The sequence below is a fragment of the Vibrio sp. OPT41 genome (assembly GCF_015163595.1).
GTDB lineage: Bacteria > Pseudomonadota > Gammaproteobacteria > Enterobacterales > Vibrionaceae > Vibrio > Vibrio alginolyticus.
Genome location: NZ_JADDYH010000067.1, coordinates 1 through 93544 on the forward strand (window position 1 = coordinate 1; position 93544 = coordinate 93544).

Genomic DNA, 93544 nt, shown 5'->3' on the forward strand with positions numbered 1-93544 from the left:
CACCTGATTTCCATGCCGAACTCAGAAGTGAAACGAAATAGCGCCGATGGTAGTGTGGGGCTTCCCCATGTGAGAGTAGGACATCGCCAGGCTTTAAACATCGCTTTCAAGTTCTCTTTAATTGAGATAACTGAAGGCAAAACTAAAAATTAGCATCAATAGTATAAGACTAAGTTTTAGTGACAATTTGTGGAGAGATGGCTGAGTGGTTGAAAGCACCGGTCTTGAAAACCGGCATACGTTAATAGCGTATCTAGGGTTCAAATCCCTATCTCTCCGCCACTTTTAAAAAAACCGCTGTTCTTACAGCGGTTTTTTTGTATCTGCTGTTTTTTAACCGCTGTTATCGAAACTTCTAATTGGTTTTTCTCTAGCTCTTTCTTCAAGTTTTTGCGTACCTACTTTGGGTTTAGTTTACGCAGTAATACCTTCAATCGAAGACATTTCCATACGCCATTTGGGCTTCAAATAGAGCTTTTTTAAATCTCAACGTGGGATGCTTAAACGCATTTTGATAGAGTTCCAGTCTAAATACTGCGGATGCACTTGGAGAAAAAATGAAGCTACTTTACTGGTTAGATGAATGGCAAGCTCTTACTCAGCAAGAACAAGAGATGGCTTTACCTATCTCTGGCTACGGTTTACTTGATGATGTGTTTGTGAAGTATGAAATCGTCGATCTTAACAAGCCATTGTTGTTCACATTTTCTCCTTCCGGTACTGATGTACAGGTACAAGACTTAACTCCGGATTTTTCTCCTTGGGGCTACGAGCTCGGAATACAACAAAAAGTAAACATTATTGCCTTTCAACATTTAGGACAAAGTAATTGGTTCCGTAGTCGGAATTTGATTTTCTTTCTGGAGCAGCTATCTGAGTTGCTTCATCCCTTCAAATGTCGTTTGGGTTATGGGCAAAGTCGAGGTGGCTTTGCAATTGGCGCGTTCGCTAACTTGCTGAAACTAGAAAATCTTTTGTTGTTTTATCCTGTTAGCACAAAAAATAAAGCGTTAGTGCCTTGGGATGATCGGCCGAGTACTGAGCTTGCTCAGCAGTTTGCTTGGGAAAGCGGCTATCATGATAGAGATTTGGGCAATGCCAAAGGTTATATTATTTATGACCCATCCAATCGCATTGATCGTCTTCATGCTGAACGTTATCCCGAGCTTACCCATTTAAAAGTCGTCGGTATGGGACACGGCACTCAATTCGCACAATTAGATAAATTAGAATTTTTTAATCTGGTGGCGCAGGAGTTTGTTCGCCATCAAACCTTAGATATTGACCAATTTAATAAGCAAATTCACGCTTTGTTTTAAAAGAGGACTGATATCAGAGTCCCCTGTAACCAGGGGGAGATGATCACACACTAAAAACTAGATTTTTAACACAATTGCTAGGCGCAATTTAGATGGAGGATTAATGAAGTTACTGTACTGGTTGGATGAATGGCTGGTTCTTTCTCGTGAAGAACAGCAAACCAGGCTACCGATGTCCGGGGAGGACTTACTTGATGATGTATTTGTTAAGTATGAGTTTGTCGACCGCAATAAACCGTTGTTGTTCACCTTTTCCCCTGCTGGTACGAATCTACAAGTACAGGACTTACACTCAGACTTTGCGCCTTGGGGTTATCGCTTAGCCCAGAAACAAAAAGTAAATATTATTTCATTTCAGCATCTTGGGAAAAGTAACTGGTTTCGCAGCCGTAATTTGATTTTCTTTCTAGAGCAACTGTCAACTTTACTTGAGCCTTTTGAATGTCGTTTAGGTTATGGGCTTAGCCGCGGTGGTTTTGCTATTGGTGCCTTTTCTAATCTATTAAAGTTGGATCAAGTATTGATGTTTCACCCGGTCAGCACAAAAAACAAAGTGCTGGTGCCATGGGATGATAGGTCAAGTACTGAACTTGCCCAACAATTTGATTGGGAAGGAAAGTATCACGACCTCGACCTTGGCGATGCAAAAGGCTATATCATTTATGATCCAACTAATGAAATCGACCGCCTTCACGCCAAACGTTACCCAGAGCTCACTCACTTAAGAGTCTTCGGGATGGGACATGGTACCCACGCGACGTATTTGAATAAATTCGGTTTTTATAAGCAAGTGGCCGTAGACTTTATACGTTATCAGAAGATAGATATAGCGCAGTTTCGTCATCAGACCAAAACGCTGCGCTTAAAAGAAGATTACTATCAGTGCCTTAACAAGGCGAATGCGAGCTCACAGCATCGTTTAAACTTACTGAGTACCGCTCATAATGTACTAATTGAAGAAAAGAAAGAACATGTGAAGGAGCATCAAGCACAAATCGATATTCAGCCACTTGTTGATATTGCACTTAAGCATGAGTATGACAACCCGCAAGATGCAGTACAACTTTTGGAAGTCGCTCAGCAGTTGGTTCCGAATGATCCCGTTGTGGAGCACAAGTTGCAGCAACTGTCGTAACGTTGAGATATAATGCGGACGATATTGGTCGAAATAGGTCAGTGGCTTTTGTCGCTGGCCTTTTTAATAGCTTATGGATTGATATTTCGATGAAATCTAATGAAGCAGTACAAAATAAAAAGCCCAAGCAAATGCTTGGGCTCCATAAATGTTAATGCGAGTTTTAAAACTCTTTTGGCGCAAAGCCTGTCATCACATCAAGGCGAAGTTCTTTACCAACTTTTGTTAATGGATGAACGATTACTAAGCCGCGTACGCGTTTTTTCAGTTTGCCGATGTCCGCTTGTTCTGCTTTGGTGATTTCACGAGAGAAAGGCATATCAAGTAAGCTTTTACGTTCTTTGTTCAGCTCATAGTTTTGCTTGTGCTTTAACTGGTTAAGCTTTTTGGTAAGCTGTTCTACTTCATCCGTGAACTTTGTAATCATTTCGTGATCACCACGAGAACGTGCCGCATCAAGTTTACGTTGGCATGTATCTAAACGGTTGTGCAGCTTTTGAATATCAGTTTTTATGCTCATGGTAATTTGGCTCAAATTTTAAATAGTCGAGGAGTATAGCATAGCTGAGATCACACGCTCTACTATACTTCTCGATTGTCTGGCTTTAGTTAATCAGTTCATTGCCCGATACGTTACCAGAGAAAAAGGCTTCGACGTTATCAAGCGTCACAGAGGCAATGTTATTAAGTGCTTCGTGAGTCAAGAATGCTTGGTGGCCAGTAAACAGCACGTTATGACAAGCCGATAAACGGCGGAAAACATCATCGACAATGACATCGTTAGATTTATCTTGGAAGAATAAGTCTTTTTCATTGTCATACACGTCTAGGCCAAGCGCACCAATCTTACCTTGTTTCAACGCTTCTATCGCCGCTAGTGAATCTAGCAACTCGCCTCGACTGGTGTTAATGATCATTACACCATCTTTCATTTGCGCGAAGGCTTTTTCGTTCAATAAGTGATAGTTTTCTTCACTCATTGGACAATGGAGAGAGATAATATCCGCATTAGCGTAGATTTCTTCAAGCGAACAGTAACGGGCTCCCATTTCTAGCGCTAATGGGTTTTCGTAGGGGTCGTAGCAAAGCAGTTCCATGCCAAGCCCTTTGAAGATACGCATCGTCGCGATACCAATCTTACCCGTACCAATAACACCAACGGTTTTTCCGAAAAAGTTAAAGCCAACAAGACCCTCTAGCGAGAAGTTGGCGTCACGTGTGCGTTGGTAGGCCTTGTGAAGGCGGCGGTTTAGGCACATCATTAAACCAACCGTGTGCTCTGCCACTGCTTCTGGTGAGTAAGCAGGAACTCGAACCACTTGTAAGCCTAGTTCTTTGGCTGCTTGTTGATCAACTTTATCATATCCCGCGCAGCGCATAGCAATAAGCTTGGTCCCGCCCAGAGAAAGCTGTTTAAGGACAGGAGCTGAAAGATCATCATTAACAAACGCACATACGACATCACTGCCGTGCGCCATCTTGGCTGTTTTTTCGGTTAGTCGGAAGTCGTGATAGTGAAATTCAAAATCGCGGTTATTTTTAATTTTATTAAAAGAGGCTTCGTCGTAGGATTTTGCACTAAAAAAAGCAATGTTAATCATGGTTCCCTCTCAAAAAGTGCGGACTTTATAAATAAATATGCTTATAAAGTAATGCAACTTAGCCGCAATGAATAGAGAAATCTTCTCTTTGACTTTTGTTGTATCAAATAACGATAAGAAGTACGCCTTTCAGCGAGTCTATCTTATGGTTCCGCATTAGATACTGTTTGCTTTACGAGCATTAACTGACTAGCATTATCGCTCTTTTCTTGTTCACTTTATTAGCTTAGGCGTTACGACAATGTCAGTAAAATGGTGCTCTATGTTCTTGTGTTGTGTGTTTGCTTCTGGCACTCACGCAGCTGTTGACCTCGTTAAAGTCGACAAGTCTAAGCGTCGAATGTATTTGATGGAACAAGGAGCAGTGCTAAAAGAATACCGAATTGCTTTAGGAGCGAACCCTCAAGGACATAAACAAGAAGAGGGAGACAATCGCACACCAGAGGGCGAATACACTCTAGATTATGTTATAGAGGACTCTGCTTTTTATCGTTCTGTGCATATCAGTTACCCTGATGCGATTGATACGTTGGAAGCGAAGCGCCGAGGTGTGTCCCCTGGAGGGAACATCAAAATTCATGGCTTAAAAAACGGTGAGAGTCAGTTGCCGATTTACATCCAAAGTTTTGATTGGACTAATGGGTGTATTGCGATTACCAACGAGGAGATGGACGAATTTATCCAGCTTGTCGAGATGGGGACACCAATTCAGATTGAGTGGTAACAAAAGGTCCCCTTTAATGTTCTGGCTCTTATAGGCTATGGCATAAAGCGCTGTGGATGATCACTAAAAATACCGTCTAACTGAGGCAGGTATTTCAGTTTATTTGGATTGTTCACCGTATAGCACATCACTTTGTAACCGGCTTGTTGGAGTTTGTTTATCTGGCGAGTACGAACCCAGTTAATATTTAGGTTGCAGCTATAGGCACTAACTTCTTCCAAAAGGCGTTTATCTTTTCTCGTAAAGAATTCACTTAACACACCCAATCGGTAGCCACTGCAGTATTTGTGCATCGCTCTAATGACGTCATGACTAAAGCTCGATAGGAGTACATTCTCTTGCGGCATTGGACTTTTTGTTAACGCATTGGCGAGAGTCTGCGCCACTTCTTCCGCTGGATGGTTGTCTACTTTAACTTCGATATTCAAGTTAAGCTTATTCTCAGTAGCTAAAGTGAGCAGTTCATCTAGTGTCACGATCTTCTCGCCTGAAAAGTCTGTGCTAAACCAACTACCGAAATCTAATGCTTTTAAGTCTTCCAGGGTGAGCTCATCAACACGCCCTTGTCCATTGCTGCATCGATTGACGGTATGATCATGGCAAACCACTAAAACATTATCTTTGGTAGGCTGTATATCCACTTCCACCCACTTCAACCCCAGGTCAATGGCTGCCTGAATGCTTATTTTTGTATTCTCAGGGTATGAACCTGCCACGCCACGGTGACCAATTAATAACGTTTCCATTCGCTTTATCTTTTGCTTTGCGGTTGCCTGATTGTACTCGTTTTTTCTATGAAGATATATCTAGGTGCATATTGTTAGGAACCTTTAGTACAAGTGAACATTAAACTCTAATAGTACGTTGCTGCTTCTTGGACTGAGTCCTGTGGACTTAAAGCCTTAGAGTGTGTAGTTGTTTAATTGGTAAATGAGTAATAAAATGCGAACCATTTTTATTTGAATGGTGAGTGGTAATGTCACGAGTTTTGATAGTCGATGATGACGTTCCTTTGTGTGAGCTGTTAGAAGCGGTTTTGCAAGAGGAGGGCTACATCGTATCTTCTGTGCATTGCGGTGAAAGTGCGCTGCAATATATGGAAAAAACGCCTGTAGATCTTGTATTGCTTGATGTCATGTTACCAAACCTTAACGGCATGCAAGTTGCTCGTAGGATCTGTCAGCGCTTCGCGACACCTATTCTAATGCTTACCGCTCTCAACGATGAAAACTCGATGCTTGATGGTTACCAAGCGGGGGCCGATCAGTATATCGGAAAGCCCTTTAATGTCGCTGAGCTTCTAATGCGCATCAAAGCGATTCTTCGTCGTGTTGGCTTGGAACGTCAACGTCAGACGATGTGTAGTACCGTTCAAACGATCAGCGACCAGCTTAATAGCTTACCCCTCACAAGTACGGAAGCTGAACTATTGAGCTACTTGGTAAAAAACCAAGGAGTCGTGATTTCAAAAGCAGAGCTTCAAACTGAAGTGTTAAAGAAAGAGCTGAGTCCTTTTGATCGCAACCTTGATATGCACATCAGTAACATACGTCGCAAGTTAGTTGAAGCGGGGCTTTCCAAGCAACATATCAAAACCTTCCGTGGCAAAGGTTACAGTTATTTAGAGGCTGTAAACCGTTAATGAAGCTCCGATGTCCACCTTTTATTGCAAAACGTAAAGATAGCTTAGCGTTCAAGTTATTTAGTTGCATGACCGCAATTGTCATTAGTATTTTGGTCGTGCAATCCTTAGCGGAACAAGCTCTGGTGAAAGCCATGTTGAAAGTGCCCGATAGTGTGCGAGAAGAAATGCTAGACCTTGCACATCAAGCCAATGTATTGATTGAGCACGGAGACATGGACGAACTTGCTGACTGGGCAAATGCGCAAAACTTTTATTTATTTGTGTTGAATGAACATCAGCAACCAGTTACGCACCGTCTGATGCATCCGCACTTCGAGTTCAAACTTCAATTTAAGAGAAGCATTGATGATCAACTTGAGGGGAAAGTGAATCGCCCCATCATCAATATTCCTTTAGTTCATGGCAATACTTTAGTGATTCAATTGCCACATCGACTGCACCCTGCAAATGACTTCATTCTGTATTTCTCTATTCTCAAAGTCGTGATTGCAGTGGTTATTTTGGCGCTCTTTTCGCTGCTAATGGCACGTAACTTACAGCAACCATTGGATCGATTGAGAGAAGCAAGCAAAAAGCTATCTAATGGCGATTTTAATGTCAGTGTCGTGAAAGAGCTGAAGTCGAGCACGCGTGAGTTTAACGAGTTAGCGCAAGATTTCGATCACATGACGCAACAGATTCATTCTCTCGCTGAAAAGCAGCGACTGCTTATAAGAGATGTCTCTCACGAATTGAGAACGCCGTTAGCGAGGCAGAACTTGGTTCTGCATCTTTTGCGAAAGCGTGTTGGAGAAAGTGAGCAAAGCCTAGTGGCAAGGCTAGAAGATGAAGCAAAAGAGCTAAACCATTTGATCAGCGATATATTGGAGTTCAGTCGCTTGGAAAATGCGCGCTTCGACAAAGCCACGAAACGCTGTGATTTAGAAGTTTTGCTCTCCCCGCAAGTAGAACGTTGCAAAATAGATTTGAAGTCAGAACAGACGTTGTCTTTCCGCTCAGAAGCTGTATGTGCTAAAGCCATTTGTGAAGAAACGCTGGTCATTCGTTGTTTGAACAATCTTATTGGTAATGCCATTAAATATTCAGGACCAGCATCTCAGATAGAAGTTTCTCTGGAAAATTATGTCAAAGAAGGGCAGCAGTTCACCACCATGTCAGTATCTGATGATGGGCCTGGTATTCCAGAGAACAAGCTGGTCGATATTTTTGATCCGTTTACACGCTTAGATGCTTCTAGAGATAAAAAGCTTGGTGGCTACGGTTTAGGTCTTGCGATTGTCAAAGAATCCATGCGTATTATGGGTGGAGCAGTCACGGCGAAAAACCGTGAGCAAGGCGGTTTGAGGGTTACTTTAGTGTTCAAGCAATAAGTATGATTAAGTCGTAATTTTTGTGATTAATGTCACATTATCATGGCGCATCATCAGAGAGTACTTTACAAAAGTTTGCAAATGCAAAGAATGTAAATTTAATGCAAATGGTAATACTTATCACTTATATTCACCCGCGAAATAATTAAGAGGGAATCGCATTCAACAAGTATGTGACCCGAAAAATAATAATCGGAGTGAAAGGATATGTTTACTAAGAGCCATTTGGCGTTAGTGATCGGTGCAGTGTTAGCAACACCTGCAGTGGCGGAAGTTCAAACAGACGAACATGTAGTTGTAGAAGGTCGAGAGTTCGGCTACAAGGCAGATACAAACAGTACAGCAATGCGCATGGAAATGACGCAGCTGGAAACGCCGGGACAAGTAGCGGTTATCGATGAAACGGTAATTGATGAGCAGCGTGCAAGTACACTTGGTGAAGTGCTACGTAACGATGCAAGTGTTAGCGCGGGTGGTACAAGCCGTAACCGCGAACGTTTCTCTCTACGTGGTTTTGAACTTAGCAGTTCAGACGGTTTTCTTCGTGATGGTCGTCAACACTGGTCACACTACCGTCAGCCAATTGAGCTTTTAGAGCGTGTTGAAGTGCTTAAAGGTCCATCAGGTCTGCTATACGGTAAATCTGAGCCGGGTGGTTTGGTAAACATGGTTTCGAAAAAACCAACAACTCAAACACAAGCAAGTTTGAGTCAAGATCTAGGTTCGAATGATCACTCACGCACTGTGCTTGATGTGAGTGGCGCGCTAAATGATGCAGAGACACTGCGAGCGCGCGCAATTTTTGCCAAAGAAAGCTACGGCTCTTGGCGCAGGTACGGTGATGGCACTGAGCCTAAAACAGATCGTACGGTAGCTGGCCTAGTGGTTGAGTACGATATCACAGACAACTTTATGGTATCGGCTCATTACGATCGCACGAAAGACGACGGTAGCGTGGACTCTGGCGCATACATTGTTGATGGCAAAGCGGTTCGCGGTGATAAGTACATTTGGGATGCGCAGTGGTCTGAAATTGATAACGAAGTAGAAAACTACGGTGTCGATATTAATGCGCAAGTCACGGATAACGTGAACGTAAAAGCAGGTTACAACCGCCAAGACTTTAAGCGTTTTGATGTAGAGTCTTACCCTAAGTTTGATCAGTATGAAGAGTTAAATACGATTAAGCATCGAGGCAACGATCGCTCCGATAATTGGGTATTTGATACTGCATATATAGATGTGACGACGGACTTTACTTTGTTCGGTACGGAAAACACGTTGTTAGTGGGCGCTAACTACTTAGATTACAGTTATGATCGCTTTATGGCATTTCATAATGAGGCGAGTATTGCGCCAGGAGAAACGGTGCCTAAGCCTAGCTATAGTAGTTCGAGGAAATCACCAACAGCTGAGTACGATACTTGGGGTATCTACGCGCAAAATATGATGACGATTAATGATTACTGGCAAGTGCTTGCAGGTGTTCGTTATGACGAAAAGCGTGATGATGAACTGACCGAAAACCAAGTTTCTCCAAAGTTAGGTGTGATATTCCACCCATCGACGAATGGCTCGGTTTACGTTCAGTATTCTGAAAGCTTCATGCCTCAAGGTGAAGTCAGCAACGGTAGTCGTACCTACATCAATGAAGGTGAGAAACTCGACGCTGAGCGTGGTATCTCTTATGAAATCGGTACGAAGTGGGAACTGTTTGATCAGCGTTTATTTGTATCTGGTGCTGTGTTTGATATCACGTTAGAGAACATCTCGCTGGATGTTGAAAGCGGCAAAGACGCGGGCGGCAATCTCCTACACAAGAAAACGCAAGGTGGTGAGCAAGTTCACAAAGGCGCTGAGTTAATGGCTCAAGGTTTTGTGACCCCAGAGTTGTCGCTAACCGCTTCTGCAATGTATTTGGATGCAGAGCTTAAGAAGGCAGAAAGATATGAAGGTAACCGCCCTGTAGACGTGCCAGAGTTCTCGGCAAGTCTATGGTCTAGCTACAAGGTTCAAGACAACACTAACTTAAACCTTGGTTTGATTTATGAAGGTGATCGCTACGGTGATGCAAAGAACACCTTCAAGAAAGATGGCTACGCTCGCGTTGATATGGGCGTGTCATACAAACATAAGTACGATGAGAACTTGGATATTATTGCTCGATTCAATGTCGAAAACTTATTCGATACTGACTACTTCGCAGGTGGTGGTAGCACGAATGGCGAGCAAAAAGGTGCGAGTGGGGTTGTGGTTGGAGAAAGCCGCAACTACATGGCAACAATCCAGTTCAAGTACTGATAACAATTTGATTATTAAAGGGGAAGGGTAGTCTTCCCCTTTGGTCGTTTTTGGAACACAGAAATATAACTCGTATGAATCTAATGAAATCAAGTATCGCTCTGTTGATATCATCGGTTTTGATTCCCGCTCACGCGGCGAACTTAAACGATGCACAAGCTGTGCAGAGTAAAACAAACCAGTCGTCGGCGGTAAGCCAAAAACGTATTGATGCAAGCGCAGAAAAATCACTTACTCTAGAAGCTGAAATTGAGCAGCTGCAAGAGGAAGTCGGTAACTTGAAGATTTATCGCGATCATCTTGCAAGCCTTGTTGAAAGTCAAAATCAAGAAGTTGATAGCTTGAACGAGCAAATTGAGCAGATTGCTCAAACTCGTCAAGGTGTCGTGCCTTTGATGTATCACATGCTTGAGGGCTTAAAAGTGCTCGTCGCTAACGACAAGCCTATACGCAAAGCGCAACGTGAGGAGCGAATTGCAAAGCTGGATTCCATGATGACGCGTGCAGACGTTGCGGATGCAGAGAAGTTTCGTCGTATTTTAGAAGCGTACCAAATTGAAATGGATTACGGCACCAAGCTTGGCGTTTACCAAGGCAAGATTAACCTGGGTGACAATGAAGTTGTGGAGGCGGACATTCTCTATTTAGGCCGTTTGTCTTTGGTAGCGCGTAGCTTATCTGGTGACACATTTTGGAGCTGGTCGCAGCAACAACACGCATGGCAACAAGTGGGTTCTGAGCAAAAATCAGAGCTAGACAAAGCGTTCGCTATGGCGAATAAACAGATCGCGCCGAGCATGTTAACTCTGCCAGTGTCGTTAACCGCTGCGGAGGGCAAATAAATGATGAAAAAATGGTTATCGGTTGCATTAATCTCGACAGCCGCATTAATGCCTCATACAACTTTTGCTAGTGATGCGTTGTTACAAAAGGCGCAGCAAGAAAATCGTCAACAGCAATCGCACAATGTCGCGCGTGAATCAGGTTTTAAGCAAACAGAGCAAGAGCTACAGACTATAAAGAATAAATTGGTGGCAGAGCGGGCTGCTCTTCAAGCAGAAGCGGACTCATTAAGTGTTACCTTCGGTGAAAATGAAGCAGAACTGGCACAGCTAGAAGAAAAGTTGCGTCTAGAAACCGGGAGCCTAGGTGAGTTATTTGGCGTCGTTCGCCAGAACGCAAAAGAGCTAGAGTCTGAGCTAAAAAGCTCAGTAACCGGTGTTGATGCAAACTCATATCAGAAAGATATCGATGCTATTGTTGCGGCTAAATCACTGCCAACGTTGACCCAACTTCAGGCGATGTGGCGCAGCATGGAAGAACAAATCAAAGCAAGCGGTGAAATGGCAAACGTCTCTTTCACACTGCTAAATGGCGAAGGTCGTGAACAAACGGTTAATGGTGTTCGTCTTGGTTCTATGGCGCTGCTGGATAAGACTGGCTACGTTAAGTGGAATGGTCAACGCGGAGACGCGGTAAACTATCTTCGTCAGCCTGAGAACGGTCCAACAGCGAATACTATTTCCTCTGGTGACATTGATGCACTTGTCATTGATCCGTCACGTGGCATTCTTCTTGAACAGCTTGCAAACTCACCGACTTTGGCTGATCGCCTAAATGCGGGTGGCGTTGTCGGTAAAATCATCCTTGGTTTATTGGCTATCGGCCTATTGATTGCGCTCGTACGTGGTGCATCACTGATGATTTCGCGCCAGAAAATCATGAAGCAACTGAAAACCCCAGCGCAGCCAGGAGACAACCCTTTGGGTCGCGTGCTAGCGGTATACCAGAAAGACAAGCATCGCAGCGTAGAAGCGTTAGAACTACGTCTTTTGGAAGCTGTTGTTGATGAGCAAACCCACCTAGAAAAAGGGTTGTCGATGCTTAAGCTTCTTGCAGCTCTAGCTCCTATGCTTGGCCTACTAGGCACGGTAACGGGTATGATCGAAACCTTCCAGGTCATCACTCAATTTGGTAATGGTGATCCGAAAGTAATGGCGGGTGGTATTTCAATGGCACTTGTGACTACCGTACTTGGCCTTGTTTCAGCCATGCCTTTGCTATTAGCGCACAACGTATTGAGCTCTCAAGCAGAAAATATTCGCAGTATCTTAGAAAAGCAAGGCATCGGTTTAGTTGCAGAACAAGCTGAGCGTGATATGCCGAGTAACAAAAGCCATTCTAACACCTTAGCGGAGAACGCAGCGTAATGGAGCAGATCCTACTCAGCACATTGGGTTTGATCAGTGAGGATTGGGCCACAACCTTGATGAGCTTTATGCAGCAAGGTGGTCAAATCCTATGGTGGCTGGCCGCCGTCGTGGCGGTGTGCTGGCTGTTGGTTATGGAGCGAGTTATTTATCTCACAACGGTTTTCCCTGGGGTAAAAAAACAGCTTTGTGAGCAGTGGCAAGCAAGATCAGAGCACCACTCTTGGTACGCGCATCAAATCCGTGAAGGATGGATTGCAAAAGCGCAAATCGAACTGCGCCAAAACCTATCGACTATTAAGCTACTTGTGGCGGTTTGCCCAATGCTAGGGTTGTTAGGGACGGTGACAGGCATGATTACGGTGTTTGACGTAATGGCATCGCAAGGCAGCAGCAATCCGAAATTGATGGCTTCTGGTATCTCACTTGCTACGCTGCCAACCATGGCAGGTATGGTAGCAGCGCTTGCGGGCATGTTTATTCATGCTCGTCTTAGCAAAGTGTGTGAACGAAAAGCTATCCAGTTAGAACAATCTTTAAGGAGTCAAAAGTGAGACTCGGACGCAGACCTAACCAACAAGATGAAGCTCAAGTCGATTTAACCTCGATGCTTGATATCGTCTTCATCATGTTGATCTTCTTCATTGTGACCAGTTCGTTTGTACGTGAATCCGGTGTAGAAGTGAATCGCCCTCAGGCTTCTAATGTAGTAAGCCAAAAAGATGCGGGCATTTTTATCGCAGTAACGGCAGCGAATGATGTGTACATCGACAAACGAGTGGTTGATATTGAGCGTGTTGAGGCCTCTATTGAGCACCTGTTACTTGATCAGCCTGATGCCTCGTTAGTTATCCAAGCTGACGAGCATGCTTACAATGGCACTGTCGTGAAAGTGATGGACGCTGCAAAGGCGGCGGGTGTGAAGAACATTGCGTTGGCGGCGGAGAAACCTTAATGGGCAGGCTGTTACTTGCACTACCAGCATCACTGTTAATTTCTGTGAGCTTGTTTAGCTTTATGGCGTGGATGGTTGATAAAGGCAACCAGCGTGCACCAGAAGCTTCAGAAGCCGTTCGTTTTGATATGGTGATGGTAGAGAATGAAGCAGACGTGCAGCGTCGTCAACGTTCAGTGCCGGAGCAACCAGAACCACCTCAAGCGCCGGAGCCAATGGATCTGTCTCAAGCTGACACTCAAATGGAACCAATGAGTCAGATGACGCCAGTCAGTGCTTTAGGTTTAAACACAGCCCTTGAAGGCATCGCGATTAGCGCCCCAAACTTGAAGGGAACAATGGGCAACCAGCAAGCACTGCCGTTGTATCGTGTTGATCCTCGCTATCCAAGTAAGGCGCTGAAACGTAGAGTGGAAGGTTATGTCATTATGCGTTTCACGATCGATGCAACTGGACGACCAAAAGATATTGAAGTGATCGAGGCTGAGCCCGAGCGCATGTTTGAAAGGGAAGCAATCCGTGCGCTTAAAAAATGGAAGTATCAGCCAAAAGTTGAGGATGGTGTGTCAATTGAGCAGTTCGGACAAACCGCTAAAGTGGAGTTCAAGTTAGCCAAATGATGAAAAAATTCTTAATCGGTACGGTATTAAGCCTGAGTGCACTCTCAACCATTGCCAGTGAGTTAAGCCAATACACCGCAGCGAGAGTTCAACGAGCACATAATTTGGCTCAAGAAGAGAAACTGAAAGAAGCGATTTCATCTCTTGAAGCTATGGAGCTTTCTCGTGGATATGATCAAGCTTATGTCGCTCGAATGTTGGGTATTTTTTACTGGCAGAATGAGCAAACTCAAGCGGCGATTAAGCAACTTGAGTTGGCAGTCAATAGTGGTTTGCTACAAGATGAGCAAGCATGGCAAACCCGAAAAATGTTGGCTGATATACTGCTGAACGAGCAACGTTTTTCTAAGGCGTTACCTCATTACTATGCCTTGAGCCAAAACATTCCTAAAGGTCAAAAAGCGCATGAGCTATGGCTGCGTATTTCCCAATCTCATTATCAACTGAGTCAGTGGCAAAAAGTGCTTTCAGCAATGGCTCGTTATGAGAAATTTGGTCAGCCAGACAAGCTTGGCGCATTGTCGATAAAGCTTTCTGCTGAGCTAGAACTGAAAAAGTGGAAGCCGGCAATCTCGACCATCAAACGCTTAATCGTGATTGAACCTGAACGAATTGAATGGTGGCGTCAGCTTGTTGCTCTATACCTACGGGTTGATGACAACAAACGTGCCCTAGACTCTTTGGCGTTGGCAAAACTGAAAGGGTTACAACTTAGCCAAGATGACTTAAAGCTGCTGGCACAATTGTACGCGAAACGAGGTATTCCTGAGAGAGCTGCGTTGGTGATGAACGAGCTAGAGGATGTAAACTCGAATAGTAAGCTAAAAGCTCAGCAAGCAACGTATTGGCAAATGGCAAAAGAGTGGGAAGAGTCTATTGATAGCTGGCGTATTGCAGCTCAGCTAGATAGGCAGTATTACTGGAACTATTCTCAACTGTTGGTGCAAGAAGGCCATTATAAAGATGCCATTGCCGCGCTCGATAAGGTCAGAGGTCGTAAAGCGGATGTTGCACTTATCAAAACTCGCGCTTACTACAAACTTAAGCGGTTTGACGATGCGCTCGCTAATGCCAAAAGAGCGAATGAGATTAAGCCATCGAATCAGGCAAAGAGTTGGGTTAAGTATCTATCCCAGCTACGCAAAGTAGAATCGACGCAGAACTCATAGCGAACATTTTTATTAAATACCCGAGCTCAGTCTCGGGTATTTTTTTGTCTAAAGTCATAAAGGCTATTTATTGTATGAGCTTTTCATAAAAAGCTAATGCATCAAATGGTCGGGAGAAAAAAGGGCTTTTCTCTATATATTCTTGATGTACCTTGCTCAGTGTTTCAAACTTTTCTCTCGATGTAGGTTCGATATGAAAAGTTAGGCTTTCAGTCGATTCTACAAGCTTTAATGTTGAGGTTCTTGAAGCGTTATTTTTTGCTATTAATAGATAATATGCTAGCTCTTGCTTCTCTTTTAATACACAAGCCTCAAAAGCTTTCTCGCTTAAAACGGCAGAACAGGAGTTAATGCTTCTATATGCTTCTATATGCTTCTTTGAATACTCTAGGGTTTGTTTGTCAGGTGTATTCTGGTCTGCCATAGATTCGCACAGCTTTATCTTAGCACCATAATTATCGATAGATTGGCTTACGTTGTTAAACAAACTGGCTTCAAACTTTTCACTTGCGAAAGTGACACTTGAGAAAAGTGATAAGAGAATTATTCCAACATTCTTGTTCATATTTTTCCTTCTGAACTACACCATAACGTTTGGCTAGCATCAGAAAATCTTCTCTATCTAACCCTACACTAACTTCTTAGCTTACCTTTTTTATCTAGTTTATGGATAGCTTTTAAGCTTTTCATTAAATATACATAAAGGCGCATTTTGGTGGAGTCTATCCCACTTTTTAGTATTGGAAATATCATTAAATTTTGAGTCATTAAAATTGATAGGGTTATTATCTAGAGGGTAGGCAATCGGTAACTCGCATTGGCCCAAATAGCTAAAACATGTGCAAGCCAAGCTGAATTGAAAAAGTAAACAATGTAAATTAAATGCCAATGCGAATGATTATCACCTAAATTATGCCTCACATTTATTGGTGATGATTGTTTCTATGTTGCTTAAAAGCAAAGGTGTTCAAACTTGGGCTCGCCGCCTACATATCTATATTTCGATGGCTCTTCTCTTAGTTACGCTGTTTTTTGCAGTAACTGGTATTACCCTCAATCGCCCCGAATTGTTTGAACGCAGTGAACCTATCATTCAACAACATACTCTGACGGTTCCGCACTCAGTTTTATTCTCACATTCAGATACCTTTCAACCTAATCGTGAAGGGCTGGTGGCTTTCATGACTAAAGAAACCGAGCTTCGCGGCACTCCCTCCGCACTAGATGTGTATACCGAAGTTGAGCAAGGTGAGTTGTTACTCGGAGAGCTTTCTATGGATTTTAAAGGCCCGGGTTATAACGCTACGGTCTTTATTGATATGACTACTGGTGCAGCAGACGTCGAAACGACGCACTACGGTATTGTTGCGCTGCTGAACGATCTACATAAAGGACGCAACAGTGGTGGGATTTGGAAGTGGTTTATCGACGTCACTGCGCTTTTGATGGTGTTTTTTGTTCTTACAGGCGTGTGCTTGTTACTGCCTAAGAAGAAGACGCTCAGAACGTCAATGCAATGGATGAGCTTTGGTACGTTACTGTCGCTCGTAATTTATTTTGTTGCTGTTCCATAACAGCTTTTTTAGAGAACACTTATGTTGAACACAGGAAGATTTTTCCGCCGTAATCACTTTTGTAAAGCCGCTTTGATCGCGGCTTTTACTCCTTTCTCTCTTTCCGCGGCGCCTCTACCAGATAACGCGAAGGTCGACTTCGAACTCGAACTTCCAAAGATAGATACCTCAATGTATGCACGCCCTTATGTGGCGGTTTGGGTTGAAAACGATCAGCGTAAACCGGTTAAAACCATCCAGTTATGGGTAGGGAAAGACGAATGGTTAAAAGATCTACGCAGCTGGTGGAGAAAAGCGGGTCGTTATGATCGTGAACTTGTTGATGCGGTGACTTCTGCAACACGTCCTGCTGGTCAATACCGCTTTGTCTGGGATGGAACCAATGACGCAGGGGAGCGTTTGGAACAAGGAAATTACACGTTGTACGTCGAGGTCGTTCGTGAACACGGTGGGCGAAACTACTTACGTCAAAAAATAACGCTAGCGGACAGTGACGTGCGCTATGAGCTTAAACCAACACAAGAGACGGGTGTCATCACCGTCAATTATCAAGTTAAGTGATTAAAGGACACAACAATGAAAACCAAAATGAAAGCAGTGGCATTGGCGAGTGTAATGGCAATGGGATTGGCTGTAACCACCACCGCACAAGCACATCCACGTTGGGTTCTGCCCTCTCACTTTACGGTTTCTAAAGAAGGCGGTGACTGGCTGACATTTGATGTTACTGCCTCTCACGGAACGTTTGTTTTTGATAAGCCTGCGGGTAGTGATCAGGCATTTGTGGTGATGCCGGATGGCCGCTCTGAGCGTCCTAACTTTGTTGTTCGTGGCAAGCGTCGCTCTATGTTTGATTTCTTTTTTACAGAAGAAGGCACGCACAAAGTCGCGATTAATAATCAGCCGAGCTACTACACACAATACAAAGCGGGCCGTCGTGATACGGTGAAATGGGCGCGAGCAAACAAAGCTGAGCGTGGTGACGTGCTTCCTGAGCAAGCGCGTGATGTGGTTACTCAACTAAGTTACACCCGAGCAGAAAGCTACATTACGGTTGGTATGCCAACGGACAAAGCGTTGGAGATTGAAGGCAAAATGCTGGAGATGAAACCGATCACGCATCCATCGGACATCATTGAAGGTGAGCCTGTGACTTTCCAGTTTTTCTTTAACGGAGAGCCACAAGAGGGCGTTACTGCTGAGATTACACGTGAAGGTACCATGTACCGAAACCATCAAGAACAAATCGATGTGGTGAGCGATAAAGATGGCAAAGTGATCTTCACGCCAGAAGTCGCCGGGCGCTACTTAATGAAAGCGAACTACAAAGGTGAATTAAAAGATAATCCATTGGCGGATAAAGCGAGTGCCAATGTTCATCTTACGTTTGAAACTCAACTTAACTAATCGAATTAGGCTCAGCAATTGCTGGGCCATTTTGGAATTATCATGAATAACACTTCTCTTCTAAAAGCGGTTTTGCTTTTTTCTGGATTTGCGTCCTTTCACGCTGCTGCACATTTTCCTCTGATGAGCTGTCACTTGGCGCAAGATAAAGTGATTTGTGAAGCGGGCTACTCGGATGGATCGACAGCGGTCGACTACGATGTCGAAATGTACGATTACGACGACAATCTGATCGCCAAAGAAAAAACAGATAAGCGTTCCATCGCAGAATTTACTCACCCTGAAACAGATTTCTATTTGGTATTTGATGCCGGACATGAAAGCCCGGTGGAAGTGGATATCGTTGAGCTGAAAGAGAAATGAGTGTACAGAAAGTTCGCCCTGATGATGGTAACCGAGAAGGAAAGTGGGTCGCACTGACAATCGCAGCAATTCTCAGTTCAGCAGCCATACTTATGCCCTACCATCAGGTCGCGACTGAAAAGCCAGACATGCAGTCTCATCAAGTGTTAATCACGGATTTACATCAAAATGAGTTGGGGTTGATCGCTGAGCTTAAGCTCGCTCATGAAGAGATTCGTGATTTGCAGTTAGATACCGGAACTTGGCCTGAGATCTCTGATATGGAGGTGCTTTGGATTGCTCCGTTCGTGAAAGACCAAAACTGGAAGCGTAAAGGTTCTCATCAGTGGCAACGAATTGATGACGGTGTCTACATTGGCGTGAAGACCAGTGCCCAAGGCTCTGCTTCCATGCTGTTGGATAGCCGCAGTTCTCAAGCTGATATTTGGTTTAATGATTCTAGCCGTTCGTTAAATGTGGAGGGACTAAGCGATCTAGCTAAACGCCACGATTTCGGGTGGAAACAAATCGTTCTGTCAGACTCTTCCTCTCATTCTCACGCCCATTAAGACAACATAATTGATAAGTACTATGATCAAACGCTCTCTTTTACGTCGTATTCTTACAGCCACCGCGTTATTGACGGTGTCTTCTACTGGCTTTGCTGCCGATAAACTCAGTATTGGTATTACGCTTCAACCTTATTACAGCTATGTTAAAGCCGTTGTTGGTGAGAAGGCGGACATCGTTCCTTTGGTTGATGCTGGTTTTAATCCTCACAACTATTTGCCACAACCTAATGATCTTAAGCGCTTAAATGAAATGGACGTAATAGTGATCAATGGTATTGGTCATGACGATTTTGCACTGAAAGTGATCAAGGCTTCTCAGCGTGATGATCTCGTGGTTATCGAAGCGAACAAAGAAGTGCCTTTATTGCCCGCTATGGGGCAGTCTGTTGGTCAAGGAGCAGTGAACCCTCACACCTTTGTCGGTCTATCAACAACCATTCAAAAGGTTTACACCATCGCGAGTGAGCTAAGCCAATTGGACCCAGACAATGCTACGTTCTATCGCCAAAATGCTCGTAAATACGCGAAAACATTTCGCCTGATGAAGCGTGATGCAATGTTGTCTCTTGGTGAGTTGGACACGGCTGGTATGAAGGTGGCGACAACCCACAATGCTTACGGATATATCCTTCAGGAGTTTGGTGTTGACGTTGCCGCTGTCATTGAGCCTGCTCATGGTGTAGAACCAAGTGCAAGTCAGCTACAGGAAACGATAGAGAAAATTCGTGAATCGGGCATTGATGTTCTGTTTTATGAGCTCAATATGCCGAATCGCTTTGTTGATACCATCGAAGAGGCGACCGGGGTGCAGCTTTATCGCTTTTCTCACATGACTCACGGTGAGTATGAGGCTGATAAAGTCGAGGTTGAGATGCGAGATAATGTGGAAACACTAATCGAAGCCATGAAATTTGTGGCGAGTAAGCGAGCAGGGGAAAAGGCGTGATGACTGGACCTTCCGTTTCCTTAAGTAACGTGGGCCTAAAATACGCCGACAATATCATTTTGCAGAACATCAGCGCCGAATTCGAGAACGCGAAATGTCACGTTATTATGGGACCGAACGGCGGTGGTAAAACCTCTTTGCTTCGTTCGGTACTTGGACTCACGCCATTTTCGGGAAACATAGCGCTCAATTGGCCAGAACCATCAGCTGCATCGGGGAAGATAGGGTATGTGCCACAAAAAGCGATGTTTGAAGCAAGCCTCCCGTTAACCGTGATGGATTTTGTACTGCTTAACCAAACTCGTATCCCTCTATTTTGGCGACGTAAAACGAAACAAACTCAACATGCCCTGGCCCAGCTGGATCGCGTGGGTATGGCAACGCGTAGCGACCGTCGTATGGGGCAACTCTCTGGCGGTGAGCAACAGCGTGTTTTGTTTGCGCAAGCTTTACTGGATGAGCCCAATTTATTGGTTTTAGACGAACCTACAACTGGCATGGATGAGCAAGGTGTTCGATATCTTGAAGGTTTGATTCATGAAGTTGTTGGAGAAGGCAAAACGGTGGTGGCAGTACATCATGACGTGACCGCCGTGCGCCGTTTAGATGCGCAGGTCCATGTCGTAAATCGTCAAATTGTGGCGTCAGGTCACCATTCAGATGTGCTAAGCCCTGATCGTATAGAAACATTATTCAAGCACTACACAGCAAAAGTGGAGGCTGCATAATGGATTGGTTGCGAGAGTTAGCGGTTAGCGGCGTTGAAGCTGGATGGTTAAGCGATAGCTTTTCTTATGCCTTCATGGTAAACGCAATTGTGGCAGCGCTGATATTAGGACCATTACTTGGTGGTCTTGGTACATTAGTCATCGCCAAGCGACTGGCTTTTTTCTCTGAAGCGGTTGGGCATGCTGCGCTTACCGGAATCGCGATTGGTGTGTTGCTCGGTGAGCCGCCAGAGAATCCGATCATCGGATTGTTTAGCTTTTGTATGATTTTTGCGCTGTTGCTTCACTTTGTTCGTAATCGTACGAATGTACCTTACGACACACTGGTTGGGGTTTTTCTTGCATTAGCGTTAGCGGTTGGTGCTGCGCTGTTAATGTACGTTGCTCGTAAGATCAACATTCACATGTTGGAGAACGTGTTGTTTGGCTCGATCTTGACTGTGACGGACAACGATATCCTTATTTTAGCGATCAGTTGTTTGATCATATTACTGCTTCTTATTCCAACGTTTAACCGCATTTTGCTAACTTGTATCAGCCCGGATATTGCACGTGTACGCGGCTTTAATACCAGCTTTTATGATTACTTATTTGTCATGATGATCACCTTGGTCACCATCGCCGCGGTAAAGATTATTGGCGCGGTATTGGTTGGTGCATTGCTGCTGATTCCTGGTGCAACGGCTAGGTTATTGACTAAACGCATGGGCAGTTTTGTTCTCCTTTCTTCTTTATTGGCAACCATTGCGTGTTTAATAGGAACCATACTGCCGATGGAGCTTGAGCTACCAGTGCCATCAGGCGCATCCATCATCATTGTTTCTGCGGCATTTTTCCTAACAGCAACGGTTTACCGAATTATCCAAAAAGCGTAACCCTTTTTATAAAGTAATGAACATGAAGATAAAAAAATTAGCGATAACTTTTGGTTTGGTTATAGCGACAACACTTCCATCGTTGGCAAGCGCCAAAGACATTTTAACCAGCACTCCCGTCACGTACATGTTGTCTGAGCAACTCATGAAAGGTACAGGGATAGAGACTCAGTATCTGCCTCCAAAGCGTTACGGCGTTGAGCGTCTTGAGAACTGGTTCGCAAATAAAGGTACAGAGCAAGTTAAGCAAGCGGGTCAAGCCGCGACGGTTGCTATTACTCTTGGTGCGATTTGGAAACAAGACCCGACTTATGTTTACGCTCGACAGGGCAACATTCACTTGATTGAAATCGATGCATCGCAGGCCATTTCTCCTAGAGCTCAAGGAGTTGCAGTTCTGACATTGGAAAACGGGTCAACATCGAAGTACGCATGGCTGAACCCTACAAACTTAATCCGAATGGCGGGCATTGTTGGAGAGGATCTACAACGTGTATATCCTGAACACCAAAAGGCGATTCAAACGAATCAACAGGCTCTTATGCTCAATGTGCGTGAACTGATCAACCAACAACAGGCAGAGATCTTCGATAAAGGCATCGATTCAGTGGTACTGATGAGTGAGTCATTAGAGGACTTTGCCTCTGGCAACCAATTGTTTGTGGTTGGGCGCGAATTTAAGCCGGAACTTGAGTGGACAGAAGAAGACAAATTATCTTTAAAAGCTCAGTTTGAACAAGATAAAACGCTATGGTTAGTGACGGATAAACGACCGTCGAAAACCTTGACATCGCTTATTAAACCGAGCCGCATACTGCAAATTGATGTTATTGACCGCTGGGGCAGTAACGGTATCAAAACTGAGAAGCCACTCGCACGTTGGGAGATGTGACACGTAAAAAGCCACAGATTTTATGATGGGGAGTGAAAAGTTCCCTATTTTTTTGTGATTAAGCTCAAAATGTGAGCATTGATACCACTGGTTGCATAAGAAAGTGTTTGTTTCATTTCTATTTCATTACTACTTTGTTATGTGTTCGTTGCGATTGATTCGGATTTAATCTGTTTCTAAGCGAACCGGTACAAACAACTATACGGATGTTAACAATGAAAATGAAAACTCTAGCCGTTGCAGTGGCGGCACTAGCATGTGGTTCACAGGCCTTCGCAGCAGAAGTTTACAACAGCGATGGTACATCTTTATCGATCGGCGGTCACGTTTCAGTTGGCGTGGGTGAGTATTTCGAAGAAGAAGTAAAAGTTCACCAAGTGTCTCCACGTATCAATGTTGCGGGCAAGAAAGACATTGGCAACGGTATCACTATCGACGCTAAAGGCGAATGGGCACTTAACTACCTAAATGGTGGTAGCCAGTCGTTTTCAACTCGTTTGGGCTACATCGGCGCGACCCACCAGCAGTTTGGCCGTTTAGTGGGAGGTACACAGTGGTCTCCGTACTACGATGTCGCTGGCGTTGCGGATCTACCAATCGCGTTCGCGAACGACTTTTTGTACGACAATCACAACAATCTAGGTACTGGTCGTGCTGAAAAAATGATCAGCTACCGTAAAAGCTTTGAGTTTGGCGAAGGTTTTGCTTTCAACCTAGGTCTTGGTTGGCAAGGTGAAAATGATGATAGAGGCCTATCATTACAACAAAACCCTAACACAGGTCTTCCAGAATACGTTTCTAAAGGCAGCAAGTATGACCAACGTGGTCAAATCGCACTGAGCGGCTCTGTTGCGGGCTTTGGTCTAGGCTACGTATACAGCGGCGGTGATGTTGAGAATTCTGGTCTAGGTACTAAAACTGCTGAATCACACCTTGTTTCTGTAAATTACGGTGAGTATGGCTCTGGTCTGTACGCAGCTGTTGTATACGGCATGAACGAATACTTCTACGAGATGCGTGAAGAAACTACTCAGATTGAGGGCCTACTAGCGTACGGAGTCAACAATTGGACGTTCAGCGTTAACTACGAAGGTGTAGAAGACGACAAAGACAACAAGACAGTTTCAAGCGAAACTGCGCTACAAGCAGAGTACGCAGTAACTCCTGCATTCGTTACTTTCGCTGGTTACCAGTTTGACCTAGGTAACGACTACAACAATGAAGAGAACGACTACTGGACTCTAGGTGCTCGTTACTACTTCTAATAAATAGGCCAGTTTCTACTGCCTAAACACATTTATTGTGTTAACGCCTACTCGTTGTGAGTAGGCGTTTTTCTTTCTGCTATCCTTTGGCTATAAGAGACGCTAGTCATTCTGTGCTTAGGTAACCCCACTCTTTGTTTAGAGAGTGCGTCTATAAAAAATGCCCGCAACTTGCGGGCATTTTTGTTGTTAGAAGAGATGCAGTTCTATTAATACGCTTATTTTTTATCGAGTAAATCGAGGAAGAAGGCATACTCTAGCGCATCTTCTTTTAAGCGCTTAAATCGACCAGATGCGCCGCCGTGTCCGGCTTCCATATCGGTTTTGAACAACAAGACGTTATCGTCTGTCTTCATTTCACGAAGTTTGGCGACCCACTTCATTGGTTCAAAGTACTGTACTTGAGAGTCGTGCAAGCCAGTCGTTACCAACATGTTCGGGTAGTTTTGCGCCTTGATGTTGTCGTAAGGCGAGTAACTCAACATATAGTCATAGTATGTTTTGTTATTTGGGTTACCCCATTCATCATACTCATTGGTGGTCAATGGAATCGATTCATCGAGCATGGTGGTTACCACGTCCACAAACGGAACATGTGCACCGATACCGCGGTACAGTTCTGGTGCTTGGTTGATGATAGCCCCCATTAAGAGACCTCCTGCAGAGCCACCAACAGCGAAGACTTTATCTTTCGCGCCGTAGCCTTGTTCAACCAAACCTTTAGTCACATCAATAAAGTCGTTGAATGTGTTTTGCTTGGTTAGTTTTTTACCGTCTTCATACCAAGGGCGGCCAAGCATTTCAGATCCACGAATATGAGCAATGGCGTAAACAAAGCCGCGATCCAATAGACTCAAACGTGTCGAGCGGAAAGTTGGCTCAATGGTTGCGCCATAAGACCCATAACCATATTGGTAGAGTGGATTCGTACCATCTTTCTTAAATAAGTCTTTACGATACACCAAAGAAACGGGTACTTCTTTACCGTCACGGGCTGTGACCATGATGCGTTCTGATTGGTAATTGTCAGGATTAAAATCACCAAGTACAGGTGTTTGCTTCATGATTTCTGACCCGCCCGTTGTTAGATCGAAATCGTAGTAGGTTCCTGGAGTGGTTAAACTGCTGTAATAAATACGAACTTTCTCGTTATCCAGCTCTAGGTTACCTGTCAAATAGGCAGCAAACGCATCGTCATTAAATGTGAGGGGGAATTCTTTTCCTGTTGAAAGCTGACGTACAGTGACGCTTGCTAGGCCGTTAGAGCGCTGCTCATAGACGATGTGATCATCGAATAACTCGAAGTCGACAAGTTGAGTGTTGTCGTCTGCGGCAATCACATCTTGCCATTTAGAGCGGTCATGTATGTCATTTTGATGAACTTTCATCAAACGGAAGTTGACGGCTTGATAGTTAGTATAAATGTAGTACCAATCGCCTAGCTTAGAAATACTGTATTCAATGCCATCTTCGCGAGGATAGAACGGTTTCGCCTTTGCTTTAGGGTTGTTCGCATCAATGATAGAGACCCCACTGGTTTCTGTACTCGAATGCCAGATATAAATATCTTCGCCATCTTTGCTTTTGCTTAGTGAGGTGTAATAGGCGCTGTCGGTTTCCTCAAAAATCAGCTCATCGTTGCTTTGTGGTGTGCCCAATACATGACGATAAACTTGGTAGCCCAATAAGGTCTGAGGATCTTTTTTGATGTAGTAAAAGGCGTTGTTATCGTTCTGCCATGCGACAGCGCTTGAGGCCCCTTCGATTTCATCTTGTAGGTAATTGCCTGTTGTCAGGTCTTTGATCTTAAGGGTGTACACGCGGCGGCTTAATGTGTCTTCGCCATACGCCAATAAGTTTTCATTCGGACTAACGTATAGGCCGCCGATACTGAAAAATTCATGTTCTTTTGCTAGTTCATTGACATCTAAAATGATTTGTTTGTCTTTGCCTGCAAAGTCTTTAGCTCGCAAATGGACTTCGTACTCGTTATCTCCGGTCACTTCACTGGAGTAGAAGTAGTTGCCTTTACGAACCGGTACTGAGTTGTCGTCTTTTGCGATACGCCCTTTAATTTCTTCAAATAGCGTATCTTGAAATGTTTCAGTGTGCTTTAGAACGGTTTCTGCGTACTGATTTTCTTTCTCTAGGTGCTGTAAAATTTCAGGGTCTTTACGTTCGTCGTCACGCATCCAGTAGTAGTTATCAACGCGGGTATCGCCATGAATAGTCATCGCGTGAGGGACTTTTTTCGCAACCGGAGCTTGAGTTTGTTGAGCAACGATCTGTGTTTGGGAGTATTGAGTCATGCTGGGGGTTCCTTGATTGCTGCATCCGGCGACAAGCGCGACCGAGACGGTCAACGTAGTTAAAGTGAAACGCATCTGATTTTATCCTTATTGTACACCCAAGTGGCCTCATCCTGAGGGCTGGGCTTTCATTTTGTTAGTGGTTTTCAGTTGTCCATTCTTTGTTATGGGGTATGCCGAAAAAGTGAGAATCCTCAATATTTTCGAGTTGGCTACTCAATTTGAAGGAAGCTGAAAACACATTGTGTAAGCAGCTGTTATTTTTAACAAATATCAATTCGAAAGTTAAATCATTCTCATCGGGAAATCGATATAGTGTGATATGAAAAAAGGGACACACTTGTTGAGTGTGTCCCTTTTGGATTTTGAAAGTAAGCTGATAATGATCAGATAACTTGCGGTACTTCGTTTGAGTGATTGTGTGCTCGATTCACCCACATTAACCCAAGCATTGCAATTACCGACATTGCCATCATCAAAATGCCCAAAGGCATCTGGTTATGCGCTGGAAATAGTGACGCGAGCAAAGTTGCGACACCTGCCCCCAAGTTTTGCATGCCACCCAATGTCGCGCCTGCTGTTCCTGCATGGTATGGGAATGGCGCAATCGCTCCAGTTGTTGCCGCTGGGAAGAGAATACCTGCACCCAAAAAGTACACGGTTGCGCCTCCAACCAGCGTTAATGCAGTGGTTAAACCAAACAAGCCTGGGATGAGCACAATAGCAGAGCCCACAAAAATAGAGACCAAGCCTACATTTAAAGCACGACGCTCAGAGCGACGTCTTGCGATGTAGCTAGATAAGCCTGCACCCACCAAGTAACCTGGGATCGGCAATATAAACAGCAAACTTACCGTTGTTGCTGGTAATTCTAATACCCCACCTAACAATACCCCAGCTGCCGCTTCGAATACACCCACACCAGCGAATGTTGCAACCAGGCAAATCAAAAAGCCTTGAAAGCGACGGTCAGACAAAACGTGTTTGTAGCTTTTGGCTACTGGTTCGAATTTGCGTTTCTCTTTTGGTAGCGTCTCCATCATGCTTGTCATCATGGTGATCACAACCGCGATAGCAAATAGCGCTAAGAACAAGTAGCTCGACCGCCATCCGAAAGCTTCTGTTAGGTAACCGCCTAATACTGGTGCCATTAATGGTGAGAAAATCACACACATGCTAATTAAGCTGTTTGCTCTGTGTAGATCAGAGCCTTCAAAGCAATCGCGAGTCAGAGTGCGTGACATCGCACCGCCGCAGCCAATACCTAAGCCTTGGATAAAGCTACCAATCAAGAACCATTCAAATTGATGTGCAAATAATGCTACCAGTGTACCCACGATGTAGATAAGCAGCCCGACGATGATGATCGGTTTGCGTCCCAAGCGGTCCGATAGTGTGCCATACGCAAATTGCGACAAGCCATATGGGATTAGGTAACAAGCCATCACAGCTTGAAGTGATGACGCAGATACCAAAAACTCGCCCGCCATATGACCGATTGAAGGCACGTACATTGTCTGGGTCATTTGACCCACGGCAGTCAATATAGCGATTAAAAAGGTAAGTTTCGCTAATGGAAACGAAGCAGACATTTGCGTATCTCTCCAAAAAATTTAAGACGTAAAAACCCTTAGCGCTCTTTTATAGAGTGCCAACTGAATTCTTGTGTTGCGGGGGTATTTGCGCGAGATAATAGTGCTTGCTTGTATAATTAGCAATCGAAAAGTGTGAAGTTGAGCAAGATAAAAATCTATGATTTCAATTAGAAAAACTAATCCGATTTTGTTTTCAAAAAGAGATGCATTTCTTTGTCTAATTAAGTTAAATCTTTTACTTTTCGTGAATAGAATGAGCCTTATAGGTAACTGGTTTTAATGGTTAAAGTGCAAAAATAAAGCGTCTGCTCGGTTGATCTGAGTTCAAGATGAAACGAGTGAATAAAAGGTAGAGGAAGGCATCAGAAAGAAAAGGGAGCCGAAGCTCCCTTAGAAATGATTATGTCTATTCGCGCTCAGATGCGTATGCGTAAAGCATTTCTAGTGCGATGGTTGCTCCCGCTAGTGCGGTAACATCACTGTGGTCGTATGGAGGCGATACTTCGACAACATCCATACCCACGATATTCATGCCGGCTAAACCACGAATAATTTTCAGCGCTTTGTCTGAGTTCAAGCCACCACAAACTGGTGTACCAGTTCCCGGTGCGAAGGCCGGGTCTAAGCAGTCGATGTCAAAAGTAACATACACTGGCTTGTCTGCGACGGTGCGACGAATTTCTTCTAGGATCTCGTTCACAGGCATGTCATTCGCTTGCATCGCATTAATCACATTGAAGCCGTGATCTTGCTGTTTGTACTCCGTACGAATGCCGATTTGTATTGAGTTCTTCGCTGAGATCAAACCTTCTTTCGGCGCATGGTAGAACATCGTACCGTGGTCGTATGAACTGCCATTTGCATAGGTGTCCGTATGAGCATCAAAGTGAATCAAAGCCATTTGGCCATGATGCTTCGCATAGGCACGCAGGATAGGTAGCGTAATGAAGTGGTCACCGCCCAATCCCAACATGGTTTTACCACTTTTTAGAATTTCACTGGTTGCCGCTTCAAGGCGGTAAGTAAAATCTTCCGCATCACCGCAATCGAACACGAGATCACCTGCGTCGATCACTTTCAGTTTATCCAATACGTTGAAGCTCCACGGGAACTTCTTACCTTCCCATGCCAAGTTGACTGAGGCACGGCGAATTGCATCTGGACCCATACGCGCACCTGGACGCCCAGATGTTGCCATGTCCAGAGGGACTCCCAACACCACAACGTCTGCGTCTGCCGATACCGGGTTACGAATGTACGGCAGACGTAAAAACGACATAGAGTTGGAGTAAAGCGAATAATCAGTTTTAGTAAACAAATCATTCATATCAGAAGTCCTCTAAATAGGTGTATCCTGCTAGACCTTGTTCTAGTTCTGCTAGGATTTGTGCTTGTTCATTGGCTTCAACTCGATGTGAAACCAATTGTTTATAATTGTCACGAATCGCATCCACGTCGATATGAACGTAGCGCATCATGTCTTCTACACTATCACCTTCGTTGATGTAACTGATCTCAAATTGACCGTGTTCATCAACATTGACTACAGCACTGTGGGTATCACCAAATAGGTTGTGCATGTCACCAAGGATTTCTTGGTATGCGCCTACTAGGAAAAAGCCCATTAAGTACGGTTTGTCTTTGCTCCAAGCTGGTACAGGTAGCGTGCTCTCGATGCCTTGACCATCAACGTAGTGATCGATCGCGCCATCAGAGTCACATGTGATGTCCAACATCACTGCACGACGCTCTTCCGCCTCGCCCAGACCAGAAAGTGGCAGAACAGGGAACACCTGATCAATACCCCAAGCATCTGGTAGAGATTGGAAGAGAGAGAAGTTCACGAAGAACTTATCCGCAAGACGTTCGCTCAACTCGTCCAGAATCGGACGGTGGAAGCGATTCTTAGTGCTCATCTTGCGGCTTAATTCGAAGTAAATGCGCAGTGACAATTGTTCTGCCCACGCACGTTGTTCCAAGTTAAGCACGCCTGTAGCAAATTGAGAGTGCACTTCTGCCAAATCACTTTGGGTATCATTGTAAATCTCAATTAACGCACGAGCGTCTGTACCATCTTGTAAGTTTTCCCAGTTTCGCCACATGTTTTGTAGCAACAGCGGAGCGTCCTCATCAAGCTCATGTACTTCTTCCGGTAGGTACGACTCGGTACCAATTACGTTAGAAATCAATACAGCGTGGTGCGCTGTTAGCGAGCGACCCGATTCCGAAATGATCACTGGCATTGGTTGTTCGTATTGCAGACACACATCGCCCACAGTGTTCACGATATTACGTGCGTATTCTGCAAGTCCGTAGTTCATCGAATTCGATGATTGGCTGCGTGTGCCGTCATAATCCACTGCCAAGCCGCCGCCCACATCGAAGTACTCGATGTTTGCACCGAGTGCGCGTAGTTCGCAGTAGAAACGTGCAGACTCGTTCACACCATTGCGTACATCACGGATGTTTGCCATCTGTGAACCAAGGTGGAAGTGAACCAGTTGCATCGCGTCTAGGTTGCCTTCGCGTTTAAGACGTTCAATAACGCTAAGCACTTGCGATGCTGATAAACCAAACTTCGATTTTTCACCGCCACTTGCTTGCCATTTCCCTGCGCCTTGAGAGGCGAGGCGAATGCGTAAACCAAGGCGCGGTTTTACGCCCAAACTTTTCGCTTCTTCTAGTACCAGATCCAGCTCAGAAAGCTTCTCTAATACGATGAATACCTTGTGACCCAGCTTTTCACCGATCAGTGCAAGACGCACATACTCACGGTCTTTGTAGCCATTACACACGATCACGGAGCTACCTTGTTGAGCCAATGCAAGTACCGCCAACAATTCTGGCTTGCTACCCGCTTCAAGACCAAGCTGCTTGGTTTCTAGTTGAGCTTGGCTCGCTAGAATTTCATCCACCACTTCACGTTGTTGGTTTACTTTAATTGGGTACACCAACAAGTATTTGTTTGGATATTGGTATTCTTCAATTGCTTGGTTGAATGCGTGGCAAATACCATGCACACGTTGGTGCACGATTTGCGGGAAGCGTACTAATACAGGCAGATTTAACTGCTTCGCTTCTAGCTCATTTACAATAGCGCTGAAAGGGATTTGATGTGCACGATCACTACGTGGTGATACATATACTTCGCCTTGGTCATCAATGCCGTAGAAACCTTGGCTCCAGTAGTGAACGTTGTAGTCCGCGCGGATGCGGTCTAATTTAGTTGCTTTTTCCAACTCGATTCTCACAAAAATGTACTTAACTCCTTAATTAATTAGAAGGAAAAGTACAAAAAAGCAAATCATGAGGTATTTACCTCATACCCTGACACGAACTCCGTGTGCGCGCATTAACGGATAAAAGGGCCCTTGAGTCTAATGATTAAAATCTATCATCTCGATTATGATTTGTTGTCGTCGCTACGTGTGAATATTTGTTTACCGAAGCGTCCATTCTGCTGTTATAGTTGGTCTGACCAGTAAGGATTCGGTCATGAAGCATCTCACTAAAATAAGGACATATTTTGCAGCTGCACAGAATTCAGGGGTACATTCAGACCATGTATCTCGCCGAATATCCCGATAAATTATTGTTGCTTGATGGTGCCAGTCGAGCAGACATTCCTCATCTTAAAGACTTTATTGAACATCAACTCCATCGTCCTTTTTCTGACCTAAAGTTGGTTGTTGTGACCCACATGCATCCAGACCATGCTGGTGGTGCGCACAAACTACGTGATTTAACAGGATGTAAGCTATTGGCCGCAAAGCGAGAGAGCCAGTGGTATAGCGGTGTAGACGGTTGGCTAATGCATTTGACCGATTTAATGTTAGCACGCTGGATGGCGAATCGGATGCGTAAACCAAAGCAAAACCTTTGGTATTCCCGCAAGTTAAATCCAGATATTGAACTTATTGATGGAGAGTTTATTCCTGGATTTGATGATTGGCAGGTGCTAGAAACGCTTGGGCATACCGACCGAGATCTGTCGGTTTATCATTCTGAACAAGATGTGCTGTATGTGGCGGATTTAATGGTGCAGGTGAAAAAGCATCTGATTGCGCCGTTTCCCATATTTCATCCGAATCAATATCGGCAATCATTAAAGCGTGTGTTTGAGATGAATCCGCAATGTTTGCTTCTGGCACATGGGGGAGAGGTGACTTTGGATGAAAAAGCGTATCAGCACATTTTGAATACAGCGCCGACTAAGCCAATGACGCACTGGCGAGTGACAAAAGTTAAAGCGAAGGGATTGTTGTTTGCGTTATTTCGTAGGAAGTAGGCTGAGATAAAGCCAGACGAGTGATGCTCAACAAAAACGTTCGATCACTCATCTGAAGCTACGGGGTTAAGATGCCAATAAGTGAGATTGGCTAGGATCAACGAGCACTTTGTCTGCCATACCCTGACGACCTAACAACATCATGTAAGTCATTTTTTCACGGTTAGTCAACGTAATGTCGATTGGCCATTGTTGGTCGCCCATACGCAGCATCGTTGTGATCACGCAGCGGTGCTCAAAAGTACCGTTAGAAGATTTAACCTTACGGTTTGCTTTTAGTTTCGCTGTGCAGCGAACCACTTGTTCTAAATGGTATACATCTGGGTGCAAATCGAATGCAACATAAGACTGACCATCTTTTTCAAAGCAATCAATATTGTCTACATGTAATGAAGAGGTTTGAGCGCCTGTATCAATACGCGCTTCAAGGTGAGTAATCCCTAACTCTGGCAAGCAAATAGCTTCGGCATTCCCAATGATCATTTTCTGATTCATAGTGTCATCCTAGCGACGAGTAACAAGAGAGCCGGTTTTTGGCTCTCTTGTGCGTTAAACAAAAATCAACCTTTACCGCGAGTACGGTTTGAATTTGGCTTAGCGTTTTTCTCGATAAAATCGAAGATCATACCTGCAATGTTTTTACCAGTTGCTAGTTCGATGCCTTCTAGACCAGGGGAAGAGTTCACTTCCATTACCACTGGGCCATTTTTAGATTGAAGGATATCCACACCACAAAGGTTCAAGCCCATCACTTTCGCTGCATTTACAGCGGTCGCACGCTCTTCTTTGCTCAAACGCACGAGTTGTGCAGAGCCACCACGGTGAAGGTTAGAACGGAACTCGCCTTCTTTTGCTTGGCGCTTCATTGCGGCAATCACCTTATTACCGACAACAAAACAACGGATGTCCGCGCCTTTTGCTTCTTCGATAAATTCTTGCACCATGATGTTAGCTTTCAAACCCATGAAAGCTTCAATCACGCTTTCTGCCGCTTTATTTGTTTCAGCAAGTACAACACCAATGCCTTGAGTGCCTTCTAGCAATTTAATCACTAGAGGTGCGCCACCAACGTTTTTGATCACGTCCTGAATGTTGTCAGGATGGTGAGCAAAGCCAGTGCGTGGCAAACCGATGCCTTTACGTGATAGCAGTTGTAATGAGCGCAACTTGTCACGAGAGCGGCTGATCGCGACAGATTCGTTGACACAAAATGTACCCATCATTTCAAACTGACGTACAACAGCAGTGCCGTAAAACGTAATAGATGCCCCAATACGTGGAATAACAGCATCGTATTGCGGTAATTCTTCACCCTTGTAGCGGATCTTAGGGTTGTTGCTCGTAATGTCCATATAACAGTGAAGCGTGTCGATCACATCGATTTGATGCCCACGTTCTTCACCCGCCTGTTTTAGGCGCATGGTTGAATATAAATTCTCATTACGAGAGAGAATAGCAATACGCATGGCAATTCCTTAGTAAGTCAGTACCAAATTAAAATATAAGTATAGAGCATAGAATGCAGTAGGCAGGTGATCATGTTATGACATAACCTACTTACTTCAACGATTTAGAATTGTGGTTGAACAACCACGTCGTCAGAGGTGCGCACCTTAGGGCGTTTTTTTGTGAGATGAAAACGAAAAAGCATCGTCGACACGACAAAAATATTTTATCGAACGCTCACGCCTTGCGGTATGAGACTGTCAAGGGTGAGATAAATAAAATTGAGCAAAAATTTCATCGCTTTGTCACGAATTATCGCTTAAAAAAGCGGCCAATTTGACCGCTGTTTTTAGCTGTTTTGATAGTGACTTAAAAAAAGTTCCGCCGTTTGGGTAGCTAACAGCCTAGATTCTTCATTCGACAAAGAGGGGCGAATTCCCATTAACTGCGGCCAGAATGCACTGCCTTTAAGTAAGTTGTGCAATTGAGTGCTTGCTATATGTACATCATCAATTTGCAAAGCGCCACTGTTCGATTTCTCAGTAAGCCAGCGGTATAGGGCGGTTTCCTGTTTCGACATTTGTTCTGCTTGTTCTTTGAGATCTTCCGGCTTAAATAAGAAGTGCCCAAATGCCACTTTTGCCAGCTCAATATAGTTTGGTTCCGTTACCACAATGATCTCGCTGTAGAGTAATTCAATCAATTGATCTTTGAGTGGCAGAGTGGCCAAGCGTTTAATATCGCTTTCCATCATTGACGAACGCCAAAGCTCAGTCAGCAACTCAGTCACGATCGCTTCCTTAGAAGGGAAGTGATTATAGACCGTGCGCTTAGAGACTTGTGCGATTGCAGAGAGCTTATCCATGCTGGTGTTTTGCACCCCAAACTCTTGGAACGCTTGCCTTGCCGCGCACAAGATGGCTTCTCTTTTGGTTTCACTACGACTTTTTCTTTTTACATTCATAAGCTTGCTAAGTTAAGAAGATCGTTTCTTGATCTATTTTACACTAAGTAGTTTACTTTTGATAATTAGAATGTAAACTGCACCGTGTAGTTTACTTCTGTTCGGGTTAACTTTTTATGAAAAAAACTTTGCTAGCCACAGTAGGAGCGTTCGCGATGGGTACATCAATGATTTCTTGTTCTAATGTTGATACTGAAAAAGCGCCAACATACCCGGACAAATTTGCAAATACAGAGTTGGAATACAAAAGCGGTTTGGGCGACATGTTCGAAATCATGAAAGCGTATTTTACGACTGAGCGCCTTAACCCAACACCAACGATTGAAATTCCAGTGCATGCGATCACAGCGCGGCAACTGTTAGAAGAGCAAGATGACGTCATCTATCGTCTGGGTCACTCAAGCGTATTAATGAAGCTCGACGGAAAACTGGTGATGACCGACCCTGTATTCAGTGATCGCGCGTCTCCTGTACAATGGGCAGGGCCAAAACGCTTTCACCAAACCCCCATCACGATAGAAGATTTGCCAACTATCGATGTGGTGGTGATCAGTCATGACCATTACGATCACCTAGATAAAGCTTCTATTAAAGTGCTAGGCGACAAGGTGGGCACTTTCTTGGTACCGTTAAAAGTTGGCCAATTACTGGTGAATTGGGGTGTGCCGAAGGAGAAAGTGATCGAGCTAGATTGGTGGGAGTCACATTCTGTCGACGGTATTGAATATACATTGACTCCGACTCAGCATTTCTCCGGTCGAGGTTTGACAGACCGCGATACGACACTGTGGGGCAGTTGGGTTATTAATGCACAACAACACAAAGTGTTCTTCAGTGGTGACTCTGGTTACTTCAATGGCTTTAAAGAGATTGGTGAAAAGTACGGTCCGTTTGACTTCACTATGATCGAAACCGGCGCATACAATGAACTTTGGTCAGACATTCACATGTTCCCAGAGCAAAGCGTTCAAGCACACATTGATGTGCAGGGCAAAGTGATGATGCCAATTCACAACAGTACGTTTGATTTATCGATGCATGATTGGAATGAGCCGATGCAACGCGCGTTAGATATCAGTGAAGAGCGCGGTGTAACGTTAGTGAGCCCTGAGATTGGTCAACGCTTGGCGATTGCGGAGCCTCAGCCTGCGAAGGCATGGTGGCAATAATGGCTGAGCTAAAAAGCCAAACATCAGAATAGTTAAGTCACTTATTAGTAGTTACTTGGTCAGGGATAAGGATAAAGGTGCGATGAAAGCAAAGTGGACGTTGTTACTTACATTAAGCATTCTGCCTACCTTTGCACTAGCAGGAGTAGAGCAAGATATCTTGACGTTGATAACACGAGTTGAGCAATCCTCTTGCACCTTTATCCGCAACGGCAAGTCGTACACTAATCAAGAAGCAGCAGAACACATGCGCAATAAATGGGATTACGCCAAAGATGACGTTGATTCCGTGGATGTGTTTATAAAAGAAGTTGCGTCGAAAAGTTGGTTATCTGGCAAACCATATTGGGTGGATTGCCAAGAGGAACGCATTACCAGCGAAGAGTGGCTAACATCATTGATGCGCACCACCGATCACATCCAATAACACTTCTTTGATGGTCTGATAGCGCAGAGGTAGAGCACGACTGCGCTTACGAACCAGAAATAGCTCTTCACATACAGTGTTTTTCAGTTGAGCAATGTATAACGTGTCTTTTAGTGGAAAATTGTCGACCGCACTTTGAGGCAGCACGGTGAAGCCAAGTCCTTTGCTGACAGGCAGCAAAATTTGGCTCAATTGATTTACGTAGCCGGATAATGGTAAATCGCTCATCTTAATTTCTTGGAGCTGTGGTTCTTCACATTGGTCAAAAAACAGCGTCATGTAATGCTCGGCATCAGGGTGGCTAATGACACCACAGTCATGCAAGAGTTGTGGCGTTATCTGCTTATTTTGATATTGCTTTGGCAGAACCAAGCACAACCTCTCTTTACCAATTCGCTCACTGTGAAACAGACCTTTGTTGGGAACATCAGTCACGATACCAATATCAATGTGCCCTTGCGTTATGGCGTTGAGAATAGATTGATTTGGCGCGGCTTCTAAATGTAACGATAAGCTCGGGTGCTGTTTTTGCTTCTCCAAAATGGGCCCATACAACATTAACGCCATTGCACCAGAACAAGCCAGTTTACAATGGCCTGAAAACGCATCATCAAAACTGAGCTCTTCGAGCAGCTTCTTTTCTCTATCTTCTAACTCGAGCGCATATGCGTAGACAATCCTGCCTTGCTCGGTTAATTCGAAGCTTTTGTTTTCGCGCTTGATCAAGGCATGCTGACAACTTTGCTCTAATTTTTTGATGTGTTGGCTGACGCCAGGCTGAGTCATAAAAAGTTTTTCTGCCGTTTGCGTAAAATGACCGACTTCAATCAATGTCTTAAATGTATGTAACCAAACAGGATTAAGCATAGTGTGTGATTTTCTGAGAGCTTTGTTGGGAGACGTAAAGAAAATGATAGCACGGTGTTTTATGAAAACAGAGAAGACTTAAACGATAAAAGATGAATCGTTATCAATACATTACAGACAAAATAAAACCCCGCCTGGTTTCCCAGACGGGGCTTATTCTTTTTCGCAGCAATCCAGCTACTAATAGGTGCTCCCTGCATCTATCCTTGATTGTGGCTAAGTCCTTTAACCGAGTTCCTTGTTCATCGCCTTCCTAGCGGTGTCCATTCTTGCCTATCATCCTGACGGGCGAACTCTATCCTAGAGCTTAACTACATCCTTGCTGACAACTCATCCTAAGTTATCAAATCTTCATCCTGAAGATACCCAATCCTTTAGGCTTTTTTCCTGTTCCCGCCAACATCCTGTCGACAAATTGAGTATTGATGTTTTGCTGATTTGACTCAATTAACTTTTCTAAATTATTTTTACTGATTATTTTAAGTGAATTTAAATATTACTTTTAAATCATATATTTAATGTTTTTTCTGGCATTGCTCTTAGAGGTGATTAATCTATTTGCTCACAACTCTTGTAAGAGATCTCGCACAAGTTTGGTGGTGAATGTATTAATGTGCGCTTTTTGTTCCGAGTTCTGTGGATTGAACTGGATCACAATGCGTTAAAAGGGAGACGATAAAGATGAAAGTGAATTGATCTTGAGTAGAGATTTGTTTGAAAAGAAATAAAAATTCTTGCGGTTTTTATAAACAGTATGGTAAATCTGAAATGCCCACCTTGTTAATCCTTATTAAGATTCAATGACAGTATAAGTAGGGAACTTGATTGCCATTTTTCTGTCATATCTGGTGAGTAAGTTAACTGTGTCAGATAGATAATATGCCGTTTGCCAGTAAAAACAGGCTGCAAGAAATCGGTAATTATCATTATGTTGTGAAATTGGTCACGGTTAAATGATTGATTCCCTTATAGATTGAAGGGGATACGACCTTAGACAATAAGCTCCATGAGGAGCGTTACTTATATAAGATGAGGGACTTTACTATGAAAAAGACTAGAAGAGCTCAGCTACATCGTGTGCGTATTCAATACTGGAAAGACACGAAAGACGCCCCAGCTAAAAAATCATAGTTAATTATACCTAAAGGCACGAGCTGGCTGTGGAACGCAGTTTCCCGTTGATTGCCAGCTCAAAAACGCCAAAATCACTCCGCGCAACTTCCCAAGCACCCTATTTTTAATATCGCATTCTTCCAAAAATAAAAAAGCCAGTCTTAAGACCAGCTTTCTCTACCATTTATTGAGCTCTGCGTATTACAGGTTGCCCTTTAGTTACAGGTAGTTGGCGTCAACTAGTTCGCCCGCTTGCGCGCTTTTCACTTCTGGGCGTGCTTCTAACCATTTGATAACTTGCGCTTTCTGTTCTTCAGTCGCACTGCCGTAACGGTTAGTAGAACATAGGAAGCCTTCAAACAGTTCTAGACCACCGCCACCGAAGCAAAGACCAAGCTCGTCAATGTAGTCGATAAAGTCATCAACGAATGCATCGTAACGGTCGAAGTCGTTAATGTCTGTTTCACAGCTGATCTCGAAACCTAGGATTGCGAACTCACCTAAGAACAGCTTTTTACGGATACGACGGCTCTTGTTATCGATCTTGTCTAATTTCATGATTATCTCTCGTAGATGATTTGATTTCGTACACCTTATACCTTCTATCATACTTTAGCCCAAGTAAAATCAGAATGAAGCGATACAGTTGGTGATTATGTGACCAGAATTTAATTGCTTCGTTAGCTGTGTTGGTTGGTTTGCAGTATTGTTGAAACACAAGTTTCATATGTTTTAAGCACTTTTGTCATTTTTCTTATCCAAACTTCTTGCCGTTCAACTAATCACTTATTTATTAATTAAACTATAAGATCGGGAAAGTAAAAATGAGCAAGGAAACCTTTGACGCGACGCGTTATAACCAAAGTGAAAACAAACCATTTGAAGAAGTATTAGAAGCGAGCCTATCTCGACGCAGCATTCTGAAAGGTGGTTTAGGTATCAGTGCGATGACAGCGTTTGGTGCTTTCGGATTGGCTGGTTGTAACTCGTCTGACTCAGGGAGTACAGTAAGCAGTGGTTCGGGCGCATCTAAAGCCGTTCTTAACTTTGAATCTATCCCTGGCTCACTCACTGACGCAGTTTCAATTCCACAAGGCTACACCGCACAAGTACTAGTACCTTGGGGAACACCACTTAATGCACAAGGCAGCGCATGGCAAAATGATGGTACCAACACCAGTACCGATCAGTTAAATGCGCTAGGCATGCACCATGACGGCATGCATTTTTTCCCATTGAACGATAGCACTACAGATGGCTTGCTATGTATTAACCACGAGTACATCGACACATCAGCACTGCATCCAAACGGTCCGACGGTTGAAAATGGCGTACGTACCATTGTAGATGAAGTGCGCAAAGAGATTTACGCGCACGGTGTATCAGTGGTTCGCATTCAACTGGAAGACAACATGTGGAAGTTGGTTGATACTGACCCACTAAACCGTCGTTATACTGGTGCGACAGTCATGGATTTGTCTGGCCCGGTAGCCCACACATCTTTAACTGTCACTCGTTTCTCACCAGATGGCAGCCAAGCGCGTGGTACGTTAAACAACTGTGGCAACGGCTACACGCCGTGGGGCACTTACTTAACGTGTGAAGAGAACTGGCCTGGTTACTTTGTTAACGCCGGGACTCGTACAGAAGAGCAAGATCGCATTGGTGTTGATGACCAAAGCACACGCTACTTGTGGGAGACATTAGCAGGTAATGCAGAAGAGCGTCTTGATGAGTTCTCTCGCTTTAATGTGGCTCCAACAGGAGCAAGTGCGATGGATGATTACCGTAATGAAGCCAATGGTCACGGTTACATTGTCGAGATTGACCCTTACACGCAAAACTCACGTGCGAAGAAACGTACTGCGCTAGGTCGTTTCCGTCACGAGGGCTGTACTTTCGGTAAGCTTGAAGAAGGCAAACCAGTGGTATTTTATTCTGGTCACGATTCTCGCTTTGAATACCTATACAAATTTGAATCTGCGGCAGCGTGGGATCCAGCAGATGCTAACCCTGATAACCGCTTGGCGATGGGTGACAAGTACATGGACGAAGGCACACTGTATGTGGCGCGCTTCAATGAAGACAGCACAGGTACTTGGTTACCATTAACGCTTGATAGCGTAACAACCGCTGGTGGTACGTTAGCGGATCACTTTGATTCACTGGCTGAAATTATCATCAATACTGCGGGTGCGGCGGATTTAGTTGGGGCAACACCAATGGATCGACCAGAGTGGTGTACGGTTGATCCATTCACGGGTTCAGTATATTTAACATTGACGAACAATACGCGCCGTACAGATGAAACCAATCCTGCGAATCCACGTTTGAATAATAAGTTTGGTCATGTTATCCGTTGGGATGAAGGTGCTTCAGCAACTGACTTTACTTGGGATATCTTTGTGTTTGGTTCGCCAGCAAATGGTGATGCAGATACCAACCGTTCTGGCTTGAATGAGTTAAACCAGTTTGCGAGCCCAGACGGATTAGCGTTTGATGGCCGTGGTATTTTGTGGATTCAGACTGATAACGGCGCAGATGAAGTCACGTCTTACACCAATGATCAAATGTTGGCTGTTGTTCCATCTAAGCTAACAGATGAGAATGGTGATCAAGCTGTGATTGGTGCGGATAATCAAGCTGAATTGAAACGCTTCTTTGTCGGACCAAATGGTTGTGAAGTAACAGGCTTTACCATCAGCCCTGATTACAAATCATTGTTTGTGAATATTCAGCACCCAGGCAACTGGCCATACAGTGAAGATGCAGCCGAAGAAACGCCTGCTGGTGTTTCTGTGCGCCCACGAGCGGCGACAGTGGTTATTCGCCGTGAAGACGGTGGAGAGATTGCAGTTTAATCTCTAAATGAATAAACACCTTAAAATTCAAGCCCTGCAATTGCAGGGCTTGATGGTTTAGGCGAATGCCTAGTTGCACTTTGTACCTAGACAACAGGCTTAGCTTTTCAATGAACCGCCTGAAGTACGAATCACGTCTTGATACCAGAAAAAGCTTTTCTTACGTTTACGTTCTAGCGTTCCTTGCCCATCATCATAACGATCGACATAGATAAAGCCGTAACGTTTGCTCATCTCAGCGGTTGAGTTCGCGACCAAATCGATTGGCCCCCAGCTGGTAAAGCCCATCAACTCAACGCCATCCAGAATCGCTTCGTGTGCTTGCACAAGGTGGTCGTTCAAGTAAGCGATGCGGTAATCATCTTGAATCTCACCGTTTTCATCGATTTCATCACGTGCACCTAAGCCGTTTTCTACGACAAACAGTGGTTTTTGGTAGCGATCGTGAAGGAAGTTCAGCAGAATGCGCAGGCCTTTTGGATCGATCAACCAGCCCCATTGGCTCTTCTCAAGATATGGGTTTGGTACGCTATCGACAATGTTACCCACTTCCTTCTGTTTCGGGTCTGCACTTGCACAGCCACTTGCGTAGTAGCTGAATGAGATGAAGTCGACACTCGCAGACGCAATTTCTTCTAAGTCGCCTGCTTCCATCTGAATTTCAATGCCGTTTTCGCGGAAGTAACGCTTCATGTAGCCAGGGTACTGACCACGTGTTTGCACATCACCGAAGAACAACCACTTGTTGTTTTCATGCATTGCAGCAAGCACGTCATCAGGGTTACAGGTATATGGGTAGTTGATTGCGCCAAGCAGCATGTTACCAATCTTGCCGTTTGGTACGATTTGCTGACACAGTTTTACCGCTTTTGCGTTGGCGACTAGTTGGTGGTGAATCGCTTGGTAAATCTCTTGTTCACTGGCGTCTTCTTGCAAACCAACACCAGTAAATGGTGCGTGTAGAGACATGTTGATTTCGTTGAACGTTAACCACAGCTTCACTTTGTCTTTGTAGCGTTCCAGCACGGTGCGAGCATAACGTTCGAAGAATTCGATGACGCGACGATCGCCCCAACCACCGTAGTTCTCGACCAGTGCGTAAGGCATTTCGTAGTGAGATAATGTCACGAAAGGTTGGATGTTGTGCTCGGCAAGTTCGTCAAAAATTTTATCGTAGAACGCCAAACCTTCTTCGTTAGGTTCTAGTTCGTCCCCGTTCGGGAAGATGCGGCTCCATGCCAAAGAGAGACGCAGACAGTTAAAGCCCATCTCTTTGAACAGCGCGATGTCTTCTGGGTAGCGATTGTAGAAGTCGATCGCCACGTCTTTGATACCCGGTGTACGCTCTTCACGGGTTTGATGCGGACTCAAAATACCGTTTGGCAGCATGTCTGATGTCGATAACCCTTTACCCCCAAGGTTGTACGCCCCTTCTACTTGGTTTGCAGCAATGGCACCGCCCCAAAGAAAATGTTCAGGAAACTTAATCATGTTTCTCACTCTTTATCGTTCGGAAGTTATTCGTCTTATTTGCTTGAGAATAGTGTAGGTCAAGGAGGGATTCTTGTATCGAGATCGTGTTTTTCTCAAACAGCGGGGATGCCTAGTTCTAATGATGATTTTGTAATCAATATCACCTTAGGCTGATTTGAACAATAAAGTGAAAGTCAGCCCATTTTGTTCATTCTTATGCACAGTAATTTGTCCGTTCATATCACGCATATTGTTGGCCGTAATCGCTAAACCCAGCCCCAATCCTTCACCAATTTTCTTTGAGGTTTGGAAGGGTTCGAACATGGATTCAAGCATCTCATCCGACACGCCGCAGCCATTATCACTGATGATCAGTTCGACCTGATTGCTGGTTGGGTTGACGATCAAGCTGAGCTGCGGGTTGGTGGTATTGTTCATTGCGTCTAGCGCATTCGAGACAAGATTACCGAGCACCTGAAGCAGTCGTTGTTCTTCACCCATGATATTAGGTAAATCATGAGGAACGCGCACACGCACATCCACCTTGTCTAATTGGGATTGATAAACGCGTAAGGTCTCTTCGAGTGCGGAGGTAAGAGAAATCGCCTGTAGGCTTTCTGGTTTGTTGTAGGCGAACGTCTTTAACTGACTGGTCATGCTTGCCATGCGATCAATCAGCTTCTGCACCAATACGTTGTTGGCTTTCATCATCTCGGTTTCACCGCGTTCCGCTAGTAGCTCGTTCGTGGTGAGCAGGGTGCGCAAGCCCGTCAGTGGCTGATTGAGCTCATGAGTGATCGCGCTCGACATGCGACCCAAGGCGGCCATTTTGCTCGATTCAATCAACTGGCTTTGTGCTTCTTTTAGCGCTTGAGTTCGCTCTTCAACTCGCTGCGCCAGTTCTTGGTTGACCTGTTGCAGTGATTGCTCGGCTTTTTTCCGCTTGCTGATGTCGATGATCGTCGCAAGGAAATACTGCTCGCCATGCCAAGGGAAACTGGTCAGTGAGAACAAGACAGGGAAGACGCTACCGTCACTGCGTCTGGCAATGGTTTCGACCGTGCTGATCTCTGCGAGCTCTTTATGCTTAGGCAGGTCCTTTAGTAACTTAAGTGTGGTGGAATTGGGATTGCCTGCATCGAATAACTCCCAAGCAAAAGCATGTCGATTGACGCTTTCTGGCAAACAGAACAAGCGCTTTGCCATTGGGTTGAGATCGAACAGTTGCCCTTGTTCATCAATCAATAGCAAACCAACGTGGGTCTTATTGATCATCTGTTTCAAGCGGCATTGGGACTCTTCCAACAGGGCTTGAATTCGTTGTTGGTTGATGTGCTTTTGGCGACGTTGTAGACCAATGATGACGAGTAATACAACCAATAAGAGCAACACAGCGACGCTCCAACCAATCACGTTGATGGTTTGTTGAATCGGCTTAGAAGGGGTGAGGTAGCTTACGTACCAATTCAAATCATCCAATTTAACGGTGTGCGCAAAATAGCGTTGCTGGTTGAGCGTCCACACACTGATATTGGTGTTGTCGTATAAGCGTTGCGTTTCTAACTGAACGGTGTTGCTCGGTTCGTTAAACCAGTCAGCGTTATAAAGCGCGCTACTCGATAGGAAAAAGCGTTGTTGACGATTCTGCAACGTGATGATGTCTTGGCTAGTAATGGTCTGTTCGGTCAACAAGCTAAGGTTGATTTGCACCACCACAATGCCAGCGATATCCAGACCATCGTAGATAGGGGCTGCAAGATAATACAATGGGCTCGAACCTTTGGTTTTGTTCACCAAGGAAACACCGCCGCCTTGGTTGTGAATTTGTTCCACAATGGCTTTTCGGTCAGACAGGCTAAAGCGCTCTTCGATTAAACTCGAGACCAATACTTCGCCAGAGTTAGACAGGATTAGCCAACCTTCCGTATTGGCGGCTTTATCTAGCTGAGTCAGTTGGGTTTGCAATGGCTCGTAATAAGTCAGATTCCCTTTCACAAACGCGATGGTTTCTGGGTTATTGGTTACGAGGTAAGGTAAGTGGTAGAAGCGTTTGAGTGCACGGCGAACTTCACCAATATAGTCGAGTAGTTTTTGTTGAGCTTCGGTTTGAGTTTGTACACTCAACCACTGACGGGCAACCTCTCTGCTGGCGCTATAGCAAGACAACATCAGCACTGCCGCAATTGCGACCACAAGCCATGTTTTGCCATTCCTTTTGCGCTGCATACCGACTCCATTCAGCTAGTGCGTTCTCACCAACAGTCATTAAAGAGTGCGCCTAACTGGTTGGATGTTAAAGACTTGTAAGCAAGAAGTGAGATCTAGCTCCTTTTCTCCTCAGTGGTTTTTGCTACCGTTAATAAAGATCGATTTCTTTCCCACCCCATAAAGCAGGCAGTAACTCATGGCTTTTGACGACATCCCTAAAATTGCACTTATCGAAGACGATGACATTGTTCGTCAGGCTACCAGCCAATGGCTGCAACTGGCGGGGTTCGATGTGACCTCATTCAGTTTAGGCGAAGAGGGCAAAGCGGCCATTCTGAGCCAAGAATTTGATGCGATTGTCAGTGACGTTCGCCTGCCAGACACCGATGGTTTGTCGATACTAGAAAGCCTGATTGCCAATCACGTCCCAACGCCAGTTATCTTGATCACCGGACATGGTGACGTCGATATGGCAGTAGGGGCGTTACAAAACGGTGCGTTCGATTTTATTGAGAAACCTTTCCAACCTGAGCGTTTATCCCAACGAGTAACCGAAGCGGTCGAGAGCTATCGCGCACAAACGTCTACTCAAGATCGCCAAGAGTACCTATCTAGCGTTAGCGGCTTAGAAGAGGTGTTGATTGGGCGAAGCCGAGTGATGCAACAGCTTAGAGAACAAGTAGCCAAGTTAGCACGCATTGATACTAACGTGATCATTTACGGCGAAACAGGTTGTGGTAAAGAGCTGGTGGCGACCAGTTTGCATAATGAAAGCCAACGCAGATCCTATCATTTTGTGCCAATCAACTGTGGCGCTATTCCTGAGAACCTGTTTGAAAGTGAGCTGTTTGGGCATGAAGCAGGGGCATTTACCGGAGCGGGTAAAAAGCGCATTGGTAAGTTGGAATACGCGGATAAAGGCACTTTATTCTTTGATGAAATCGAGAGTATGCCGCTGTCCATGCAGGTGAAAGTGTTGCGTTCATTACAGGAACATACGGTAGAGCGCGTTGGGGGCAACCAACAGATCTCAGTTGATTTGAGAGTGATCGCCGCCGCGAAAGAAGATCTCAATGATCATGACGAGTTTCGTCAGGATTTGTACTATCGTCTTAATGTGGCGCAGATCTATTTGCCACCGCTACGTGAGCGAGAAGAAGATGCGTTGATCTTGTTCGAACACTTTGCTCTGAAAAGTAATCCTGAGAGTCGTCTGCTGAGTGAAGCCGATAGAAAGGCCATTCTTGCTTACTCTTGGCCCGGTAACGTACGTGAGCTTAGGAATGTAGCGATGCGTTTTGCATTGGATGAAACCGTCTCTGTGATGGAAATTCTCTCCAGTCGACCATCCTCAACAACCGAAGAGACGCATGCGGGCGTGCCGTTGGCGATTCAGCTACATAACTTTGAACGTAAGGTGCTACATGATTCTTTAGTCAGGCATCATGGACGCATCAATGAGGTGATGCAGGAGTTGGATTTACCACGTCGAACCCTTAACCAAAAGATGCAGAAGTTTGGTTTGAATCGCTCCGACTATACTTAGTGCGATTTCTAGCTAATTCGAAATTACTGGCATAACAAACACGTTATGCGCTTTTGGCTGGAGCTGGGACAAACTTATAATTTAGGTCTTTCCCTTCTCCAAACAAGGTAACGAGGTTCCTTCCAGTATGTTTAGAGCTATATAGCGCTTCGTCTGCTTCAGCAAGCGCCTCTTGAAGTGATTGCCCCTCAGATAACTGACTGATACCAAAGCTCATGGTCACTTCAGTTTTAAATGATTGCAAAGCGGTTTCAGTTTCGACCGCAAGGCGAATTTGCTCTGCGACAATTTTGGCTTGTTGTGCTTTTTCGAGCAAAACAATCATGAACTCGTCACCACCAAATCGCACAATGCAGGCTGACTCAGGAAGATGCTTTTTAAAAATAGTGGAGATCGTTGCCATGACGGAGTCGCCAACCGTGTGACCATAGTGATCATTAATCGCTTTGAACTTGTCGACATCAGTCATAATAATGCTGATTGCTTGGCTTTTTTTATGTGCTTTACTAACCAAGTTTGGAACGATTTCTTCCATGGCTCGACGATTATATAGCCCTGTGAGTGCATCTAAATGAGAGAGATCATTTATGGATTGCACCAAGCGTCCGTTAATTAACCACAGCATACTAAAGCTCAAAGCAACGATCAGGCAGATGCTAAATAAGAAAGTCAGCTGATGGATAAGGCCTGCGACCATAAAACTTGGTAACTCACCTGAAAAAGTACTCCAAAGCGCCCTAAATCCCATAAAAAAACTAAATCCAAAGAAAGAGTAAGCCATTGCTTTAACAGGGAGCTTTAAGTCCTTTTGGGTACCTTTAAGCATGGCGACACCACTAAAGAAGGTGACGATACAAATATACATGCTCAGATAAATAATGCGGCTTTTGATAGAAGGGTCATGGAAGGTGAAATAGTAAAATGAACCACTGAAAACAGGTGTTAACAAGGTAAGACAGTGAGCCAATTTTAAAGGATATTGACGAAAAATGCTTACGCTATATAGCGTAAGCAAGAAGCCGACTAATATGAGAGTGTTGGCTATGACGATGGTCAGCCAGTCTGGCGCAGAGCCTCTAAAGCCAAGTAAAAAAGGGCCTAAACCAATAAACAGTAGTGATATCGAGAAGGTTTTTAAGCCTTTGACTCTACCCTGAGTGTATTGATAACAAAGCAGACTAATAGAGTAAATGCAAGAGAACAGAATAACGATAAAGTTCAGTGTTCTGATGTCTAGATACTGATTATCCATAGGCGACCCATATCAATCTTTCATTCAGGCAACTCCTTTGCCTGATATCAATAAGCGAGCTACATAGTAACGCACTTATTGAGCGATGTCTTATGTTAAACGGCTATTCATTCACCAGCTCGAATTGTTCGGTTTGGTTGGTTTTCGTCGTAAACAGCAGACCAACAATCATCATAAATACGCTAGGCACAATCCAGCTAGCAAAGTCATTGTACAGAGGCATGTAATTACCCATCCACTCATCAGTGGAACTTGGCATGTAACCTAGGATGTGCAGCGCATCAACACAACCAAACGTTAGAGCAGTGAATGCGGTTGCTACCACCATGATTTGCGACATCTTGTTGCGCACTGGTGCCATGATCATCAACGCAATCGCGACTGGGTGAAGCGCCACAACCGCTGGCAATGTGATAGCCAATAGTTGCTCTAGACCTACGTTGGCGATCAAACCAGCCAATACCATGGTCGTGATAACGCAGCCTTTGTAGTTCACTTTGCTGAAAGTGTTGTCGTAGAACTCACTGCCTGCGGTGGTTACGCCGATAGCAGTAGTCAAACACGCCAATACCATCACGGCACCTAGTAGTAGTGAACCAAACGCGCCGAAGTGGCTGAAGGTGAATGCCGTTAAAATGTCGCCACCATTGCTGAACTCAGAACCCAAGTATGAGCTTGTCGAGCCAATGTAAGCCAATGAGATGTAAACAAACGCCATGGCAACCGCGTACATCAAAGCTGCGATTAGCGTGTATTTTGCGGTGGCTTTCGGGCAATCCACACCCATGCTGCGAATCGCGCGGAAGATAATCCAACCAAAACCGATAGAACCTAATGCATCCATGGTCATGTAACCTTGGGTTAAGCCTTCAGCAAATGCGCCAGATACGTATGGTCCCGTTGCGGCAGTTAGCTCACCTGCAGGAGAAACCAAAGCCGTCACAGACATGATGATCAAGATTACCATCAAGGCAGGCGTTAAGATCTTGCCTAGGTTGTCGACCAACTTACCCGGATATAGAGCAAATAGAATGGTGATAGCACAGAAGGCAATAGTGAAAGGCACCAAAGCGGCATCACCAAACATTGGCGCAAAGCTGAATTGATAAGCGACGGTAATCGCACGTGGGATTACGAACGCAGGGCCAATCACAATAAATACCATCACCCAAAAACTTGTCGCCAAAGGTTTAGGCAGGGCAGCGGTTAATTTGTCTGAACCGTTTACGATAGCCACCATCACCAGTGCCATCGCAGGCAGACCAACACCCGTTAAGAGGAAGCCAGACATCCCGCTCAGAAAGTTTTCACCTGCTTGGTAACCCAAAAATGGAGGGAAGATCAGGTTACCTGCGCCTAAGTACATGGCGAAAGTCATGAAGCCCAAAGCGGCGATATTGCGTGCGCTTAACATTGTTATTCCTCTTATGTTTCGCTTGGAAGAAACTGAAAGGAATGGGAGGAGTATGTGGTGTTCCCGTCAGCTTCTTCTCAAGCTGACAGAAAGTTTAGATATAGCCTGTCAGCTCTGAATCAGTTTCAGAGAGAGCAGGAGGATCGCAGCAGCAACGCCAGATGGGCGTTTTAAAGCGAATTGTAATTGCGCAGTTGCTGACATGGGTGATCCTTAATGACGAAAAAATACCAAGGAATACGTTTGCCTTGGTGTGTTGTTACCCTAACGAACATAGGGCCATTGGCACAACCCCGAAGTAGAAAATAAGTTGATACGGTCAATGTTTGTTTCTGAACTGGTGGATCGAGCTGCTTTTTAAATTCAAAATTAGAATAAATGACTTTTCATTTCTGTAACATGGCTTGCTTTGCTGTATTTTTGTGCTATTTGTAGTCGTTTAGGCTATAAACCTCAGCTGATAAAGTGAGCAGCTTAGAATGATACGCTTTTTGTTTTTATTGTTAAAATGCTCACTAGTTGCAGTTCAATCCAAAATCACGTCGGCAAAATATTGCTTATTAGCGAATTAGGCATTTGTTTCGTATTGATCACATTTTATTAACCTTTTGCGATCTAGGCGTGTAACCTTCTTCTCTTCAATGAGCAAGATCTTGCTCATTACTTTGCTATCAAATCAGCATGATTTTGCTCATTTTTGATGTATTTCAGCACTTAGTTCAATAAATACAAAGGGTTAAAAGTTGGCATTTCAATTGCTCTAGGGAATGTGTTGTTAATAAAGATTTAACATGATGTAAATCCCCAATCGTGAAACGACTACACGGAGAGTAATAATGAAAATGAATAAGCTGGTAAAAGCTTTGGCTGTCGCTGTGACTTCTTTTGGTATTGCTGCTAACGCTGCGGCAGAAGATCGTAGCTACATTCTTGCAACGGCATCGACAGGTGGTACTTACTACCCTGTGGGCGTAGCGTTGGCGACGTTAAGCAAAGTGAAATTGGCACCAAAGCACCACTTCTCCCTTTCTGCAATCAGCTCTGCGGGCTCTGGTGAAAACGTCAAACTGCTGAACGAAAATGAAGCACAGTTCGCGATTCTACAAGGTCTTTACGGTGCATGGGCTTGGTCTGGTGAAGGTCCTTATGAGAAGAGCGGTCGCCAAGAGCAGCTGCGTTCAGTCTCTATGCTGTGGCAAAACGTTGAGCACTTTATTGTTCGCTCTGACTTAGCAAAAACTGGCACGGTGACTGACCTGAACAACCTAGATGGCAAGAAGTTCTCTATCGGTAAGAAGAACTCTGGTACTGAGAACTCGGGTCGCCAAATCATGAAAGGTCTGAAGGTCGACCCTGATAAATTCAATCTTGCTTACATGGGTTACGGCGGCAGTGCGAGCGCACTTCAAAACGGCACCATTGACGGCATGAACACGCCTGCGGGTGTACCTGTTGGTGCGGTCACTCAAGCTTTTGCTGCGTTGGGTAAAGACATTTCGATCCTTTCGTTTACTGACGAGCAAATCAAAGAGGCGAACGGCAACTACAACCTATGGACGAAGTACGAGATCCCTGCGAACACGTATCCAGGTCTAGATAAGCCGATCACCACCATTGCACAGCCTAACTTCTTGGCAGTTCGTGAAGATATCTCGGAAGAGGACGTTTACCAGCTAACCAAAGCGATCTACGAGAACCTGCCTTTCCTACAAGGCATCCACAAAGCAACAAAAGCAATGGCGATTGAGAAAGCGATCGCTGGCTTGCCAGTGCCTCTTCACCCAGGTGCGGTGCGTTACTACAAAGAAATGGGCATCGAAATCCCATCAGACCTAATGGCGAAATAACGCCAACTTCGCCCCGAGTTTCGGCTCGGGGCATTTTATCCCTACCGATTTCTAAGATGGAAAAAGCCGCCAGAGCTTGGAGTATGAGATGAGCGACTCAATAGAAAAGGAATTGCAGAAATTTGAGCTGCCCACGCGCACTGATTTTCCGTGGGTAACCACCACAATCACAGTGTTTGGCGTGGTGTTGTCTGCTTTGCACATTTGGTTTAATACCTTATCGACGTTACCAGAGTTATGGATTTCCGCGACCCACTTTGCTGGCTTTGCGGTGATTTGTGCGCTTTGGTATCCGGCTCATATCTCTCTCAAGCAGAGTAAGCTTGCACTCGGTATCGATGTGTTAATTGCTATGGGCGCGGTCGCGTGTTTGCTCTACATTCCCTATGCCGAAGATGCGCTGTACGAACGTGGCGTCAAGTTCGTGACCAGCGATTGGGTCTTCGCCATCATGGCAATCCTGATTGTGATTGAGCTTATCCGACGCACCATGGGTTGGTTTATTCCAGTGCTGATTGTGGTGTGTCTGAGCTACGTTGTGCTTTGGGGTAAGTGGGCGACAGGTATTTTCCACTTCCCGGGTTTGAGCATGGAAACCTTGCTCTACCGTAGCTTCTATTCTTCTGAGGGCATGTTTGGCTCTATCTCGCGCATCAGTTGGACTTTCGTATTCATGTTCATTCTGTTTGGTGCGTTTCTTGTTCGCTCTGGTGTTGGTGATTACATCATCAATGTGGCACGTGCTGCGGCTGGTAAAATCATCGGTGGTCCCGGTTTTATCGCAGTGATTGGCTCGGGATTGATGGGCTCAGTATCTGGATCTAGTGTGGCAAATACGGTTTCAACCGGTGTTATCAGTATTCCTTTGATGCAAAAAGCAGGTTTTCCTTCGCGCTTCGCGGCGGGCGTTGAAGCAGCGGCATCGACAGGTGGTCAGTTGATGCCACCAGTGATGGGCGCGGGTGCTTTCATCATGGCGTCTTACACGCAAATTCCTTATGTTGATATTATTGCCGTTTCTTTCATTCCTGCTCTTATCTATTTCTTGTCTGTGGCGTTCTTTGTGCGTATCGAAGCCAAACGCAGCGGCGTTCAAAAAATCACGACCAGCGATGAATCTCTACTGAAAGTGTTGATCAGCGGTTGGCACAATCTTATCCCACTGGCGGTATTGGTTACTTTGTTGGTTCAAGGCTTTACGCCAACTTACGCTGCTGGCTTGTCGATCATTTCTGTGGTGGTGGCTTCTTGGTTCTCGAAAGATCACAAGATGGGACCAAAAGCGATCATCGAAGCGCTATCGCAAGGTGCGAAAAACATGGCGACAACCGCTGTATTGCTGGTGGGTATCGGTTTGGTGATCAACGTGATCAGTACAACGGGCATCGGCAACACCTTCTCATTGATGATCGACGGTTGGGCGAATGGCGACTTGTTCATCATGATCGTTCTGATTGCGCTCGCTTCTCTTGTTTTGGGTATGGGTTTACCTGTTACAGCGGCGTATATTGTGTTGGGCACACTGTCTGCCCCTGCGCTTTACAAGTTGATTGCGGAAAACCAATTGCTTGAATTGATGGTGTCGGGTCAATTGCCAGAACAAGCAAAAGCCATCTTCATGTTGGCGGCGCCAGAAAAGTTGGAACTTCTTAATGCACCAATGGCGTTGGAAACTGCGAAAGAAATGGTGGCGTTAGTACCTGCAGACTTTATGGAAACCCTACTAGAGCAAAGTTTGGGTATGGAAGCGGTAGGCTTGGCATTGCTGGCTGCTCACCTCATCATCTTTTGGTTATCGCAAGACAGTAACGTTACGCCACCAGTGTGTTTGACCGCTTTTGCAGCAGCAACCATCGCCAAAACACCACCGATGCGCACTGGTTTGATGGCGTGGAAAATCGCCAAAGGTTTGTATCTTGTACCGCTACTTATTGCCTATACAGGCTTGGTCAGTTGGGATGTGACGTCGGTAATTACCGTAGGCTTCTTTGCCATCATCGGTACCTATGCATTGATTGGTGCGATTGAAGGCTACTTGGAAGGTCCTCTAAACATTCTGACGCGTCTCTTGTTGGTAGTGGTGGGTACATTGCTGGTTTGGCACGATATCCCAATGTTGGTTCGTGTGGCAAGCTGTGCGGTATTTGTCGCGGTGTTCATTTACAGTGGTCGCAAGTTCAAATTGCAACAATCTCAACTATCGGTTTTATAAGAGGTCGTATGAAATCAGTCTATGACTACATCATTGTTGGTGGCGGTATCGTTGGTGTGTCGACAGCATGGCAACTACAGCAACGTCATCCAGACAAATCCATTTTATTGGTTGAGAAAGAGTCCGGTTTTGCCAAGCACCAAACCGGACACAATAGCGGCGTGATTCATGCTGGGGTGTACTACGCTCCGGGCAGCTTAAAAGCGGATTTTTGTAAGCGTGGGGTAGAGCGAACCATTTCGTTCTGTGCTGAGCACGATATTCCGGTGGAGAACTGTGGCAAGTTATTGGTTGCGACCAATGAGCAAGAAGTCGAACGCATGAATGCCCTCTATGAGCGCTGCCATGTCAACGGCATCGACGTAAAGCTACTCGATGAAGTTCAACTCAAACTGGCTGAGCCAAACATCACTGGCTTGGGTGCGATTTATGTCAAAACCACTAGCATTGTTGATTATCGTTTGGTCACTGAGCAGATGGCGGAAGAGTTCAAAAAGCTCGGCGGTCAAATCAGCCTGAGAACCAAAGTGGTGGCTGCCGAAGAGAAGGATGAAGAAGTCCAACTGACCTGCATTTCAGACGGTCAAACGATGCAGCTTAATACCAAGTTCTTGGTTACTTGCAGTGGCTTGATGGCGGATCGCATGACTAAGATGATGTCTATTCCGACCGATTTCCAAATCATCCCTTATCGTGGTGAATACTACCGCTTAGATAGCAAACACGACCGAGTGGTGAATCATCTTATTTATCCAATTCCAGACCCTGATTTGCCATTCTTGGGCGTCCACCTGACTCGCATGATTGATGGCAGTGTGACTGTTGGTCCAAATGCGGTTCAAGGCTGGAAGCGGGAAGGGTACGACAAGGTTAACTTCAGCTTGCAAGATACCATGCAAATGCTCAGTTTCTCCGGCTTTTGGAAGGTGACACAAAAGCATCTAAAAACCGGATTGGATGAGTTTAAGAACTCGTGGTGGAAGCCGGGCTATCTCAAGTTGGTCAACAAATATTGCCCAAGCATCAAGGTAGAAGATCTCAAACCATATCCTGCGGGTATTCGTGCGCAAGCAGTGTTATCCGACGGAACCTTGGTTCATGACTTCTTGTTTGCCGAGAGCGCAAGAAGCTTACACGTTTGCAACGCCCCCTCTCCTGCAGCGACATCTGCAATGCCTATTGGAGAGTGCATTTGCGATAAAGTGAATGAGAAGATAGAAGCGAAAACGGTATAAAACAAAGGCGACGCAACTGTCGCCTTTGTTTTATTTGAATCTGGGGATTAGGAGTCGCCATCTTTAGGGCAGAGTTCCCCTTTCTTGGCGTGTCTTTCTATCATGTAATCGCCTCGGGCACTGTGCAATACAATTGCATTCCAGACTTGACCATCTTGCAACTCGAACTCAAACGCATAATGGGTGCCGCCGACCATTTTCGTTCTCACCTCATGAATTGCTTTCAATTTATCATCGGCATTCATTTGATAAAGCACCATGTTGAGTGAGCGTCTGGCGTCAGGAGTTGCTTCAGCAAGTTGCCAATGGCCCTGCTCGTCTGTTGCGGAGCAAATAGACCGCATTTTACTTTTCATGGCGGATGACATCTGCTTGTCTACGGCCAATGCATTTGGTGAAAACAGTGGAACCGTCAAAAGAATCAAAGTTACCAGAAACCGCTTTAAGGTCATAAAAACACTCCGTTGTTTTACTCTTGCTTGAGTATAGACCTCAATGGCTTCAGATGTGGTGCAGTCGACTCTGGGCCTACAATATCGCAGTTCGTATCAACGAACTGATGATAAACAAGGCGACCACGCTTGCCAGCCAAATGCCAATGAACCACAAAATGGGCTTTAGTTTCATCAGTGATATCCTTCTCCACGTTTCATCTTGCCGCGGAACACCCAGTACGAATAAGCCGTGTAGGCTATGATCAGAGGAAGTAATACCACCGCACCGGCAAGTAAAAATGCCAAACTTTTGTCTGGCGCGGCGACGTCTTGATAAGTGAGTGCGAATGGGACCAAGTAAGGGAATGTACTGACACCGAAACCCATCGCGGACACAAGAAACAGGCCGATCGCAAGAACGTAGGCTCGGACGGCTTTGTGGTCGAGTAAGGCTTTGAATAACTGCCAAATAAGTGCCGCTGCAATAATTGGTAAAATGAAAAACAGTAGCGAGTTTGGTAATGAGAACCAACGTTCAAATACGATATTTTGGCTCAATGGCAGCCACAAACTGGCGATGAATATACAGGCTACCATCGCTAGCCCCCATCGTCGCGCGACCACGTAATAGCGCCCCATCAGCTCTTCTGGAAGCTTGATTAATAACCAGCATGAACCGAGCAGAATATAAGCACAAACAAGCGCCAAGCCACAAAATACGCTAAATGGTGAAAGCCAATCAAACCATCCACCTGCGTATGCTCGTTCACTAACCTCTATACCTTGGAGCAGGGTTCCGAGCATAATGCCTTGCATCAATGCTGCGGTGAGTGAACCAATGAAAAAAGCGCTATCCCATAAAAACTTTCCGCGTTGTGTTCGGAAGCGATACTCAAAAGAAACCCCGCGCAGAATTAATCCGAGCAGCATTAAAATCAGAGGAGCATAGAGTGCTGGCATAATGACCGCGTAGGCGAGGGGGAACACGGCAAAAAGCCCACCACCGCCAAGAACTAGCCAAGTTTCATTCCCATCCCAAACAGGAGCGATGCTGTTCATCATCATGTCGCGCTCTTCATCGTCATTAGCGCTGAGGAATAGGATACCAATACCGAGATCAAAGCCATCTAACACGACATAAATCAGAACGGCGAGCCCAATCAAAGCGTACCAAATTAATGCGTAATCCATGAGTTAGCTCCTAGGTTAGATGGTTAGAATGTGTGATGGCATCAGTTTTCGTGCCATCAGGAAGTCGGCTATCTAGACCTTCTTCATATCGAGTTGGAGACTTGCGCATCAAACGTAGGAGATAGAAGAAGCCAGCTCCAAAAACCACAAAGTAAACCACGATGAACGCCGTCAGGGAGACGCTCACCGCGGCGGCATCAATAGGCGATGCCGAATTGGCTGTGGTTAAAAGACCGTATACGGTGTAAGGCTGTCGACCTACTTCGGTAGTTATCCAGCCTGCTAAAACTGCAATGAACCCCGCTGGGGCAAACAGCACACAAATACGTTGAAGTGCCCTCGAATCAAAAAGTTTGCGACGTTTTCTTAGCCAAAGGCTCCACAAACCAATAACAAGCATGCCAAAACCAAGCGCGACCATGACTCGGAAAGACCAGAAAACGATAGAGACAGGAGGGTGTTCCTCCTCTGGAAAAGCATCTAATCCCTTCACTTCACCGTTGAGGTCATGAGTTAAAATCAAACTACCGAGTTTGGGGATTTCCAGTGCGTATTCCATGCGTTTTTCTTCATCGTTAGGGATACCGAAGAGGATCAATGGCGCGCCTTGGTGAGACTCATAGTGCCCTTCCATCGCGGCGACTTTGGCGGGTTGATGTTCAAGGGTGTTTAAACCATGCATGTCTCCAGCAACGATTTGAATTGGTGTCACGATGGCAGCCATCCACATTGCCATCGAGAACATAATTCTGGCTAGAGGGTTATGGTTTGCTTTTAGTAAGTGATAAGCGGCAACGCCGGCTACAACAAAGGCAGTAGTAAGGTAAGCGGCGAGCAACATATGAACGAGCCGGTAAGGGAAGGAAGGGTTGAAGACAATCGCCCACCAGTCTTCTGGGATAAACTGTCCGGCTTCGTTGATACTGTAGCCCGCTGGTGTTTGCATCCAACTATTAACCGAAAGTATCCAAAACGCAGACAAAAACGTCCCGAATGCAACAATACAAGTCGCGGCGAAGTGAAGCTTCTTACCCACCTTATCCATACCGAAAAGCATCACGCCTAAAAACCCCGCTTCGAGGAAAAACGCAGTAAAAACTTCATAACCCATTAGCGGGCCCAGGATTGGGCCTGTTTTGTCGGCAAACACGCTCCAGTTAGTACCGAATTGATAGCTCAACACGATGCCACTCACCACACCCATACCAAAACTGATGGCAAAGATTTTGAGCCAGTACTTATAGATTTGCATGTACTGTTTGTTGCCCGTTTTTAAGTACAAGCCCTCTAATACAGCGAGATAACTTGCCAAACCAATCGTAAAAGCTGGAAAAATAATGTGGAAAGAGACAGTAAAGGCAAATTGGAATCTAGCTAGGTCAATGGCGAGTGTGTCCATGAGCGGTCCCTTTTTCGTTGGATAAACTGTTCGCCGGATTTAAAGAGGAGACAGAAGAGTGGCGAACAAGGTGAAATACGAAGAAGGAAGACGAAGAGATTAAAAAACGATCGCTTTTTACACATGTGCGTACCATCTTTTAGATAAAGGAGGAGCGTTATGAGCCTTAAACATTACTTTGAGAAAGCGACACCTAAGTTTGGTCCAGGTGGGAAGTATCACAAGTTCTACCCACTTTTCGAAGCTGTCGAAACCATTTTTTACACGCCTGGTAAGGTAAACCAGGGCATGACTCACGTTCGAGATAGCATCGATTTAAAACGTATTATGATCATGGTGTGGCTGGCGGTCTTCCCTGCCATGTTCTGGGGTATGTACAACATAGGCCAGCAAGCGAGTTATGCCTTGTTGTACGGAATGGATCAAGCCTCAGCTCAGCAAGCGCTTGTTTCTTCATGGCAACTGAGTTGGGTATGGGGCTCGTTAGATGCGGTTTCACAAGCGGGGTGGGGAAGTAAAATGTGGCTTGGTGCTACTTACTTTCTCCCGGTTTATGCGACGGTGTTTATCGTTGGTGGTTTCTGGGAAGTTCTGTTTGCTATTGTGCGAAAGCATGAGGTAAATGAAGGTTTTTTTGTCAGCTCTATACTCTTTGCGCTGATCCTTCCTCCGACAATTCCACTATGGCAAGCGGCTTTAGGTATCACTTTCGGTATTGTTGTGGCGAAGGAGATTTTCGGTGGTACTGGACGAAACTTCCTAAATCCAGCTTTAGCAGGGCGCGCGTTCTTATACTTTGCCTATCCTGCCAACATGTCCGGTGGTGCCGTGTGGGTTGCGGCTGATGGTTACTCTGGCGCTACTCCACTTAGCCAATGGTATGAAGGAGGGCAAAGTGCTTTGATAAATAATATGACGGGAGAGCCAATTTCATGGGGAGATGCTTTTGTTGGTAATTTACCAGGCTCGATGGGTGAAGTCTCCACGTTGTTGATCGCACTAACAGGCTTGGTTCTCATCTTTATGAAGATTGCATCGTGGAGAATTGTTGCGGGCGTGTTGGTCGGTTTAATCGGAGCTTCATTACTATTGAATGCGATCGGTTCAGACTCTAACCCCATGTTCTCCATGCCGTTCTACTGGCACTTCGTGATTGGTGGGGTTGCGTTTGGTACCTTCTTTATGGCGACAGACCCTGTCTCGGCAGCTTTTACCAATAACGGGAAATGGGCATACGGACTATTAATCGGCGTGATGACGATTTTTATCCGAGTGCTGAACCCGGCTTATCCAGAAGGCATCATGTTAGCGATTCTATTTGCTAACTTATTCGCGCCACTTTTCGATTACCTAGTCAAAGAAAGTAATATCAAACGCAGAATGAAAAGGGCGAGACCTTCTTAAAATGAGGGTGACCTCACTGAAAATTGATTGAAAACTGCACTATATTGAAAAGGTCAGAGACATGGGGTTTCTGACTTTTTATTTTTATCAGGAGGACGAAGACGATGAGAATAAAGGATATTCTCGATAGCCGTTTGGTGCTGTCGTTCTGGTATAACCTAGACTACTGCTTGTCTCTTCTTAGTAAAATCTCTTCTCGTTGATTTCCTCAATGCAATCGCATTGAAAAGCATTCTATCTATTTGTTTTTTAGTCTTACGTGAAACTGCGTAGGGCAATGCGTATAAGGAAATTAACAATGAAACGTATTCCAGAACCTTTCCGTATCAAAATGGTTGAGCCAATCAAAATGACGACTTTGGCAGACCGTGAAGTCGCGTTAAAAGAAGCGGGCTATAATCCATTTCTTCTTCGTAGTGATGATGTTTATATCGATTTGCTGACTGACTCTGGCACTGGTGCCATGAGTGATAATCAGTGGGCTGGTATCATGATGGGGGATGAATCCTATGCGGGGAGTCGAAATTACTACAACCTGTGTGATGCAGTGGAGCACTTCTTCGGTTATAAGCTCACCGTGCCTGCACACCAAGGGCGTGGTGCCGAGCAAATTTTGTTCCCAGCTTTGATTGAGCGTATGCGTCAGGTGCGTGGTGGCGAAACGCCAGTATTTATCTCGAACTACCATTTTGATACCACAGCGGGTCACATTGAACTCAATGGCGGTAAAGCGATTAACGTGGTAACGGAAGAAGCATTCGACACCACTACGCCTTATGATTGGAAGGGCAATTTTGATATCGATAAGCTGGTGGCAACAATTGAAGCGCACGGTTCGCATAACATTTGTGCAATTATCACCACGATTACTTGTAATAGCTCCGGTGGTCAGCCTGTGTCGATGGAAAACATGCGCAGTGTGTACGAGATTGCAACCAAGTACGATATTCCAGTGGTGATTGACTCGGCTCGTTACTGTGAGAACGCCTACTTTATCAAGCAGCGTGAAGCGGGTTACGAGAATAAATCGATTCTGGAAATCATCCGTGAGATGTACCAGTACGGTGATATGCTCACCATGTCAGCTAAGAAAGACCCGATGGTAAACATTGGTGGCATGTGTTGTATTCGTGATCATAAGGAGTTGTTCCAGGCGGTGCAGACGCGCTGCGTACCCATGGAAGGATTTGTAACATACGGCGGCATGGCTGGGCGTGATATGGAAGCGCTCGCTCGCGGTTTGTATGAAGCCGCGGATGAGGATTTTCTTCACTATAGAATTAGCCAAGTTCAATACTTAGGTGAGCGCTTACGTGAAGGCGGTATTCCGATTCAATACCCAACGGGTGGTCATGCGGTGTTTGTGGATGCCGCTAAGATTTTGCCACATATTCCAGCGGATCAGTTTCCTGCGCAGGTATTGTGTAATGCTTTGTACTTGGAAGCGGGTATTCGAGCAGTAGAGATAGGATCGTTGCTGCTTGGTAGAGATCCGGAAACGGGTAAACAAAAAGTGTCAGAGCTTGAGTTGATGCGTTTGACCATTCCACGTCGTGTCTACACAAACGATCATATGGATTACATTGCGGATGCGATTATCGAACTGAAAAATCGTGCACATGAGTTAAAAGGGCTCACTTTCGAGTACGAGCCACCAGTGCTGCGCCACTTTACTGCTCGATTTAAAGAGATCGATTAACTCAAGTTTAAATCTAGATAAGCAAAAGGCCGCGAGTTTCGCGGCCTTTTTCGATTCGTTTATTTCTTAGCGTTACACTTACGCCAACTCTAATGTGATGCGAACGAACTGGTCGTCTTGATACTGCACTTCATAATTGAAGGTACCACTGGCGTAAATGCTGCCAAGAAAAAGTGAACGTTGACTCATTGGTCCGCGGAACAGCATCGAAATAGGAGCGATTAGGGCGTTATTATCATCGAAGTGCTGATTTAAGTTCTCAGAAAGCACACACAGCAAACAGCCGTGTTGGTCGTGAGATAAGTCGACGTCTTCCGGTCGAGATAATAACACGGTAGTCCCCAGTTTCTTCTCAATCTCGTTGATCAGCAGCAAGTAGCTATCTAGATCGGGTTGAGGGTTGCTGGGTTTGTCTGCACCGACGCAGCGCTCGAGTAATGCTTCCAGATTTCCGTTCTCACCTTTTGCCTGCTGAGTCAAAGATTTTAACGGCTTTTTAATCAGCTTATAGCGATTACTCTTCAGTTTTGGTTTCAGCCATTTCTGAAGTAAGTCATTACGTTCTTTAAGGGAGAGGCCATGCGAGGACGCGTGAATTTTAAAGTGCAGGTGTAATAAAGCGTGAACCGCAAGCTCACTCAGAAGTTGATTAGCATCTGTAGACTGTCTTGCCTGCTTAGAACTTTGCATTACACTCGAACAAAATTAGGGAAGAAGGATAATGGTGCCGAGAGAGGGACTCGAACCCTCACACCAAAGGCACTAGCACCTCATGCTAGCGTGTCTACCAATTTCACCATCTCGGCATCATGATGCTCTGAATACTCAGAGGCCTCGAAAGAAGCAACGCGAATTGTATAACCAAAATCCACCTGTTGGCGAGAGCAAAATGACGAATTTTGGCTCTTTCGAGTTTGATTGCATATTTATTGGTCACTTTTATGTTTTTTACCATCAACGCCTATCCTTATGCCCTTACTTTTATTAATAGTATGACGACAAAAGAGTACTTTTGCCTAAATTTTGAACGCTTGAACGTTTGCGTAAATAAATGTGATGAATATCTCTTTTTGTTGGCTATACTTGCGTCCCGTTTAAGCGGGAATTAGGGTTTAGTTGTTCAGGACCCTTACCCATACAAGCCGTCACATGGAGCAGGCCAAGCAACATGCTCGCCAGCAGTGAATGACCCCACGGACCGGACCAGCTACGTTCAATTGCTTGTATAAGGTAAAAATAAGATGTCGAACTATTCGTTCTGTCTACATTCTGGATCTAAAAGTGAGTTATCACTCGCTGCGTTGTCCCTTTCTTCTGCCAATTCCTTTGGCTCTTTTTTCTTTTTCAACGTTTAGTAGGTCCAGCTCATGAGTGTTCTATTTAGTCTATTTGGTATTGTTGCACTGCTAGGTTGTGCTTTCCTACTTTCTGAGGGTCGTTCTTCCATTAATTGGAAAACTGTATCTCGCGCCTTGATGCTACAAATGGGGTTTGCTGCTTTGGTGCTCTATTTCCCGTTGGGTCAAGCGGCGCTGGCGAGTTTAAGTAATGGTGTCGCGGGGCTACTCAGCTTTGCTGATGAAGGGATTAAATTCCTCTTTGGTGACCTCGCTTCTTCTGGCTTTATCTTCGCTATCCGTGTCCTTCCTATCATCATCTTCTTCAGTGCTCTTATCTCCGCCCTTTACTATTTGGGCATTATGCAAAAAGTGATTCAATTTATTGGCGGCGCTATCCAGAAGTTCTTGGGTACGAGTAAAGCAGAGTCTTTGGTTGCAACAGGGAACATTTTCTTATCTCAAGGCGAGTCACCACTTCTTATTCGTCCATTTCTTTCTAACATGACTCGCTCTGAACTGTTTGCCGTGATGGCTGGTGGTATGGCTTCAGTGGCGGGCAGTGTGCTTGGTGGTTATGCTGGTTTAGGGGTCGACCTCAAATACTTGATCGCGGCAAGCTTTATGGCAGCACCAGGTAGTTTGATGATGGCAAAAATCATCGTTCCTGAGCGTCAAACGCCAAGCGATTACAACAATATTGAGCTAGATAAATCAGAAGAAAGCAACGTAATTGATGCGCTAGCAAGCGGTGCCATGGGCGGTATGAAAGTTGCCGTTGCTGTTGGTACCATGCTTATCGCTTTCGTGAGTGTTATCGCGATGGTGAACACGGGGCTAGAAAACTTGGGTGAGATACTTGGTTTCTCTGGCGTAACGCTACAAGCGATTTTTGGTTATTTGTTTGCACCTCTAGCGTGGTTGATTGGTGTGCCAAGCCACGAAATTCTAGCTGCGGGTTCATACATTGGTCAGAAAGTGGTGATGAATGAGTTTGTTGCGTTTATCGATTTTGTGCAGCACAAAGCGACACTGTCTGAGCATACTCAAATTATTATCACTTTTGCGTTGTGTGGTTTTGCGAACATTGGCTCAATTGCGATTCAGTTGGGCTCTATCGGCGTGATGGCACCTGAGCGCCGCAAAGATGTTGCAAGTCTAGGCCTAAAAGCGGTTGCTGCTGGTACACTCGCTAACCTGATGAGTGCTTGCTTAGCGGGAATTTTTATCTCTCTCTAATTTAGATTGAAGATCCACACTCAAAACCCGCCTAAATGGCGGGTTTTGTTATTTCTAAGGCTTGGGCATTAAGCCGTAAGGTATCGATTTAAAAGCCTCTGGGTGCTCTTGATAAGTTGGCGCTTTATGTACCCCTTTCCAATCGAGCAGCATGATGGCTAGCACGTTACGGTGTTCGCCGTACTTGAGATCAAAGTTACCGTCGACCGACGGAATCATCCCTTTTTCTGCGTTGATTGCATGACGAATGGCTTGGCGGGTCTTCTTTACGACCGGATCATGGTCCAAGCCTGCTAACAAAAACGAAATGCCGACTTCCGCAATCACGTCTTCTTTGGCGCGCAGTAGGATAGTGTCGATGTTGTTGCGAAAGTAATCATAAATCCATTGGTGTTTCTTCTCGCTTACTCGCTCCTGATAATACTGTGAATCGGCAAAGATGATGTGCGTCATACCATAGAGTTTGTTCCAATACTGCTGAGCTGAAAGCATCTTATCTTTATCGTCGGGGTAGGTGTTCCGGAAGGTTTGAGTGAATTCCTCGACCACATCTTGCTCTCCTAGCTGACGAAGCCAGTAGACTTGGTTTGCAAGCTGAGCTGCCCATGCCTCTATCATCTCTTTGTCCGTAACGTAACGCGAGAAATCGTAGCGCCTAATAATTTTTCTCAGCGTTTTGTCTTGTTTATGTTGTAGGCCATATTCGTTTGCTCTTGCCATTGCGCCAAGCAAATCCACACCAAGATAAAGGTACTCAGGATGGTGTTTAGTCACGGTATAGCGTCGCTGCCCTCGTTCGGTTTCTTTCTCTTGATACGTGGTCAACCTTTGAGATGAATAGAGAATGATGTCTTCTGGTTCAACGACTTCATTAGCAAATAGGTTTAACCGGCTGGCTACTTGTGCCATGTCGGTCCAAATGGCAGCGTGATATTTCTCATCTAATGTTTGGCGGTACATGCGTAAGCCAAAATGGCCCTCTTTAAACGCCGGGAAAGTGAACAGTTCTTGTTCGTAGGTACTACGAATCAACTGCGCTGATTGAGTATTATCGAGAAGCGGTACGTCTTCCTGTGATGCCTGAGCAGCAAAGGTAAGTGAGTAAAAGAGTAAGACCGCTAAGCTAAGAGGTTTAATACGCATAAATCCATTCCCTATGAAGTCCTGAACCTAAACCTACCATCAATATTAATTGAGAATGTAAAAGCTGAGTCAATAGTTGAAAATTTGCCTAAAAGTCAGGTTGATACGTTCATCTTTGGTTTTCGCGGTTTTTGGTACGCAGTGCTTCCAGTGATGCTGGAGCTCGCCAGCCATAATCAGTAAGGAGCCGTGAGAAAGCTCATATCCAATCTCAGTTTTACAATGTAAATTTCTAAGCAAAAATCGACGTGTTTCACCTAAGTTCAAAGATGCGATAACAGGGTTTCTACCTAACTCTGGTTCATTATCTTGGTGCCAGCCCATTGAGTCTTGCCCGTGTCGATATAAGTTAGCGAGAACAGAATTAAAAGTGACATCAGCAACTGATTCACAACGCACTTTGAGCTGAGTTAACTCAGGAGTCCAAGGGTGAGGCTGCATGGTTAAGCCTGAGTAAGTATATGCTGCATCACCGTGCCACGCTTGTAAGCGAGGTTGAAGTACTGACTTGCCGAACATAGTAATGTGTTCTTGGTGCCATGGCAGTGTCTTTCGAAGTTGGTCAAAGTAATTATCCGCCTCAAGATGGCTAAGAAAATGAGGATCATAATAAAGTTTTCCTCTTTCTACTTCTTGCCATAGATCGCCGCCAAATAAATCGCCTTGTTGATGCATCATCTCACACCTAAAACATAAAAGTTGTCAATCACTGTTACCTTTCTGATTATGATTGGTTATTCTTGTGATAATAAGAATTTTAACAATAAATAAAAAATCTCGTAGTTGTATACGAGTTGTGGGGAGAAAATGCGTTATTTACCCAGAAAGCGATGCTATTTTGCATTGTTCTTCCTCACCTTTTTCGCTTTGTGTATTGGGGTTATTGAGCTGTTAAATCGAAACCAGCAAGAGCTTCACAAAGAGCGAGTTCAAGTTGAGGCCAAAGAACAACTTTCCATTCTCCGTTCCAATTTGGAAGCGGTACTTATGGCGGATATCTACAAAGCCAGTACTTTAGCGACACTCATTACTTTACTTCCTAAAAACCAAGAAGAAGAATTGAGTATCGCCGCTCACCGAATCCTAAATAAAAGTAAACATATTACAATCATCGGTATCGCGAAAAATGATGTAATTAGTCATGTATTTCCACGCCAAGGTAATGAGCGCCTAATCGGCCTTGATTACCGCGCAGTGCCACAGCAGTGGGTACAGGTGCAAAAAGCCAAGGATGTACAAGAAATTTTCATCGCAGGGCCAGTGACTTTGATTCAAGGTGGCCGAGGTTTGATCGTGCGTGTGCCTGTTTTTCTTGATCCTCCAATGAATCAGGACTACTGGGGAGTGATCAGTGCGGTGATTGATTTCGATGCTCTGATGAGAGAAACCGGCGTAATTGATTTCTCGTATCGTTACCCTTTAATGATCCGTGGTTACGATAGCGGTGGCTCATTTGGTGATGCTTTCTTTGGCGCGCAAAGTTTAAATAGCATGGCATATGCAAAAGAGATGGTTCATTTTCCTTATGGTGGGTGGAGTATGGTGGTTTTCTCTGGAGGCAAAGCTGATCGCCAAATCTCTTGGCATCAGTTGCATTTAGCTAGAGTAATCGGCTATCCCATTATATTCGCACTTAGCCTCGCGCTGTTCGCCATTTATCGACTGTATACCATTGCAGATGACAGAGCTTTACACGATGAACTCACGCATTTACCAAACCGTCGCTATTTTATGAAGTTTTACAAGCAGCAGTTCGAAATAGCGAAACGTTATAAAAAGCGTTATAGCTTCGCCTTAATTAATATTGACCTAGATAGGTTTAAACACATTAACGATACCTATGGTCACGACGCAGGTGACAAAGTTTTAATCGCTACGGCTGAAAGGGTAAAAAGCTCTCTGCGTAAATCAGACATCGTGGCCAGAATGGGCGGTGATGAGTTTTTAGTTGTAGTCCATCACCCTGGAACGGAAGAAAATGTTCAGTCCCTTCTACAAAAACTTCGATTAGCGCTATGCTCGACGCCCGTCATTTACGATGAAACGCTTATCTATTTGAAAGCCAGTATTGGGTACGCGATATTTGACCCGAAAATGTCATCTCCTGAGCAAATGATGAAAATAGCCGATGAGAGAATGTATCAACAAAAGCATGGCGGATGAGCCTGAACCCAGTTTCAATAAGGGGTTAGAAGAATGGTAAAGTTGGGAGCCCGAAATCTCATCATCATTGAGGTACAAGAGTATGTGACTTCATATGTTCACAGACACTTTGCTGAGAGAGTCGTTATTAGCAGTGCATTCAGTGGCATATTTGCATAATGTTGCATTTTGCAAATGCAGTTTGCGAAATTAATGGTTAATAAAGCAACGATATGCATCTGGATCTACTAAAAAACGGCTTTTTTAAAGTTGGCACGCATCGTGCTTTACTTAGAGTGACCCTTATTAAGCCGAGGGTCACCTAGCCAACTGACGTTGTTAGTGAATACAAATTGTTCACAAGTATATACCGCCAATCACGTTTATTGTGATTGGCGTTTTTTCTTTCTAAAGCCCGATGATATTCACGTCGCTGCCCGTCTCATCAGCTTCTCCGCACTTGCTGTAACAACTAGGTTGTCTTGGACAAACCGCCCCTCTGGAGCAGATCAACCTTGCTTGGGTTTGAATCCCGCGCTCTATCCAGTTGATGTTTAATATCTTAGCGATAGTCGTTAAGTCTTTTTTGATGTGGGGAGGAATAACACTACTTCCGCCGGAAGCGACACAAAGGGACTTAAGTTCTTCCGCTATGGAAACGGCATCGCCACCTTGTGCAGAAATAGCAGGGTTAAGATCAATACCGGCACATAGCACGCGATTATTTCCCGCAGGGTCAAATACGTTGACCGATTCGCAGCAGTAGATACGTGGCTCGTCGCCAACATTTAAAATCGAAATTTGCGCTGAACTGGTATCCAAAGGCTGGGAAAGGCGTCGGAATACCGCCCAGTGCTGGCAAGGGTCGTTTACTTTGCGCATGTTGCCCCAAGGCAATGGAATACCATTTCCTCGATACACTGCTTTTAACTTGCCGGGGCCATAGGCATCAAAATAGTGCCAATGAGGGTAAGGCGAGACCACCGTCATGCGACGCATTGCAACGGAAGGAGAAACGCCGGCCTTTTTGTGAACATCAATTTCGTAACCGGAGCGGTCAAGCAACTGACGAAATGGTACTTTGGGGCAAAGCAAGGCACCAGCAAAAAAGCTAGACTCAAAATCACGCCAAGCTTGCAGGATATCTTGCGAATTGAGTTCAGAGTTCGACACAGGGCTGTCCATTTGCTCCCAATTGTTTTGATGCCCGATAGATAAAACGTTATTCATTGCATCGCTGCTATGGAGCACTCGATGGCCGATATATACCGCCAAGTCATACTTCAATCGGGTTGGATAGTCACGCATTCGTTTATTGAGATAAATAGTCCCAGGTGGCTCCATGAAAGACGTAATCAACTGTTTGGCGCTGACGCCCAGTTCATCAATCACATCTTGTGGCGCTCGATCAACCCAGCGGATATCCAATCCCATACTCTTTGCAATGTCTACGAGATCCTCTACAGATAGATTCAACCGCTTCAAGCCGACCTCTTCGGCGGCGCGCTCTAAATCAGGAAAATGGTTTTGATGGTTTTCTTGGTGTGCTCGAATCAAGAGATGAGCAAACTGACGCCCCGTGATACCTGTTTGGGAGAGCATTTCTGGTATCGCGATTTGAAGAATATCATTGGAGAACAGGAAGCTCGGCTCCAACGCCATGCCACTAATCCCGCCACGATTTCCTTTGTTGGGTGTGATGGCTTCTAATTCGGGTTCATCATCTAAAAACCACGCCGGATCTTTTTGAAAAACTTCCGCGATCACTTCGAGCATATCGATACTCGGTACGCGTTTTCCGCGCTCAATCATCGAAAGGTAAGAAACCGACGGAGCGTATTCAGGATTAATTCTTACACAACGGGCAGATAAATCTTCCATCGTTAAATGGTTGTTTTTTCTTAGGTTACGAATTTTCGTACCAAGAAAATGAGACTGACGAATAAGGCTTTTTGACACAGACATTTTGTAAAATTCACATTGTAAAATTTTTGTTGTGAAATTGTAGTCAATATTTCGCTAGTCTACATAATGAGCAGGCAAGGAAATTAACCATCCACTTCACAGAATTGCCTGAAACTTAAATAAAGGATTTAAGTTTTTACTCTAGGACGAGTTTTTAAGTGCGAGGATATGACGATGAATATGCTGAACTTCGATAAAAAAGAGATGCAACAACAACAACGCCCATTTATCGCTGAAGCCGTATTTGCCGTCGAAGCGGTAAGTGCTGAGCAGCAGAGTGAGAAACAAGTAAAAGCGAAGCAACTGCTTGACCGCATGTTCCCATTGGAGAACGGGTCGCACCAAGATGTATCAAGTTACGTGATTGATTACCGCCATGTTTTGGCTTATTTCAAAGACGGTACACACAGCGGCCTGAAAAGCCCAAAACACTTCGTGGCGTACACTGGTGAAAAGGAAGATCCAAAGTCGATTTTGTTTAAAGATGATTCGGGCAATCATGTCGAAGTGCTGTTTGGCTGTCACAAAGGCACTGGTTGCGTGGAATTAGTGGACATTGACGATATTCAATTGGAAACTCGCACGACGTTTCATCCTGAACTAACTGGCAATGCACCAACTGCGATGCGCCATTGGATAAGCCTAATCAAAGGCGACAAAAAAGGTAAGCCGATGGCATGCAGTGAAGATAAAGAATATACCGCAAAAAATGGTGACGACTACATTCTAAGTTACTGCTACAGCGTCGATTAAGATACTCATGATTGGATATAAAAACCCCGCACTTTACGTCGCGGGGTTTTCTTTTTCATCGTAAAAGTCGTTTTCGCTTAGTCAGTTTATTTAAATTGGCATCACGCGGTTACGACCGAGTTGTTTTGCTTCATAAAGCTGTTTATCGGCTTTATTGATTAAGGCTTCAGGCGTATCACCCGGCTCAAATTCTGCTACCCCAAAAGAAGCTGTAATGCTGTGAACTTGTGTGCCTGAGCGCTTATCTCTGATACGCAGTTTTTCTATCATCCGGCGTAGTGTGTCTGCATATTGGCGAGCAATTCGCAGAGATTTGTTAGGTACAATTAACGCGAATTCTTCACCACCAAAACGGTACGCACATATCCCATCTCGACAGCTTTGTTGTAGCCGGCGGGCAATGGCTTTTAATACTGTATCGCCAAAAAGGTGCCCGTAATTGTCGTTAAATGATTTGAAATGATCGATATCAAGCATGATCAAGGTCATTGCCTGATTTGATGCAATAAGTGAAGAGAGATCTTTGTCAAATGCTCGGCGGTTGTATAGGTTTGACAAACCATCGAACAACGCATCTTGCTGTACTTCAGCCAGTTGGTTTTTGAGGCGAGAAATTTCTTCACTCGCGTTAGTCAATTGGCTATTCAAAAACTTTGTTGAGTGACGAATTTCATGTGACTCTGCGACAAGTTGACGAATCACCACCATCACTTCTTCAATGCTTAGGCTATTGTCCTCAACTTTTTCCAGTTTATTAAAGCTTTTGTCTACCATCTCGGAAAAGGAGGAAGTATCTGAAATCGTATCGCTCATTGAACTGGATACTTCGTGTAGCAGAACTTCTACATTGGTTCTAAGATCTTCAAGGCTGGTTTCTGCTTTGCTGGCCACATAGTTGTTGTAAAGCTGTTTATTGGTTGCTGGCGGGCAAATACCGTAGTTTTCTAACACCATGTCTAACTCAAAGTTGAGTTCTGGAATGGTCTTGTCAACGTAGGTATACCAAAGCGCGTAGTTGGCTGGCGTGGCAGCAACATGGTTTTTGATCATCAGTGGGACCGCTTTTTTTAAATTAGCGGTTGATTTCTTAAACTCGTCGGTCATTTCTGCGATGGTACTAGCAAAATGGGATTGGGCTTAGATTAACGGATATTAACTAATGTCGCTTTAATTTTTATCACTTTTGCATGGTTTATATAGAAAATGAGTGATTAAGATCGTGATCAATACCGTTGGATTCAAATTTTATAAAATATCAGTATGAAACATGTACAGGCATTTGGTGGTATTGCGTGTTTTGAGATATCCAGCAAATGGATTCCGTGTAAACGTTAGTAACCTAATGATCGTCAAACTCTCGTTTTCGTATAAAAGCAAGTAAATCAAAAGGCTTAACGTCAGGGTCTCCGTGAAAAGAACTCGTAGACGAAGAATTAACATCTGAGGGTGCGAATTGAAAAAGAAAATAGGACTTTATTGGTTCACGAACGACTTGCGATTGCACGACAACCCACTGTTGAAAAGCGCCAGTGTAGAAATGGACGAGTTAATTTGCTTGTATTGCTACCCTTCAATGACGCCTTACTTGCATCACTTTGCGCAGGAAGCCTCTTTCGGGCGCGCGAAATTGCAGTTTCTCGACTCATCGCTTAGTGAACTCAATCGATCTTTGAATCACCTTGGTCAGCGATTATGGGCGGTTGAACTGACGCCCGATCAAGCAATCAAGTATGCTGTTAATCGCTTCGGCGTCACACATATATATGCTGACGCCTTTCCCGGTTCGGATGAGCAACAAGCGTTAGATCGCGTAGCTGAAGGCGCTTCTCATGTAAAAATAAAACAGCAAGCAATCCGGACCCTGTTAAGGGAAGAACAACTGCCATTTGACTTGAGCAAACTGCCTACGACTTTCACGCAGTTTAGAAAGCAAGTTGAAGGTTTAGACATCTCTCGGCCCCACGAGAGTATCCGTTCGTTACCTCCAATTCCTTTAGGTGTGAATCTTCCTTCCGTTACTGCATATTACTTTGACACAAAAGCTGCGTTTCATGGTGGAGAAAGCCGCGGGCTTGAACATTGTCGCCAGTATTTTGCGTCCACACTAGCCAGTGAATACAAACAAACACGCAACGGTTTAGATGGCATGGATTACTCCACTAAGTTCTCTCCTTGGCTAGCTCATGGGTGCGTTTCTCCGAAAACTATTTATGCCATGTTGAAACGTTATGAAGCGGAGAGTGGTGCAAATGATTCAACCTATTGGATTTACTTCGAACTGCTTTGGCGTGAATACTTTTATTGGTATGCCCGTCGATACAAGCGGCAGCTGTTCCGATTCGGTGGCATCCAAAATCAAGCACCACTCACTAGCTTTTACGCGCACCGTTTCCAACAATGGAAGAAAGGTGAAACGCCATTTCCTATCGTCAATGCGTGTATGCACCAACTTAATGAAACGGGTTATATGTCGAATCGTGGCAGACAGTTAGTCGCCAGTTGTTTGGTGCATGAACTTAGCCTCGATTGGCGTTATGGCGCGGCGTACTTTGAGTCACAACTGGTTGATTACGATGTGGCATCAAACTGGGGAAATTGGCAATACCTAGCGGGCGTTGGTGCTGATCCGCGTGGTTCACGACAATTCAACCTCGAAAAGCAAACCGAAATGTACGATCCGCACATGGAGTTCATCGATAGGTGGCAAGGTCGTTGTCCTGGCGCGCATTTGGATAGTGTAGACATGGTCGATTGGCCGATTGTGATGGGCAGCAGTGACAAAGCTTCGTCGTCGGAGAAACCGTAATGCAATTTGAAACCGTACGATTGATCTTGGGCGATCAACTTAACAGTGAGCACTCTTGGTTTCATCAACCGGATGAGCAAGTGCTTTACCTGATTGCGGAGCTCAAGCAAGAGAATACTTACGTCACGCATCATATTCAGAAAGTGTGTGCGTTCTTTTCTGCAATGGAACAGTTTGCGAAAGAGCGTCAGAGTGAAGGTCACCAAGTTCAGCACCTCACGTTGGATGACACACAATCCTTCGACGATCTTGAGCAAGTCTTGCAACACTACGTGAGCGAAGTTGGTGCAAGTAAGTTTGAATATCAACGCCCGGATGAATACCGTTTACTAGAGCAGTTAGCCAAACTAAAGCTTGATGGGGTCGTGGCGCGTTGTGTCGATTCGGAACACTTTTTGTTGCCGTTTGAAGAGATAGAATCGCAGTTTCCTCAAGGCAAACACATCATGATGGAGCACTTTTACCGCCGTATGCGCAAGCGCTTCGACATCTTGATGCAAGACGGAAAACCCGTCGGCGGAAAATGGAATTACGATGCCAATAACCGTAACAAGCTCAAAGCCAAAGACATTGAACAACTGCCACAACCTTTGATGTTCAGTACCGACGTGCGCGATATTACTGAGCGGTTGGCACGACATGACATCAAAACTATCGGAAATCTCGAAGGGGAATTGTTGTGGCCGATTAATCGCGCGCAAAGCCTCTCTTTACTCGCGCATTTCTGCCAAGTCTGTCTGCCGTTATTCGGACGTTTTCAAGATGCTATGACAGGCCAGCACGACGCTAAGTGGAGCTTGTATCACAGCCGAATTTCATTCTCGCTCAACAGCAAATTGCTGCACCCGAGAGAAGTCATTGATGCATCACTCAAGGCATTTCACTCCAACGCGGACATCGACATTTCTCAAGTTGAGGGGTTTATTCGCCAAATCTTAGGATGGCGAGAGTACATCCGAGGCGTCTATTGGGCGAACATGCCTCATTACCCGAAAAAGAACGAGCTGGGCGCAGAAAGAAAGCTGCCAAACTTCTTTTGGAGTGGCGAAACCAAAATGGCCTGTATGCGCAATGCGATTGGTCAGTCCCTTGATTATGCCTACGCACACCACATCCAACGTTTGATGGTCACTGGTAACTTTTGCTTGCTAACCGAGATCGACCCAGATCAAGTGGATGAGTGGTATCTCGGTATCTATGTTGATGCGATTGAATGGGTCGAAATGCCGAACACTCGTGGCATGGCATTGTTTGCGGATGGCGGCATTGTTGGCACCAAACCTTACGCGGCGAGTGGTTCTTACATCAACAAAATGAGCGACTACTGTAAGGGTTGCCATTACGACAATAAGGCGAGGAGTGGGGAAGGATCGTGTCCGTTTAACAGCCTTTATTGGCGCTTTATGAACAAACACGACAAGCGCCTCGCAGCCAATCCACGAATCGGGATGATTTTCCGCTCTTGGGACAACATGGAAGAACAACAACGCCAAGCGATTCTTGATACCGCAGAGCACTACATAGAAAACGTGGAGAACTTGTGATGGAAATACTCATCGTCGGTGGCAATGGTGGAATTGGTTTGGCGATGGTGAGAGAAGCCGCAGCTCGGTTTCCTCAAGCTCGCGTGCATGCCACTTATCGTAAGCAGCAACCAGATTGGCAACACCCAAATGTCGTTTGGCATCAAGTGGATGTATCGCAAGACGAGCAGGTAAAAGCGTTCAGTGAGCAGATTGAACACGTCGATTGGTTGGTGAACTGTGTTGGTATGTTGCACACCCAAGAGAAAGGTCCTGAGAAGAATCTTAGCTCGCTCGACGCAGACTTCTTTCAGCAAACCATCACGGTTAATACTTTGCCAAGTTTACTGTTGGCAAAATACTTCACGCCCAAGCTAAAGCGCAGTACTGCACCCAAGTTTGCGACCATTTCGGCCAAAGTTGGCAGCATTAGCGATAATCAGTTAGGTGGTTGGTACAGCTATCGAGCATCGAAAGCCGCATTAAACATGTTCCTAAAAACCATGTCGATCGAATGGCAAAGAGTGGTCAAACATGGCACGGTGCTTTCACTTCACCCTGGCACCACAGATACCGCTTTGTCGGCACCTTTTCAAACCAATGTCCCAGAGGGAAAGTTGTTCACGCCAGAGCGAGTTGCTAAGGATTTATTAGGCTTGATAGAAAAAGCAACCCCGCAAGATAGCGGGGCGTTTTGGGCTTATGATGGGACGTTATTACCTTGGTAAGAGAACGCGTACAAACGTTAATACAAATGAAATAACATACTCCAGAGAGGGTCGGAGTGACCTACGTTTTCGTTGATTTATTTCTTCGGCAACGCTCAGAACAATAAACGATTTCCTCCCAATTTCGCGCCCACTTCTTTCTCCAAGAAAATGGGCGCTGACAGACCGGACAGACTTTCATGGGAAGGTTGGATTTAAAACCTTTCATCGCGCTGAATGTTCACTCCTAATTTGGCTAAAACTACTTATCAAATAGGTACAGGTAATCGCCGTAGCCTAAACTCGCCATCTTGTTCACAGGTACAAATTTCATCGCAGCAGAGTTCATGCAATAGCGTAATCCCGTCGGCTTCGGACCATCTTTAAACACATGACCTAGGTGTGAATCACCAAACTTACTGCGGATCTCCGTTCTAGGGTAGAGTAGTTTATAATCGGTTTTCTCCACGATGTAACCCGGGTTAATTGGTCGAGTAAAGCTTGGCCAACCTGTGCCAGATTTGTATTTATCAGTAGAAGAAAATAGCGGTTCACCGGTCACAATATCCACATAAATTCCCGCTTCTTTGTTGTCCCAGTATTCATTATCAAACGGACGCTCCGTGCCTTCTTCTTGCGTCACGTAATACTGTAGCTCTGTTAAGTTTGATTTGATTTCAGACTGAGCAGGCTTACTGTACGCTTTCACTTTCGAAAACAGCTTTTTTTCTTCAATCAACTGTCGAAGTGTTTTAGGGCTTTCTTTTCGATCTTCACCAAATACTTCGTCGAGATATTTATCGCGACCTGATGCGTAGCGGTAGTATTTGTACTTCAAGCTACTCTTCTTGTAGTAATCCTGATGATACGACTCCGCAGGGTAAAACTTTTCAAACTCGATCAGCTCTGTTTTCAACGGTTTTGGATAGATCATCGCCTTGTCGATTTCCATCATAAACTGCTTAGCAATCTGCTTTTGCTCCGCATTATGGTAGAAGATCGCTGGACGGTATTGAGGACCACGGTCAACAAATGAACCTTTATCGTCGGTAGGGTCGATATGACGGAAGAAGTAGTCCAGCACTTGCTCGTAGTTCACGACAGCAGGATCGTACTTCACCTCAATCACTTCAATATGACCAGATTTACCAGAAGAGACTTGGCGGTAAGTCGGGTTTTCAATATGACCACCTGAATAACCTGATACAACATCGATTACGCCGGGCAGTTGCTCTAAATCCGATTCTGTACACCAGAAACAACCGCCAGCTAGCGTTGCGATTCTTGTATTCTCTGAAGCCTTCAGCTTATCCATCGTATCGGCGGTACCTGTTTTACTCAATAGTAGAAACAAGACTGGAAGTGCGAAGGAGAAACCGGCCAATAACTTAGACATATTCTTCATAGCTACCTCATCGTTATTTTTGTAGAAAGTGTTACTTAAATAAAAAGTGTTACGTATAGAGAAAGGTAACCGAGCGAAAAAATTACAGTAATGTTGAAAATTCCGTTGCCCTTTTATGCGATAGAGCTAAAGTATCGACAAGAAACACACCGCTAGTAAGGGCAACGATGCCTTGAATAAGCGATGCTAAATGAGGTAAATCATGCAAGCTGAAGTTAAATGGATAGAAGATTTTAAATTCCTTGGGCAATCTCAGTCGGGCCACTCCGTAGTGATGGATGGCAATGGTGGTGCAACCGCACCAAGCCCAATGGAAATGGTACTAATGGCTGCTGGTGGCTGTAGCTCTGTCGATGTTGTTGATGGTTTGAAAACAGCAGGCCAAAAGGTTTCGTCAGTTAATGCCAAGCTAACCACAGAGCGTCGTGAAACCGCGCCGCGTATCTTTACGCAAGTGAATATCCACTTTGAAGTGTCAGGTGACGAGCTTGACCCAGAAGTCGTAGCAAAAGTGGCGGCTGACTCGCTAGAAAAATACTGCTCGGTTTGCTTAATGCTAGGTGAAGGTGTTGAGATGGCCCACAGCTGGGAAATTGTGTAAGCCGACAGACTCCACAAAATATAAAAACAGGAAAGAGAAAAGTCCGGGCTTTTCTCTTTTTTTATTTCGCAGTTCACGTACCTTGTGAAGAATCTGAAAGCAGTAATTGCAGGTTGTAGGAGTCTTCCAGTGACAGAACTAGAAAAAATGATGTCTGGCCAGGTCTTTGATGGCATGGACAAAGAAATTGACGCCATTAGAAGCCATGCTCTTCAAGCACTTAGAGCGCTCAATAATAACACCGACGAAAGTCAGCGCGACGAATTGCAAAAGCAGCTATTTGGCAAGGTAGGCCGTTGTATTGTCCAGGCCCCTTTTCATTGTGAATTTGGTAAGACCATCGAAATAGGTGAAGAAACCTTTATCAACATGAACGTGGTCATGCTCGATGGTGCCAAAATTACCATCGGGAACCACGTGCTCATTGGACCGAGCGTGCAATTTTATACCGCTTCTCATTCTGTTGATTACCGCAGTCGCCGACGTTGGGAAACGTTTTGTAAACCCATCACGATTGAAGATGATGTGTGGATTGGCGGTAACTCCGTTATTAACCAAGGTGTAACAGTTGGCGCTCGCTCGGTGATTGCGGCGAACTCGGTCGTTAACCATGATGTGCAGCCAGATTGTCTATACGGAGGCACGCCAGCTAAGTTGATTCGCCGTCTCAACGAAGAATAGTAGAGGTTAGTATGCAATAACTCTGGCGATTAGAGAGTTCAGACTGAGCTCTCTTCGTCGAGTACATCGTTATATTTTAATGTTAATTCCTCACTCAATTGCTAAAAGAACGGCACCAATTGATAAAGTCAGGGCAACGACAACAGAGTTAACAATGATAATACCTAGTAATAGAATCGACAAATAACGATACCATTTTGGTACTTCTCTAGAAATATTAGGTAATTTTCGCTTTTCACCTGAGCTAGGTTGAACGATTAAACGAACAAACATCAATGTTCGGAAAAATGCGTAAGGCCACCCTGTGAATAAAGAAAGCTCAAATTCATTAAAATATGGTTTTTTAAAATAGTTTCCAACAATCTCCTTCGGCATCAGAAAGTGCATGACACCGATAAAAATGGTTTGTAAGAAAATAATAATCACACCAGTCATTAAAGTGTAAAAAAGAAATGTGATTACTTGCTGCATATAGACTCTATTCCAGTACTAGCGACTAAGTTTGGCTTGCTTTCAATTGAATTATAAAAGCTTTTTGCCACTTTACCGGATGCATAACCTACAGCCGTTGAACCGGCAGCGAGTACAATGGCAGTCCCCCAGCCAATAGGGTTTGATACTAAAAATAGACCGACTAACGCGCTGGTACCCATTCCTACAGCTGTGCTAGTTATTGACTCAACAAAAATTTCATTCTTCTCATGTTGGTCTTGTGTATTCGCAATCTGAATGCAGGAAGCCGTCAGACTAACACCGACTAAAACATGTCCGCCCACTTTAGATGCTTGAGCTATTTTATTCAGTTTTTCGGCTTGTTTAACTATATGAGCATTCGCAGGTAACCCTCCACTTCGAGCTATGCGAATAGACTGGTGAGTCGTTTTGTTGCCAAATAGCAGCTTTTCCATAGGGCCAACATTTTTCTTTAGTAGGTCTAAATGTTTTTTACGTCGACCATCATATTGTCCTTTACTTATTACTCCGTTTTTATAGTTTGCGTAAAGGTCGTTGATGTTCTCAATGAGCTTAATATTTCCTTTACTCATCAAGTTCCCTGTAGCACCCATCAAGGTACCTCCTGGAATAGTAATCATATTGGCGTTGTTTTCCAGCCATGCCAACGCCCAAAACATGTCAGCATGTTGCGGTGGAACTTGATTTGAGATTGATTTTGGAGGTTGATTGTAGCTGAGAAGATTGGGAGGCAAAACTTTATGGGGAGGAGAGCTGGGCATTTGAGGTTTAGACGCTGGGTAGGTCCCTAGCTTCGCGATACTTTTAGGAGGTAACGCATTGTTACTTTGAGTTTTAAGTTGAGAGCTTGATTTGGGTAGAGCTGATAACCAAATGATATCGCCTGCTCTAATGCGGTTAGGATCTGAAATATGCTTGTTTAATGTCATTATATGAGTCAGTACCATCTGATAGTCCTTGCTACCATATGGAGCACCATACATGTTTAATATAATAGGTGATAAGTTATCATGACTTTTATTTTATACTTAAAAGATCCCGACACAGAGCACCTCTAGCTAATAATTTATTTGTATAGATATTAACAAGAAACTATATTTAAAAATTTTATTTTTTTGCATTCTAGACTTTCATTTTAAAAAGCCATAAATTAGCTGATGTATTTATTATTTGTGTGAAATTCTTAATGTTATTTACATTTAAAGTGTGACATTAGACTTAATTGGATAGGTAAAGGTCATACATGATCTGCTAATGATAAAAAACCTGCGATAAAAAATACAAGCGCTAACATTGTAGAGTTTATGATAATTACCCATATTAAAATTAAGGATAATAGACGGTACCACCTAGGCACCTCTTGGGATACATCGGGTAACTTTCGTTTTTTACCTGAGTTAGGTTGAACGATTAAACGAACAAACATCAATGTTCGGAAAAATGCGTAAGGCCAACCTGTAAATAGAGCTAGTTCGAAAGTGTTAAAATAAGGTTCTTTAAAGTAGCTATTGACAATGTCTTTTGGCATTAAAAGGTGCATGATACCTATAAAGAATGTTTGAAAAAAAATAACTAATACACCAGAGAACATTAAGTATCCAATAATGTTCCAGATCAATTGCATATTGCACCTATCCTTATAATAAACCGATGCTTTTTCAAAGGTTTTATCCTAATTCTTATCATGAAGAAATAAAGAGACTAACAGATAACCTATATCTTAGCTATGAATGTAAGGGCGTTTTGGAGGAGTGTCGAGAACGAAAATAAGATCTATTTTATTGATTTTTATGTAAATATAGTTGGTCGTGTATAAAATGGATAACGTGTGGTGGCGAGATGTAAGCCTTGCACAACTAACAAAGGTTGGTTAAACAAGGCTAATAGTCGGTTATGGATGAATAACGATTTGTTGCTCCTCAGTCATCACAAGTGTCGCTTTGCTTTGTTCGATAAGTTGGGCAGCATAAGAAGGGGTAACGGCCTGCATATCACCTTTAGATCGAAGAGTTAAAGACTCCCACGCTTGATCTCGATATTTCCCTGCTTGGGTGTATTGAATCAGTACTTTCATAGCTTCACGCTCCGGTGTGGTTGACGTGCTACTTAAGTTAACGATCTTAGGTTGGTTGCGCATCTGTTAAAAATGAAACATTAGTTTAACTAAATGTGCCTTTCCAAATATCTCGCATTGAGCAGAGCAATTTAGAATCCTTGTGATGGAAGGATGAAGAACACTCAATCTTTCGATTCATACTGCGCAATATAATGTTTGAGAGATTTGGTTTCCGCACTCTGAAACTCTTCATCGTGCATACGCAGTGCTTGGATACGGTCGAGGCGGAACTGGCGGTAGTCATCGCGCAATTCGCACCAGGCGACCAGCGTCCAGACTTTGCCCCAAAAGAACTGGCCTAACGGTTGGATTTTTCTTTCGGTCACCTGTCCGCTTTCATCTTGGTAATCCAAACTGACCTTAAACTGATGATCAATCGCGTGGCGCAGAAGCTGCCCTCGTTTGGCAGTCTCGGACTGGGTGTGATAATCGGGCACAATCAGCGGACAATCTTCCACTTGTTGTTTGAGCTTATCGGGCAATACCGAAAGTATTTTGGTGGACGCAGAGTGAGACGCTTCGGCGAGTTCAACATCCGACCAGGCTCGAACCATCCGCATACCCAGTTCAAGCGCCATCATCTCTTTTTCTGAGAACATCAAAGGCGGCAGATGAGAGCCAGCTTGCAACAGGTAGCCAACACCTGCTTCACCTTGAATCGGAACACCAGAACTAAGCAACGACTGAACATCGCGATAAATCGTACGCTCGCTGACTTCCATTCTTTCTGCGAGCTCTTTCGCTGTCACGGCGTAACGCTTTGCGCGCAGAAGCGTCAGTAGCTCAAACAGTCGTTCTGATTTGCTCATGATGTTCCTTATCTAGACCTACTGGTTGTTAGTGGTAGTGTGGCTGATTACTTCTCTAGCTCACTGCACATTTTTAAGTTGTGATGTTTAAGCTCGAAGCTTTCGCAGTCAATCATCGATAACAGAGGCTGAAATTCAACGGCTTGCTTAATCTGTTTTCCCGCCTGTTTTGCATCGTCCATTGAACGCCAGTAAATGATGTCTGTCCACACATCGTCCGTCGCTTCGTGACTGAGTGAGCGATACAAAAAGCCTGGCAGATTCTTCACAAACGTTTGTGACTGTTTGGCAGCGGCGATCACGTCTTGCTCTGTTGTGCCTGTGGTTAGACGAAATTGCACAGTTTCGATAACGGTTTCCATATTGTGATTCCTTATTGGTTTTGGCGGATTGCCTGTTGAGTTCCAAATAAGGTTACGCGGATGGAATGTCAGAACATGTCAGTAGTGAAATCTCACTCACTTATCATCAATATGGTTATTTTTCTGGGCTGTTGTAACGATCCCAGTAAGGTAAATCTGTGCCGAGTTTTTCGCTGATAAAATCGATAAAGGCTCTTACTTTCAACGGCATGTGCTTGCGCTCAGGGAACACCGCATAAATGGCGTGTTCTGGTAGAGAATACTCTTCCATCACCGGTTTTAGATTTCCTGCGGCAAAGTCTCTTCCTGCAATAAACGTCGGCAGTTGCGCAATGCCCGAACCTCTTAACAGCAACTGGCGAATGGCTTCGCTATTATTGACGATAAAGTTTCCTTTTGGAAGCACCTTGTATTCGCTGCCATTGTTGATGAACATCCATTCGACGCCGCCACGGAAATAGGAGTAGCGCAGGCAGTTGTGACCGACTAAATCACTTGGTTTTTGTGGTGTTCCAAACTCCGCTAAGTAATCTGGTGAGGCACAAAGCACACTTTTACAAGGGGCGAGACGTTTTGCGATTAGATTGGAAGAGGTGAGTTCACCAATACGGATCCCCAAATCAAAACCGTCTTTAACCAAATCGACCATTTTGTCTTCGAGGTTTAAATCCACTTCAATTTTCGGGTAACGAGCGAGAAACTCGCTGATCAAAGGCGCGATATGCAGCACACCGAAAGACATCGGCACGGTAATTTTGAGCCGACCTTGTGGAGATCCTTGCAGCTCCGATACCGCGTCCACGCCTTGCTGGGCCAGATTGAGCGCTTGAGAAGCGTACTCAAAATAGCGTTCTCCTGCTTCGGTCAGGCTCAGCTTACGCGTAGTTCGATTAAGGAGACGAATGCCCAAATCGTCTTCTAGTTGGTTGATGCGTTTGCTGATCGCCGATTTCGTCAGATTCAGCTGTTTGGCCGCAAGGGAAAAGCTGCCGCATTCGACAACAGCAACAAAAACGGGCAGGGAGGCAATCGCGTTCACATCAATCTCCTATTATCGTGAAGCATTTATTGTTGAGCACAAGGATACAATTAATTTCCAATTATAGAGATTATCTTCAAGAAGAAAACAATCTAGACTATGCACCAGTATTACGACCTTGATTTTGGGAAGAAGAAAATGAAGTACGATTGGATCCTGTTTGACGCTGACGAAACCTTATTCCACTTTGATGCTTTCAAAGGTTTGCAGCTTATGTTTTCTCGCAAAGGCGTAGATTTTACTGAACAAGATTTTGCTCATTACCAAACCGTAAACAAACCGCTTTGGGTGGATTACCAAGATGGCAAAGTAACGGCAGATGAGCTAAAACATAAGCGTTTTACCGAGTGGGCTGAGAAGTTGAATACCACAACAGCAGATCTCAATAGCGCATTTTTAGAAGCAATGGCCGATATTTGCAGCTTATTGCCAGGTGCAAAAGAGCTGATGGAAGCGCTGCAAGGCAAAGCTAAAATGGGCATCATCACCAACGGTTTTACAGAGTTGCAAGCGATTCGCCTTGAGCGTACAGGGATGACTGAGTACTTCGATAAAGTAGTGATCTCTGAACAAGTGGGCGTAGCAAAACCGGACTTAGGTATTTTTGAATACGCGATGCAGCAAATGGGCAACCCATGCAAAACGCGCGTACTGATGGTGGGTGACAACCTGCATTCCGATATTCTGGGTGGTAATAATTTTGGTATTGAAACTTGCTGGTTAAATACCACAGGCGCAAGCGTTGATGAGCGTATCGCACCAAATTACACCGTTGAGTCTTTGAGTGAACTAAAGAACATTTTGGTGGCGTAACCGAATCGGGTATTATTCCGCAGTAACCCTCGGAAAAATCAAGGAATAACCATGTCAGACATCAAACAGCTAGACAGCAAAGTCGTTTACCAGAATAAGTGGATGACGGTGCGTGAGGACAAAATTTTACGTCCGAGCGGCGCAGAGGGCATCTATGGTGTGGTCGACAAACCTGATTGTGCTGCGATTCTGGCTATCGATAACGGGATGATTCACTTGGTTCAGCAGTACCGTTACACCGTAGGTCAACGTTGTTGGGAGATCCCACAAGGGGCGTGGGAATCAAACCCAGATGCGGATCATCTTGAGCTTGCCAAAGGCGAGCTGCGTGAAGAAACGGGCATGCAGGCGAGCGCCATGGCGTATGTCGGCGCGCAGTTTATCGCATACGGCTTTTTGAATCAGACATGTCACGTCTACTTCGCCAGTGATTTAACGGACGTGGGCAATCAACTCGACAGTGAAGAAGAGGATTTGATCACTCGCGCTTTTTCTGTTGAGGAGTTCGAACAGATGATGATCGACGGTACGATCAAAGATTGTGTCACCATCGCTGCTTATGGTTTGGCGAAGCTGAAGAAATTCATTTAGTTATTCATGACGATTTTTTAATGAAAACAGCGGCCTAGTGCCGCTGTTTTTAGTTTGGGTGAGTTCGTTGAGCCATCGCTTACTCGTCGATTTTCTTACCTAAGATTTCCACTTGCGCTTTTTTGGTCACCCCCGCGACTTGCAGCGCAGTGCTGCCAACCGATTCATAGTTCAACTCGATTTTGTCTAACTTCGCGTTATCTTTTGTTGGTAGGCTTAAGCTTCTTGATGACATGCCTTTAGTCAGAACCCCTAAACTGTCGAACGTCTTTTCCTGACCATCTTTCATGATTACTTTAACGCTTTTCAGATCGACCGTACCTTGCGTACATTTGATTTTTATGTGGCTGAAACGAGCGTTAGCAAATGGTGACAGTGGATTGACTGTGTCGGTTTCCGATTTAAAACTGACGGTCTTATCTGCAATCTTATCCCAATCGTTGTCTCCTGCAACCGATTGGAAAGAGGCTACAGCCGCTAAAAGACAGAGTGCGATGGTGTTGAACAGTTTCATAACTTTTCCTTACCTTAGGTTTAGATATTCTGTTTAATCAGTTCGATGACGTGTGTGACTTCGTCTTGAGTTAAAGCCCCTTCTTTCACGAATAAAATTTCACCTTGTTTATTTTGTACGATAATCGCAGAACTTTCTTGCTGCAGATCCCAAGTTGTTGCTAATACGCCATTTTTGTCTAACACCATGGAAGACCAAGAGAATGTCTTTTTGCTGTCCTCTGCCGACGATTTTACAAATGTACCGGTTCCCCATATGGCGTCTTCTTGGTTGATCACGGTTGTGGTCTGATACTGATCTTCAGGAAAGTGAGCGGCAGTGATTGCTGACATCAGCGGCGCGTTCATCTCTTTGGCTTTACTACGACCTGCAATGGCTTGTATCACATGGACTTTGCCTAACATCTGCTGAGTTGCCCAAGGTTGATAAGCCACATCGTTTCCTTGCAGCGTCATTTCGCCATCGGTATCAATGCTGACGGAAGGGGTGGTTTGACCGACAGAAAGGTTATGAGAGAAGGCGAATGTCGGGGCGAGTGCGAGTAAGAGTGACAGAACAGATGGAGTTTTCATCGGGGGTTCCTGTAACGAAGTGAGGTTAGAGCGAATCAAAATAAGGGGCAAATACGATGCCCCTTATCGGATATGGCGATTAGTTAGAAAGTACAACGCGCGCATTTAGCGGTTGCAGCGGACGATTGTTTTGTCCCATGACTTCCATCAGTTTCGCGGCTTGATCTTTGGATAAGGTTTGAGTGTCTTTAAGCACAAACCAGCGCACACCTTCTGAACATGGCGGTGTGGTTAAAGAGCCGTTAAATCGATAGTAGTTTGCAGTTTTTGGCAGTAAGTCGTTAATCTCAAAAGTATCTTTAAAGAAGGTGGTTTGATTCTCTTGTGGGATTGCGTTGATCAGTTTAGACAGCGCTGCGTTTTGATCGCCAGCATCAAACATCACCGAAATTACCGCCAACTCGCCGTCTGCGTTGGCGTGTACAAAGTGCGCTTCAAGTGGATATTGGCGGCCTTTGATTTGGTTTTCTGATGGTGTGTGGAAATGGAACTGTTGCAGCTCGAACGTCTCGCCATCGATGGTGAAGCTGTTACGTCCGTTCACTTGCGCTTGCAGCGTATGACCATTGTTGGTTAAACCAATGACCTGACCAGTGTACGAAAGGTTCAGTGCTTCCAGTTTTGCATCGGCTGGGTTGTCGATGTTGATTGGGCTTTGGTTTTTCGTGGTTGCGCAGTCTTTGGCGATTTCTCCCCAGTGTTCTGGCCCGTGTTTGTCATTGCCATAGCCCCATTCCGAAGCCTGAGCCGCGCTTAGAGTGAGAAGTGAGAGTGAAAAAGCAAGTAGTGTTTTGTTCATAATAATGTCTCTGTTCGGTCGCTTTGATAAGCGTTGTTACAAGGCAATGACCTAGAGGTTTGATCACTGCCTGACAAATTAGAAACGGTGGCTGAGTTGGGCACCAATTAGGAACGCATTTGAATGGGTCACGCCCGTCACCATCGGTGCAGGAACACCTTCATACGCGTACTCTTCTACGTTGACATCTTCACCAATCAAGTACGTCATGCCGATGTCAACCGTGGTATCTGATGACCATTGGTAAGAGGCACCCGCAGATAACCAGTGACGGTTCGAATCTGGGATAGAAAGCGAAGTCAGCTCATCGACAGGTGTTTTGTCGAACATGTAACCCGTGCGAAGTGTCCAACGTTCATTGGCGTACCAAGTCGCACCGATGGAGTAGTGCGCGGAGTCTTGCCACTGAAAATCTTTTAGCAACTGATCATCAGCTTTCAAGCTGTCAAATGCTGACCAACCAATCCACTGCACAGAATAGTGCAGGGCAAATTTAGGTAAGACGCGGTGATAACCGGAAAACTCCGCAATATCCGGTAGCGGCATAGCAAGCGAGTCGTACGATTCGCCAGCAAAGTGGATGTCACCCTTGGCATCAATGTTAGGGCTGTGCTTGTAGCTTAAACCTAAGCGATGACGTTCGTTAAACTCGTACATCATGCCAATGTTCGCGCCAAGCCCAATGCCGCCAGCTTCCACATCAAGTGCGTTGCCTTTTACGGATCCACAGCGTTGTTCTAGTTCGTTTCCAAGTATGTTCCCACCAACGCAAACACCCACGTCCATATCGCGGTACAGCTCACCAGAGCCGTAAATCACATCAATACCACCACCGATACTAAAACGATCGTTCACCTTGTATGCCAAGCTTGCGCCAAGGTTGACACTCGCTACGCTGGTGACACCGCCAAAAACAGGTGCGCCATAGTTTGGTTTAAACTCCATGTCGGTTCCGAAGTTGGAGTATGCCGATAAGCCTAGATACCAGTCGTCGTTGATAGGGTGAATAAAGTAAAAATTGGGTACAACGGCTGGTTGACCAACGCCATCGACGTCATCAATGTCGGTCACGGTTTGAGAGAAGGACGGGGTAATTTCAACTTGAGGGGACGGAGGAAAACCGCCCATACCAACATTGACATCCGCATTAATGTTAGCTCGATGATATTGCGCATTTTTAACGGTAACGTCAGGTTTGACGTAAGTGACACCGAACGATAAGGCATTTTGTTTAAACAGCGTCATCGCTGCGGCGTTACGGCTGACTACAGACGCATTATCACCAATGACGGCATCACCAGCAAAAGCACGACCAAGACCCGTCGCCGAATGTTCGTTAATTTGAAAACCACCGGCATACGCCGTCGATGAGGCTAACCCGATTAATAAATAAATCGGTGAAAGAGTTAATTGTCGCTGCATGTTTTTTCTCATGAATTAATTAGAGGTTGTATTGCAACGAAAAGAAGTAAAATAAACAAATCTGACCAGTACATTTAGGGGTAAAACTAACAGTATGTTGACAATAAATAGATTTAAATTAATAAATATTTATTGATGAATTTATTAATGGTTCATGTCGTGAATATTGTGATTATTTTAAGTGTAAATTAAACTCTGAGCCTCTGTTTTTATTTTTGCGGTATTACTTCTCTATTTTTATTGTGCTGACTGTTCCCTAACAAACAGAGGCAAATCCAGCGATAAAGTGTTCGTGATGGAAACTCTGAGTCATTTGTATTTCCATTGCATCCCAACGTTGGTAGTTCGAATCAGCAAGAGAACTATCGTTTTAAACCCACATGACACACTCCTCTCGGTCTTACCTGTGTTATGTGGGTATTTTTTATTTAACTTATCACTTAACTCCTCTTGAAATTCAATAATTAAAAATGGCTATAATGAAATTTAAATTGATGGAATGTTGAATAATTTTGGATTTTACTGGTTTGTTGGTATTTAAAAGTTTTGTTTATAATACTTATAACTTGAATTTCTATATTAAAAATGATCTTTGTTATATTTATTGAATGATAAAGTTTTGAAGTGACTATAATATCTCGGATTTTTCACGTTAGTGATTTTATTCCTTCAGTATCTTGATGTTAATTTACCTATCTTTACGTCTCGTACCCTGTACGGCTAGGACAAATAGCAGTATAAAATCAAAACGATTATTTACTTCACTCCTGCTATGAAACTCAATAAAAAATGGCTCGTTTTGTGTGGCCTACTCGCTATTGGTGCTGGTGGTTATCATTATCTGCAACGTCCAGAACCCATTTCTCCTTACGCGACAGAAGTCGTGCGCAAAGGCAATATCGAAAAGGCGGTATTAGCCAACGGCATGTTGCAAGCGTCCAAATTGGTGAATGTAGGTGCGCAAGTATCTGGGCAAATTCAACGCCTCGCTGTGAACTTAGGGGATGAGATCAAACAGGGGGACTTGATTGCACAGATTGACAGCCTGACTCAGCAAAACAGCCTCAAAGAAGCCCAAGCGTCTCTTAATAGTCTCAATGCTCAGTATCAAGCTAAGCAAGCGCAGATTAAACAAGCAAACTATGAATTCGTGCGCCAAAAAGGCATGCTAGCGGCGAAAGCGAGCTCACGAGCTGATTACGAGAATGCCGAAGCGACGCTCGCCATCTACAAAGCCGAGTTAGCGCAACTGGATGCCGAAATCGAGAAAGCCAAAATCAACGTCGACAATGCGCAGTTAGATCTCGGTTACACCACCATCAACGCACCGATGGATGGCACGGTGGTCTACACCGCGGTGGAAGAAGGACAAACCGTAAACGCCAATCAAACCACGCCAACTATTATCGAGTTAGCCAAGTTAGATACGATGACAGTGAAAGCCGAAATTTCGGAAGCCGATGTGATTTTTGTTCACCCAGGCCAAACGGCGCTGTTCACCATTTTAGGCAAACCGAATCAGCAGTTTAAAGGCACATTGCGCGCCATTGAGCCGGGGCCAACCATCATGGATGGCGATGACAGCGATTTGAGCATTTCAGATAGCGACGCCATTTACTACAACGCTGTATTTGATGTGAAGAACCCGCAAGGTATTTTGCGCATCGGCATGACTGCGCAAGTTTCGATTGTCCTTGAGCAATCGGAAAATACCTTGATTGTCCCTTCACAAGTGCTGCAAAAATCTGGCGGCAAAGGCAACTATACCGTGCCAGTTCTTGAACAGGGCCAAGTGGTGCAAAAGCCCGTGACAGTGGGTATTAACAACAAAGTGAACGCAGAAATTCTCTCAGGTTTGAAGGAGGGCGACCAAGTTGTTCTTGGCAATGCCATGGATGGAGAATCATCAAGCCGAGGTGATCGTCGTCGACCTCCAATGAGGTTCTAAGATGAGTGACGTGCTTTTAAAAGTTGAGGATTTAACTCGACGATTTGTCTCTGGCGACGAATCGCTTACTGTGTTGAACCACATTAATTTAGAGATAAAACGCGGTGAAATGGTCGCGATCGTGGGAGCATCAGGTTCAGGTAAATCGACGCTGATGAATGTGCTCGGCTGCTTGGATAAACCGTCCAGCGGTCGATACTTCATTAATGGGCAAGATGTCTCGACGTTGGAATCTGATCAACTGGCGGAACTACGCCGCGAGTATTTTGGCTTTATATTCCAGCGTTACCATCTGCTGGGGGATTTAACCGCGGTGGCAAACGTGGAAGTACCGGCGGTTTACGCGGGAGTTCCTCATCGTCAAAGAACGGATCGAGCGCAGTCACTATTGGCTCGCTTGGGGCTGGAAGATCGTTTGACCCACAAGCCCAGCCAACTGAGTGGTGGCCAGCAACAGCGCGTGAGTGTTGCTCGTGCACTGATGAACGGTGGTGAGGTGATTCTCGCTGATGAGCCCACTGGCGCATTAGACAGTCACAGTGGGCAAGAGATGATGGCACTGCTTAAAGAGTTGCATCAACTTGGGCATACTATCATCTTAGTGACTCATGATATGAACGTGGCGAACTTTGCGGATCGCATCATTGAAATCAAAGATGGTGAAATCATTGCAGATACGCCAAATGCACAAGTTGTAATCAATGAGCAAGCAGCAAAGACACCGAGCGCATCTTTTCATCGCCCAGCGCAAGCCGCCAGTAAGTGGTGGAAGTGGGACAGTTTTATTGACGCGCTAAAAATGGCGCTGCTGGCGATGTCTAGCCACAGAATGCGCACGTTTTTGACCATGCTCGGCATCATTATTGGTATAGCCTCGGTGGTTTCCGTGGTGGCACTAGGTAATGGTTCACAACAGCAAATTTTGTCGAATATTTCATCCATGGGAACAAACACCATTGATGTCAGGCCGGGCAAAGGGTTTGGTGACCGCCGCTCCGGACGAGTGAAAACGCTAACCGCCGACGATGCTAAATCGTTGGAGAGTCTACCTTTTGTCGACAGTGTCACGCCGTCTTTATCCAACAGCTTAACCGTGCGTTACGCCAATCAGGATGCAACCGCGTCTGTGGAAGGGGTTGGGGAAGATTATTTCCGTGTGCGCGGTTATGAGATTGCCAAAGGTCAGTTTTGGGATGAAGAGAGCGTGAACTCACTCGCCCAAGAAGCAGTGATTGATGACAACACCAGAAAGGAAATGTTTGCGGATAGAAATCCGATTGGTGAAGTGATTTTTCTTGGTTCATTGCCAGTGCGTATTGTGGGTGTCACGCAGAAAAAAGAAGACGCGTTTGGTAACAGCGACGCGCTGAAAATTTGGGTGCCATACACCACTATGTCGGGACGCATGATGGGACAACGCTACCTCAACGGCATTACTGTACGGATTGATGAGAACGCCCCAAGTGCGGCGGTAGAGCAGAGCATCATCAACTTGTTAAAAATGCGCCACGGTACAGAAGATTTCTTCACGATTAACACTGACACCATTCGTCAGAGCATCGAGAAAACCACCGCAACCATGACGTTACTGATCTCAGCGATTGCGGTGATCTCACTAATTGTCGGCGGAATTGGCGTAATGAACATTATGTTGGTGTCGGTGACAGAGCGCACGAAAGAGATCGGTGTGCGAATGGCTGTGGGTGCGCGGCAAGCGGATATTTTGCGTCAGTTTTTGATTGAAGCGGTACTGGTGTGTTTGTGTGGTGGCATTGCTGGTATTGGCTTGGCGTTTTTGATTGGTTTTGCATTCAGTACATCTGGCAGCAGCTTCCAAATGATTTACTCAATGAACTCGATCATCTGGGCGTTTATTTGCTCAACGTTGATTGGCATCGCTTTCGGCTTTTTACCCGCTCGCAATGCCGCCAAACTCGATCCGATAGAAGCGCTAGCGAGAGACTAAAAATGAGTAACACAATGAAATTCAAAACTCGATTGGTCGCGGCTGCCTTAAGCGCAGTGTGGTTGTCAGGTTGTGGTTCGCTTATGCGTAGCGACTATCAAGCTCCTGAGGTGCAAGTGCCTGCAAATTGGCAACAGATGCATGTTGCGGGTGATGTCAGTATGGATCCTTGGTGGTTGGCGTTTAACGACCCAACGCTTAATCAATACATTACTCAGGTGTTGGCTCAAAACAACGATTTGACGCTGGCAACGCTAACGCTAAAGAAAGCGCGTTTACAGCTGGGTTTAGCGCAAGATGACCTTTTCCCTACGTTGAGTTCTTCCACATCAGGACAAGTTCAAAAATCTCTTGATGGCGGGGAATCGGCAGATAGCTACAGCACTAACTTGTCCGTCAATTACGAGTTGGATTTGTGGGGAAAAATCTCGGCGGACGTTGACCAAGCCAAGTGGACGGCGATGGCAAGTCAACAAGATCGCGAGGCGACCGCACAAAGTTTGGTGGCAACGACGGCATCGTTATATTGGCAAATCGGCTATCTGAAACAGCGCTTAAACCTCAGTCAGCGTAATGTGGAAGACGCAGCTCAAACGCTACAATTGATTGAAAAACAGTACCAACTTGGCGCTGTGGATCAGTTAGATGTGCTTGAAGCCAAACGTACGTTGGCAAGCTTACAAGCGCAGCAAAGTGAGTTTGAACAGAGTTTACTTGAGGCAAACAACGCCTTTGCGATTTTGTTCAATCAACCGCCGAAGAGCATCAGTGCAAACATCCAAATGCTGCCTGAAGGCGATATGCCATCGTTGAGTGTTGGTGCTCCGTCTGATTTATTGATCCGCAGACCCGACATTAAAGCAGCGATTTATGAAGTCAAAGCCGCGCTAGCAAATAAAGACGCAGCAGATTTGGACTACTTGCCCAAGCTGACGCTCACTGGGGCTCTGGGTGGATCATCACAAGCGCTTAAAGACCTGCTTTCCAACCCGATTGGCAGCTTAGGTGCGGATATGACGCTACCGTTTTTGCAGTGGAATGAGATGAAAAATAGCCAAGCCATTGCCGATTTAGACTATCAATCGGCCATTGTGAGTTATCGCCAAGTGTTGTACGCCGCATTCCAAGATGTCGAAAATGCCTTGTCAGCACGCGAAAAATTGAAGTATCAGGCGGCGCGTTTACAAGAGCAATATGATGCCGCAAGTGCCGCTGAGTCCATTTATGCTGCGCGGTATCAGTATGGCTCGACGTCGATCATGGACTATTTGAATGCACAAGAAGACACCAGAAACGCGCAAGCTTCTTTGTTGGAAAACCGCTACAACCAGTTTCTCACTCAGGTTACGCTTTACCAGTCTTTAGGGGGAACCGACGTTGCGCCGTTGTAATTAGGGGTCAGCACACACTAGCGAAGCGCCATGCAACAAAGCTTTACTGGTCCCATGAATGGGACCAGTAATAAAAGCTTAAGTTACTTGGCGAACTTCTTGAAAGGTGCATCAACCGGGGTGTCAGCTAGGTGATTGGTGTAGTTACTCATCACTTTTTGCGCTAGACCAAGTACAATTTCAAGCAGTTGCTGCTGTCCGTAACCTGCCGCAAAGAACTTCTCTATCTGAGACTCTTCCACTACACCACGTTGACGCACCATTTGAAGCGTTGTTTCTCGTAGTGTTTCAAGTTTTTCGTCTGCCAATGGTGTTTGGTTGACGAGAGCATCAACAATCTCCTGATCCACTTTCATTGACGCCGCGATCGCACTATGAGCAGGAACGCAGTAGTGACAACCATGTTCAACGTTGATGGTTTGCCATACGACGGTCAATTCTTCTGCGTTAAATGATGTTTGTTGAAAGAGCTCATGCACGACTTGATAACCCTCAAGCAAGGTTGGCGCTTCAGCCATAACAGCATGAAGATTTGGTAGCATGCCAAACGCTTTGACTGAATTTTCAATCAGATGCTTTGATCCTTCGGGTGCGTTTTCTGCGGTATACAGTTTAAATTCTGCCATGTTTAAATCTCCTGTAATTGGATATGAGCGGATTAGGCAAGAACAGGATAGTTGATTTTGAGCGGTCGCTCAATATAAAATTGAGCATATGTTCAAAATTGATAATTGCTCATGGCGAATACAAAGAAATTCCAACGTGATGAAGTGGTGAAAGCTGCCTCGGATCTATTCTGGAAGAAAGGTTTTCATGCAACATCTACACGTGATTTACAAGATAGCGTTAATCTGCGTCCTGGAAGTATTTATGCGACGTTTGGGTCAAAAGAGGGGCTATATTGTGAAGCGCTAAAAATGTACGTTGCGAACTTACAAGCCCTGTTTGAGTTGCATTTAACTCAGAACACAACGGTTCTAGATGCAATAGAAGCTTTCGCGATTGATGTGGTTATCAATCAGCGAGACTCCAATCCCAGTGAAGTGTGCATGTTAGTCAAATCAGCAAGTGAATTTGCTGAGGATTTTAATGCTCTGCGCAATCAAACAAACAGCTTAGCAAACCAATTTGAATCTTTTCTTGCAAAGCTGTTTGAGCGAGCAATCGAGAATGGCGAAATTGAAGCTCAGGATACATTGCTTCTTGCTCAGTTGTTCCAGGTTCAGTTTACGGGTATACGAGCCTACTCATACCGCAGTGATGATGTAACCTTAAAGACGTTGATCTCTATTATGGTGGACAGTTTCCGCGGTAACGTACCAAAAACAGAAAGCTGAATGAGGCTGCTCAAAGTCAACGTCTCTAAATCAACGGCTTGAAGTAAGCGAGCTCAAATAAACCCGTTATCGGGGTTCGATATCGATAAAAAATGACCACGAAGCATCGTGGTCATTTTTATGCAGATTAACTTGCAATGAACAACAACGGCTCATTAAAAGCGAAACTCTTCTAAGTTATTGCTGCTTTCTAACATTTTTTCAGCCACATAACGATGCGTTGCTGTGGTTGGGTGAGTCACATCCCAGAACACGAACTTATCTGCGCCAGATGCTGCACATTCAGAACGTAATGAGTGAGTGTACATGTAGTCAACAGAGGATGAACGGTTGATGTCTAAGCAAGGGTCGCTTGCATTTACGAAACCGTGTTCTTCTGGTGCCGAGGTTAACTTCTCAAACAGTGCGTGTGTATCAAACAATGCGATGTTGTAGCCTTGGACTTTGTAGTACATCGCTTGTGCTTTGATGAACTCGTTCATCTTCAATACTTTCGCACGAATCGTTTCAATTTCTTCCTGTGTTGAGTATTTGAACTGTGGTGCTTTGGTTGCATCTGGCAGTGTCATCAACATGAAGTTCTTCGCGCCAGCGTCTGTTAAACGAATCAGAGCTTCAGCGTAATCCGCTTTTACTTCCGGCACGCTACGGTTGTAGTTCATGAAGTCATTTAAACCAAACTCTAACGTAAACAATGTGTTAGCAGGGTTGTAGTTCTTCGCCAGCTTTGTGTAGGTTAAGTAAGAAGAAACTTGTTCGCCGACACCAGTTAGCGCGATGTATTGGTTTTCACCTGCTGCGCCACCAACTGCCCAGTTGTATAGCGGTAAGTTTTTGGCTTTAGCAACGTATTCCGTCCAAACAAAACCGTTTGAGAAGTGACCCAAGAACCAGCTATTCGGGTTAGGAAAGCGCCATTGGGACGCGTTAAAGATGTTGCCTGTATCAGACAAGCTATCGCCTAAAGCCACTACTTTGTTTATCTGATCTGGTTGCATTGCAGCATCATTGCTCCAGATCGTGTGGTTATAAGAATAACGATTGTCGGCAGCAAAAAATGTAATGTCTGCGTTCTCGTTCGCTAGA

The 93544-nt window shown here is 44.8% G+C and carries 86 protein-coding genes, 2 tRNA genes and 1 rRNA gene; 48 read left to right on the forward strand and 41 right to left on the reverse strand.

Translation table 11 applies throughout. The features are described 5' to 3' along the window. From rrf to IQP38_RS21710, 4 genes are all read left to right on the forward strand, one after another. Nucleotides 1-92: ribosomal RNA gene (rrf, locus tag IQP38_RS21695) — 5S ribosomal RNA — on the forward strand; the annotation flags it as partial. 99 nt (nt 93-191) lie between these two features. After that, nucleotides 192-282: transfer RNA gene (locus tag IQP38_RS21700), tRNA-Ser, on the forward strand. A gap of 275 nt (nt 283-557) precedes the next feature. Then, on the forward strand, nt 558-1319 hold the full coding sequence (locus tag IQP38_RS21705; protein ID WP_104976327.1) for a cytosolic protein: 762 nt from the start codon (nt 558-560) through the stop codon (nt 1317-1319). 103 nt (nt 1320-1422) lie between these two features. Beyond that, complete coding sequence (locus IQP38_RS21710; RefSeq protein WP_193838032.1) at nt 1423-2454, forward strand: cytosolic protein; 1032 nt, start codon at nt 1423-1425, stop codon at nt 2452-2454. Nucleotides 2455-2617: 163 nt separating this feature from the next. On the opposite strand, the gene IQP38_RS21715 is transcribed toward IQP38_RS21710, so the two are convergent. Beyond that, nucleotides 2618-2974 carry a YibL family ribosome-associated protein gene (locus IQP38_RS21715; protein WP_005374274.1) on the reverse strand — a complete coding sequence of 119 codons (357 nt, stop codon included), beginning with the start codon at nt 2972-2974 and terminating at the stop codon, nt 2618-2620. Nucleotides 2975-3059: 85 nt separating this feature from the next. After that, nucleotides 3060-4055, reverse strand: a complete 996-nt coding sequence (locus IQP38_RS21720; protein WP_054579202.1) for a 2-hydroxyacid dehydrogenase — start codon at nt 4053-4055, stop codon at nt 3060-3062. Between the two features lie 241 nt (nt 4056-4296). Here IQP38_RS21720 and IQP38_RS21725 point away from each other — a divergent pair, with 241 nt between their 5' ends. Beyond that, a complete protein-coding gene (locus IQP38_RS21725) occupies nt 4297-4779 on the forward strand; it encodes a L,D-transpeptidase family protein (RefSeq protein ID WP_017819702.1) in 483 nt (160 codons plus the stop codon). A 35-nt stretch (nt 4780-4814) separates the two neighbouring features. Here IQP38_RS21725 and IQP38_RS21730 read toward each other — a convergent pair whose 3' ends face one another. Beyond that, the gene (locus tag IQP38_RS21730) at nt 4815-5525 is read right to left on the reverse strand and encodes a glycerophosphodiester phosphodiesterase family protein (protein WP_017819703.1); all 711 of its coding nucleotides are present in this window, start codon (nt 5523-5525) and stop codon (nt 4815-4817) included. 230 nt (nt 5526-5755) lie between these two features. On the opposite strand from IQP38_RS21730, the gene IQP38_RS21735 reads away from it, so the two are divergent. The 9 genes from IQP38_RS21735 to IQP38_RS21775 all read left to right on the forward strand — a co-directional run bounded on the left by IQP38_RS21735 (nt 5756) and on the right by IQP38_RS21775 (nt 15049). Continuing rightward, nucleotides 5756-6421: a response regulator transcription factor gene (locus IQP38_RS21735; protein WP_005386018.1), complete on the forward strand. Its 666-nt coding sequence runs from the start codon at nt 5756-5758 to the stop codon at nt 6419-6421. Next, nucleotides 6421-7794: a sensor histidine kinase gene (locus IQP38_RS21740; protein ID WP_017819704.1), complete on the forward strand. Its 1374-nt coding sequence runs from the start codon at nt 6421-6423 to the stop codon at nt 7792-7794. Before IQP38_RS21735 ends, IQP38_RS21740 begins: the two co-directional genes overlap by 1 nt. Before the next feature lie 207 nt (nt 7795-8001). Further along, nucleotides 8002-10095: a TonB-dependent siderophore receptor gene (locus tag IQP38_RS21745; protein WP_161440718.1), complete on the forward strand. Its 2094-nt coding sequence runs from the start codon at nt 8002-8004 to the stop codon at nt 10093-10095. Nucleotides 10096-10169: 74 nt separating this feature from the next. Beyond that, complete coding sequence (locus tag IQP38_RS21750; protein WP_085569258.1) at nt 10170-10937, forward strand: DUF3450 domain-containing protein; 768 nt, start codon at nt 10170-10172, stop codon at nt 10935-10937. After that, nucleotides 10938-12305, forward strand: coding sequence for a MotA/TolQ/ExbB proton channel family protein (locus IQP38_RS21755; RefSeq protein ID WP_085569257.1), 1368 nt, complete (start codon nt 10938-10940; stop codon nt 12303-12305). After that, nucleotides 12305-12859: a MotA/TolQ/ExbB proton channel family protein gene (locus IQP38_RS21760; RefSeq protein ID WP_017635540.1), complete on the forward strand. Its 555-nt coding sequence runs from the start codon at nt 12305-12307 to the stop codon at nt 12857-12859. Before IQP38_RS21755 ends, IQP38_RS21760 begins: the two co-directional genes overlap by 1 nt. Next, nucleotides 12856-13260: an ExbD/TolR family protein gene (locus tag IQP38_RS21765; RefSeq protein ID WP_005374257.1), complete on the forward strand. Its 405-nt coding sequence runs from the start codon at nt 12856-12858 to the stop codon at nt 13258-13260. Before IQP38_RS21760 ends, IQP38_RS21765 begins: the two co-directional genes overlap by 4 nt. Further along, on the forward strand, nt 13260-13880 hold the full coding sequence (locus IQP38_RS21770; RefSeq protein ID WP_005374256.1) for an energy transducer TonB: 621 nt from the start codon (nt 13260-13262) through the stop codon (nt 13878-13880). Before IQP38_RS21765 ends, IQP38_RS21770 begins: the two co-directional genes overlap by 1 nt. Beyond that, on the forward strand, nt 13877-15049 hold the full coding sequence (locus tag IQP38_RS21775) for a tetratricopeptide repeat protein (protein WP_054574485.1): 1173 nt from the start codon (nt 13877-13879) through the stop codon (nt 15047-15049). The genes IQP38_RS21770 and IQP38_RS21775 overlap by 4 nt, the downstream gene beginning before the upstream one ends. A 67-nt stretch (nt 15050-15116) precedes the next feature. Here the strand turns inward: IQP38_RS21775 and IQP38_RS21780 are convergent, their stop codons facing one another. Beyond that, nucleotides 15117-15614, reverse strand: coding sequence for a hypothetical protein (locus IQP38_RS21780; RefSeq protein WP_193838034.1), 498 nt, complete (start codon nt 15612-15614; stop codon nt 15117-15119). Between the two features lie 379 nt (nt 15615-15993). Between IQP38_RS21780 and IQP38_RS21785 the strand changes: the two genes are divergently transcribed. The 10 genes from IQP38_RS21785 to IQP38_RS21830 all read left to right on the forward strand — a co-directional run bounded on the left by IQP38_RS21785 (nt 15994) and on the right by IQP38_RS21830 (nt 23650). Then, nucleotides 15994-16623: a PepSY-associated TM helix domain-containing protein gene (locus IQP38_RS21785; RefSeq protein ID WP_193838035.1), complete on the forward strand. Its 630-nt coding sequence runs from the start codon at nt 15994-15996 to the stop codon at nt 16621-16623. 21 nt (nt 16624-16644) lie between these two features. After that, entirely contained in the window at nt 16645-17184 is a 540-nt protein-coding gene (locus tag IQP38_RS21790; RefSeq protein WP_017635538.1) for a DUF2271 domain-containing protein, read from the forward strand. Nucleotides 17185-17199: 15 nt separating this feature from the next. After that, complete coding sequence (locus IQP38_RS21795; RefSeq protein ID WP_005374252.1) at nt 17200-18030, forward strand: DUF4198 domain-containing protein; 831 nt, start codon at nt 17200-17202, stop codon at nt 18028-18030. A gap of 42 nt (nt 18031-18072) precedes the next feature. After that, entirely contained in the window at nt 18073-18393 is a 321-nt protein-coding gene (locus IQP38_RS21800) for a hypothetical protein (RefSeq protein WP_005374251.1), read from the forward strand. Then, nucleotides 18390-18941 (forward strand): DUF6162 family protein, encoded by a 552-nt coding sequence (locus IQP38_RS21805; protein WP_005374250.1) that lies wholly within the window; start codon nt 18390-18392, stop codon nt 18939-18941. Before IQP38_RS21800 ends, IQP38_RS21805 begins: the two co-directional genes overlap by 4 nt. 22 nt (nt 18942-18963) lie before the next feature. After that, the gene (locus tag IQP38_RS21810) at nt 18964-19890 is read left to right on the forward strand and encodes a metal ABC transporter solute-binding protein, Zn/Mn family (RefSeq protein WP_005374249.1); all 927 of its coding nucleotides are present in this window, start codon (nt 18964-18966) and stop codon (nt 19888-19890) included. Then, complete coding sequence (locus tag IQP38_RS21815; protein WP_005374248.1) at nt 19890-20618, forward strand: metal ABC transporter ATP-binding protein; 729 nt, start codon at nt 19890-19892, stop codon at nt 20616-20618. Before IQP38_RS21810 ends, IQP38_RS21815 begins: the two co-directional genes overlap by 1 nt. Beyond that, complete coding sequence (locus tag IQP38_RS21820; protein WP_005374244.1) at nt 20618-21493, forward strand: metal ABC transporter permease; 876 nt, start codon at nt 20618-20620, stop codon at nt 21491-21493. Before IQP38_RS21815 ends, IQP38_RS21820 begins: the two co-directional genes overlap by 1 nt. Before the next feature lie 22 nt (nt 21494-21515). Further along, nucleotides 21516-22385: a metal ABC transporter solute-binding protein, Zn/Mn family gene (locus IQP38_RS21825; protein ID WP_005374240.1), complete on the forward strand. Its 870-nt coding sequence runs from the start codon at nt 21516-21518 to the stop codon at nt 22383-22385. A 215-nt stretch (nt 22386-22600) separates the two neighbouring features. Next, a complete protein-coding gene (locus IQP38_RS21830; protein ID WP_005374238.1) occupies nt 22601-23650 on the forward strand; it encodes a porin in 1050 nt (349 codons plus the stop codon). Nucleotides 23651-23868: 218 nt separating this feature from the next. Here IQP38_RS21830 and IQP38_RS21835 read toward each other — a convergent pair whose 3' ends face one another. The 4 genes from IQP38_RS21835 to speA form a co-directional block, all read right to left on the reverse strand. Next, the gene (locus IQP38_RS21835) at nt 23869-26034 is read right to left on the reverse strand and encodes a S9 family peptidase (protein ID WP_031777219.1); all 2166 of its coding nucleotides are present in this window, start codon (nt 26032-26034) and stop codon (nt 23869-23871) included. A 311-nt stretch (nt 26035-26345) separates the two neighbouring features. After that, nucleotides 26346-27551: a multidrug efflux MFS transporter EmrD gene (emrD, locus tag IQP38_RS21840; protein WP_017635532.1), complete on the reverse strand. Its 1206-nt coding sequence runs from the start codon at nt 27549-27551 to the stop codon at nt 26346-26348. Between the two features lie 409 nt (nt 27552-27960). Beyond that, entirely contained in the window at nt 27961-28881 is a 921-nt protein-coding gene (gene speB, locus IQP38_RS21845; RefSeq protein ID WP_017635531.1) for an agmatinase, read from the reverse strand. A 1-nt stretch (nt 28882) separates the two neighbouring features. After that, entirely contained in the window at nt 28883-30793 is a 1911-nt protein-coding gene (gene speA / locus IQP38_RS21850) for an arginine decarboxylase (protein WP_031812864.1), read from the reverse strand. A gap of 323 nt (nt 30794-31116) precedes the next feature. Between speA and IQP38_RS21855 the strand changes: the two genes are divergently transcribed. After that, entirely contained in the window at nt 31117-31842 is a 726-nt protein-coding gene (locus IQP38_RS21855) for an MBL fold metallo-hydrolase (protein ID WP_005384195.1), read from the forward strand. A gap of 66 nt (nt 31843-31908) precedes the next feature. Here IQP38_RS21855 and IQP38_RS21860 read toward each other — a convergent pair whose 3' ends face one another. The 3 genes from IQP38_RS21860 to IQP38_RS21870 all read right to left on the reverse strand — a co-directional run bounded on the left by IQP38_RS21860 (nt 31909) and on the right by IQP38_RS21870 (nt 34252). After that, nucleotides 31909-32337 (reverse strand): ATP-dependent zinc protease, encoded by a 429-nt coding sequence (locus IQP38_RS21860; RefSeq protein ID WP_005384193.1) that lies wholly within the window; start codon nt 32335-32337, stop codon nt 31909-31911. 65 nt (nt 32338-32402) lie between these two features. Beyond that, nucleotides 32403-33308, reverse strand: a complete 906-nt coding sequence (gene rimK, locus IQP38_RS21865) for a 30S ribosomal protein S6--L-glutamate ligase (RefSeq protein ID WP_005374224.1) — start codon at nt 33306-33308, stop codon at nt 32403-32405. A gap of 329 nt (nt 33309-33637) precedes the next feature. Beyond that, nucleotides 33638-34252, reverse strand: coding sequence for a TetR/AcrR family transcriptional regulator (locus IQP38_RS21870; RefSeq protein ID WP_025768062.1), 615 nt, complete (start codon nt 34250-34252; stop codon nt 33638-33640). 155 nt (nt 34253-34407) lie between these two features. Here IQP38_RS21870 and IQP38_RS21875 point away from each other — a divergent pair, with 155 nt between their 5' ends. Further along, nucleotides 34408-35421, forward strand: coding sequence for an MBL fold metallo-hydrolase (locus IQP38_RS21875; RefSeq protein ID WP_031780877.1), 1014 nt, complete (start codon nt 34408-34410; stop codon nt 35419-35421). Between the two features lie 82 nt (nt 35422-35503). Next, nucleotides 35504-35848: a DUF5329 family protein gene (locus IQP38_RS21880; RefSeq protein WP_053307122.1), complete on the forward strand. Its 345-nt coding sequence runs from the start codon at nt 35504-35506 to the stop codon at nt 35846-35848. On the opposite strand, the gene IQP38_RS21885 is transcribed toward IQP38_RS21880, so the two are convergent. Both IQP38_RS21885 and IQP38_RS21890 read right to left on the reverse strand, forming a co-directional pair. Beyond that, complete coding sequence (locus tag IQP38_RS21885) at nt 35816-36715, reverse strand: LysR family transcriptional regulator (RefSeq protein WP_017819717.1); 900 nt, start codon at nt 36713-36715, stop codon at nt 35816-35818. The two genes, IQP38_RS21880 and IQP38_RS21885, sit on opposite strands and share 33 nt — an antisense overlap. A gap of 1332 nt (nt 36716-38047) precedes the next feature. Next, on the reverse strand, nt 38048-38386 hold the full coding sequence (locus IQP38_RS21890) for a YggL family protein (protein ID WP_054701928.1): 339 nt from the start codon (nt 38384-38386) through the stop codon (nt 38048-38050). Between the two features lie 266 nt (nt 38387-38652). Between IQP38_RS21890 and IQP38_RS21895 the strand changes: the two genes are divergently transcribed. Beyond that, complete coding sequence (locus IQP38_RS21895; RefSeq protein WP_104980344.1) at nt 38653-40689, forward strand: PhoX family protein; 2037 nt, start codon at nt 38653-38655, stop codon at nt 40687-40689. Between the two features lie 99 nt (nt 40690-40788). Here the strand turns inward: IQP38_RS21895 and IQP38_RS21900 are convergent, their stop codons facing one another. Next, on the reverse strand, nt 40789-42180 hold the full coding sequence (locus IQP38_RS21900) for a glycoside hydrolase family 1 protein (RefSeq protein ID WP_064354480.1): 1392 nt from the start codon (nt 42178-42180) through the stop codon (nt 40789-40791). 147 nt (nt 42181-42327) lie between these two features. Next, nucleotides 42328-44388, reverse strand: a complete 2061-nt coding sequence (locus IQP38_RS21905; RefSeq protein ID WP_193838036.1) for a sensor histidine kinase — start codon at nt 44386-44388, stop codon at nt 42328-42330. A gap of 178 nt (nt 44389-44566) precedes the next feature. Here IQP38_RS21905 and IQP38_RS21910 point away from each other — a divergent pair, with 178 nt between their 5' ends. After that, nucleotides 44567-45916: a sigma-54-dependent transcriptional regulator gene (locus tag IQP38_RS21910; RefSeq protein ID WP_053349389.1), complete on the forward strand. Its 1350-nt coding sequence runs from the start codon at nt 44567-44569 to the stop codon at nt 45914-45916. Between the two features lie 43 nt (nt 45917-45959). On the opposite strand, the gene IQP38_RS21915 is transcribed toward IQP38_RS21910, so the two are convergent. Together IQP38_RS21915 and brnQ are read right to left on the reverse strand one after the other, a co-directional pair. Continuing rightward, entirely contained in the window at nt 45960-47168 is a 1209-nt protein-coding gene (locus IQP38_RS21915) for a GGDEF domain-containing protein (RefSeq protein ID WP_005374203.1), read from the reverse strand. Between the two features lie 103 nt (nt 47169-47271). After that, nucleotides 47272-48582 (reverse strand): branched-chain amino acid transport system II carrier protein, encoded by a 1311-nt coding sequence (brnQ, locus tag IQP38_RS21920; RefSeq protein ID WP_047102829.1) that lies wholly within the window; start codon nt 48580-48582, stop codon nt 47272-47274. A gap of 836 nt (nt 48583-49418) precedes the next feature. Between brnQ and IQP38_RS21925 the strand changes: the two genes are divergently transcribed. The 3 genes from IQP38_RS21925 to lhgO all read left to right on the forward strand — a co-directional run bounded on the left by IQP38_RS21925 (nt 49419) and on the right by lhgO (nt 53876). Further along, the gene (locus IQP38_RS21925) at nt 49419-50429 is read left to right on the forward strand and encodes a TAXI family TRAP transporter solute-binding subunit (RefSeq protein WP_017635521.1); all 1011 of its coding nucleotides are present in this window, start codon (nt 49419-49421) and stop codon (nt 50427-50429) included. A gap of 88 nt (nt 50430-50517) precedes the next feature. Continuing rightward, nucleotides 50518-52641, forward strand: a complete 2124-nt coding sequence (locus IQP38_RS21930) for a TRAP transporter permease (RefSeq protein WP_005374183.1) — start codon at nt 50518-50520, stop codon at nt 52639-52641. An 8-nt stretch (nt 52642-52649) separates the two neighbouring features. After that, nucleotides 52650-53876: an L-2-hydroxyglutarate oxidase gene (lhgO, locus tag IQP38_RS21935; RefSeq protein ID WP_193838037.1), complete on the forward strand. Its 1227-nt coding sequence runs from the start codon at nt 52650-52652 to the stop codon at nt 53874-53876. A gap of 47 nt (nt 53877-53923) precedes the next feature. Here lhgO and IQP38_RS21940 read toward each other — a convergent pair whose 3' ends face one another. From IQP38_RS21940 to IQP38_RS21950, 3 genes are all read right to left on the reverse strand, one after another. After that, nucleotides 53924-54328, reverse strand: a complete 405-nt coding sequence (locus IQP38_RS21940; RefSeq protein ID WP_064369498.1) for a hypothetical protein — start codon at nt 54326-54328, stop codon at nt 53924-53926. Between the two features lie 174 nt (nt 54329-54502). Further along, nucleotides 54503-55501: a cytochrome d ubiquinol oxidase subunit II gene (gene cydB / locus IQP38_RS21945; protein ID WP_005374173.1), complete on the reverse strand. Its 999-nt coding sequence runs from the start codon at nt 55499-55501 to the stop codon at nt 54503-54505. A gap of 10 nt (nt 55502-55511) precedes the next feature. Further along, nucleotides 55512-56900, reverse strand: a complete 1389-nt coding sequence (locus tag IQP38_RS21950; RefSeq protein ID WP_017635517.1) for a cytochrome ubiquinol oxidase subunit I — start codon at nt 56898-56900, stop codon at nt 55512-55514. Between the two features lie 159 nt (nt 56901-57059). Between IQP38_RS21950 and IQP38_RS21955 the strand changes: the two genes are divergently transcribed. Both IQP38_RS21955 and IQP38_RS21960 read left to right on the forward strand, forming a co-directional pair. After that, the gene (locus tag IQP38_RS21955; protein WP_053307135.1) at nt 57060-58304 is read left to right on the forward strand and encodes an NADH:ubiquinone reductase (Na(+)-transporting) subunit B; all 1245 of its coding nucleotides are present in this window, start codon (nt 57060-57062) and stop codon (nt 58302-58304) included. 298 nt (nt 58305-58602) lie between these two features. Beyond that, the gene (locus IQP38_RS21960) at nt 58603-60003 is read left to right on the forward strand and encodes a tryptophanase (RefSeq protein ID WP_053307136.1); all 1401 of its coding nucleotides are present in this window, start codon (nt 58603-58605) and stop codon (nt 60001-60003) included. A gap of 78 nt (nt 60004-60081) precedes the next feature. Here IQP38_RS21960 and IQP38_RS21965 read toward each other — a convergent pair whose 3' ends face one another. Continuing rightward, nucleotides 60082-60693, reverse strand: coding sequence for a DUF2913 family protein (locus tag IQP38_RS21965; protein WP_005374167.1), 612 nt, complete (start codon nt 60691-60693; stop codon nt 60082-60084). Between the two features lie 32 nt (nt 60694-60725). Further along, nucleotides 60726-60809 (reverse strand) — tRNA-Leu (locus IQP38_RS21970). A gap of 561 nt (nt 60810-61370) precedes the next feature. On the opposite strand from IQP38_RS21970, the gene IQP38_RS21975 reads away from it, so the two are divergent. Further along, nucleotides 61371-62579, forward strand: a complete 1209-nt coding sequence (locus IQP38_RS21975; protein WP_017635515.1) for a NupC/NupG family nucleoside CNT transporter — start codon at nt 61371-61373, stop codon at nt 62577-62579. A 54-nt stretch (nt 62580-62633) separates the two neighbouring features. On the opposite strand, the gene IQP38_RS21980 is transcribed toward IQP38_RS21975, so the two are convergent. Both IQP38_RS21980 and IQP38_RS21985 read right to left on the reverse strand, forming a co-directional pair. Next, on the reverse strand, nt 62634-63722 hold the full coding sequence (locus IQP38_RS21980; RefSeq protein ID WP_005374164.1) for a DUF3541 domain-containing protein: 1089 nt from the start codon (nt 63720-63722) through the stop codon (nt 62634-62636). A gap of 69 nt (nt 63723-63791) precedes the next feature. Continuing rightward, nucleotides 63792-64397: an alpha-ketoglutarate-dependent dioxygenase AlkB family protein gene (locus IQP38_RS21985; RefSeq protein WP_053307137.1), complete on the reverse strand. Its 606-nt coding sequence runs from the start codon at nt 64395-64397 to the stop codon at nt 63792-63794. Between the two features lie 132 nt (nt 64398-64529). On the opposite strand from IQP38_RS21985, the gene IQP38_RS21990 reads away from it, so the two are divergent. Further along, nucleotides 64530-65885: a diguanylate cyclase gene (locus IQP38_RS21990; RefSeq protein ID WP_193838038.1), complete on the forward strand. Its 1356-nt coding sequence runs from the start codon at nt 64530-64532 to the stop codon at nt 65883-65885. Nucleotides 65886-66272: 387 nt separating this feature from the next. Here the strand turns inward: IQP38_RS21990 and IQP38_RS21995 are convergent, their stop codons facing one another. Continuing rightward, entirely contained in the window at nt 66273-67829 is a 1557-nt protein-coding gene (locus IQP38_RS21995) for a DUF3612 domain-containing protein (protein WP_080773721.1), read from the reverse strand. A 174-nt stretch (nt 67830-68003) separates the two neighbouring features. Here IQP38_RS21995 and IQP38_RS22000 point away from each other — a divergent pair, with 174 nt between their 5' ends. After that, on the forward strand, nt 68004-68582 hold the full coding sequence (locus tag IQP38_RS22000; RefSeq protein WP_005374156.1) for a malate synthase: 579 nt from the start codon (nt 68004-68006) through the stop codon (nt 68580-68582). 90 nt (nt 68583-68672) lie between these two features. On the opposite strand, the gene IQP38_RS22005 is transcribed toward IQP38_RS22000, so the two are convergent. After that, nucleotides 68673-69686 (reverse strand): GGDEF domain-containing protein, encoded by a 1014-nt coding sequence (locus IQP38_RS22005; protein ID WP_047102820.1) that lies wholly within the window; start codon nt 69684-69686, stop codon nt 68673-68675. Between the two features lie 349 nt (nt 69687-70035). Between IQP38_RS22005 and IQP38_RS22010 the strand changes: the two genes are divergently transcribed. From IQP38_RS22010 to IQP38_RS22020, 3 genes are read left to right on the forward strand one after another with little or no spacing between them, the layout of a single operon-like run. After that, on the forward strand, nt 70036-71388 hold the full coding sequence (locus IQP38_RS22010) for a DASH family cryptochrome (RefSeq protein WP_047102819.1): 1353 nt from the start codon (nt 70036-70038) through the stop codon (nt 71386-71388). Then, the gene (locus IQP38_RS22015; RefSeq protein WP_053307139.1) at nt 71388-72932 is read left to right on the forward strand and encodes a cryptochrome/photolyase family protein; all 1545 of its coding nucleotides are present in this window, start codon (nt 71388-71390) and stop codon (nt 72930-72932) included. Before IQP38_RS22010 ends, IQP38_RS22015 begins: the two co-directional genes overlap by 1 nt. Continuing rightward, nucleotides 72932-73639, forward strand: a complete 708-nt coding sequence (locus IQP38_RS22020) for an SDR family oxidoreductase (RefSeq protein ID WP_017819732.1) — start codon at nt 72932-72934, stop codon at nt 73637-73639. The genes IQP38_RS22015 and IQP38_RS22020 overlap by 1 nt, the downstream gene beginning before the upstream one ends. Before the next feature lie 61 nt (nt 73640-73700). Here IQP38_RS22020 and IQP38_RS22025 read toward each other — a convergent pair whose 3' ends face one another. Together IQP38_RS22025 and msrB are read right to left on the reverse strand one after the other, a co-directional pair. After that, on the reverse strand, nt 73701-73847 hold the full coding sequence (locus IQP38_RS22025; RefSeq protein ID WP_005374142.1) for a DUF2256 domain-containing protein: 147 nt from the start codon (nt 73845-73847) through the stop codon (nt 73701-73703). A 33-nt stretch (nt 73848-73880) separates the two neighbouring features. Further along, nucleotides 73881-75023: a peptide-methionine (R)-S-oxide reductase MsrB gene (gene msrB / locus IQP38_RS22030; RefSeq protein WP_053307140.1), complete on the reverse strand. Its 1143-nt coding sequence runs from the start codon at nt 75021-75023 to the stop codon at nt 73881-73883. 202 nt (nt 75024-75225) lie between these two features. Between msrB and IQP38_RS22035 the strand changes: the two genes are divergently transcribed. Together IQP38_RS22035 and IQP38_RS22040 are read left to right on the forward strand one after the other, a co-directional pair. After that, entirely contained in the window at nt 75226-75624 is a 399-nt protein-coding gene (locus tag IQP38_RS22035) for an OsmC family protein (RefSeq protein ID WP_053307141.1), read from the forward strand. Between the two features lie 129 nt (nt 75625-75753). Then, nucleotides 75754-76305 carry a sugar O-acetyltransferase gene (locus tag IQP38_RS22040; RefSeq protein WP_193838039.1) on the forward strand — a complete coding sequence of 184 codons (552 nt, stop codon included), beginning with the start codon at nt 75754-75756 and terminating at the stop codon, nt 76303-76305. A 90-nt stretch (nt 76306-76395) separates the two neighbouring features. Here IQP38_RS22040 and IQP38_RS22045 read toward each other — a convergent pair whose 3' ends face one another. The 7 genes from IQP38_RS22045 to IQP38_RS22075 form a co-directional block, all read right to left on the reverse strand. After that, a complete protein-coding gene (locus IQP38_RS22045; protein ID WP_005374128.1) occupies nt 76396-76776 on the reverse strand; it encodes a hypothetical protein in 381 nt (126 codons plus the stop codon). Beyond that, nucleotides 76764-77726, reverse strand: coding sequence for a glycine zipper family protein (locus IQP38_RS22050; RefSeq protein WP_053307143.1), 963 nt, complete (start codon nt 77724-77726; stop codon nt 76764-76766). Before IQP38_RS22050 ends, IQP38_RS22045 begins: the two co-directional genes overlap by 13 nt. A 290-nt stretch (nt 77727-78016) precedes the next feature. Continuing rightward, nucleotides 78017-78403: a hypothetical protein gene (locus IQP38_RS22055; RefSeq protein WP_193838040.1), complete on the reverse strand. Its 387-nt coding sequence runs from the start codon at nt 78401-78403 to the stop codon at nt 78017-78019. A gap of 267 nt (nt 78404-78670) precedes the next feature. Further along, the gene (locus IQP38_RS22060; RefSeq protein WP_021035913.1) at nt 78671-78853 is read right to left on the reverse strand and encodes a hypothetical protein; all 183 of its coding nucleotides are present in this window, start codon (nt 78851-78853) and stop codon (nt 78671-78673) included. A 164-nt stretch (nt 78854-79017) separates the two neighbouring features. After that, nucleotides 79018-79704: a helix-turn-helix transcriptional regulator gene (locus tag IQP38_RS22065; RefSeq protein WP_025547493.1), complete on the reverse strand. Its 687-nt coding sequence runs from the start codon at nt 79702-79704 to the stop codon at nt 79018-79020. Between the two features lie 47 nt (nt 79705-79751). Continuing rightward, nucleotides 79752-80066 (reverse strand): hypothetical protein, encoded by a 315-nt coding sequence (locus IQP38_RS22070; RefSeq protein WP_053307144.1) that lies wholly within the window; start codon nt 80064-80066, stop codon nt 79752-79754. 115 nt (nt 80067-80181) lie between these two features. Continuing rightward, the gene (locus IQP38_RS22075; protein ID WP_053307145.1) at nt 80182-81105 is read right to left on the reverse strand and encodes a LysR family transcriptional regulator; all 924 of its coding nucleotides are present in this window, start codon (nt 81103-81105) and stop codon (nt 80182-80184) included. A gap of 138 nt (nt 81106-81243) precedes the next feature. On the opposite strand from IQP38_RS22075, the gene yjjG reads away from it, so the two are divergent. Together yjjG and IQP38_RS22085 are read left to right on the forward strand one after the other, a co-directional pair. Continuing rightward, nucleotides 81244-81918, forward strand: coding sequence for a pyrimidine 5'-nucleotidase (gene yjjG, locus IQP38_RS22080; protein WP_005374109.1), 675 nt, complete (start codon nt 81244-81246; stop codon nt 81916-81918). Nucleotides 81919-81969: 51 nt separating this feature from the next. Next, entirely contained in the window at nt 81970-82509 is a 540-nt protein-coding gene (locus tag IQP38_RS22085; protein WP_020834877.1) for an NUDIX domain-containing protein, read from the forward strand. 79 nt (nt 82510-82588) lie between these two features. Here the strand turns inward: IQP38_RS22085 and IQP38_RS22090 are convergent, their stop codons facing one another. The 4 genes from IQP38_RS22090 to IQP38_RS22105 all read right to left on the reverse strand — a co-directional run bounded on the left by IQP38_RS22090 (nt 82589) and on the right by IQP38_RS22105 (nt 85816). Further along, entirely contained in the window at nt 82589-83023 is a 435-nt protein-coding gene (locus IQP38_RS22090) for a hypothetical protein (RefSeq protein ID WP_005480927.1), read from the reverse strand. A 20-nt stretch (nt 83024-83043) separates the two neighbouring features. Then, nucleotides 83044-83595 (reverse strand): YtfJ family protein, encoded by a 552-nt coding sequence (locus IQP38_RS22095; RefSeq protein WP_053307146.1) that lies wholly within the window; start codon nt 83593-83595, stop codon nt 83044-83046. Nucleotides 83596-83674: 79 nt separating this feature from the next. Further along, nucleotides 83675-84394 carry a carbonic anhydrase gene (locus IQP38_RS22100; protein WP_020841751.1) on the reverse strand — a complete coding sequence of 240 codons (720 nt, stop codon included), beginning with the start codon at nt 84392-84394 and terminating at the stop codon, nt 83675-83677. A 78-nt stretch (nt 84395-84472) separates the two neighbouring features. After that, on the reverse strand, nt 84473-85816 hold the full coding sequence (locus tag IQP38_RS22105; protein ID WP_017635081.1) for an OmpP1/FadL family transporter: 1344 nt from the start codon (nt 85814-85816) through the stop codon (nt 84473-84475). A gap of 772 nt (nt 85817-86588) precedes the next feature. Between IQP38_RS22105 and IQP38_RS22110 the strand changes: the two genes are divergently transcribed. From IQP38_RS22110 to IQP38_RS22120, 3 genes are read left to right on the forward strand one after another with little or no spacing between them, the layout of a single operon-like run. After that, entirely contained in the window at nt 86589-87764 is a 1176-nt protein-coding gene (locus IQP38_RS22110; protein ID WP_021821302.1) for an efflux RND transporter periplasmic adaptor subunit, read from the forward strand. A 1-nt stretch (nt 87765) separates the two neighbouring features. Continuing rightward, nucleotides 87766-89730 (forward strand): MacB family efflux pump subunit, encoded by a 1965-nt coding sequence (locus IQP38_RS22115; protein WP_064369486.1) that lies wholly within the window; start codon nt 87766-87768, stop codon nt 89728-89730. Nucleotides 89731-89744: 14 nt separating this feature from the next. Continuing rightward, complete coding sequence (locus tag IQP38_RS22120) at nt 89745-91121, forward strand: efflux transporter outer membrane subunit (protein WP_017635084.1); 1377 nt, start codon at nt 89745-89747, stop codon at nt 91119-91121. An 83-nt stretch (nt 91122-91204) separates the two neighbouring features. Here IQP38_RS22120 and IQP38_RS22125 read toward each other — a convergent pair whose 3' ends face one another. Beyond that, nucleotides 91205-91747, reverse strand: a complete 543-nt coding sequence (locus IQP38_RS22125) for a carboxymuconolactone decarboxylase family protein (RefSeq protein ID WP_005374097.1) — start codon at nt 91745-91747, stop codon at nt 91205-91207. Nucleotides 91748-91858: 111 nt separating this feature from the next. On the opposite strand from IQP38_RS22125, the gene IQP38_RS22130 reads away from it, so the two are divergent. Further along, entirely contained in the window at nt 91859-92458 is a 600-nt protein-coding gene (locus IQP38_RS22130; RefSeq protein WP_033906273.1) for a TetR/AcrR family transcriptional regulator, read from the forward strand. A gap of 155 nt (nt 92459-92613) precedes the next feature. Here IQP38_RS22130 and IQP38_RS22135 read toward each other — a convergent pair. After that, nucleotides 92614-93544 (reverse strand): SGNH/GDSL hydrolase family protein (locus IQP38_RS22135; protein WP_228010160.1); only part of this gene is annotated, 931 nt, incomplete at its 5' end.

Bases quoted from the DNA above. Each gene is read 5' to 3' on its own strand.
- IQP38_RS21715 (WP_005374274.1), bottom strand. From the start codon at position 2,974: ATGAGCATAAAAACTGATATTCAAAAGCTGCACAACCGTTTAGATACA.
- IQP38_RS22070 (WP_053307144.1), bottom strand. From the start codon at position 80,066: ATGGAAACCGTTATCGAAACTGTGCAATTTCGTCTAACCACAGGCACA.
- IQP38_RS22095 (WP_053307146.1), bottom strand. From the start codon at position 83,595: ATGAAAACTCCATCTGTTCTGTCACTCTTACTCGCACTCGCCCCGACA.
- IQP38_RS21745 (WP_161440718.1), top strand. From the start codon at position 8,002: ATGTTTACTAAGAGCCATTTGGCGTTAGTGATCGGTGCAGTGTTAGCA.
- IQP38_RS21870 (WP_025768062.1), bottom strand. From the start codon at position 34,252: ATGAATGTAAAAAGAAAAAGTCGTAGTGAAACCAAAAGAGAAGCCATC.
- IQP38_RS21855 (WP_005384195.1), top strand. From the start codon at position 31,117: ATGTATCTCGCCGAATATCCCGATAAATTATTGTTGCTTGATGGTGCC.
- cydB (WP_005374173.1), bottom strand. From the start codon at position 55,501: ATGGATTACGCATTAATTTGGTACGCTTTGATTGGGCTCGCCGTTCTG.
- IQP38_RS21710 (WP_193838032.1), top strand. From the start codon at position 1,423: ATGAAGTTACTGTACTGGTTGGATGAATGGCTGGTTCTTTCTCGTGAA.
- IQP38_RS21760 (WP_017635540.1), top strand. From the start codon at position 12,305: ATGGAGCAGATCCTACTCAGCACATTGGGTTTGATCAGTGAGGATTGG.
- IQP38_RS21770 (WP_005374256.1), top strand. From the start codon at position 13,260: ATGGGCAGGCTGTTACTTGCACTACCAGCATCACTGTTAATTTCTGTG.
- IQP38_RS21960 (WP_053307136.1), top strand. From the start codon at position 58,603: ATGAAACGTATTCCAGAACCTTTCCGTATCAAAATGGTTGAGCCAATC.
- IQP38_RS21790 (WP_017635538.1), top strand. From the start codon at position 16,645: ATGTTGAACACAGGAAGATTTTTCCGCCGTAATCACTTTTGTAAAGCC.
- IQP38_RS21925 (WP_017635521.1), top strand. From the start codon at position 49,419: ATGAAAATGAATAAGCTGGTAAAAGCTTTGGCTGTCGCTGTGACTTCT.
- IQP38_RS22090 (WP_005480927.1), bottom strand. From the start codon at position 83,023: ATGAAACTGTTCAACACCATCGCACTCTGTCTTTTAGCGGCTGTAGCC.
- IQP38_RS21985 (WP_053307137.1), bottom strand. From the start codon at position 64,397: ATGCATCAACAAGGCGATTTATTTGGCGGCGATCTATGGCAAGAAGTA.
- IQP38_RS21875 (WP_031780877.1), top strand. From the start codon at position 34,408: ATGGGTACATCAATGATTTCTTGTTCTAATGTTGATACTGAAAAAGCG.
- emrD (WP_017635532.1), bottom strand. From the start codon at position 27,551: ATGTCTGCTTCGTTTCCATTAGCGAAACTTACCTTTTTAATCGCTATA.
- IQP38_RS21830 (WP_005374238.1), top strand. From the start codon at position 22,601: ATGAAAATGAAAACTCTAGCCGTTGCAGTGGCGGCACTAGCATGTGGT.
- IQP38_RS21805 (WP_005374250.1), top strand. From the start codon at position 18,390: ATGAGTGTACAGAAAGTTCGCCCTGATGATGGTAACCGAGAAGGAAAG.
- IQP38_RS21705 (WP_104976327.1), top strand. From the start codon at position 558: ATGAAGCTACTTTACTGGTTAGATGAATGGCAAGCTCTTACTCAGCAA.
- IQP38_RS21900 (WP_064354480.1), bottom strand. From the start codon at position 42,180: ATGATTAAGTTTCCTGAACATTTTCTTTGGGGCGGTGCCATTGCTGCA.
- IQP38_RS22055 (WP_193838040.1), bottom strand. From the start codon at position 78,403: ATGCAATTGATCTGGAACATTATTGGATACTTAATGTTCTCTGGTGTA.
- IQP38_RS21915 (WP_005374203.1), bottom strand. From the start codon at position 47,168: ATGGATAATCAGTATCTAGACATCAGAACACTGAACTTTATCGTTATT.
- IQP38_RS21995 (WP_080773721.1), bottom strand. From the start codon at position 67,829: ATGTCTGTGTCAAAAAGCCTTATTCGTCAGTCTCATTTTCTTGGTACG.
- yjjG (WP_005374109.1), top strand. From the start codon at position 81,244: ATGAAGTACGATTGGATCCTGTTTGACGCTGACGAAACCTTATTCCAC.
- IQP38_RS21905 (WP_193838036.1), bottom strand. From the start codon at position 44,388: ATGCAGCGCAAAAGGAATGGCAAAACATGGCTTGTGGTCGCAATTGCG.
- IQP38_RS22015 (WP_053307139.1), top strand. From the start codon at position 71,388: ATGCAATTTGAAACCGTACGATTGATCTTGGGCGATCAACTTAACAGT.
- IQP38_RS21800 (WP_005374251.1), top strand. From the start codon at position 18,073: ATGAATAACACTTCTCTTCTAAAAGCGGTTTTGCTTTTTTCTGGATTT.
- IQP38_RS21975 (WP_017635515.1), top strand. From the start codon at position 61,371: ATGAGTGTTCTATTTAGTCTATTTGGTATTGTTGCACTGCTAGGTTGT.
- IQP38_RS21990 (WP_193838038.1), top strand. From the start codon at position 64,530: ATGCGTTATTTACCCAGAAAGCGATGCTATTTTGCATTGTTCTTCCTC.
- IQP38_RS22050 (WP_053307143.1), bottom strand. From the start codon at position 77,726: ATGGTACTGACTCATATAATGACATTAAACAAGCATATTTCAGATCCT.
- IQP38_RS21795 (WP_005374252.1), top strand. From the start codon at position 17,200: ATGAAAACCAAAATGAAAGCAGTGGCATTGGCGAGTGTAATGGCAATG.
- IQP38_RS22005 (WP_047102820.1), bottom strand. From the start codon at position 69,686: ATGACCGACGAGTTTAAGAAATCAACCGCTAATTTAAAAAAAGCGGTC.
- IQP38_RS22100 (WP_020841751.1), bottom strand. From the start codon at position 84,394: ATGAACAAAACACTACTTGCTTTTTCACTCTCACTTCTCACTCTAAGC.
- brnQ (WP_047102829.1), bottom strand. From the start codon at position 48,582: ATGTTAAGCGCACGCAATATCGCCGCTTTGGGCTTCATGACTTTCGCC.
- IQP38_RS22060 (WP_021035913.1), bottom strand. From the start codon at position 78,853: ATGAAAGTACTGATTCAATACACCCAAGCAGGGAAATATCGAGATCAA.
- IQP38_RS22125 (WP_005374097.1), bottom strand. From the start codon at position 91,747: ATGGCAGAATTTAAACTGTATACCGCAGAAAACGCACCCGAAGGATCA.
- IQP38_RS21890 (WP_054701928.1), bottom strand. From the start codon at position 38,386: ATGAAATTAGACAAGATCGATAACAAGAGCCGTCGTATCCGTAAAAAG.
- IQP38_RS21730 (WP_017819703.1), bottom strand. From the start codon at position 5,525: ATGGAAACGTTATTAATTGGTCACCGTGGCGTGGCAGGTTCATACCCT.
- IQP38_RS22105 (WP_017635081.1), bottom strand. From the start codon at position 85,816: ATGCAGCGACAATTAACTCTTTCACCGATTTATTTATTAATCGGGTTA.
- IQP38_RS21940 (WP_064369498.1), bottom strand. From the start codon at position 54,328: ATGACCTTAAAGCGGTTTCTGGTAACTTTGATTCTTTTGACGGTTCCA.
- IQP38_RS21950 (WP_017635517.1), bottom strand. From the start codon at position 56,900: ATGGACACACTCGCCATTGACCTAGCTAGATTCCAATTTGCCTTTACT.
- IQP38_RS21725 (WP_017819702.1), top strand. From the start codon at position 4,297: ATGTCAGTAAAATGGTGCTCTATGTTCTTGTGTTGTGTGTTTGCTTCT.
- IQP38_RS21775 (WP_054574485.1), top strand. From the start codon at position 13,877: ATGATGAAAAAATTCTTAATCGGTACGGTATTAAGCCTGAGTGCACTC.
- IQP38_RS22085 (WP_020834877.1), top strand. From the start codon at position 81,970: ATGTCAGACATCAAACAGCTAGACAGCAAAGTCGTTTACCAGAATAAG.
- IQP38_RS21965 (WP_005374167.1), bottom strand. From the start codon at position 60,693: ATGCAAAGTTCTAAGCAGGCAAGACAGTCTACAGATGCTAATCAACTT.
- IQP38_RS21720 (WP_054579202.1), bottom strand. From the start codon at position 4,055: ATGATTAACATTGCTTTTTTTAGTGCAAAATCCTACGACGAAGCCTCT.
- IQP38_RS21835 (WP_031777219.1), bottom strand. From the start codon at position 26,034: ATGCGTTTCACTTTAACTACGTTGACCGTCTCGGTCGCGCTTGTCGCC.
- IQP38_RS21885 (WP_017819717.1), bottom strand. From the start codon at position 36,715: ATGCTTAATCCTGTTTGGTTACATACATTTAAGACATTGATTGAAGTC.
- IQP38_RS22045 (WP_005374128.1), bottom strand. From the start codon at position 76,776: ATGCAGCAAGTAATCACATTTCTTTTTTACACTTTAATGACTGGTGTG.
- IQP38_RS21930 (WP_005374183.1), top strand. From the start codon at position 50,518: ATGAGCGACTCAATAGAAAAGGAATTGCAGAAATTTGAGCTGCCCACG.
- IQP38_RS21910 (WP_053349389.1), top strand. From the start codon at position 44,567: ATGGCTTTTGACGACATCCCTAAAATTGCACTTATCGAAGACGATGAC.
- IQP38_RS21740 (WP_017819704.1), top strand. From the start codon at position 6,421: ATGAAGCTCCGATGTCCACCTTTTATTGCAAAACGTAAAGATAGCTTA.
- IQP38_RS22130 (WP_033906273.1), top strand. From the start codon at position 91,859: ATGGCGAATACAAAGAAATTCCAACGTGATGAAGTGGTGAAAGCTGCC.
- IQP38_RS22020 (WP_017819732.1), top strand. From the start codon at position 72,932: ATGGAAATACTCATCGTCGGTGGCAATGGTGGAATTGGTTTGGCGATG.
- IQP38_RS21755 (WP_085569257.1), top strand. From the start codon at position 10,938: ATGATGAAAAAATGGTTATCGGTTGCATTAATCTCGACAGCCGCATTA.
- IQP38_RS22025 (WP_005374142.1), bottom strand. From the start codon at position 73,847: ATGAAAGGTTTTAAATCCAACCTTCCCATGAAAGTCTGTCCGGTCTGT.
- speB (WP_017635531.1), bottom strand. From the start codon at position 28,881: ATGAATGATTTGTTTACTAAAACTGATTATTCGCTTTACTCCAACTCT.
- IQP38_RS21785 (WP_193838035.1), top strand. From the start codon at position 15,994: ATGTTGCTTAAAAGCAAAGGTGTTCAAACTTGGGCTCGCCGCCTACAT.
- IQP38_RS21780 (WP_193838034.1), bottom strand. From the start codon at position 15,614: ATGAACAAGAATGTTGGAATAATTCTCTTATCACTTTTCTCAAGTGTC.
- IQP38_RS21860 (WP_005384193.1), bottom strand. From the start codon at position 32,337: ATGAATCAGAAAATGATCATTGGGAATGCCGAAGCTATTTGCTTGCCA.
- IQP38_RS21750 (WP_085569258.1), top strand. From the start codon at position 10,170: ATGAATCTAATGAAATCAAGTATCGCTCTGTTGATATCATCGGTTTTG.
- IQP38_RS22115 (WP_064369486.1), top strand. From the start codon at position 87,766: ATGAGTGACGTGCTTTTAAAAGTTGAGGATTTAACTCGACGATTTGTC.
- IQP38_RS22035 (WP_053307141.1), top strand. From the start codon at position 75,226: ATGCAAGCTGAAGTTAAATGGATAGAAGATTTTAAATTCCTTGGGCAA.
- IQP38_RS22110 (WP_021821302.1), top strand. From the start codon at position 86,589: ATGAAACTCAATAAAAAATGGCTCGTTTTGTGTGGCCTACTCGCTATT.
- IQP38_RS22065 (WP_025547493.1), bottom strand. From the start codon at position 79,704: ATGAGCAAATCAGAACGACTGTTTGAGCTACTGACGCTTCTGCGCGCA.
- lhgO (WP_193838037.1), top strand. From the start codon at position 52,650: ATGAAATCAGTCTATGACTACATCATTGTTGGTGGCGGTATCGTTGGT.
- IQP38_RS21735 (WP_005386018.1), top strand. From the start codon at position 5,756: ATGTCACGAGTTTTGATAGTCGATGATGACGTTCCTTTGTGTGAGCTG.
- IQP38_RS21955 (WP_053307135.1), top strand. From the start codon at position 57,060: ATGAGCCTTAAACATTACTTTGAGAAAGCGACACCTAAGTTTGGTCCA.
- IQP38_RS22120 (WP_017635084.1), top strand. From the start codon at position 89,745: ATGAAATTCAAAACTCGATTGGTCGCGGCTGCCTTAAGCGCAGTGTGG.
- IQP38_RS21825 (WP_005374240.1), top strand. From the start codon at position 21,516: ATGAAGATAAAAAAATTAGCGATAACTTTTGGTTTGGTTATAGCGACA.
- IQP38_RS21895 (WP_104980344.1), top strand. From the start codon at position 38,653: ATGAGCAAGGAAACCTTTGACGCGACGCGTTATAACCAAAGTGAAAAC.
- IQP38_RS21880 (WP_053307122.1), top strand. From the start codon at position 35,504: ATGAAAGCAAAGTGGACGTTGTTACTTACATTAAGCATTCTGCCTACC.
- IQP38_RS21815 (WP_005374248.1), top strand. From the start codon at position 19,890: ATGACTGGACCTTCCGTTTCCTTAAGTAACGTGGGCCTAAAATACGCC.
- IQP38_RS21980 (WP_005374164.1), bottom strand. From the start codon at position 63,722: ATGCGTATTAAACCTCTTAGCTTAGCGGTCTTACTCTTTTACTCACTT.
- msrB (WP_053307140.1), bottom strand. From the start codon at position 75,023: ATGAAGAATATGTCTAAGTTATTGGCCGGTTTCTCCTTCGCACTTCCA.
- rimK (WP_005374224.1), bottom strand. From the start codon at position 33,308: ATGCGTATTGCTATTCTCTCTCGTAATGAGAATTTATATTCAACCATG.
- IQP38_RS22000 (WP_005374156.1), top strand. From the start codon at position 68,004: ATGAATATGCTGAACTTCGATAAAAAAGAGATGCAACAACAACAACGC.
- IQP38_RS21810 (WP_005374249.1), top strand. From the start codon at position 18,964: ATGATCAAACGCTCTCTTTTACGTCGTATTCTTACAGCCACCGCGTTA.
- IQP38_RS21820 (WP_005374244.1), top strand. From the start codon at position 20,618: ATGGATTGGTTGCGAGAGTTAGCGGTTAGCGGCGTTGAAGCTGGATGG.